The 115,343-nt window shown below is 33.4% G+C and carries 101 protein-coding genes, 8 tRNA genes, 3 rRNA genes and 1 riboswitch (1 of these 113 only partly in view); of the genes, 64 read left to right on the top strand and 48 right to left on the bottom strand.

The genetic code is table 11. From position 1 onward, the window contains the following. Nucleotides 1-33 precede the first annotated feature (33 nt). A complete protein-coding gene (locus ACJ6WR_RS15425; RefSeq protein ID WP_409415694.1) occupies nucleotides 34-3,102 on the top strand; it encodes a T9SS type A sorting domain-containing protein in 3,069 nt (1,022 codons plus the stop codon). 103 nt (nucleotides 3,103-3,205) lie between these two features. Then, entirely contained in the window at nucleotides 3,206-3,721 is a 516-nt protein-coding gene (locus ACJ6WR_RS15420; protein ID WP_039116468.1) for a hypothetical protein, read from the top strand. Nucleotides 3,722-3,820: 99 nt separating this feature from the next. Here ACJ6WR_RS15420 and dnaB read toward each other — a convergent pair whose 3' ends face one another. The 5 genes from dnaB to tgt form a co-directional block, all read right to left on the bottom strand. Then, nucleotides 3,821-5,368, bottom strand: coding sequence for a replicative DNA helicase (dnaB, locus tag ACJ6WR_RS15415; protein ID WP_323491565.1), 1,548 nt, complete (start codon nucleotides 5,366-5,368; stop codon nucleotides 3,821-3,823). 141 nt (nucleotides 5,369-5,509) lie between these two features. Beyond that, a complete protein-coding gene (locus ACJ6WR_RS15410) occupies nucleotides 5,510-6,463 on the bottom strand; it encodes an acetyl-CoA carboxylase carboxyltransferase subunit alpha (protein ID WP_039116471.1) in 954 nt (317 codons plus the stop codon). Between the two features lie 116 nt (nucleotides 6,464-6,579). After that, on the bottom strand, nucleotides 6,580-7,467 hold the full coding sequence (locus ACJ6WR_RS15405) for a DMT family transporter (RefSeq protein WP_039116472.1): 888 nt from the start codon (nucleotides 7,465-7,467) through the stop codon (nucleotides 6,580-6,582). After that, nucleotides 7,454-8,542 (bottom strand): LptF/LptG family permease, encoded by a 1,089-nt coding sequence (locus ACJ6WR_RS15400; protein ID WP_039116473.1) that lies wholly within the window; start codon nucleotides 8,540-8,542, stop codon nucleotides 7,454-7,456. Before ACJ6WR_RS15400 ends, ACJ6WR_RS15405 begins: the two co-directional genes overlap by 14 nt. Nucleotides 8,543-8,605: 63 nt before the next feature. After that, complete coding sequence (tgt, locus tag ACJ6WR_RS15395) at nucleotides 8,606-9,736, bottom strand: tRNA guanosine(34) transglycosylase Tgt (protein WP_039116475.1); 1,131 nt, start codon at nucleotides 9,734-9,736, stop codon at nucleotides 8,606-8,608. 228 nt (nucleotides 9,737-9,964) lie between these two features. Between tgt and ACJ6WR_RS15390 the strand changes: the two genes are divergently transcribed. The 3 genes from ACJ6WR_RS15390 (at nucleotide 9,965) to ACJ6WR_RS15380 (ending at nucleotide 12,904) form a co-directional block, all read left to right on the top strand. Continuing rightward, on the top strand, nucleotides 9,965-10,825 hold the full coding sequence (locus ACJ6WR_RS15390; RefSeq protein ID WP_409415693.1) for a polysaccharide deacetylase family protein: 861 nt from the start codon (nucleotides 9,965-9,967) through the stop codon (nucleotides 10,823-10,825). 203 nt (nucleotides 10,826-11,028) lie between these two features. Next, nucleotides 11,029-11,877 (top strand): transketolase, encoded by an 849-nt coding sequence (locus ACJ6WR_RS15385; RefSeq protein WP_409415692.1) that lies wholly within the window; start codon nucleotides 11,029-11,031, stop codon nucleotides 11,875-11,877. Between the two features lie 73 nt (nucleotides 11,878-11,950). Beyond that, nucleotides 11,951-12,904 carry a transketolase family protein gene (locus tag ACJ6WR_RS15380; RefSeq protein WP_017498449.1) on the top strand — a complete coding sequence of 318 codons (954 nt, stop codon included), beginning with the start codon at nucleotides 11,951-11,953 and terminating at the stop codon, nucleotides 12,902-12,904. Between the two features lie 61 nt (nucleotides 12,905-12,965). On the opposite strand, the gene ACJ6WR_RS15375 is transcribed toward ACJ6WR_RS15380, so the two are convergent. Both ACJ6WR_RS15375 and ACJ6WR_RS15370 read right to left on the bottom strand, forming a co-directional pair. Further along, a complete protein-coding gene (locus ACJ6WR_RS15375) occupies nucleotides 12,966-13,817 on the bottom strand; it encodes an IS3 family transposase (RefSeq protein WP_409415691.1) in 852 nt (283 codons plus the stop codon). A gap of 14 nt (nucleotides 13,818-13,831) precedes the next feature. Next, nucleotides 13,832-14,266 (bottom strand): transposase, encoded by a 435-nt coding sequence (locus ACJ6WR_RS15370; protein ID WP_409415690.1) that lies wholly within the window; start codon nucleotides 14,264-14,266, stop codon nucleotides 13,832-13,834. Between the two features lie 627 nt (nucleotides 14,267-14,893). On the opposite strand from ACJ6WR_RS15370, the gene ACJ6WR_RS15365 reads away from it, so the two are divergent. Beyond that, nucleotides 14,894-15,241, top strand: coding sequence for a transposase (locus ACJ6WR_RS15365; protein WP_409415689.1), 348 nt, complete (start codon nucleotides 14,894-14,896; stop codon nucleotides 15,239-15,241). A 145-nt stretch (nucleotides 15,242-15,386) separates the two neighbouring features. Beyond that, complete coding sequence (locus ACJ6WR_RS15360; RefSeq protein WP_409415688.1) at nucleotides 15,387-16,217, top strand: ISL3 family transposase; 831 nt, start codon at nucleotides 15,387-15,389, stop codon at nucleotides 16,215-16,217. Nucleotides 16,218-16,369: 152 nt separating this feature from the next. Here ACJ6WR_RS15360 and rrf read toward each other — a convergent pair. From rrf to ACJ6WR_RS15330, 6 genes are all read right to left on the bottom strand, one after another. Beyond that, nucleotides 16,370-16,479 (bottom strand): 5S ribosomal RNA (rrf, locus tag ACJ6WR_RS15355). Nucleotides 16,480-16,665: 186 nt separating this feature from the next. Beyond that, nucleotides 16,666-19,550 (bottom strand): 23S ribosomal RNA (locus ACJ6WR_RS15350). A 174-nt stretch (nucleotides 19,551-19,724) separates the two neighbouring features. Next, a tRNA-Ala gene (locus tag ACJ6WR_RS15345) sits at nucleotides 19,725-19,798 on the bottom strand. 144 nt (nucleotides 19,799-19,942) lie between these two features. Further along, nucleotides 19,943-20,016 (bottom strand) — tRNA-Ile (locus ACJ6WR_RS15340). Nucleotides 20,017-20,136: 120 nt separating this feature from the next. Continuing rightward, a 16S ribosomal RNA gene (locus ACJ6WR_RS15335) occupies nucleotides 20,137-21,651 on the bottom strand. The 16S, 23S and 5S rRNA genes sit together here with 2 tRNA genes alongside, the layout of an rRNA operon. Before the next feature lie 857 nt (nucleotides 21,652-22,508). Then, complete coding sequence (locus ACJ6WR_RS15330) at nucleotides 22,509-23,633, bottom strand: FKBP-type peptidyl-prolyl cis-trans isomerase (RefSeq protein ID WP_409415687.1); 1,125 nt, start codon at nucleotides 23,631-23,633, stop codon at nucleotides 22,509-22,511. 78 nt (nucleotides 23,634-23,711) lie between these two features. Here ACJ6WR_RS15330 and ACJ6WR_RS15325 point away from each other — a divergent pair, with 78 nt between their 5' ends. Both ACJ6WR_RS15325 and ACJ6WR_RS15320 read left to right on the top strand, forming a co-directional pair. Further along, a complete protein-coding gene (locus ACJ6WR_RS15325; protein ID WP_086894926.1) occupies nucleotides 23,712-24,104 on the top strand; it encodes an RNA-binding S4 domain-containing protein in 393 nt (130 codons plus the stop codon). A gap of 56 nt (nucleotides 24,105-24,160) precedes the next feature. After that, entirely contained in the window at nucleotides 24,161-24,661 is a 501-nt protein-coding gene (locus ACJ6WR_RS15320; RefSeq protein WP_039112188.1) for a phosphoribosyltransferase domain-containing protein, read from the top strand. Here ACJ6WR_RS15320 and ACJ6WR_RS15315 read toward each other — a convergent pair. Then, a complete protein-coding gene (locus tag ACJ6WR_RS15315) occupies nucleotides 24,653-25,171 on the bottom strand; it encodes a shikimate kinase (RefSeq protein WP_086894925.1) in 519 nt (172 codons plus the stop codon). The genes ACJ6WR_RS15320 and ACJ6WR_RS15315 overlap by 9 nt on opposite strands. A 127-nt stretch (nucleotides 25,172-25,298) precedes the next feature. Here ACJ6WR_RS15315 and ACJ6WR_RS15310 point away from each other — a divergent pair. The 14 genes from ACJ6WR_RS15310 (at nucleotide 25,299) to ACJ6WR_RS15245 (ending at nucleotide 33,533) form a co-directional block, all read left to right on the top strand. Next, nucleotides 25,299-25,371: transfer RNA gene (locus tag ACJ6WR_RS15310), tRNA-Lys, on the top strand. Between the two features lie 40 nt (nucleotides 25,372-25,411). Next, nucleotides 25,412-25,484, top strand: a tRNA-Lys gene (locus ACJ6WR_RS15305). Between the two features lie 38 nt (nucleotides 25,485-25,522). Beyond that, a tRNA-Leu gene (locus ACJ6WR_RS15300) sits at nucleotides 25,523-25,605 on the top strand. 21 nt (nucleotides 25,606-25,626) lie between these two features. Beyond that, nucleotides 25,627-25,699: transfer RNA gene (locus tag ACJ6WR_RS15295), tRNA-Lys, on the top strand. A gap of 130 nt (nucleotides 25,700-25,829) precedes the next feature. Further along, nucleotides 25,830-25,902, top strand: a tRNA-Lys gene (locus ACJ6WR_RS15290). A gap of 129 nt (nucleotides 25,903-26,031) precedes the next feature. Beyond that, nucleotides 26,032-26,104, top strand: a tRNA-Lys gene (locus ACJ6WR_RS15285). Between the two features lie 272 nt (nucleotides 26,105-26,376). Continuing rightward, a complete protein-coding gene (locus ACJ6WR_RS15280) occupies nucleotides 26,377-26,877 on the top strand; it encodes a tetratricopeptide repeat protein (RefSeq protein ID WP_039112190.1) in 501 nt (166 codons plus the stop codon). Between the two features lie 141 nt (nucleotides 26,878-27,018). Then, nucleotides 27,019-27,987 (top strand): ion channel, encoded by a 969-nt coding sequence (locus ACJ6WR_RS15275; protein ID WP_039112191.1) that lies wholly within the window; start codon nucleotides 27,019-27,021, stop codon nucleotides 27,985-27,987. Between the two features lie 69 nt (nucleotides 27,988-28,056). Continuing rightward, nucleotides 28,057-28,956: a MerR family transcriptional regulator gene (locus tag ACJ6WR_RS15270; RefSeq protein WP_039112192.1), complete on the top strand. Its 900-nt coding sequence runs from the start codon at nucleotides 28,057-28,059 to the stop codon at nucleotides 28,954-28,956. Nucleotides 28,957-28,993: 37 nt separating this feature from the next. Beyond that, on the top strand, nucleotides 28,994-30,457 hold the full coding sequence (locus ACJ6WR_RS15265; RefSeq protein ID WP_039112193.1) for a phytoene desaturase family protein: 1,464 nt from the start codon (nucleotides 28,994-28,996) through the stop codon (nucleotides 30,455-30,457). An 8-nt stretch (nucleotides 30,458-30,465) separates the two neighbouring features. Continuing rightward, the gene (locus ACJ6WR_RS15260; RefSeq protein WP_409415686.1) at nucleotides 30,466-31,305 is read left to right on the top strand and encodes a phytoene/squalene synthase family protein; all 840 of its coding nucleotides are present in this window, start codon (nucleotides 30,466-30,468) and stop codon (nucleotides 31,303-31,305) included. Nucleotides 31,306-31,325: 20 nt separating this feature from the next. Further along, entirely contained in the window at nucleotides 31,326-31,766 is a 441-nt protein-coding gene (locus ACJ6WR_RS15255; RefSeq protein ID WP_039112195.1) for a sterol desaturase family protein, read from the top strand. 10 nt (nucleotides 31,767-31,776) lie between these two features. After that, nucleotides 31,777-32,238, top strand: a complete 462-nt coding sequence (locus tag ACJ6WR_RS15250; RefSeq protein ID WP_409415685.1) for an SRPBCC family protein — start codon at nucleotides 31,777-31,779, stop codon at nucleotides 32,236-32,238. Next, the gene (locus tag ACJ6WR_RS15245; protein WP_409415684.1) at nucleotides 32,238-33,533 is read left to right on the top strand and encodes a cryptochrome/photolyase family protein; all 1,296 of its coding nucleotides are present in this window, start codon (nucleotides 32,238-32,240) and stop codon (nucleotides 33,531-33,533) included. The genes ACJ6WR_RS15250 and ACJ6WR_RS15245 overlap by 1 nt, the downstream gene beginning before the upstream one ends. A gap of 171 nt (nucleotides 33,534-33,704) precedes the next feature. Here the strand turns inward: ACJ6WR_RS15245 and ACJ6WR_RS15240 are convergent, their stop codons facing one another. Continuing rightward, nucleotides 33,705-35,009 carry an ABC1 kinase family protein gene (locus tag ACJ6WR_RS15240; RefSeq protein WP_409415683.1) on the bottom strand — a complete coding sequence of 435 codons (1,305 nt, stop codon included), beginning with the start codon at nucleotides 35,007-35,009 and terminating at the stop codon, nucleotides 33,705-33,707. Then, complete coding sequence (locus tag ACJ6WR_RS15235; RefSeq protein WP_039112199.1) at nucleotides 35,006-35,668, bottom strand: TetR family transcriptional regulator C-terminal domain-containing protein; 663 nt, start codon at nucleotides 35,666-35,668, stop codon at nucleotides 35,006-35,008. The genes ACJ6WR_RS15240 and ACJ6WR_RS15235 overlap by 4 nt, the downstream gene beginning before the upstream one ends. Before the next feature lie 98 nt (nucleotides 35,669-35,766). Here ACJ6WR_RS15235 and ACJ6WR_RS15230 point away from each other — a divergent pair, with 98 nt between their 5' ends. Next, nucleotides 35,767-36,678 (top strand): TIGR01777 family oxidoreductase, encoded by a 912-nt coding sequence (locus ACJ6WR_RS15230; RefSeq protein WP_409415682.1) that lies wholly within the window; start codon nucleotides 35,767-35,769, stop codon nucleotides 36,676-36,678. A 3-nt stretch (nucleotides 36,679-36,681) separates the two neighbouring features. Here the strand turns inward: ACJ6WR_RS15230 and ACJ6WR_RS15225 are convergent, their stop codons facing one another. From ACJ6WR_RS15225 to rmuC, 4 genes are all read right to left on the bottom strand, one after another. Continuing rightward, a complete protein-coding gene (locus ACJ6WR_RS15225; RefSeq protein ID WP_039112201.1) occupies nucleotides 36,682-37,221 on the bottom strand; it encodes a YceI family protein in 540 nt (179 codons plus the stop codon). 212 nt (nucleotides 37,222-37,433) lie between these two features. Further along, entirely contained in the window at nucleotides 37,434-37,988 is a 555-nt protein-coding gene (locus ACJ6WR_RS15220; protein WP_409415681.1) for an acyl-CoA thioesterase, read from the bottom strand. Between the two features lie 8 nt (nucleotides 37,989-37,996). After that, nucleotides 37,997-38,362 (bottom strand): hypothetical protein, encoded by a 366-nt coding sequence (locus ACJ6WR_RS15215; RefSeq protein ID WP_039112203.1) that lies wholly within the window; start codon nucleotides 38,360-38,362, stop codon nucleotides 37,997-37,999. A gap of 20 nt (nucleotides 38,363-38,382) precedes the next feature. Beyond that, on the bottom strand, nucleotides 38,383-39,741 hold the full coding sequence (rmuC, locus tag ACJ6WR_RS15210) for a DNA recombination protein RmuC (RefSeq protein WP_409415680.1): 1,359 nt from the start codon (nucleotides 39,739-39,741) through the stop codon (nucleotides 38,383-38,385). 209 nt (nucleotides 39,742-39,950) lie between these two features. Here rmuC and ACJ6WR_RS15205 point away from each other — a divergent pair, with 209 nt between their 5' ends. The 4 genes from ACJ6WR_RS15205 to ACJ6WR_RS15190 are packed head-to-tail and all read left to right on the top strand — an operon-like array spanning nucleotide 39,951 to nucleotide 43,720. Beyond that, nucleotides 39,951-40,832, top strand: a complete 882-nt coding sequence (locus ACJ6WR_RS15205) for a protease complex subunit PrcB family protein (RefSeq protein ID WP_039119356.1) — start codon at nucleotides 39,951-39,953, stop codon at nucleotides 40,830-40,832. Nucleotides 40,833-40,880: 48 nt separating this feature from the next. Next, complete coding sequence (locus ACJ6WR_RS15200; protein ID WP_323489648.1) at nucleotides 40,881-41,282, top strand: hypothetical protein; 402 nt, start codon at nucleotides 40,881-40,883, stop codon at nucleotides 41,280-41,282. Nucleotides 41,283-41,333: 51 nt separating this feature from the next. Then, nucleotides 41,334-41,885 (top strand): RNA polymerase sigma factor, encoded by a 552-nt coding sequence (locus ACJ6WR_RS15195; protein ID WP_039112207.1) that lies wholly within the window; start codon nucleotides 41,334-41,336, stop codon nucleotides 41,883-41,885. After that, entirely contained in the window at nucleotides 41,882-43,720 is a 1,839-nt protein-coding gene (locus tag ACJ6WR_RS15190; RefSeq protein WP_409415679.1) for a hypothetical protein, read from the top strand. Before ACJ6WR_RS15195 ends, ACJ6WR_RS15190 begins: the two co-directional genes overlap by 4 nt. A gap of 119 nt (nucleotides 43,721-43,839) precedes the next feature. Here the strand turns inward: ACJ6WR_RS15190 and ACJ6WR_RS15185 are convergent, their stop codons facing one another. Next, nucleotides 43,840-47,268, bottom strand: a complete 3,429-nt coding sequence (locus tag ACJ6WR_RS15185; protein WP_409415678.1) for a choice-of-anchor J domain-containing protein — start codon at nucleotides 47,266-47,268, stop codon at nucleotides 43,840-43,842. Between the two features lie 361 nt (nucleotides 47,269-47,629). On the opposite strand from ACJ6WR_RS15185, the gene ACJ6WR_RS15180 reads away from it, so the two are divergent. The 3 genes from ACJ6WR_RS15180 to ACJ6WR_RS15170 all read left to right on the top strand — a co-directional run bounded on the left by ACJ6WR_RS15180 (nucleotide 47,630) and on the right by ACJ6WR_RS15170 (nucleotide 48,996). Continuing rightward, entirely contained in the window at nucleotides 47,630-47,836 is a 207-nt protein-coding gene (locus ACJ6WR_RS15180; RefSeq protein ID WP_409415677.1) for a hypothetical protein, read from the top strand. A gap of 57 nt (nucleotides 47,837-47,893) precedes the next feature. Beyond that, a complete protein-coding gene (locus ACJ6WR_RS15175) occupies nucleotides 47,894-48,469 on the top strand; it encodes a pseudouridine synthase (protein ID WP_039119360.1) in 576 nt (191 codons plus the stop codon). 71 nt (nucleotides 48,470-48,540) lie between these two features. Beyond that, nucleotides 48,541-48,996, top strand: coding sequence for a tRNA (cytidine(34)-2'-O)-methyltransferase (locus tag ACJ6WR_RS15170; protein WP_323489653.1), 456 nt, complete (start codon nucleotides 48,541-48,543; stop codon nucleotides 48,994-48,996). A 269-nt stretch (nucleotides 48,997-49,265) separates the two neighbouring features. Here the strand turns inward: ACJ6WR_RS15170 and ACJ6WR_RS15165 are convergent, their stop codons facing one another. From ACJ6WR_RS15165 to ACJ6WR_RS15155, 3 genes are all read right to left on the bottom strand, one after another. Further along, complete coding sequence (locus ACJ6WR_RS15165; RefSeq protein ID WP_409415676.1) at nucleotides 49,266-50,042, bottom strand: ABC transporter ATP-binding protein; 777 nt, start codon at nucleotides 50,040-50,042, stop codon at nucleotides 49,266-49,268. Between the two features lie 97 nt (nucleotides 50,043-50,139). Further along, a complete protein-coding gene (locus tag ACJ6WR_RS15160; protein WP_409415675.1) occupies nucleotides 50,140-51,168 on the bottom strand; it encodes an iron chelate uptake ABC transporter family permease subunit in 1,029 nt (342 codons plus the stop codon). A gap of 6 nt (nucleotides 51,169-51,174) precedes the next feature. Continuing rightward, nucleotides 51,175-52,317: an ABC transporter substrate-binding protein gene (locus tag ACJ6WR_RS15155; protein WP_409415674.1), complete on the bottom strand. Its 1,143-nt coding sequence runs from the start codon at nucleotides 52,315-52,317 to the stop codon at nucleotides 51,175-51,177. Between the two features lie 175 nt (nucleotides 52,318-52,492). Between ACJ6WR_RS15155 and ACJ6WR_RS15150 the strand changes: the two genes are divergently transcribed. The 7 genes from ACJ6WR_RS15150 to ACJ6WR_RS15120 all read left to right on the top strand — a co-directional run bounded on the left by ACJ6WR_RS15150 (nucleotide 52,493) and on the right by ACJ6WR_RS15120 (nucleotide 59,970). After that, complete coding sequence (locus tag ACJ6WR_RS15150; RefSeq protein WP_409415673.1) at nucleotides 52,493-52,855, top strand: DUF5522 domain-containing protein; 363 nt, start codon at nucleotides 52,493-52,495, stop codon at nucleotides 52,853-52,855. A gap of 182 nt (nucleotides 52,856-53,037) precedes the next feature. Then, on the top strand, nucleotides 53,038-53,550 hold the full coding sequence (cobU, locus tag ACJ6WR_RS15145) for a bifunctional adenosylcobinamide kinase/adenosylcobinamide-phosphate guanylyltransferase (protein ID WP_409415672.1): 513 nt from the start codon (nucleotides 53,038-53,040) through the stop codon (nucleotides 53,548-53,550). Between the two features lie 73 nt (nucleotides 53,551-53,623). Beyond that, on the top strand, nucleotides 53,624-55,303 hold the full coding sequence (gene cobT, locus ACJ6WR_RS15140) for a nicotinate-nucleotide--dimethylbenzimidazole phosphoribosyltransferase (protein ID WP_409415671.1): 1,680 nt from the start codon (nucleotides 53,624-53,626) through the stop codon (nucleotides 55,301-55,303). A gap of 70 nt (nucleotides 55,304-55,373) precedes the next feature. After that, nucleotides 55,374-56,171: an adenosylcobinamide-GDP ribazoletransferase gene (locus ACJ6WR_RS15135; RefSeq protein WP_409415670.1), complete on the top strand. Its 798-nt coding sequence runs from the start codon at nucleotides 55,374-55,376 to the stop codon at nucleotides 56,169-56,171. Next, nucleotides 56,156-56,692: an alpha-ribazole phosphatase gene (cobC, locus tag ACJ6WR_RS15130; protein ID WP_409415669.1), complete on the top strand. Its 537-nt coding sequence runs from the start codon at nucleotides 56,156-56,158 to the stop codon at nucleotides 56,690-56,692. Before ACJ6WR_RS15135 ends, cobC begins: the two co-directional genes overlap by 16 nt. Nucleotides 56,693-56,770: 78 nt before the next feature. Then, nucleotides 56,771-57,005, top strand: a riboswitch (cobalamin riboswitch). 27 nt (nucleotides 57,006-57,032) lie between these two features. Further along, the gene (locus ACJ6WR_RS15125) at nucleotides 57,033-58,895 is read left to right on the top strand and encodes a TonB-dependent receptor plug domain-containing protein (protein WP_409415668.1); all 1,863 of its coding nucleotides are present in this window, start codon (nucleotides 57,033-57,035) and stop codon (nucleotides 58,893-58,895) included. Nucleotides 58,896-58,899: 4 nt separating this feature from the next. After that, nucleotides 58,900-59,970, top strand: a complete 1,071-nt coding sequence (locus tag ACJ6WR_RS15120; RefSeq protein WP_039112220.1) for a YncE family protein — start codon at nucleotides 58,900-58,902, stop codon at nucleotides 59,968-59,970. Nucleotides 59,971-60,041: 71 nt separating this feature from the next. Here the strand turns inward: ACJ6WR_RS15120 and ACJ6WR_RS15115 are convergent, their stop codons facing one another. Then, nucleotides 60,042-61,493, bottom strand: a complete 1,452-nt coding sequence (locus ACJ6WR_RS15115; protein WP_409415667.1) for a S41 family peptidase — start codon at nucleotides 61,491-61,493, stop codon at nucleotides 60,042-60,044. A gap of 125 nt (nucleotides 61,494-61,618) precedes the next feature. Between ACJ6WR_RS15115 and ACJ6WR_RS15110 the strand changes: the two genes are divergently transcribed. The 5 genes from ACJ6WR_RS15110 (at nucleotide 61,619) to ACJ6WR_RS15090 (ending at nucleotide 64,527) form a co-directional block, all read left to right on the top strand. Then, entirely contained in the window at nucleotides 61,619-62,128 is a 510-nt protein-coding gene (locus tag ACJ6WR_RS15110) for an RNA polymerase sigma factor (RefSeq protein ID WP_039112222.1), read from the top strand. Beyond that, nucleotides 62,115-62,588 carry a hypothetical protein gene (locus ACJ6WR_RS15105; protein ID WP_039119371.1) on the top strand — a complete coding sequence of 158 codons (474 nt, stop codon included), beginning with the start codon at nucleotides 62,115-62,117 and terminating at the stop codon, nucleotides 62,586-62,588. The genes ACJ6WR_RS15110 and ACJ6WR_RS15105 overlap by 14 nt, the downstream gene beginning before the upstream one ends. A gap of 1 nt (nucleotide 62,589) precedes the next feature. After that, a complete protein-coding gene (locus tag ACJ6WR_RS15100) occupies nucleotides 62,590-63,165 on the top strand; it encodes a DUF4252 domain-containing protein (RefSeq protein WP_052250110.1) in 576 nt (191 codons plus the stop codon). Between the two features lies 1 nt (nucleotide 63,166). Next, nucleotides 63,167-63,703 carry a DUF4252 domain-containing protein gene (locus ACJ6WR_RS15095; RefSeq protein ID WP_039119373.1) on the top strand — a complete coding sequence of 179 codons (537 nt, stop codon included), beginning with the start codon at nucleotides 63,167-63,169 and terminating at the stop codon, nucleotides 63,701-63,703. A 173-nt stretch (nucleotides 63,704-63,876) separates the two neighbouring features. Then, nucleotides 63,877-64,527, top strand: coding sequence for a hypothetical protein (locus tag ACJ6WR_RS15090; RefSeq protein WP_039119374.1), 651 nt, complete (start codon nucleotides 63,877-63,879; stop codon nucleotides 64,525-64,527). A 66-nt stretch (nucleotides 64,528-64,593) separates the two neighbouring features. On the opposite strand, the gene ACJ6WR_RS15085 is transcribed toward ACJ6WR_RS15090, so the two are convergent. The 3 genes from ACJ6WR_RS15085 to rpmH all read right to left on the bottom strand — a co-directional run bounded on the left by ACJ6WR_RS15085 (nucleotide 64,594) and on the right by rpmH (nucleotide 68,517). Beyond that, nucleotides 64,594-64,968, bottom strand: coding sequence for a helix-turn-helix domain-containing protein (locus ACJ6WR_RS15085; RefSeq protein WP_039112227.1), 375 nt, complete (start codon nucleotides 64,966-64,968; stop codon nucleotides 64,594-64,596). Between the two features lie 387 nt (nucleotides 64,969-65,355). Continuing rightward, complete coding sequence (gene carB / locus ACJ6WR_RS15080) at nucleotides 65,356-68,211, bottom strand: carbamoyl-phosphate synthase large subunit (RefSeq protein WP_039112228.1); 2,856 nt, start codon at nucleotides 68,209-68,211, stop codon at nucleotides 65,356-65,358. 144 nt (nucleotides 68,212-68,355) lie between these two features. Further along, nucleotides 68,356-68,517, bottom strand: coding sequence for a 50S ribosomal protein L34 (rpmH, locus tag ACJ6WR_RS15075; protein WP_008464848.1), 162 nt, complete (start codon nucleotides 68,515-68,517; stop codon nucleotides 68,356-68,358). Nucleotides 68,518-68,685: 168 nt separating this feature from the next. Between rpmH and ACJ6WR_RS15070 the strand changes: the two genes are divergently transcribed. Then, nucleotides 68,686-69,201, top strand: coding sequence for a membrane protein (locus ACJ6WR_RS15070; protein WP_039112229.1), 516 nt, complete (start codon nucleotides 68,686-68,688; stop codon nucleotides 69,199-69,201). A gap of 407 nt (nucleotides 69,202-69,608) precedes the next feature. Here the strand turns inward: ACJ6WR_RS15070 and ACJ6WR_RS15065 are convergent, their stop codons facing one another. Next, entirely contained in the window at nucleotides 69,609-70,268 is a 660-nt protein-coding gene (locus ACJ6WR_RS15065; RefSeq protein ID WP_409415666.1) for an alpha/beta hydrolase, read from the bottom strand. A 328-nt stretch (nucleotides 70,269-70,596) separates the two neighbouring features. On the opposite strand from ACJ6WR_RS15065, the gene ACJ6WR_RS15060 reads away from it, so the two are divergent. Further along, a complete protein-coding gene (locus ACJ6WR_RS15060; protein ID WP_039112392.1) occupies nucleotides 70,597-70,881 on the top strand; it encodes a GNAT family N-acetyltransferase in 285 nt (94 codons plus the stop codon). On the opposite strand, the gene ACJ6WR_RS15055 is transcribed toward ACJ6WR_RS15060, so the two are convergent. The 3 genes from ACJ6WR_RS15055 to ACJ6WR_RS15045 all read right to left on the bottom strand — a co-directional run bounded on the left by ACJ6WR_RS15055 (nucleotide 70,878) and on the right by ACJ6WR_RS15045 (nucleotide 74,762). Beyond that, nucleotides 70,878-72,308, bottom strand: coding sequence for an anion permease (locus ACJ6WR_RS15055; protein ID WP_409415665.1), 1,431 nt, complete (start codon nucleotides 72,306-72,308; stop codon nucleotides 70,878-70,880). The genes ACJ6WR_RS15060 and ACJ6WR_RS15055 overlap by 4 nt on opposite strands. 22 nt (nucleotides 72,309-72,330) lie before the next feature. Then, nucleotides 72,331-73,452, bottom strand: a complete 1,122-nt coding sequence (locus ACJ6WR_RS15050) for a porin (RefSeq protein WP_409415664.1) — start codon at nucleotides 73,450-73,452, stop codon at nucleotides 72,331-72,333. 116 nt (nucleotides 73,453-73,568) lie between these two features. After that, a complete protein-coding gene (locus ACJ6WR_RS15045; protein WP_409415663.1) occupies nucleotides 73,569-74,762 on the bottom strand; it encodes a hypothetical protein in 1,194 nt (397 codons plus the stop codon). A gap of 265 nt (nucleotides 74,763-75,027) precedes the next feature. On the opposite strand from ACJ6WR_RS15045, the gene ACJ6WR_RS15040 reads away from it, so the two are divergent. Genes ACJ6WR_RS15040 through ACJ6WR_RS15030 form a run of 3 tightly spaced genes read left to right on the top strand, consistent with a single transcriptional unit; the run spans nucleotide 75,028 to nucleotide 78,539 of the window. Beyond that, complete coding sequence (locus tag ACJ6WR_RS15040; protein WP_409415662.1) at nucleotides 75,028-76,413, top strand: TolC family protein; 1,386 nt, start codon at nucleotides 75,028-75,030, stop codon at nucleotides 76,411-76,413. A 12-nt stretch (nucleotides 76,414-76,425) separates the two neighbouring features. Beyond that, the gene (locus ACJ6WR_RS15035) at nucleotides 76,426-77,379 is read left to right on the top strand and encodes an HlyD family secretion protein (RefSeq protein ID WP_409415661.1); all 954 of its coding nucleotides are present in this window, start codon (nucleotides 76,426-76,428) and stop codon (nucleotides 77,377-77,379) included. 2 nt (nucleotides 77,380-77,381) lie between these two features. After that, nucleotides 77,382-78,539, top strand: coding sequence for an ABC transporter permease (locus ACJ6WR_RS15030; RefSeq protein WP_409415660.1), 1,158 nt, complete (start codon nucleotides 77,382-77,384; stop codon nucleotides 78,537-78,539). A 119-nt stretch (nucleotides 78,540-78,658) separates the two neighbouring features. On the opposite strand, the gene ACJ6WR_RS15025 is transcribed toward ACJ6WR_RS15030, so the two are convergent. Further along, a complete protein-coding gene (locus ACJ6WR_RS15025; RefSeq protein WP_409415659.1) occupies nucleotides 78,659-79,813 on the bottom strand; it encodes a porin in 1,155 nt (384 codons plus the stop codon). 210 nt (nucleotides 79,814-80,023) lie between these two features. Next, nucleotides 80,024-81,658 carry an ABC-F family ATP-binding cassette domain-containing protein gene (locus ACJ6WR_RS15020; protein ID WP_039112395.1) on the bottom strand — a complete coding sequence of 545 codons (1,635 nt, stop codon included), beginning with the start codon at nucleotides 81,656-81,658 and terminating at the stop codon, nucleotides 80,024-80,026. A gap of 202 nt (nucleotides 81,659-81,860) precedes the next feature. Between ACJ6WR_RS15020 and ACJ6WR_RS15015 the strand changes: the two genes are divergently transcribed. Beyond that, complete coding sequence (locus ACJ6WR_RS15015) at nucleotides 81,861-82,304, top strand: PepSY-like domain-containing protein (RefSeq protein WP_039112236.1); 444 nt, start codon at nucleotides 81,861-81,863, stop codon at nucleotides 82,302-82,304. A 53-nt stretch (nucleotides 82,305-82,357) separates the two neighbouring features. On the opposite strand, the gene ACJ6WR_RS15010 is transcribed toward ACJ6WR_RS15015, so the two are convergent. Further along, complete coding sequence (locus tag ACJ6WR_RS15010; protein WP_409415658.1) at nucleotides 82,358-83,533, bottom strand: GlmU family protein; 1,176 nt, start codon at nucleotides 83,531-83,533, stop codon at nucleotides 82,358-82,360. A gap of 182 nt (nucleotides 83,534-83,715) precedes the next feature. After that, entirely contained in the window at nucleotides 83,716-83,967 is a 252-nt protein-coding gene (locus tag ACJ6WR_RS15005) for a type B 50S ribosomal protein L31 (RefSeq protein ID WP_039112250.1), read from the bottom strand. Between the two features lie 246 nt (nucleotides 83,968-84,213). Here ACJ6WR_RS15005 and ACJ6WR_RS15000 point away from each other — a divergent pair, with 246 nt between their 5' ends. From ACJ6WR_RS15000 to ACJ6WR_RS14975, 6 genes are all read left to right on the top strand, one after another. Beyond that, nucleotides 84,214-84,747, top strand: a complete 534-nt coding sequence (locus tag ACJ6WR_RS15000) for a DUF4199 domain-containing protein (protein ID WP_039119384.1) — start codon at nucleotides 84,214-84,216, stop codon at nucleotides 84,745-84,747. 5 nt (nucleotides 84,748-84,752) lie between these two features. Beyond that, complete coding sequence (locus ACJ6WR_RS14995) at nucleotides 84,753-85,709, top strand: glycosyltransferase family 2 protein (protein ID WP_409415657.1); 957 nt, start codon at nucleotides 84,753-84,755, stop codon at nucleotides 85,707-85,709. Nucleotides 85,710-85,863: 154 nt separating this feature from the next. Continuing rightward, nucleotides 85,864-87,591 carry a phospho-sugar mutase gene (locus ACJ6WR_RS14990; RefSeq protein WP_409415656.1) on the top strand — a complete coding sequence of 576 codons (1,728 nt, stop codon included), beginning with the start codon at nucleotides 85,864-85,866 and terminating at the stop codon, nucleotides 87,589-87,591. Nucleotides 87,592-87,598: 7 nt separating this feature from the next. Further along, nucleotides 87,599-88,633, top strand: a complete 1,035-nt coding sequence (locus ACJ6WR_RS14985; RefSeq protein WP_086894989.1) for a YhcG family protein — start codon at nucleotides 87,599-87,601, stop codon at nucleotides 88,631-88,633. Beyond that, nucleotides 88,634-90,460: an ABC transporter ATP-binding protein gene (locus ACJ6WR_RS14980; protein ID WP_409415655.1), complete on the top strand. Its 1,827-nt coding sequence runs from the start codon at nucleotides 88,634-88,636 to the stop codon at nucleotides 90,458-90,460. Between the two features lie 36 nt (nucleotides 90,461-90,496). Then, nucleotides 90,497-91,198 (top strand): hypothetical protein, encoded by a 702-nt coding sequence (locus tag ACJ6WR_RS14975; RefSeq protein ID WP_039112257.1) that lies wholly within the window; start codon nucleotides 90,497-90,499, stop codon nucleotides 91,196-91,198. Between the two features lie 109 nt (nucleotides 91,199-91,307). Here the strand turns inward: ACJ6WR_RS14975 and ACJ6WR_RS14970 are convergent, their stop codons facing one another. From ACJ6WR_RS14970 to ACJ6WR_RS14960, 3 genes are all read right to left on the bottom strand, one after another. Further along, nucleotides 91,308-92,030 (bottom strand): hypothetical protein, encoded by a 723-nt coding sequence (locus ACJ6WR_RS14970; RefSeq protein ID WP_039112258.1) that lies wholly within the window; start codon nucleotides 92,028-92,030, stop codon nucleotides 91,308-91,310. A gap of 101 nt (nucleotides 92,031-92,131) precedes the next feature. Then, nucleotides 92,132-94,588, bottom strand: a complete 2,457-nt coding sequence (locus ACJ6WR_RS14965; protein WP_409415654.1) for a carboxypeptidase-like regulatory domain-containing protein — start codon at nucleotides 94,586-94,588, stop codon at nucleotides 92,132-92,134. Nucleotides 94,589-94,599: 11 nt separating this feature from the next. After that, nucleotides 94,600-96,297 carry a M23 family metallopeptidase gene (locus tag ACJ6WR_RS14960; protein WP_409415653.1) on the bottom strand — a complete coding sequence of 566 codons (1,698 nt, stop codon included), beginning with the start codon at nucleotides 96,295-96,297 and terminating at the stop codon, nucleotides 94,600-94,602. Nucleotides 96,298-96,472: 175 nt separating this feature from the next. Between ACJ6WR_RS14960 and ACJ6WR_RS14955 the strand changes: the two genes are divergently transcribed. From ACJ6WR_RS14955 to rny, 3 genes are all read left to right on the top strand, one after another. Beyond that, a complete protein-coding gene (locus ACJ6WR_RS14955) occupies nucleotides 96,473-96,763 on the top strand; it encodes a hypothetical protein (RefSeq protein ID WP_039119394.1) in 291 nt (96 codons plus the stop codon). Nucleotides 96,764-96,770: 7 nt separating this feature from the next. After that, the gene (locus tag ACJ6WR_RS14950) at nucleotides 96,771-97,064 is read left to right on the top strand and encodes a cell division protein ZapA (RefSeq protein WP_039112262.1); all 294 of its coding nucleotides are present in this window, start codon (nucleotides 96,771-96,773) and stop codon (nucleotides 97,062-97,064) included. Between the two features lie 208 nt (nucleotides 97,065-97,272). After that, nucleotides 97,273-98,838 carry a ribonuclease Y gene (gene rny / locus ACJ6WR_RS14945; protein WP_039112263.1) on the top strand — a complete coding sequence of 522 codons (1,566 nt, stop codon included), beginning with the start codon at nucleotides 97,273-97,275 and terminating at the stop codon, nucleotides 98,836-98,838. A gap of 426 nt (nucleotides 98,839-99,264) precedes the next feature. Here rny and ACJ6WR_RS14940 read toward each other — a convergent pair whose 3' ends face one another. The 5 genes from ACJ6WR_RS14940 to ACJ6WR_RS14920 form a co-directional block, all read right to left on the bottom strand. Next, complete coding sequence (locus ACJ6WR_RS14940; RefSeq protein ID WP_409415652.1) at nucleotides 99,265-100,788, bottom strand: PAS domain-containing protein; 1,524 nt, start codon at nucleotides 100,786-100,788, stop codon at nucleotides 99,265-99,267. A 208-nt stretch (nucleotides 100,789-100,996) separates the two neighbouring features. Further along, nucleotides 100,997-101,893: a site-specific tyrosine recombinase XerD gene (xerD, locus tag ACJ6WR_RS14935; protein WP_409415651.1), complete on the bottom strand. Its 897-nt coding sequence runs from the start codon at nucleotides 101,891-101,893 to the stop codon at nucleotides 100,997-100,999. Nucleotides 101,894-101,975: 82 nt separating this feature from the next. After that, the gene (locus tag ACJ6WR_RS14930) at nucleotides 101,976-102,548 is read right to left on the bottom strand and encodes a porin family protein (RefSeq protein ID WP_409415650.1); all 573 of its coding nucleotides are present in this window, start codon (nucleotides 102,546-102,548) and stop codon (nucleotides 101,976-101,978) included. A 358-nt stretch (nucleotides 102,549-102,906) separates the two neighbouring features. Further along, nucleotides 102,907-103,518 carry a porin family protein gene (locus tag ACJ6WR_RS14925; RefSeq protein ID WP_039120031.1) on the bottom strand — a complete coding sequence of 204 codons (612 nt, stop codon included), beginning with the start codon at nucleotides 103,516-103,518 and terminating at the stop codon, nucleotides 102,907-102,909. A 280-nt stretch (nucleotides 103,519-103,798) separates the two neighbouring features. Next, a complete protein-coding gene (locus tag ACJ6WR_RS14920) occupies nucleotides 103,799-104,407 on the bottom strand; it encodes a porin family protein (RefSeq protein WP_409415649.1) in 609 nt (202 codons plus the stop codon). Nucleotides 104,408-104,682: 275 nt separating this feature from the next. Between ACJ6WR_RS14920 and ACJ6WR_RS14915 the strand changes: the two genes are divergently transcribed. From ACJ6WR_RS14915 to ACJ6WR_RS14905, 3 genes are all read left to right on the top strand, one after another. After that, the gene (locus ACJ6WR_RS14915) at nucleotides 104,683-105,243 is read left to right on the top strand and encodes a porin family protein (protein ID WP_409415648.1); all 561 of its coding nucleotides are present in this window, start codon (nucleotides 104,683-104,685) and stop codon (nucleotides 105,241-105,243) included. Between the two features lie 142 nt (nucleotides 105,244-105,385). Beyond that, complete coding sequence (gene aroQ, locus ACJ6WR_RS14910) at nucleotides 105,386-105,799, top strand: type II 3-dehydroquinate dehydratase (protein ID WP_039112270.1); 414 nt, start codon at nucleotides 105,386-105,388, stop codon at nucleotides 105,797-105,799. An 83-nt stretch (nucleotides 105,800-105,882) separates the two neighbouring features. Next, complete coding sequence (locus tag ACJ6WR_RS14905) at nucleotides 105,883-108,372, top strand: DUF5686 and carboxypeptidase regulatory-like domain-containing protein (protein ID WP_409415647.1); 2,490 nt, start codon at nucleotides 105,883-105,885, stop codon at nucleotides 108,370-108,372. A gap of 317 nt (nucleotides 108,373-108,689) precedes the next feature. Here the strand turns inward: ACJ6WR_RS14905 and ACJ6WR_RS14900 are convergent, their stop codons facing one another. The 4 genes from ACJ6WR_RS14900 to ACJ6WR_RS14885 all read right to left on the bottom strand — a co-directional run bounded on the left by ACJ6WR_RS14900 (nucleotide 108,690) and on the right by ACJ6WR_RS14885 (nucleotide 112,126). Then, entirely contained in the window at nucleotides 108,690-109,565 is an 876-nt protein-coding gene (locus tag ACJ6WR_RS14900) for a cation diffusion facilitator family transporter (RefSeq protein WP_039118052.1), read from the bottom strand. A 13-nt stretch (nucleotides 109,566-109,578) separates the two neighbouring features. Further along, the gene (gene murA / locus ACJ6WR_RS14895) at nucleotides 109,579-110,889 is read right to left on the bottom strand and encodes a UDP-N-acetylglucosamine 1-carboxyvinyltransferase (RefSeq protein ID WP_409415646.1); all 1,311 of its coding nucleotides are present in this window, start codon (nucleotides 110,887-110,889) and stop codon (nucleotides 109,579-109,581) included. A 215-nt stretch (nucleotides 110,890-111,104) separates the two neighbouring features. Further along, nucleotides 111,105-111,827: a DUF4290 domain-containing protein gene (locus ACJ6WR_RS14890; protein WP_409415645.1), complete on the bottom strand. Its 723-nt coding sequence runs from the start codon at nucleotides 111,825-111,827 to the stop codon at nucleotides 111,105-111,107. Between the two features lie 2 nt (nucleotides 111,828-111,829). Next, complete coding sequence (locus ACJ6WR_RS14885) at nucleotides 111,830-112,126, bottom strand: DUF493 family protein (protein WP_039112275.1); 297 nt, start codon at nucleotides 112,124-112,126, stop codon at nucleotides 111,830-111,832. 229 nt (nucleotides 112,127-112,355) lie between these two features. On the opposite strand from ACJ6WR_RS14885, the gene ACJ6WR_RS14880 reads away from it, so the two are divergent. From ACJ6WR_RS14880 to ACJ6WR_RS14870, 3 genes are all read left to right on the top strand, one after another. Continuing rightward, nucleotides 112,356-113,279 carry an alpha/beta hydrolase gene (locus ACJ6WR_RS14880; RefSeq protein WP_409415644.1) on the top strand — a complete coding sequence of 308 codons (924 nt, stop codon included), beginning with the start codon at nucleotides 112,356-112,358 and terminating at the stop codon, nucleotides 113,277-113,279. Nucleotides 113,280-113,525: 246 nt separating this feature from the next. Next, nucleotides 113,526-114,059 (top strand): AAA family ATPase, encoded by a 534-nt coding sequence (locus tag ACJ6WR_RS14875; protein ID WP_039112277.1) that lies wholly within the window; start codon nucleotides 113,526-113,528, stop codon nucleotides 114,057-114,059. 65 nt (nucleotides 114,060-114,124) lie between these two features. Then, nucleotides 114,125-115,343 carry the 5' portion of an ATP-dependent DNA helicase RecQ gene (locus tag ACJ6WR_RS14870; protein ID WP_409415643.1) on the top strand. The gene runs 674 nt beyond the window's last position, so only the first 1,219 of its 1,893 coding nucleotides appear in the window; it begins with the start codon at nucleotides 114,125-114,127; its stop codon lies off the right edge, out of view.

Raw genomic sequence — 115,343 nt, 5'->3', positions numbered from 1 at the left:
TATACTTAACTATCAATTTAAAACTATCAGATTATGAAAAAGAACTTTACTATTATTTTTGCGATGTTGCTATGCCTCTTTTACACAAGAGGTAATGCTCAAACGCAATTTTGGTCCGATACATTTGAAGATACTGGAGCTCCAAGTTCCGGTCTCAGAGTACCTTCAGTTCCAGAATTTACTTTTGGAGGACCACCTCCAACTGCCTATTTTTTTAGAACAATTCCAACTGGAATAGCCCTTCAAAGCGGGACTTATACAGCTTTTCAAGGCGCAAAAATATGGGCTGCTGAAGACATTGACAAAGGGTCAGCAGGGGTCAATGGTACATTAAGCCCTAATCAGCAAGTTACTTGGTCAGCAATTAGTATTGCGGGAAAAAGTGGTTTATCCTTTAAGGGTACTTTTGCAGCAAATAATTTAAATGCTGGCTGGAATGGTTCAAACTTTGCTCCACTTCAAGATTTTATTGCTATTGAATATCGAATTGATGGAGGTTCTTGGACAAAAATCATTGCATTCTATGCTGGTGCTATAACAACTACCAATGCTTTATCTCTTGATACAAATGGAGATTTAATAGGAGATGGAGCATCTTTAGGATATGCTTTTAGTGAATTTACTGCTAACATTCCTGGTACTGGAACACTATTGGAAATTAGATTAAATTGTTCTGCAAATGGTTCAGATTCGCAAGAATTTGCAGTAGATAATTTCCGTCTTTTCGAAACACCTGCGTGTACAGCACCCGTTATTACAGCCAATCCTCCTAATAGAAGTCTTTGTCCAGGAAGCAATACTACATTTTCTGCTGGTGCAACTGGAGCAACAGCTTACAAATGGCAAGTTGACCAAACAGGCGCAGGAACTTATACAGACCTGGTAAATGCCGCTCCATATTCTGGAGTTACAACTAACACATTAACTATAACTGGTGTAACCACAGCAATGAGTACTTATAGATATAGAGCTGTTGCAATTAATGGAGTCGCTACTTGTTTTGCAAATACTAATTACGGCACATTGACAGTTTCTAACATAACCCTTGCGAGCGCGCAAGATAATATCGTTTGTGTAGGTACCGCTACAGGTAGTGCATCCGTTATACCTACTGGAGGTATTGGTACTTATACATATTCATGGACACCATCGGTTAGTTCTGGAAGTATAGCTACAAACTTAAGTGCAGGAAGCTATACTGTAATAGTTACTGATGGTTTAGGATGTACAGCATCAAAAACTTTCAATATCATAGATACAGGAATCCCAATAAACATAGTACCTACACAAACTAATGTAAGTTGTAATGGTGGTTCTAATGGATCTGCAACTGCAACAGCAACAGGTGGATCTGGTACTCTTACTTATTCTTGGACACCTTCTGGTGGATCAGCAGCAACTGCTTCAGGATTAACCGCTGGAACGTATACAGTAAGAGTAACGGGTGCAAATGGGTGTTTTAAAGATCAATCTTTTACTATTATAGAACCAACTGTAATTTCAACATCTGGAACTCATACCGATGTAAGTTGTAATGGTGGTTCGAATGGTACTGCAACGGTAACTGCAACTGGTGGAACTGGGACTCTTGGCTACTTATGGTCACCTTCTGGTGGAACAGCCGCAACTGCTTCAGGGTTAACTGCTGGAACGTATACAGTAAGAGTAAGCGATGCAAATGGGTGTTTTAAAGATCAATCTTTTACTATTATAGAACCAACTGTAATTACGACATCTGGAACTCATACCGATGTAAGTTGTAATGGTGGTTCTAACGGTACTGCAACAGTAACTGCAACTGGTGGAACTGGGACTCTTGGCTACGTATGGTCACCTTCTGGTGGAACAGCCGCAACTGCTTCAGGGTTAACTGCTGGAACGTATACAGTAAGAGTAACCGATGCTAATGGGTGTTTTAAAGATCAATCTTTTACTATTATAGAACCAACTGTAATTACGACATCTGGAACTCATACCGATGTAAGTTGTAATGGTGGATCTGACGCTTCTGCAACAGTAACTGCAACTGGTGGAACTGGGACTCTTGGCTATGTATGGTCACCTTCTGGTGGAACAGCCGCAACTGCCTCAGGGTTAACTGCTGGAACGTATACAGTAAGAGTAACCGATGCAAATGGGTGCTTTAAAGATCAATCTTTTACTATTATAGAACCAACTGTAATTACGACATCTGGAACTCATACCGATGTAAGTTGCAATGGTGGATCTAACGCTTCTGCAACAGTAACTGCAACTGGTGGAGCTGGATCGTATACTTATTCTTGGTCACCTTCTGGTGGAACTGCAGCAACTGCTTCAGGATTAACTGCTGGAACATATACCGTAATTGTAACTGATGAAAATGGGTGTTTTAAAGATCAATCTTTTACTATTATAGAACCAACTGCAATTACGACATCTGGAACTCACACGAATGTTAGCTGTAATGGACAAGCTGATGGTACGGCAACAGTAACTGCATCTGGTGGTTCTGGAGCTCTTAGCTACACATGGTCGCCTTCTGGTGGAACAGCTGCAACTGCTACAGGATTAACTGCTGGAACGTACACCGTAACTGTAACTGATGAAAATGGGTGTTTTAAAGATCAATCTTTTACTATTATTGAGCCTGTCGCACATAATTTAGCGGTAACTTTTGGTGGAAATAATGTCCTAAGTGCTAGCCAATCTGGTGCAACTTATCAATGGTATCAATGTTCAGATAATACACCAATCGCTGGAGAAGTAGGTCAATCGTTTGCTCCAACAGCCAATGGATCATATAAAGTTGCTATAACTTTAAATGGATGTACTGTGTCTTCACAATGTGTAGTTGTAAGTACTTTGGCAACACCTGAATTTGAGAAAAAAGCTCAATTTATTATGTATCCAAATCCTAGCAAAGGTGTTGTAAACATCAACACAGATCATGACAGCGATTTAAATATTGTAAATCAATGGGGACAAACAATTAAAAAGGTTAAAGTTTCTGCTGATACTACTAACTCAATTAACATCGAAAGTCTGACGGATGGAATTTATTTTATTTGCGAAGTAAACGGAAATAAAGTAATTACCCATAAATTAATTCTAAAAAAATAAACATAAATGGGAGATATTAAAAAAACATCTCCCATTTTTTTTTTTAGTTTAATAAACATCCTTATAAATTTTATACGATAACCGCCTCCAAAATATACAACTTATGGAAAGAAGATCCTTTGTAAAAAAAACAAGCTTATTAACTTCAGGTCTTTTCTTTTTCTCTACAAAAAATCTATTCGCTATACCTGAGAAAAGCAACATCAATATTAATAATCTAGATTTAACACCAATACTTATCAGTAGTAAAAAAATTATGATAAAAGGTAAAATTTTAGATTCTAAAACACATTTCCCCATAAATGCTGACATGTATGTAAAAACTAAAAGAAATAGATTTTTTTCAAAAAAACATTCTGTTAATGCACTAAATGGATCCTATTCAATTTTTTCGGGATTTGCAAATTCAGAAAAAATATCCGAAAAATTAGTCATAGAAATTAAAGTAGATGGATACAAACCTTATGAAGGAAATCTATATTTAACTCCAAAAGGTTGCAATATTCATAGTGATCAATGGCAATATAATCCTGACTTTAAACCAGAATATTGTCCAGTGAATTATGAAGAATCTAATTTATTATTTTCAAACTTTAATTTTTATTTAGTAAAAGCATAGGTTTAAAATAAATTTAAAAAAGGGGAAATTGTAAAAACAATTTCCCCTTTTTTAGTGATCAATACTACCTGAGTAATATCGCAAATAGTAATTTAAACATTAAAATGGAACATCACTATCATCATCATCGTCATCATTAAAGTTACTTCCAAAAGCTTCGTTTGCAGAAGGAAGATTTTTAGTAACAAACGGATTGTCATCATGATTCATTTTAGATGGTAAATCATCATAACTACCTGAAAAATCATCCAGGTTATCAAATTTTCCAAGATGTCCTATAAATTTCAATCGAACGTTTTCGATACCACCATTACGGTGTTTAGCAATCATTATTTCTGCCTGACCTGCGGTTGGTGAAGCCTCATCATCATCCCATTCTTCAATTTTGTAATATTCTGGTCTATATAAAAACGAAACGATATCGGCATCCTGCTCAATCGCTCCAGATTCACGAAGATCCGATAGCAACGGACGCTTACTTGATCCACGCGTTTCAACAGCACGCGATAACTGCGACAGTGCAATTACCGGAACGTTTAGCTCTTTTGCCAAAGCCTTTAAGTTTCGGGAAATTGTAGAAATTTCCTGCTCACGATTTCCTCCACCTTTACTATTTCCTCCAGCAGTCATCAATTGCAAATAATCAACAATAATAATTTTAATACCATGCTGTGAAACTAAACGACGACATTTTGCTCTTAAATCAAAAATAGAAAGTGATGGCGTATCATCAATAAACAAAGGAGCTTTTTCTAAGTTCTTCACTTTTGTACTCAACATCTCCCATTCATGAGGTTCTAACTTACCAGTACGTAATTTCTCAGATGACAATCCAGTTTCCGATGAAATTAACCTCGTAATTAACTGTACTGATGCCATCTCCAGAGAAAACAAAGCTACAGGATGCCCAAACTGAATAGAAATATTTCTAGCCATCGAAAGTACGAACGCCGTTTTTCCCATCGCTGGCCTAGCCGCAATAATAATTAAATCACTCGGTTGCCATCCAGAAGTCAGTTTGTCCAAATTAGTAAAACCAGTTTCAACACCACTTAAACCTTCTTGCTTAGCAATTTCTTCAATACGCTTTTTTGCCTGAAGTACTAAACTCTGAGCAGTTTCAGAACTTCGTTTAATATTTCCTTGCGTTACTTCATATAGTTTAGATTCGGCCTGATCAAGCAAATTAAACACGTCTGTTGTTTCATCATAAGACGCTTCGATAATTTCCGAAGAAATTCGAATCAAACTTCTTTGAATAAATTTTTGAAGAATGATACGAGAGTGAAATTCGATGTGCGCAGAAGAAGCTACTTTTTGCGTAAGCTGAATTAAATAAAAATCACCACCTGATATATCTAATTTTCCATTCTTTTTTAGTTGTGCCGAAACTGTCAGTAAATCGATTGGTTGAGTTTCAGTAAAAAGCTGAACAATCGCTTCAAAAATATACTTATGTGCATCCTTATAAAAAGCATCAGGCTGCAAAATATCAATCACATCATCTACACCTTTTTTATCAATCATCATCGCACCTAGTACAGCCTCTTCTAAGTCCAGTACCTGCGGGGGAAGTTTCCCTTTTTCTAAATTAATAATTGCGGTTTTATCGACCTTAATTGGGTTTATATTTTTGAAGTTTTCCATATAGCGAATGTAACAAAATTTAGAAGAGATATAACTATCTAGTTGTTACGAATAATTGTTTATAAGTTAATGTATATTGTTTAAAACCAAAAAAAAATCCGAAACGATAAGGCTTCGGATTTTTTATAAATTTGTAAGAATTTATTCTTTGTATTCGCCCATTTTACTGTATTTGTCCATTCTCTGGGCAACTAAATCGGCTGTTGATAAGTCTTTCAATTCATTATATCCTTTAGTGATATATTGTATAACCGTTGTAAAAGTAGTTTCTCTGTCATAATGAGCTCCACCTAATGGTTCTGGAATAACATCATCAACTAATTTTTGTTTTTTCATATCAGAAGAAGTCAATTTTAATGCTTCAGCTGCTTTCTCTTTATACTCCCAGCTTTTCCATAAAATAGAAGAACAAGATTCAGGAGAAATCACAGAATACCAAGTATTCTCAAGCATATAAACTTTATCTCCTACACCTATTCCTAAAGCTCCACCCGAAGCACCTTCACCAACAATAATGGTGATAATTGGCACTTTTAAACGTACCATTTCAAAGATGTTTCTTGCAATAGCTTCACCTTGTCCTCTTTCTTCAGCTTCAAGCCCTGGATATGCACCTGGAGTATCTACTAAAGTTAAAACAGGAATACCAAACTTCTCAGCCATTTTCATCAATCGTAATGCTTTACGATATCCTTCTGGATTTGCCATACCAAAATTTCGGTATTGACGTGTCTTAGTATTGTATCCTTTTTGTTGACCAACAATCATGTACGACTGCCCATCAATTTTTCCTAAACCACCAACCATAGCTTTGTCATCTTTAAAACCTCTGTCTCCATGAAGTTCTAAGAAAGTATCTCCGCACATAGCCTTAATATAATCTAAGGTATAAGGTCTGTTTGGGTGTCTTGACAATTGTACACGTTGCCAAGCTGTTAGGTTTTTATATATACTCCTTTTAGTTTCTTCTAATTTCTTATTAATTTGCTTGCACGTTGGCGTTACATCAACATCTGATTCTTTTCCAATGATAACACACTTTTCTAACTGCTCTTCTAATTCTTTGATAGGAAGTTCAAAATCTAAATATTCCATAGGATCTTTTGAATTTTTGTTTTTAAATCGAACCGCAAATATAAAAATATTATATTGTTTGGCGTGTTTATTTAGTATTAAAGTATAAAAAAATAAAGTCAAAAAGAGTTAAAACATTATACTTTATCATCTTTTTTATAGTGTTTAAAAACACCATTTAATATAACTGTAATTACAATTATAATAGCACCAATATAAAATTCGGTACTCATTTTCTCTTTTCCTCCTAATATAAAATACGCTAAAATAATCCCATAAACAGGCTCTAAATTAGTCGTAAGCATAACAGTATAAGGAGTAAGTTTTCTCATTACTTTTACCGAAGCAGTAAATGCATAAGCAGTACATACCGAAGCCAAAAGCAGCAATAACAACCAGTTGTTTACAGAAAGTACAAAGAAATCGGCAGTAAACTTACCTTGAAATAAAAAGTAAATAGTAATAAAAAAAACACCTGCTCCAAATTCATAAAAAGTAATAACCGAAGGCTCATGATCAGCAATTAATTTACCATTCATTAAAGTAAATAAAACTCCTAGAATTATAGAAGCTAAGGCATAATACATTCCGTTTAAGTACTGAATTTCAACCTGCATTATCAGAGCCAAACCAGCAATGATAATAAGCCCGAAAAAAACTTCATACCATAACACTTTTCTTCCAAAAAAAATTGGTTCCAATAAAGACGCAAAAAAAGCGCCTAAAGAAAATATAGAAAGTGTTATCGAAACATTAGAAACATGAATTGCCCTAAAAAAAAATATCCAGTGCAAGGCAATTAGCAATCCCACAAAAATTAACTTAAAAAAAGCTTTTACAGGAACATGAAATGATTCTTTTTTAAAAATAATAAAGCCCCCTAAAAAAATCCCTGCCAAAAGCATTCTGTACCAAACCAAAGCTTCTGCATTTATAGTAATTAATGCGCCCAGAATAGCAGTAAATCCCCAAATAAAAACAATTAAATGAAGACTTAGGTAACTTTTTAGTTTATCGTTTTGCATTACGTAATAAGAAAACTGCCAAAATTCCAAAAGCAATATTAGGGAACCAAACGGCAAATAAAGGTGAGAAAGTTGATTTTTCGGCTAGTGTACCAAATATTTTGTCAAAGAATACAAAAGCAAAAGCAAGTGCAATTCCTATTGCCAAATTGGTACCCATTCCCCCACGTCTTTTCATCGAGGAAACAGCAACTGCAATAATCGTTAAAATAAATGCCGAGATAGGAACACTTATTTTTTTATACAAAACAACAAGATATACATTGATATCACCAGAGCCTCGTTTTTTTTCTTTTTCTATAAAATCATATAACTTGCCAATACTCAAGGTTTCGGCAATATAAACCACAGGAGTCAAATCTTCTAAATCGAAAGTAAATACAGCTTTCTTCTCAGCAGCTTTCTCAATTTTATCGTCTAATTCTCCCAAAGTCCTTTTAGTGTAATCATACATAGTATAAGTACTATCTTTAGGATTCCACTGGATACGACTTGCAGTAATTTTAGAAACAAGTTCTTCTCCTTTAAACTTTTCTAAAGTAAAATTAAAAGCAGTTTTAGAAACATCATTAAAGCTATTTACATAAATAAACTCATTGTCATTTATTTGTCTATATACATTTGTATTATTCCCATGCATAGCTTCCTTTCCACCACCTTTAAGATATGTGTACCTAAAATTATTAAAGCCTTCACTTGCTGCAGGAACAATATAAAACCCCATCAACAATACAAAAACCGAAACAATCGAAGCACCTATAATATAAGGTCGTAAAAAACGTGAAAAAGATATTCCCGAACTTAATATAGCAATTACCTCAGTATTATTCGCCAATTTAGACGTAAACCAAATCACCGATAAAAATAAAAATATCGGAAATAAAGAGTTGGCAAAATAAATAGTAAAATTATAGTAGTAAACAACAATATCCAAAAACGGAATCTTGTTCTCTAACATCTTGTTAATCTTCTCCGAAACATCAATTACAATCCCAATCGGTATAAATAGCAACAACATCACTGTAAAAGTGGCTAAATATCTCTTTAAGATGTATTTGTCTATTATTGTCAGCATAGATAAGTATAATCGTTTTTTTGCTAATATTTAACCGAATAAACGATTAAACAGTAAATACATTTACAGTCTTTGGCTCATATTCTTAACCATCATTTCTTTCCATGGCATAAAATCTCCTGCTAAGATATGTTTTCTAGCCTCACGAACCAACCACATATAAAAGCCAAGATTATGAATCGTAGCGATTTGTTTACCTAGATACTCATTAGCAGCAAATAAATGTCTTAAATACGCTTTAGTATATTCAGTATCTACAAATGTAATTCCCATCTCATCAATTGGAGAGAAATCAGCTTCCCATTTTTTATTTTTAATATTGATTGACCCATTTGCAGTAAACAACATTCCGTTTCTTGCATTACGAGTAGGCATTACACAATCGAACATATCAACACCCAAAGCAATATTTTCCAAGATATTAATTGGCGTACCAACACCCATTAAATAACGAGGTTTATCTTCTGGCAAAATTTCGCAAACAATTTCAGTCATAGCATACATTTCTTCAGCTGGTTCACCAACCGATAATCCACCGATAGCATTACCTTGCTGACCTGCATTAGCAATATATTCAGCCGACTGACGACGTAAATCCTTATAAGTACTACCTTGAACAATAGGAAAAAACGTTTGCTCATATCCATATTTAAAAGGCACTTTATCCAGATGATTAATACAACGATCCAACCAACGGTGCGTCATATGCATCGAACGCTGTGCATAACGGTAATCACAAGGATACGGCGTACACTCATCAAAAGCCATAATAATATCAGCACCAATAGTACGCTGAATTTCCATTACATTCTCAGGAGTAAAGAAATGATAAGATCCATCAATATGTGATTTAAACTTTACACCTTCCTCTTTAATTTTTCTGTTTGCAGACAATGAATACACTTGGTATCCACCAGAATCTGTCAATATATTTCTATCCCAGTTCATAAACTTATGCAAACCACCAGCTTTCTCAAGAATTTCAGTTTGCGGACGCAAATACAAATGGTATGTATTTCCAAGAATAATATCAGGGTTTATATCATTTTTCAACTCCCTTTGGTGTACACCTTTAACCGATGCAACAGTACCAACAGGCATAAAAATTGGAGTTTCAATAACTCCGTGATCAGTAGTAATACTTCCCGCTCTCGCTTTCGATTGCAGATCTTTTTGTAATAAATCAAACTTCATATACACGTTTTTCAGTCGGCAAAGATAGGCTAATTTGAAAATTAGATAATTAGATAAATCAAAAAATTAAAGATGTTTTATGAATTAATTTGGGCATGTCCCTTCGGGTCGGGCTATTCGCTATATCTTTTGTTCCATTTCATTACACAAAAGGATGCCGCTATTATCCCTCATGCAAAAAAAATCCACTAAATTTGGATATAAAATATCGAAAATAACATTGACCTAATGAATTTATCACAAAAACTAGGATACCCCGAAGACAGCAAACTATTAATCATCCACGCCGATGATGCAGGATTATCCCATTCAGAAAACAGAGCAACAATACAAGCACTACAAAACGGAATGATTAATTCTTATAGTATTATGGTACCTTGTCCATGGTTTTATGAGATGGCAAACTTCGCAAAAGACAATCCACAATTTGATAACGGAATTCATTTAACACTCACCTGCGAGTGGGAGAACTATAAATTTGGTCCAATATTACCCATTAATGAAGTACCATCATTAGTAGATAAAAATGGCTATTTCCATAAGACCAGAGTAGACTTTATAAATAATGCAAAACCAGAAGAAGTAAAAAAAGAACTTCGAGCTCAAATTGAGAAAGCATTACATTTCGGATTAAAACCCACCCATCTCGATTCGCATATGTGCAGTATTGGTGTATGTCCCGAGTTTTTAGAAATATACAAAGCACTAGGAAAAGAATACAACTTATCCGTTTTCATCAATAAACAATTTGTAGAATCGATAAGCTTATCCAACGAAAACTACGACTATGAAAACACTCTTGTAGCCGACAATCTCCTAATTGGAAATTTTACTGACTTCGAAAAAGGTGAACTTAAAAAATCTTACGAGAAAGCTTTAGATAATATAAACCCAGGTTTCAACGTTTTCTTGCTTCACCCAGCATTCGATGATAATGAAATGCAAGGCATTACAAAAAACCATCCTAACTTTGGTTCTGAGTGGAGACAAATAGACTTTGACTATTTCACAAGTAACGAATGCAAACAAAAATTAAAAGAGAACAACATACGATTAATCACCTGGAGAGAAATTCAGAAAATTAGATAAATATGCCAATTAAAAATAAAGAAACAAAAGATTAACACTTCTTAGTAGCTACAATTTTAGATAATTATAGATTTCAGAGCCTTAAATTAAATTATCTAATCGTCAAATTATCCAATAATCTAAATGCTACATTTCCTTTAAAATCATTTGTCTTACGGCAAAATAAAAATTACTTTTGCAACAGTTTAACTTTTACACATAAAATGAAGCCTAACACACAACAATTAAGCGATTTAACTATCCAAGTAAGAAGAGATATTCTTCGAATGGTACATGCTGTCAACTCAGGTCACCCAGGTGGCTCACTAGGTTGTACTGAATTTTTGGTGTCTTTATACCAAAATATTATGGACCGCAAAGAAGGTTTTGATATGGACGGAATCGGAGAAGATCTTTTCTTCCTTTCAAATGGTCATATTTCCCCAGTATTTTATAGCGTTCTAGCAAGAAGCGGTTACTTTCCAGTTTCAGAATTAGCAACTTTTAGATTGCTTAACTCTCGTTTACAAGGACACCCTACAACTCACGAAGGATTACCAGGAGTTCGTATTGCTTCAGGTTCATTAGGACAAGGATTATCTGTAGGAATTGGAGCTGCACAAGCTAAAAAACTAAACAAAGACAACCATATTGTATACACATTACATGGTGATGGAGAATTACAAGAAGGACAAAACTGGGAAGCAATCATGTATGCTTCTGCTAAAAAAGTAGACAACCTAATTGCAACGATCGATCTTAACGGAAAACAAATTGACGGAACTACAGACGAAGTTTTAGCAATGGGAAGCATTCGTGCTAAATTTGAAGCTTTTGATTGGGATGTTATAGATATCAAAGAAGGAAACAGTATCGATGCTATATTAGCAGGTATGGCAGATGCAAAATCAAGAACTGGAAAAGGAAAACCAGTTTGTATTTTACTACATACTGAAATGGGTAACGGTGTAGATTTTATGATGCATACACATGCTTGGCATGGTAAAGCACCAAACAACGACCAATTAGCTAATGCATTAGCTCAAAACATTTCAACTTTAGCAGATTATTAAAAAAGCATTATACTTTTCATAATAAGCTTTAAGCCTATTATTTACAAAGTATACTACTTATAGCAACAAAAAAATGAAAAAATATACAAATACAGGAAGTAAAGATACTCGTTCAGGTTTCGGAGCGGGAATGACTGAATTAGGTCAGAAAAACGAAAATGTTGTTGCATTATGCGCTGATTTAATTGGTTCATTAAAATTTGATGATTTCAAAAAAAATCACCCAGAGCGTTTTTTCCAAATCGGAATTGCTGAAGCAAACATGATTGGAATCGCAGCAGGTTTAACAATTGGAGGTAAAATTCCTTTTACAGGAACTTTTGCTAACTTTTCTACAGGAAGAGTTTATGACCAAATTCGTCAATCTGTAGCTTACTCAGATAAAAACGTAAAAATTTGTGCATCTCACGCAGGTTTAACACTTGGAGAAGATGGAGCAACACACCAAATATTAGAAGATATTGGTTTAATGAAAATGCTACCAGGAATGACCGTAATCAATACTTGCGATTACAATCAAACTAAAGCAGCTACACTAGCATTAGCAGATCACCACGGACCAGCTTATTTACGTTTCGGACGTCCAGTTGTACCTAACTTTACACCTGCAGACGAGCCTTTCGTAATCGGAAAAGCAATCTTATTAAACGAAGGTACAGATGTAACTATTGTAGCTACAGGACATTTAGTTTGGGAAGCACTTATCGCTGCTGAAGCTTTAGAAGCAAAAGGAATCTCTGCCGAAGTAATCAACATCCACACTATCAAGCCACTTGATGAAGAAGCAATATTAAAATCTTTAGCTAAAACAAAATGTGTTGTTACTGCCGAAGAACACAATATCCTTGGAGGTCTTGGAGAAAGCGTTTCTAGAGTATTAGCATTAAACAATCCTGCTCCACAAGAGTTTGTAGCTGTTAATGATAGTTTCGGAGAATCTGGTACTCCAGAGCAATTGATGGAAAAATATAAGCTAAACAATCAAGCAATTGTTGAAGCTGTAGAAAGAGTTATTAAAAGAAAATAATTCTTTTACATACTGTCTCGTCCTAAAAAAGCGATACGGATTATTACATAAAAATAATTAATTAAACAGTTGCAAGAACGTTCTTGCAACTGTTTTTTGTTTTATAAGTTCTCATTTGGATTTTATTTTGAGTATGCATTTGATTTGGTGTTAACATGTGATTAGAATAATGTGGTCTTAATTCATTATAAATATTGATAGATTCCTTTATTATTAGGTTTGTGATTTTTCTTTTTTGATGATACTTATCAATCATAAATTCTTGTTTTAAAATTCCATTGATTCTTTCTGCTATTGCATTTTCATAGGGATCCGAGTTTTGAGTCATGCTACATAGTACTTTGTTTTTGATAAGCTCTTTTTGATATTCATTAGCACAATATTGCAAACCTCTATCAGAATGATGGATTAGAGTTAGCGTATTATGCGTTCTTTGTTTAAGAGCCATTTTTAGAGCTTTTAAACTACTTTGAGTATTGAGATTCTCAGCAACATAATATCCCATTATCTTCTTTGAATAAGCATCAGTGATTAAGCTTAAATAACATGGATTGTCTCTTTTTCCGATATAGGTAATATCGGAGACCCAAACTTGTTCAGGACGATTTATTTCAAGATCTAAAATTCGATTTTCATGCTTTCTAAAACGATGATGTGAGTTTGTGGTTATATGATAGCTACGTTTAGGTTGTATTAATAAATGATTAGCTCTAAGTATATCAAAGAATTTATCTCTTCCAATCTTCATTAAATGGAGTTTATCCAATAAAAGATAATATAGTTTTCTAGTACCTATTCTAGGCATTAATCTTCTAAGATCATTAACCATTAAAACAACTTCTTTAGCCTTGTTTTGTTTGATTACTGTTCTTTTAATTTTTCGATAATAAACCTGTCTGTCTATCCCGAACAAATAACAGGTAAATGCTATTGTTTGTGGTTCTCTTTGTCTGAAATGGGCGATTGTTCGGGTACAGAGTTTTTTCGGATATCAATATGATATTCTTTTTCGGCTAAATCAATCATCATATCAAAGAGGATCGCTTTTTTGTCAGCAACAAAAGCCTGTCTTTCTAAGAATGCTTTTTGTTTCTCTAAAAGTTTGACTTGAGCTTCAAGCTCCATAATTTTTTGTTCAGGTGTTTTTGCCATTTTGATTGAGGTTTGGTTCTCCCAATCAAAGTTACCAAATTTCCGAAGCCATTGAACAACTGTCCTTCTACATTGAATACTGTATTTCTTTGTAGCTTCGGTTGCCGTAAGCTTTCCGTGTTCAATTTCTTGAACAACTTGTAATTTAAAAGACATTGAATAGTCTTTTTGTGTTCGCTTTACATAGCGTGATTCTTGAGATGATTCCATAACGATACTTTTTGTGTATCGCTATTTCAGGACTAGACATACTATAAAATTAAAAACCTGCTCAATCGAGCAGGTTTTTTTTATACCCGGACACAAAATAACACTTCATTATATACATCTTAAAACACTTTTATTGTTTAGTCATGTTAGAACATTACTCACAAATGATTCCGCTCCATAAACATGTTGAAATTATACCGCGAAGCTTCACAAAGTTTACACAGAGTCTCACAAAGATTTTTTACTTGTAAAACTTAAGATAGTTTATTTCAAAGTCGCTGTGACGCAAAGCTGTTTTTAGCATAAATAATACTTCCGGTTTTAACAGCAAAGGCAGGAAAGAGAAAAAACACAAAGGTTCACAAAGCTATTGATTAAACTTTACGAACCTTTGCGCTCATTTTTCGGGTAAAACAACTACAGTCTTGTCACCCTGAAGAACGAAGGGTCTCCATTAGATACTAACAACAAAGCTTTTTTTAGATTATTGAGCTACTAATTGATCCATTTTAACCGCAGAGTAATGAAATAGAAAAACGCAAAGGTCCACAAAACTATTGGATCAAGAACAAAACCTGGGGAGGAATGTCAAAATAAAATAAGAACTTTGTAATCTAAGAATTTGAGATGACTCCTATAGACCTTTTAAAATTTATGCTGCCTGATTTTTTAGTAGAACACTTTGAAATAGTTTCTAGCACTAACACAGAAGAAGTACTACACCTTTATTTCGAAGAGAGCGCCAAGCCTCCACAAGAGTTTGATATGTTTGAATTAGTTTCTAAAGGTTTTTTGGATGAGATTACCATTCAGGATTTTCCATTAAGAGGCAAATTTGTGTATTTACATATCAAAAGACGCCGCTGGACCAATAAAACCAATGGTCAAATTATAAAAAGAGATTGGGCATTAGTTGCCAAAGGAACTCGCATGACGCAGGAGTTTGCGGCTTTTTTAAAAGAAATTAATAGATAATAACGCTACCGACTGTCATACCATTGGAGGTTTTTTCGGAGTCAATGGAAAAAAACTTCAAAGACAATATAAAAAACATCTAAGCTCTTTTAGTATATGGGCTCCGCGCGAACATGCGCACCAGTGGATTGTTTACCCCGAAAATATGGGTACTCATTTATCCATTGATGAAGTAGCTTTATCTCAGGGTGAACTATATACTATTGTGACCAACAAGAAATTCAAAGGCAAAAAAGGCTGCTTAGTGGCTATTATTGCAGGAACCAAAGCTGATCAGGTCATAGAACACCTCTGTAAAATTGATTACAAAAAGAGATCTTGTGTAAAAGAAATAACACTTGATATGGCTAATTCCATGAAATTAATATCAAAGAGAGCCTTTCCAAAAGCCATACAAGTAACCGATAGGTTCCATGTTCAAAAATTGGCATTGGAAGCATTACAAGAAATCAGAATCAAACATCGATGGGAAGCTATGGATTTTGAAAATCAATTGATATTACAGGCAAAAAAAGAAAATAAAACATATATCTCACAGCTTTTATCAAACGGAGATTCTGTAAAACAGCTATTAGCCAGAAGCAGATATCTACTTTATAAATCTCGCGAAAAATGGACAAAGAGCCAAAAAGAAAGAGCTCAAATGCTCTTTGATCTATATCCAGATATAAAAATAGCCTATAATCTAAATCAACAACTTCGAGGGATTTACAATAATCACAACGATAAACATATTGCTATGACCAAACTAGCACATTGGTATAGAAATGTAGAGGAATCAGGTTTTAAAAACTTCAATATTCTGCTCAATACCATAACTTTTAATTACCAGTCAATCTTAAACTATTTTGATAATAGAAGTACCAATGCTTCGGCTGAATCTTTTAATGCAAAAATTAAAGCATTTAGAAGCCAATTTAGAGGTGTAAGAAATATTGATTTCTTCTTGTTCAGATTATCTAATCTTTTTGCTTAATCCCCAACTTTTGAACATGATCCAAACTATTTATTAAACTTTGCGAACCTTTGTGTTTTCTTTTGCGCTTTTTGCGAAACAACTTTTCACAAAATCCCAAAAAAGTAAAGCCAAAAAAAAATCCTCATCAATTACTTGATGAGGATTCTAAAGAAAGGCGACGACATACTCTCCCACATAACTGCAGTACCATCTGCGCAGGCGGGCTTAACTACTCTGTTCGGGATGGGAAGAGGTGAGCCCCGCCGCAATAACCACCTTAAGGTTGTTAGTTGTTGGTTTTTGGTTGTCAGTTGATGGATTTCTCCAGCAACTATCAACTATTAACCATCAACTGCTCTGCGTCGAGCAAATATCTTAACACACTGAGATAAAGAAAAAAGTTTTTTTTAGAAAGTTTCTCCCAGCCCCTTTGTTCCCCCTTCGGGGGTTAGGGGGCCGGAAAAGCGTACATAAGCTTACGGATTATTAGTACTACTCGACTATGACATTACTGCCTTTACATCTATAGCCTATCAACGTGGTCATCTCCCACGATCCTTAAAAGAAATCTCATCTTGTGGTGGGTTTCGCGCTTATATGCTTTCAGCGCTTATCCCTTCCAAACGTAGCTACTCTGCGGTGCTCCTGGCGGAACAACAGATACACTAGAGGTTTGTCCAATTCGGTCCTCTCGTACTAGAATCAGATCCACTCAAATTTCTTGCGCCCACAGTAGATAGAGACCGAACTGTCTCACGACGTTCTGAACCCAGCTCGCGTGCCACTTTAATGGGCGAACAGCCCAACCCTTGGGACCTTCTCCAGCCCCAGGATGTGACGAGCCGACATCGAGGTGCCAAACCCCCCCGTCGATATGAGCTCTTGGGGGAGATCAGCCTGTTATCCCCGGCGTACCTTTTATCCTTTGAGCGATGGCCCTTCCATGCGGAACCACCGGATCACTATGCTCTACTTTCGTACCTGATCGACCTGTATGTCTCTCAGTCAAGCTCCCTTATGCCATTGCACTCTACGCACGGTTACCAAGCGTACTGAGGGAACCTTTAGAAGCCTCCGTTACTCTTTTGGAGGCGACCACCCCAGTCAAACTACCCACCAAGCAATGTCCCCCGCAAGCGCGGGGTTAGGCCTCAGATAAACAAAGGGTTGTATTTCAACAATGACTCCACAACGCCTAGCGACGCCACTTCACAGTCTCCAACCTATCCTACACATCATTTATCCAAGGTCAATACTAAGCTATAGTAAAGGTGCACAGGGTCTTTTCGTCCCACTGCGGGTAAGCGGCATCTTCACCGCTACTACAATTTCACCGAGCTCATGGCTGAGACAGTGTCCAGATCGTTACACCATTCGTGCAGGTCGGAACTTACCCGACAAGGAATTTCGCTACCTTAGGACCGTTATAGTTACGGCCGCCGTTTACTGGGGCTTCAATTCAATGCTTCTCCGAAGATAACATCTCCTCTTAACCTTCCAGCACCGGGCAGGTGTCAGGCCCTATACTTCATCTTACGATTTTGCAGAGCCCTGTGTTTTTGATAAACAGTCGCCTGGACCTCTTCACTGCGGCCAGCATTGCTGCTGGCGACCTTTCTCCCGAAGTTACAGGTCTATTTTGCCTAATTCCTTAGCCATGAATCTCTCGAGCACCTTAGGATTCTCTCCTCGACTACCTGTGTCGGTTTGCGGTACGGGTACTTATTACCTGAAGTTTAGAGGTTTTTCTTGGAAGCCCTTAGGCGCACTATCTCTTTGACCGAAGTCTCCGAGTACTATCGTATTTCCCCAAGCCGCGTGGATTTGCCTGCGCAGCTTATAGGTAGGTACTTCAACGAACTATTCCGTCAGTTCGCGGCGCTTTCATCACTCCGTCACCCCATCACAGTAATAAGTAGTACGGGAATATTAACCCGTGGTCCATCGACTGTCCCTTTCGGGTTCGCCTTAGGTCCCGACTAACCCACAGCTGATTAGCATAGCTGTGGAAACCTTAGTCTTTCGGTGTGCGGGTTTCTCGCCCGCATTATCGTTACTTATGCCTACATTTTCTTTTCTAACCAGTCCAGCATGCCTTACGACACACCTTCAACCCTGTTAGAATGCTCCCCTACCACTTTGACCTAAGTCAAAATCCATAGCTTCGGTAATATGTTTATGCCCGATTATTATCCATGCTCGTCCGCTCGACTAGTGAGCTGTTACGCACTCTTTAAATGAATGGCTGCTTCCAAGCCAACATCCTAGCTGTCTGGGCAGACAAACCTCGTTCTTTCAACTTAACATATATTTGGGGACCTTAGCTGATGGTCTGGGTTCTTTCCCTCTCGGACTTGGACCTTAGCACCCAAGCCCTCACTGTTGTGAAACATTATATAGCATTCGGAGTTTGTCAGGAATTGGTAGGCGGTGAAGCCCCCGCATCCAATCAGTAGCTCTACCTCTATATAACTTTATGCACAACGCTGCACCTAAATGCATTTCGGGGAGTACGAGCTATTTCCGAGTTTGATTGGCCTTTCACCCCTACCCACAGGTCATCCGAAGACTTTTCAACGTCAACCGGTTCGGTCCTCCACTGTGTGTTACCACAGCTTCAACCTGCCCATGGGTAGATCACACGGTTTCGCGTCTAACACTACTGACTAAAGCGCCCTATTCAGACTCGCTTTCGCTACGGATCCGTGGCTTAACCACTTATCCTTGCCAGCAACGTTAACTCGTAGGCTCATTATGCAAAAGGCACGCCGTCACCCCACGAAAGGGCTCCGACCGCTTGTAAGCGTATGGTTTCAGGATCTATTTCACTCCGTTATTCACGGTTCTTTTCACCTTTCCCTCACGGTACTGGTTCACTATCGGTCTCTCAGGAGTATTTAGCCTTAGCGGATGGTCCCGCCAAATTCAGACAGGGTTTCACGTGCCCCGCCCTACTCAGGATACCACTATCCTTTACACTCATTACCTATACGGGACTATCACCCTCTATGGTTCTACTTTCCAGTAGATTCTAATTCTTTGTGCAAGAAATGTCGTGGTCCTACAACCCCAACATTGCCGTAACAACATTGGTTTGGGCTAATCCGCGTTCGCTCGCCACTACTTACGGAATCACTTTTGTTTTCTTCTCCTCCGCCTACTTAGATGTTTCAGTTCAGCGGGTTTGCCCACCTATCGGTGTACTATGTCTTCAACATAGTGGGTTGCCCCATTCAGGTATTTACGGATCAATTCGTGTGTGCCGATCCCCGTAACTTTTCGCAGCTTATCACGCCTTTCATCGCCTCTGAGAGCCAAGGCATCCCCCATACGCCCTTATTTTGCTTATTGTACCAGTCTTGATAAATCAAGACCGTTTTCTTTATATCCAGTATTACTACTGTCAATAAAAAATGCTTTCTACTTTTTATTATTTTCTTATCTCAATATGTCAATGAACTTTATTATGCTTTAGGCTTTACGCTTTAGGCATTAAGCTTATAGCCTACGGCTTATAGCTTTTTGTGGAGAATAACGGAGTCGAACCGTTGACCTCCTGCGTGCAAGGCAGGCGCTCTAGCCAGCTGAGCTAATCCCCCATTTTTCAATCTTAGATTGTAGAATTCAGATTTTAGACTTCTTAATTCTTATCTAATTTCTTTTGGTGAATTCCAACTTCTAGAATTTCCTTTTTTAAGCTTACAGTCTTTCTAATTAGCAATTGTCAATTACTTTTTAAAAAGTAGTCCCGGGCAGACTCGAACTGCCGACCCCTACATTATCAGTGTAGTACTCTAACCAGCTGAGCTACGAGACTCTGTTTTACTTAATTGTATTATTTGAACTAACAGCAGAGTAATATAATCTTCAATTTAACCTATAGGTCAATTCGTCTTCTTTCCCTAACGTGCATAAATGCTAACATATAGGGCTCTAGAAAGGAGGTGTTCCAGCCGCACCTTCCGGTACGGCTACCTTGTTACGACTTAGCCCTAGTTACCAGTTTTACCCTAGGCAGCTCCTTGCGGTCACCGACTTCAGGCACCCCCAGCTTCCATGGCTTGACGGGCGGTGTGTACAAGGCCCGGGAACGTATTCACCGGATCATGGCTGATATCCGATTACTAGCGATTCCAGCTTCACGGAGTCGAGTTGCAGACTCCGATCCGAACTGTGACCGGTTTTATAGATTCGCTCCTGGTCCGCCCAGTGGCTGCTCTCTGTACCGGCCATTGTAGCACGTGTGTAGCCCAAGGCGTAAGGGCCGTGATGATTTGACGTCATCCCCACCTTCCTCACAGTTTGCACTGGCAGTCTTGTTAGAGTTCCCGACATGACTCGCTGGCAACTAACAACAGGGGTTGCGCTCGTTATAGGACTTAACCTGACACCTCACGGCACGAGCTGACGACAACCATGCAGCACCTTGTAAATTGTCTTGCGAAAGATCTGTTTCCAAATCGGTCAATCTACATTTAAGCCTTGGTAAGGTTCCTCGCGTATCATCGAATTAAACCACATGCTCCACCGCTTGTGCGGGCCCCCGTCAATTCCTTTGAGTTTCATTCTTGCGAACGTACTCCCCAGGTGGGATACTTATCACTTTCGCTTAGCCACTGAACTTGCGCCCAACAGCTAGTATCCATCGTTTACGGCGTGGACTACCAGGGTATCTAATCCTGTTCGCTACCCACGCTTTCGTCCATCAGCGTCAATCAATTAGTAGTAACCTGCCTTCGCAATTGGTATTCCATGTAATCTCTAAGCATTTCACCGCTACACTACATATTCTAGTTACTTCCTAATAATTCAAGTTTAACAGTATCAATGGCCGTTCCACCGTTGAGCGATGGGCTTTCACCACTGACTTATTAAACCGCCTACGGACCCTTTAAACCCAATGATTCCGGATAACGCTTGGATCCTCCGTATTACCGCGGCTGCTGGCACGGAGTTAGCCGATCCTTATTCTTACAGTACCGTCAAGGTTCTACACGTAGAACTGTTTCTTCCTGTACAAAAGCAGTTTACAATCCATAGGACCGTCATCCTGCACGCGGCATGGCTGGATCAGGCTTGCGCCCATTGTCCAATATTCCTCACTGCTGCCTCCCGTAGGAGTCTGGTCCGTGTCTCAGTACCAGTGTGGGGGATCTCCCTCTCAGGACCCCTACCCATCGTAGCCTTGGTAAGCCGTTACCTTACCAACTAGCTAATGGGACGCATGCTCATCTTTTACCGTTGTGACTTTAATAATTGCTCGATGCCGAGCTATTATACTATGAGGTATTAATCCAAATTTCTCTGGGCTATCCCTCTGTAAAAGGTAGATTGCATACGCGTTACGCACCCGTGCGCCGGTCTCTACTTCCGAAGAAGTATACCCCTCGACTTGCATGTGTTAAGCCTGCCGCTAGCGTTCATCCTGAGCCAGGATCAAACTCTTCATCGTATATTTTAATATTATATTCGACTAATGATTCTATCGGTTTTATTCAAATCTCTCGATTCTATTACTCTTATTTTGTTGTTTTAAGATCTCTCTTAAAACGGCTGTCAATTCAATATGTCTAGGAACGTGTTCTTCTTTTTAATGTCGCTTATTTCTCAAAGCGGGTGCAAAAGTAGAAAAGTCTTTTCTAACTGGCAAGAAATTTGTGAAGTTTTTTTTGGAAAATTTTCATCTCCGTTTTCTTCTTTCTTATCAATCTTTCAAGGAACTTTCCGTTATTTAGCGGGGTGCAAATGTAACATCCGTTTTCCATTCTCACAAGCTTTTCTAAATCTTTTTTTTTAGAATTTTATTTCTAATTTGATTCGTCTTGCTTGTCAGTATTTAAAGGAACGTTTGTCGTTGTTGCGGGTGCAAAACTACCACCTTTATATAGATAATCAATACTTTTTATAGAGTATTTTTGGTTTATTTTTTATTCTTTTCTTAATACTCTGATAACACACCCCTTACGGGCTGTTATTTTTTCCTTATCTCTGGCTTTTTCGGGCTTTTTTCCTGTTTTTGCTGGTTTTACTGGGTTTCGCGCAAAGTCGCTAAGGCGCAAAGTCTCTATTATTGCCTTTCCTAAGCAGCTTTTGTTATGTTTTGTCGCCCCTAGCCCTGATAGTAGCGGAAATCCTTGGCCTTTTTCCTTTAAAAAGGTCAAGATTGTAGCGCATAGCAGGAAATAGCTCCTGAAAAAACTTCTCCTATATAGTATAGTAGAATATGACTCCTATATATAAGGTCATAAAAAAAGCGGCTACTATATATAGTAGCCGCTTTTTTTATAACATCTATTCACTCACACAAACCTAAGGCTTCTTTACAGGAACCACAGGCGTAGCTGTATGATGATCTTTATCAACATGTATTCTAAGTCTCTTTGGAGACGTATAATCTGGCTCCTCTCCCAGTTTTGCAAATTGTGGAATTCCACGAGGCTCTCTTTCATCAACTGGAGTAAGAGGATTATCTATAAGAATAGGATCATACGGATAATACTTACTTGCACCCGGACTACCTGCCGGTTTTGTAATTTCAAACTTAGTAGTATACCCATCGCCATCATCATCAACATCTAAGAAATCAGGAATTCCATCTCCGTCCGTATCATCTGGATTCGGTAATTGCTTTGGATATTCGGTAGCATTACGCATATCTCTTACATAACCATCGCCATCTTTATCCTCTTGATACGAAAATACCCCATCCCCATCATGATCCAAACGCTGCAATGCATATAATTTAAAACTAAAAACTAAAGGAGAATAAGAAGGAATAGAACCGCTACCACCAGCATAATAACCCAATCCCGAAGGCAAAAACATTACTCCTGCTCCAAAATCATTATATACTATAGTACCATTATTACCAGGATCTGAAGTACCAACTTTAAATTCTGGAAAGGTTTCCCCCCAACCTTTAACCATTTGATACAAGTCATAAAAAGTTTGCGGAAATACTATTTCCTCAAACTGAGTAGCCGTAACAACCGAAGGATCTGTAGTTGTTGCACCAGCTTTTCTAAACAAATATGTACCATTATAAGATGACAAAACCCCATCTACATTACTTGGCGACTCACCAGTTCCTTCACGCAACACCAAATAATATAATTTATAATCTACATTATGCAAATTTACCGTCTTAACTTTTAAAGTTGGAAACGTAGGACTATTCAAATAAAACCAGATAGATTTCTCCTCATTTGGCTTTGTAATTAGCTTAATTTTCACATCCTGATCCTCTGGTTTACCAGCCGCTTCGGTTATCGTAATAGTATTAGTTTTTAAATAATCCTCAATAACAGCAATATCCGCATCATACTGTACTTGAAAATCCCTTAAGGGCTCTACGTCTGCAGAATCACTTTTTGAACATGAGAATATAGCCAGTGTTGCAAATGTTAAAATAAAATAATACTTAAATTTATTCATTAATGTTGATTTTTAGGTGCGCAAGATACAATATTGATTTATTTTTGTAAAGAATTTAACTCTGAATTTAGAAAATTTATGCGAATAGATAAATACTTATGGTGTGTGCGTTACTACAAGACCCGAAATATGGTCACTGAGGCATGCAAGAAGAACCATATTACAGTGAACGGCCAAGTTGCAAAACCCTCTAAAGAAGTTTTTCCGACTGACAAAATTACGTTTCGTAAAGACCAGATTACTCAAATTATAACCGTCCTTGATATTCCTGAGAATAGAGTTGGCGCAAAACTTGTCGATATATATAGAAAAAACGAAACTCCCGCTGAAGCATATGCTCATTTGGAACTATTAAAACTATCCAAAGAACATTATCGAAAAAACGGAACTGGTAGACCTACTAAAAAGGATCGTAGGGATATTGACGAATTCGGAAATGACATTTCAGATAACGAGGGCGAGACCGAATAACATTCTAACCAGATTTCATATCTTACACACTTTACATTATTTAAAAAACAACTACAATGAGCAAAAACATCATCTTAACAAATCAAGAGATTGAACATAAAATAAAACGAATTGCCTACCAGATATACGAAACCTTTGTAGATGATGAAGAAATCGTAATTGCAGGTATTGCAGCCAACGGCTTCATCTTCGCTAAAAAAGTAGCAGTAGCCCTAGAAGCCATCTCCCCTATTAAAGTATCTCTTTGTGAAGTACAGATAAACAAACAGAAACCTGAATCTCCTATAAGTACTTCTCTAACCAAAGAACAATACGCCAACAAAGGCTTAGTACTTGTAGATGATGTATTGAATTCTGGCACTACTTTAATATATGCCGTTCGTCATTTTCTAGATGTTCCTTTAAAGAAATTCAAAACTGCCGTTCTAGTCGATAGAAATCACAAGAAATATCCCGTAAAAGCAGATTTTAAAGGAATATCTCTTTCGACTTCTTTATTAGAGCACGTACAAGTTGTATTTGATGACAATAATAATGATTATGCTTTCTTAAGCTAGAATCTCAAGTATATCCGAAACCGTTTCATCAATAGTCCTCTCATCTACGCTTACCTTATACTTTGCTTGGTTGTAGTAAAAACTTCTTTCGAAAAGATGCGTAGCTATAAACTCTCTCATCTCTTCTTCATTTTTATCAGCAATAAGTGGGCGTTTACTTTTATTATGAAGTAAACGTCCATATAATGTATCGATAGACGCTTTTAAATAAATAGAATCTACTCCATCTTTATTCAATAATTCATGGTTATTAGCATAACACGGAGTCCCTCCTCCTAAACCTATAATCATTTCTTCGGGTGATTGAAGCAATTCTCGGAACATTTCATGCTCTAATTTTCTAAAATATATCTCTCCATTCTTATCAAAAATCTCATTTATGGTTAAATTAACCTTATTTTCGATGCATTTATCTAAATCTAGAAAAGGAATTTCTGTGGTTTTTGACAATTTTTGAGCAATTGTTGACTTGCCGCAACCCATATACCCTAATAACACTATTTTTTTCATACTAATAAAAGCTTATAAACTAAGACGTTGGAAATTTTTCTAAAAAAAAGACAAATTTATAATAAAAATGCTTGGAAACTTCAATAATAACTCCTTATATTTGCACCCGCATTCAAGGAAAGAATATGACTCGATAGCTCAGTTGGTAGAGCACATCACTTTTAATGATGGGGTCCTGGGTTCGAGCCCCAGTCGGGTCACAAAATTTGTGATTAAAAAAAATACTTTCCTTGATAGCAAGACTCGATAGCTCAGTTGGTAGAGCACATCACTTTTAATGATGGGGTCCTGGGTTCGAGCCCCAGTCGGGTCACAAATGGTCGAGTATTAACTTACTTGACCTTTTTTTTTGGCCACGTGGAGAAACGGTAGACTTGCCATCTTGAGGGGGTGGTGCTCGAAAGGGCGTGTGGGTTCAAATCCCACCGTGGTCACGACACAGTAAAGAAATTATAGACTCGATAGCTCAGTTGGTAGAGCACATCACTTTTAATGATGGGGTCCTGGGTTCGAGCCCCAGTCGGGTCACAAAAAGTCAGGTAATTATTTACTTAACTTTATTTACCACGCAGAGAGATGATAGACTAGTCATCTTGAGGAGTAATACTCAGAAAAGCGTGTGGGCGCAAACCCCACGATAGTCAGAATAAAAAAGAATGACTCGATAGCTCAGTTGGTAGAGCACATCACTTTTAATGATGGGGTCCTGGGTTCGAGCCCCAGTCGGGTCACAAAAGGTTAAGTAATTATTTTACTTATTTTTTACCACGCAGAGAGATGACAGACTAATCATCTTGAGGAGTAATACTCAGAAAAGCGTGTGGGTGCAAATCCCACGATAGTCAGAATAGAAAAAGAATGACTCGATAGCTCAGTTGGTAGAGCACATCACTTTTAATGATGGGGTCCTGGGTTCGAGCCCCAGTCGGGTCACAAAAGGTCGAGTAATTAATTTACTTGACCTTTTTTTTAGCCACGTAGAGAATTATTGACTTTTCATATTGAAAAGATGATGCTCGCAAGAGCATACAGGTTTAAATCTTACCGTGGTTACAATGAAAAGCGAAATATTATTTTTTTAGTATTTCGCTTTTTCTTTATAAAGTTATATACTAAAAGTCAAAATACAATAATCCTACTATTGTCATAAAATAAACAATCCCAAAACACGTTAAACATTTTAAAACCTACTAATTTATTTTTATATGAAACGATTATTACTTATTCTGTTATTTACTACTACAACTGCAAGCTGGTGTCAATCTGGAACTGATTACTTTGATCAAGCGTTACGAAAAGCCGAAAGTGGTAATACCAAAGGCGCAATAGCCGATTACACTAAAGCAATTAAACTGAGAGCCAACTTTGCCGAGGCTTACCAAAACAGAGGTGTTGCAAAACTAAAACTCAACGACACTAAAGGTGCTCTAGCCGATTTTAATAAAACAATCGAAATAGACAATATGAATGCAGATGCTTTTACTGGCAGAGCAAACGTAAACTACAAGTTAAACAACTTTAAAGCCGCTATTGAGGATTGTACTTCTGCTATTAACTTGAATCCTAAAGACTATGTAGCCTACAATCTCAGAGGTACCTTATACACACAGATTCAAGATAAAAAAAGTGCATGCAAGGATTTCTCTAAAGCAATCGAATTAGGAAGTAAAAGCGCCATTAAAAACAAAGCTACTTTCTGTAAATAAAAAATATTAAAAAAAGCCCCAACTATTCTTCCTCATAAAGTAATAATTGGGGCTTTTTTGTATTCTAACTTATACTTACATTTGAGAAGATATCCGTCTAATCAATTTGATTTAATCTAAAACTTATTCGATATAACACCTATGTCAATTCTCAAAAAAATAAACGCACAGGCAGAAACCGACAAAAACTCAGGTTTTGGAACCAACTCTAATAGTTACGGAGGGCGCTTTGTAAATAAAAATGGAACTCCTAATGTTGAAAAAACAGGAATGCACTTATTACGTCGCATTAGCTGGTATCACACAATGATTGATATGCCTACCTGGAAATTCATGCTTGTTCTATTCTCCTTTTACATTGCCATCAATTTCATTTTTGCCATTCTTTATTTCGGTATTGGTATTGAGCATCTAGATGGAATAGTAGCATCTCAAAGCGAATGGTCAAAATTTGGACAAGCTTATTTCTTTAGCGCTCAAACTTTCACAACCGTAGGTTACGGACATATTAGCCCCACCGGTTTTTTAACAAGTGCTTTATCTGCAGCCGAGGCTTTAATAGGATTACTAAGTTTTGCTATTGCAACTGGTTTATTCTTCGGGAGATTTAGCCGCCCAACGGCATTTCTTAAATTCTCTCACAATGCATTAATTAGTCCTTACCAAAATGACAAGGCTTTAATGATTCGTCTAGTTCCTTTTAAAAATACAAATTTCACCGATGCTGAAGCAAAAATCACTTTAGGAATGAGTATTGAAGAAAATGGTGTAATGACAAATAAGTTCTATTCATTAGACTTAGAGCTACACAAAATAAATGCACTTACATTAAGCTGGACATTAGTACATCCTATAACCGACAAAAGTCCGCTGTATAAATTCACTAAAGAAGACTTCGCCTCTATTCATGGAGAAATTCTGGTCTTCATTAAAACCTTTGATGACATGTACAGCAATACTGTTGCTGCAAGAACTTCTTACACCTTCAAAGAGGTCTTATACGGTGCGAAATTTGAACCAATGTACAACAGAAGCAAAGATGCCTCTAAAACTGTACTACATTTAGATAAGCTAAACTCTCATCAAGCTGTCAATTTTGAACAAAGCTAAAACGATAAATTCCTTGTTTTTACTATTTTTCTAGAAATTAAGCTACATTTGTTTATCAAATATTAATAAATGATAAACAATATAAAAAGTGTTTTTAGCATAAAAGACCTTGAAAATCTTTCTGGCATTAAAGCACACACCATTCGTATTTGGGAAAAGAGATACAATATCCTTGAGCCAATGCGTACTGACACCAACATTCGAACCTATGATTTAGCTAGTTTACAAAAACTATTAAACATTACGCTACTACATGAATATGGTTATAAGATTTCGAAGATAGCAACTTATCCGCAAGAAAAGATTCCACAATTAGTCAGGGAAATCATTTCTAGTAAAAACGCAAAAAATCACGCCATCAGTTCTTTTAAAATGGCAATGATGAATTTTGATCAGGAATTATTCTTCAATACTTTTAATTGGCTTACCGCCGAAAAGTCTTTTAAGGAAGTTTTTCACCAAGTGTTTATTCCTTTATTAAATGAATTGGGTTTATTATGGCAATCTGAAACCATAACTCCTGCCCACGAACATTTTGTAAGTTATCTAATTAAGCAGAAACTTTACATTAATACAGAGAAGCTTCAGGTTCTAAAACCAACAAAAACAGATAAAATTTTTGTTCTTTCTTTACCAATGAATGAAATTCATGAACTTGGATTAATGTACATTCAATACGAAATATTACTGCAAGGTTATAAAACTATTTATTTAGGCGAAAGTATGCCTATTGAAAACCTGAAAGAACTTAACAATCATTTTGACAATATTACTTATGTTTCTTATCTCACTATTCAGCCGGACCGCAGTATAGTTAATCAATATGTAGCCAATATGAGTTCTGAGCTTTTGAACAACTCTAATGAAATATGGCTAATTGGAAAATTGGTTGAGCACATTGAAACCGAAAATCTAGATCAAAAAGTACACATTTTTAACTCCATCGAAGAATTAGTGAGCCAGATATAATTATTTTGTTTAATTATTTTGTAGTTTTGTTAAACAAATGAAAAAAACAATCTCAATTATAGGTTCTGGCTTTTCGGCTTTATCAGCTTCATGCTATTTAGCCAAGGAAGGTCATGACGTAACTATCTACGAAAAAAATGCAACTATTGGTGGCAGAGCCAGACAATTAAAAAGTAATGGTTTTACATTCGATATGGGACCGAGCTGGTATTGGATGCCTGATGTATTCGAAAATTTCTTCAAGGATTTTGATAAAAAGACTACGGATTACTATGAGCTAATAAAACTTAATCCTGCTTATCGTGTGTATTTTGGGATTAATGAATTCATAACCATTACTGATAATCTGGAAGAAATCGCTAAAACTTTTGAAGCTATCGAAAAAGGAAGCGGAAAAAAACTTGTTGATTATATCTCTCAAGCTAAAAGCAATTATGATATTGCCATAAAAAAATTAGTATATCGTCCAGGGGTTTCTGCTTTAGAATTAATTACTCTTGAAACTACTCAAAAATTAAATCAGTTTTTTGGAACGGTAAGTAAAGATATACGCAAGAAGTTTAAAGACGAAAGGTTAATTCAGATTCTAGAATTTCCTGTTTTGTTCCTTGGTGCAAAACCATCTAAAACACCTTCTTTTTATAATTTCATGAATTATGCCGATTTCGGAATGGGAACTTGGCATCCTAAAACAGGAATGTTTGATGTTGTTCGTGGCATCGAAAGTCTAGCAAAAGAACTTGGTGTTACTTTTAAAACCAACTCTAGTATTGATAAAATCATTGTTCAAAACAATATTGCCACTTCATTAATCATAAATGATGAAATTATTACTTCGGATATAGTTTTAAGTGGTGCCGATTATCAACATACCGAAACCTTATTATCTAAAGAATATCGGGTTTACTCTGATAAATATTGGGAAAGTCGTGTTTTTGCTCCTTCCTCGCTCCTTTTTTATGTTGGGTTCGACAAAAAAATACAATCCATTTCTCATCATGCTTTATTCTTTGATGTAGATTTCGAACAACATGCAATGGATATTTATGATGAACCTAAGTGGCCTGAAGCTCCTTTATTCTATGCAAATTTTCCATCGGTAACTGATAAAACAACTGCTCCTGAAGGAATGGAAACTGGCTTTTTCCTAATTCCTCTTGCTCCCGGAATAGAAGATACTGAAGTTCTTCGCGAAGAATATTTTGATAAGATAATTTCTCGTTTTGAAACTGTCACGCAACAATCGATTAAAAATAATATTATATTTAAGAAGTCTTTTTGCAAAAATGATTTTATCGAAGATTACAATGCCTATAAAGGAAATGCCTACGGAATGGCTAATACTTTATTACAAACTGCATTTTTAAGGCCTAAATTAAAAAGTAAGAAAGTAAAAAACTTATACTTCACGGGACAGTTAACTGTTCCTGGTCCTGGCGTTCCTCCTGCTTTAATTTCAGGAAAATTAGTATCTGAATTAATAAACAAATCCTTTTCATAATAAAAAACATGAAACAGTTATTTGATAATGTCTCGTTTAAATGTAGTAAGCTTGTTACTCAAAGCTACAGTACTTCTTTTTCTTTGGCTGTATATATGCTTGCCCCAAGTATAAGAGATGCAATTTATAGCATCTATGGTTTTGTACGTTTTGCCGATGAAATTGTAGATTCGTTTCATGGTTTTGATAAAAAGTATCTAATTGATGATTTTGAAAAAGAATATTATAAAGCTATAGAAGCTGGCATAAGCCTTAATCCCATTATAAACTCTTTTCAGCAAACCGTAAAACAATACAACATTACAGATGATTTAGTCCAGTCTTTTTTAAAAAGTATGAAACTAGATTTAATCAAATCCGATTATCATAATAAGGAAGAAATCGAGGATTACATTTATGGTTCTGCAGATGTTGTGGGTTTAATGTGTCTTAAAGTTTTTGTTGCAGGTAATGATTCTAAATACGAAAAGCTAAAAATGGAAGCAATGCGATTGGGCTCTGCTTTCCAAAAGGTGAATTTTTTACGTGATTTAAAAGACGATAATCTAATCTTAAACCGAAACTATTTTCCTGGAATAGATTTAAGCTCTTTTGATGAAAATGCAAAAAACAAAATCATCAAAGAAATCGAAGATGATTTTAAAGTTGCGTATCAAGGAATTATAAAACTTCCTGTCGAAGCTAAGTTTGGGGTTTATACCGCTTATATCTATTATAAAAAACTTTTAAAGAAACTAGAGAACACTCCTTGTCATGAAATAGGCAACGAAAGAATTCGGGTTTCTAATTATTCTAAAGCTGGATTACTAGCCAAATCTTTTGTTTCTTATAAACTGAGAATGGTCTAATTTTTAATAAAAACAAAACAATGATTTTCTTTTTAATTTTTATAGGTACGTTTCTTTTTATGGAATGTGTTACTTGGTGTACTCATAAATTTATCATGCATGGCTTTATGTGGTATTTTCACTCTGATCATCACCAGCCTAAATACACTAATGTGTTTGAACGAAATGATATTTTCTTTGTGATTTTTGCAATTCCAAGTATTCTTCTTTTCTATTTTGGAACTATCGATGGCATCAATTATTTATTTTTTATCGGGTTGGGATTAACTTTTTATGGCTTTTGTTACTTTATGATTCACGATGTATTAATTCATCAACGTTTTAAATGGTTTAAAAATACCAAAAACAAATACCTTATTGGGTTAAGAAAAGCGCATAAAGTACATCATAAACATTTGAGTAAGGAACACGGCGAATGTTTCGGGATGTTGTTTGTTCCTTTTAAGTACTACAAAATATAATAAGTCACTTATGAAAGTATATAAAAAAGAATCTGTTCAACACATCAATGCAAGTCTGGAAGAATGCTGGACTTTTTTTTCTAATCCTAATAACCTACAAGTAATTACTCCTACAAACATGGGGTTTAAGGTTACTGATTATGATAATAAATTGGTTTATGCTGGACAAATCATCCAATATAAAATAGCTCCACTTTTAGGAATTAAGCTAAACTGGATGACTGAAATTACTGTAGTAAAAGATAATAGCTATTTTGTAGATGAGCAACGTTTTGGTCCTTATGCATTATGGCATCACAAACATTTTTTTGAAGCGACTGCAAATGGAACTCAAATGACAGATATTGTACATTATGCTCTTCCGTTTGGTTTTATCGGACGTATAGTAAATGCTATTCTTGTAAAAAATGAACTGAAAGCAATTTTTGAATTCCGTTATAAAAAAGTCGAAGAAATTTTTAATATTAAATAATGAGCAAACAAAAAGTTACTCTATTTTGGTTTCGACGTGATTTACGTTTGGATGATAATCGTGGATTGTTTCATGCGCTTGAATCTGATTTTCCAGTTATTCCTTTGTTCATTTTCGATGAGGCTATTCTGGATAGTTTACCAAAAGACGATTCCAGAGTTAGTTTTATATACGATTCTCTAGAGAAAATCAATACTGAATTAAATACTATAGGAAGTTCTCTCTTGATAAAAAAGGGGGAAACTACTGAAATTTGGAAATCGCTTATCGAAGAATTTGATATTCAGGAGGTATTTTTCAATAAAGATTATGACCCATTTGCTATAAAAAGAGATTTATCTATCTCTGATTTATTAACCCAAAATAACATTACGACACTTTCTTATAAAGACCATGTTATATTTGAAGAAAAAGAAATCACAAAATCTGATGGTTTACCTTATACTATATATACTCCTTATAAAAATAAATGGTTAGAAAAATATAAAATTTTAGGTCAAGCCAAAGAATATAATACCGCTGATCTTTTTTCTAATTTTTATAAAAGTCAATTTCTATTCCCAACAATAAACCAGATTGGGTTTGAAAAAAGCACTATAAAAGTTCAACCACATAATTTAAAAAGCATTTCTAATTATCAAGAAACAAGAGATTTCCCTGCTTTAGATTCAACTTCTTATCTTTCGCCCCATTTACGATTTGGGACTGTTAGTATTCGGAAATTAGTAAATTGGGCTGCACATACAAATCAAGTTTTCTTGAGTGAATTAATATGGAGAGAATTTTTTATCCAGATTTTATTTAGTTTCCCGAATGTTGTTAATCATAATTTTAAATCGGCTTATGATGGGATTCAATGGTTAAATAACGAGAAAGATTTCCATCGTTGGTGTTCTGGAACTACTGGTTACCCTATGGTCGATGCTGGAATGCGCCAACTTAATGAAACTGGATATATGCATAATCGGGTTCGAATGGTTGTTGCTAGTTTTTTATGCAAGCATTTATTAATTAGCTGGCAATGGGGTGAAGCTTATTTTGCAGAGAAATTACTTGATTACGAATTGGCATCAAATGTTGGCAATTGGCAATGGGCTGCAGGAACTGGTTGTGATGCTGCTCCGTATTTTAGAGTTTTTAATCCCGAAATTCAACTTAAGAAGTTTGATGAAAAGGGTATTTATATCCGAAAATGGATTCCTGAATTTGATTTGGGTTATAATGAACCTATGATTGAGCATGCTTTTGCCAGAGATCGTGCTATTGCAACTTATAAAGCGGGGATTCTGAGATAGATAAAAAAAATATAAGTATCTACTAAAAAAAGCTTTGTCAAAGTTTAAACTTTGACAAAGCTTTTTTTCTTTTGCATCTTCTAGCCCAGATAGGAACGGCATCCTCTTGTGGTGGTGTTCACCACAAGAGATACAGTGTCCCGATAGCTATCGGGAAGCTGGATTAAGCCCCTAATATTTCTGATAATTATTTACTTGAATCTTAGCTTTTAAATCGAACATTAAATTATATAATCCGAAGAATGTTCTATTCATATATATAAAATGTTTCGAACCGCGATTTCCGTTCATCTTTTTGAGATTTGTATCTTTTGAGAAACGTTCGCCAAGCTTGCCTATATTATCAAAAAAGGCTTCATCTGAAAAATCAAATGTATCTGACTGGAATGGTTTTGTGAATAATGATAACAAATCATGAAACATTCCTGTAAAATATTCTATTTCTTCTTTGGTATCATCTGTTCTAAGAATTTCTAATTCGAATAATTTTTGATTAAAAAGCTCTTTATCGGTTATAACTTCTTTGTTGATTAACTCAAAATAGGGAACGTAAAAGTCATTTGGAATTTGTTTCATACATCCAAAATCTAAAGCTACTAACTGATTTTTATCGTTTACCAAGAAATTTCCAGGATGCGGATCGGCGTGAACTTTACGTAATATATGAATTTGGTACATATAAAAATCCCAAAGTGCCTGACCTATAAGATTAGATTCTTCCTGATTGGGTTTCTTAGCTGTATATTCTGAAAGATGAATTCCAGTCATCCAATCCATTGTAATGATTTTCTCAGAAGAGAACTCTGGATAATAGTTAGGAAAAACCAGATTATCAATCTTTTTACAAGCTTCAACAACTTCTTGGCTTTGCTGTAATTCTAATAAATAGTTAGTTTCTTCAATTAATTTATCTTCTACTTCTTTAAAATATTTATCAGAATCTTTTCCTTGCAGGTTAAACATTCGTATCGCCATAGGTTTTACCAATGCTAAGTCTGACGAAATACTGTTGGCAACTCCTGGATACTGAATTTTTACGGCTAGTTTTTTTCCATCTTTTACAGCCAGATGCACCTGACCAATACTTGCTGCATTTACAGAATTAGGATTAAACTCATCAAAAATTTCGTAAGGTGTTTTACCAAAATTTGTTTTAAACGTTTTTAATACTAAAGGTGCAGATAGTGGCGGAACAGAAAATTGTGATAAAGAAAATTTTTCGACATAGGCTTGTGGCAAGAAATTCTTGTCCATGCTTAGCATTTGTGCAACTTTAAGCGCACTTCCTTTTAAACTTTTGAGTCCGTCGTAAATATCCTCGGCATTATTCTCGTTAAGTTTATCACGAGTTACATCTGGATTTACAATTTTTTCTCCGTAGTATTTTAAATAATTTACTCCAATTTTTGCTCCAGTTTGAACAAGTTTGCTCGCCCTTTCTATTTTGGAAGTTGGGATATAGTCGATGGTTTTCATTGTTTGCTATATATTTTTTCTTTAAAAAGGAATTTACCAAAATCAAGCAAATGATTCATCGGTGCTACATTCATTAATTCGAAAGATACATTTACAGCTTTTTCGATAAAAATATCTGTTTTCTCAAATGCTGGTGATGCATCATCTATCCAAAACTTAAGCGTAAGCAATAATTGCATCCATGCTGTTTCCTGAATTGCTTTTTCCTGAAAATTCTGAAGCTTTTCTTGTTGGATTCGATGGTCATCGGTTATAATTAAACTAATATATTTTTTAAAACTATCTCGAAGTTTAGTTAGTTTCACCAAGTTTTTAATCGGGTTGGAATCCGTTTTTAACGCCTGAACAACATAACTACGATTTGCAGTTAATAATTCGAAGAATGTAAAGTAAAAACCAAGCATTTTGTTTTTCATATCATACTCTTGGTACTCTGGATTTTTATCTAATAGTTCGAGTGTGTTTTCGAAAAACAGATTAAATATTTCTTTTTCTAGTCCTTCAAATGTTCCGAAAAAAGTATAAAACTCGGCCTCTTCAAAATCATTTGATTTTGCAAAATGAAAAACTGTTTTGGGATTTTGTCCGTGTTCCAAAACGTAATCCATATACAGAGAAACAATTTTATCTTTTGTCAATATTTCTTTTTTAGTTTCCATACAACCTACTTTTTTAATTTAGCATAAAGGTAAGCAACGTTTAACTATATTTACGTAATGCTAAACAATACAAGGTGTTAAATATATTATAAACTATCATGACTAAAAACATTTTACTAACTGGTGGCTCAGGATTTATAGGAACAAAACTTACTGCTTTATTGATCGCCAATGGGTATTCGGTTTCTATATTAACTCGTAGTGAAAGAAAAGCGAGCATGGGCGTAACCTTTTACAAATGGAATTTAGAGAATAATTATATAGATAAAGATGCTGTTTTAAAAGCAGATTATATTATTCATCTTGCGGGCGAAGGTATTGCTGCAAAAAAATGGACTGATAAACGAAAAAAAGAAATTTTAGATAGTAGGGAAAAACCTATTGAACTCATTTTTTCTGTTTTAAAAAACAACAATAAAACCTTAGATGCATTTATATCGGCTTCGGCAGTTGGAATTTATGGTGCCTTTACAAGTGAAATTATTTGTACCGAAGAAACTCCTGCTGCAAATGATTTTCTCGGAGAAACTTGCCAGAAATGGGAAGCTGCTACAAATTGTATCGAATCGTTAGGCATTAGAACGGTTAAAATACGAACTGGATTGGTTCTGGGTAAAAATGAAGGTTTTCTAAAAAAACTAGTTCCAATTTTTAAATATGGTTTCGGTTCTATTGTAGGCACAGGGAAGCAATACATGCCCTGGATTCATATTGATGATTTATGCGCTATTTATTTACAGGCAATTATTAATCTTGATATGAAAGGTTCTTATAATGCTGCTGTTTGTGACGATACAACCAATGCCATTTTCTCTAGAGCTATGGCTAATGTATATGGATATTCTATTTGGTTGCCTAAAATACCAACTTTTATAGTACGATTAATCACGGGAGAAATGGGTGAAATTATATTAACTGGACAACGTGTTTCTTCTAATAAAATAGAAAGTGCTGGTTTTAAATTTGAATATTTAAATTTAAAACCAGCACTTTTAGTGTGTTTAAAATAATTTTTATTTCATCACTCCTACCAAACTTGTGTTTACAGTTTTAGATATTTTGTTTTCTATCATAGAAGGTATTTTAATATTAAAATCGTCTGTATTAAGCGGAAAAAACGAAGTTATTTCAATGCCTTGGGGTACTTTTTTAAGTATAGCACTTACGACTATTTCTTTTGTTTTACCGTGAATTTGAAGTTTCCCTTTAATGGTATATTCTTTTGGGGTTTCATCAATATCTTTCATGTCGAATTTTCCAATTTTGCCTTTAAAAACAGCTTTCGGATATCGATCACTTTCGATATAATTTTCATTAAAATGGGTCTCCATTAAATCCATTTTAAATCGAAAATCTTTCATCACAGCCACGCAAACAAAACTACTTGTTTCTGGCTCTATAACCACAATTACCGATTTATTGACTGCGTTTACCTCTTCGAAAAAAGGAACTGAAGCTTCAAAATTAAGAACACCAATTGCAGTTCTTATTCTATTTTGTGCTACAATAAAGTTAACGGTAAGTAATAGAATTAAAAAAGTACTTTTTTTCATAATCTTCAGCAATTAGGATTAAACATATTGCAAGATATTTTTTGAAAAAAGCCTATTGACAAAAACAAACCAACAACAGACATGAATCAAAAAGGAACTGTTCAGGAAAGGCATTCGAGCATAAAAAATACTTAAATCCTCTTTCTTAAAGTTACGTATTTTAATTCTTTTTGGTTCTTAAAACATTCCCAAAAATTACAAGAAGAACTACTTTAATTTAACTCTAGTAAAACATTGTATTTGTTTAAAGATGCTAATGTTTCGATAGAGCTATAATTGTATTCTTCTGCGTGGTTTTCTACTTCTTTTTTAACCTCAATATGTTTCAGAGCTTTACAAAAACGTCTTACTTCTTCAAGATTTGATAATATAAGTCCTGGTACCAGAACCCTCTTTCCTTCTTTGTCTTTGGCTACCATTGTAAAATAAGAGGAGTTACAATGTTTTATTGCTCCTGTTTGTATATTTTCGGCCTCGACACGAATACCAACAATCATAGAACTTTTACCTACATAATTTACTGAGGCTTTCATGGTTACCAATTCTCCTACTTCAATAGGTTTTAAAAAATTTACTGTATCAACTGAAGCTGTTACACAATAATGTCCTGAAAACTTAGAGGCGCAAGCAAAAGCGATCTGATCTAGCAATGATAATATATATCCTCCGTGTATTTTACCACTAAAATTAGTATGCGAAGGAAGCATTAATTCGGATATGCTTATTCTTGAACAGGCTACTGTTTTAAAGTTTGTATTTGTACTCATATTCTATATTATTTTACATTAAATGGAGAATCTTCTTTTTCTACCGCTTTTACAAAAAAACGCGTTTCTCCCCACCAAGGAAATGTTTTATATTTTTCGACATACTCCAGTTTTACATAACCTCCCTGAAGTACTTTTAAATCTTCGATAACTTTTTTATCACCATCTAAAACAGAGAAAGAGAATATTTGTGCCCCCGAAATTCCTTGACTTAGTTCTCCTTCCCAAGTTTTCATCATAACTCCTTTATGACTCAGTCTTATTAATTCGCCTGAACGGATTCCTGTACTATAAGGTACATAATAAATAAAACTAAAATACCCAATTAGAGCTATAGCTGCAATACCAATGATAATTCCCAGAAATCGTTTCATCCAAATATTTGTTTAAAATTTTAATTTTCGTTATTATTTGCTCTTGTCAATATATTCTCTGGAAGTGACTTCTTGGCCTTTGCTCCCATTTTCTTTAACTTCTCTACACTTGTAATTAAATTTCCTCTACCATCAACTAGTTTGCTCATCGCATTTTCGTATTCCGTTTTAGAGTCATTTATTTTATTTCCAATTTTAATTAAATCTGCAATAAAACCTTCAAACTTATCGTATAATGCTCCGGCTTGTCGGGCAATTTCAAAAGCATTTTCTTGTTGTTTTTGGTTTGTCCACATACTATCTATTGTTCGCAAAGTAGCTAATAGTGTAGTTGGCGTGACAATTACAATATTTTTTTCGAAAGCTTTATTATATAAGGTAGTATCTTCATTTAATGCTATCGCAAAAGCGGGCTCTATCGGAATAAAAAGCAAAACAAAATCCGGACTTTCTATTTGATATAAATCGTGGTAATTTTTGTTTCCCAGTTGCTCAACATGTCTTTTTATCGACTGGACATGTTCTTTTAAATAATCAGATTTTAAATTGTCATTTTCTTCATTAATCCATTTTTCATAAGCCGTTAAAGAAACTTTAGAATCTACAATCATTTTTTTACCATCTGGCAAATGAATCACAACGTCGGGAAGCACGCGAAGACCAATCTCATTGGTAAAACTTTGTTGTACTTCATATTCTCTTCCTTTTTCTAAACCAGATTTTTCGAGAACTCGTTCTAATACTAATTCTCCCCAATTCCCTTGCATCTTGCTATCTCCTTTTAAGGCTTTGGTTAAGTTGAGTGTTTCTTTACTCATTTGAGCATTCATCTCACTTAATCCTAATATTTGTTGACGCAATGCAGCATGATAATCGATACTTTCTTTGTGTGTATCCTCTACTTTCTTTTCAAAACCAATGATTTTATCTTGTAGTGGCAACAAGATATTTTTCATGTTCTCATTATTCTGAGCAGTAAATTTTATTGATTTTTCTTCGAGTATTTTATTGGCTAAATTTTCAAATTCTTTTGTGAATTTTTCCTGAAGTTGTTCTACTTCATTTTTTTGTTCTTTATGACGTTCCCATAAGTTTTCGAAATCTACTTCTTTTTTAGAAAGCTGAATCGCCAGACTATCTTTTTCGGTACGGATAACTTCTTTATCAGAATTTGTTATTTGAAGTTGTTTCTCTAAGCTATTTTTTTCTGATAAAAAATGTTCTTTTTGCTGCTGAAACTGGTTTGTTAAAGCAATTAGTTTTTCATTTAAACTTACTTTTTCTGATTGAAATCTAGCCGAGAAAATAAGTTTCCCTACAAAAATCCCAATAACCAAAGCAACAATAAAAATCAATAAAAAGGGAACCAGATTCGACATAAAGGATTTTTAAAAAAGTAAAAGTACACAATAATATGTAGTTCTAGAGACGAGAAAATATTTTTTTGACTTTAAAATGAGCATCTATTTTATACTATTTATCACTAGAAATTGGAATCCAAAAATTATTTTTAAAAATAATGATATTATTGACGCAACCTTTTTGTCATTATATCATCTATAAGGTATAATCTTTTAAAATATAAAAAATGAAAAAAATTATTTTAGGTCTAATTGTCGCTTTAGGCATTAGTTCTTGTTCTATGAATAATGACAATGATTATCAAAACTGCGGTGATTTTAGTAACGTTGCTTTTTCAGGTTTCCCGATAGAATGTAACTATACAATAAAAGAAATCCCTACAAAGCCAACAGCTATAGCAATAAGATCACAAGAAAAAATGGATTCTTTTTTTACTAAAAATCCTAATCCTTGCCCAACTCCTATAAATCCTAATATCGATTTTACTAAAAATAATTTAATTGGAATTTTTGCTGGACCGAAACCAAGTGGTGGATATGAAATAAAAATTACTTCTATAGTTGAGAATTCTTGTGAAGTAATTGTACAATATTATGAGAAAGAACCTCTAGCAAATGAAGTAGTTACTAGTGAAGTAACAAATCCTTATGATTTGGTTTTAATCCCGAAAACAGACAAGCCTGTTTATTTAAATAAAATAAGCCAGAATAAAAACTTTGCAATTATAGGAAGTTATAGTGGTCAATGTACTGGCGCTAGCTGTCAATTGTTTTTCAATATTAACAATTTAAACGTACTGCATTATCTTAATGTTACTTCTGGGAATTATGATTTTACCAAATATAATTATGAAGCATTAACTAAAAAAGGTGATTATACTGAATTTGTAAAATTAGTTCCTGCTGAAATTTTAAACTTAGCTGGAGGTACTACGAAGACCTATGGCACCCCAGATTCAGCTAATCAAGGCGGGATTTATTTTGAACTAAACCAAGGGGATAAAGTAATTAAAGTATTCATAGACAATAATAACACTTCAGACCAAGGATCTGAAATAATTGCATTTAAGAAAGTAATAAAGGATAAAATTGCAGTATTGAGAAAGTAAAGTAACTTTGCAGCAAAAAAATTAACAAAAATTTATTATTTCCTTAAAATGAAAAAAACAATTTTAGCTCTTCTAGTTATTATTTCTGTTTCAACTTATTCATCAAATGTAATTTTCAAGTCCGATAAAGCCACTATACTTGCTGGAAGTTGGGTTTGGCAAAAATCAACTGGAGGCCAAAATGGTAGTTATACCTCAACTCCTAAAACTCTTGGGAGTACAAAAAAGCTTGTTTTTACAACCGATGGTAAAGTTATTACATATAAGAACAATGTTGAGATAAGAAATAGCAACTATCAACTTACTAAGGGTATTAGTGTATTTGATAATTTAGAACATGATTTAATCACTTTTGAAGGAATAACATACGTTATCGAACAATTAGATTCTCGCAATCTAGTTATTGTAAACAATTTTCCTGACGGCTACAGTTCTACTTTCAAAAAGTAGCATCCTGAAACACAAACACTATTGCAATCTAATATACTTTAAAATTATTTTTTGGAAGACAATTTAGACTTACTTATAAAAAAGTGCATTGACAATGACAGAGGAGGGCAATTGAGAATTTATCAATTGTTCTCGCCTGTATTGTATGGAATTTGTCTAAAATATATGAAGAATGAAGATGATGCTAAAGATGTTTTTCAGGAGTCTTTTATAATCGTTTTTCAAAAAATAAAACAATATAAATTTGAGGGTAGTTTTGAGGGATGGATGAAACGAATTTTCATCAATAAACTCATCGAAACCTTAAAGAAGAAAAAAAGAGATTACCATTTTCTCGATGTCTTTGATCCAGAAACAGAAATTATCGAAGAAGAAGAGCTTGAAACTATTCCGATAACACAAGAAAAACTAATCGAATATATTCAGGATTTACCCGATCAATACCGAATGGTTTTTAATCTTTTTGTTTTTGAAAAGATGAAACACAAAGAAATTGCAGAAATGCTCCAGATTACAGAAGGAACTTCTAAATCTAACTTAAATAGGGCTAAGAAAATATTACAAACAAAAATTTTGGCCGTATTAAATTTTAAAACAGCATGAAAAAGAAAAAAATAGAAGATATTTTTTCTTCAATAGAAAATTTTTCTAGTGTACCACCACCAGAATTATGGGCTAAAATTGAAGAAGAACTAGATAAACCTAAAAAGAAAAAGGTAGTAGCCATTTGGTGGTCGCTAGCGGCTAGTCTTTTAATAGGTTTAGCTATCACGTCTGGTCTATATTTTAACTCGAATGAAAATGATATTTTATTAAAGGATAACAATGTTGTCATAGATTCTCAAGAAAGTAATTCAAAATCGAATCCTACTACTCCATCTACAATTAATACTACCCCTTTAAATAATAAAGCTACAATAACGGTTGCTGAATCTGATAATTCGGTAGCTAACAAAACATCAAACAACAATCAAGAATCGACTAAAACTGTAACAAGTTCAATCAACAAAAAAGATAAGCCTTCATTACAATTAACCAATGAAACTATCTCAATAGCTGAATCATCATCTAAAAACAAAGCTAAAACCTCATCACCTAAAGTAAATGGTAACGAAGTTAATAGCAATTTTAATGAGGCTAAAAACGAAGAAATTGTTTTAAATAACAATACTCAATCATCATCAAAAAACGACACAAACACTTCTTCAGCTAAACAGAATAAAACTATAAGCAAGAATAAAACTGAAGCAATTGTTTTAAACAACAATATTCAATCATCATCAAAAAACGACACAAACACTTCTTCAGCTAAACAAAATAATACTGAAGTTAATAACACTATAAGCAAGAATAAAACTGAAGTAATTGCTTTAAACAACAATATTCAATCATCATCAAAAAACGACACAAACACTTCTTCAGCTAAACAGAATAATACTGAAGTTAATAATACTATAAGCAAGAATAAAACTGAAGTAATTGCTTTAAACAACAATATTCAATCATCATCAAAAAACGACACAAACACTTCTTCAGCTAAACAAAATAATATTGAAGTTGATAATACTATAAATAAAACTGAATCAATTGTTTTAAACAATAGTTCTGAAAAAAGTCTAGTATCTTATAATGATTCATTGAATAAAGCTCAAATTGCACTTGAGCTACAACAATTAGAGAACCGATTAAATAATAAAGAAGACAACGAGGGGGTAAAAACTGAAAAAGAAATTCTGAAAGAAAAATGGTCTGTTGGTCTTTATGCTGGTTTAGTAAATTCTGAGAATTACGGCAATAAAAAAGCGTTGGGTAATGATATTGAGTCTAAACAGAATACTGGGTATGGCGTAAAAACAAATTACAAGCTTAATAAAAAATGGGCTGTAAGTTCTGGTTTAAAGATCAATGAATTAGGACAATCTGTAGCCAATGTATCTTATTATAACAAACAACAAAATGTATTATCAGCAGGAATTATAAATGATTTTTTCATTTCAAATCCTAGTGTTGAATATATTTCGACAAATAGAAATTATGTTTTTTCATCAGACAATAGCAGTCAAAAAATTCAAAGTAGTAATGCGGGGAATCAAACGGGGAATCTTGATCAACAATTGCAATACCTAGAAATGCCTCTTGAAGTTTCTTACTCTGTCTTAAATACAGGCAAGGCAGATATTAGACTTAATACTGGTGGTTTTATAGGAAAGTTAATTTCCAACGAAGTTTTTTTAGATGGTAACTCGATAGGAGGAAATCTAGATGTAAACAACTTTGTATATGGCTCTAAATTTAGCAGTACTTTACAGTATGAAGTCTTCAAAAAAACTCATTTTTTTGTAGAACCTGGTGTGAATTATTATATCAATCCGTTAAAAACACAATCGTTTAACCAATTTCAGTGGGGTCTGAATTTTGGGGTTAATTTTGGGTTTTAATTAGTTTGTTTTAATTCTCTCTTTATATAATAAGATTACACCAAATCATATTATACTGTAAAAAAAATGCTAGATTCTTAAAGTAGAATCTAGCATTTTTAATTTATAAAACCTTTCGCTTATTTTTTTATGATCTTGTCTTTAAAAACAACTTTGTTATTTTCTGATAAAGTATAGATATAAATCCCAGTCTTTAAATCACTTATTTGGATTACCGAAGTACTATTTTCTTGTCCTCCATTTACATCAATAGGTTTTCCTATCATACGACCCGTAATATCATAAAGTCTTAATTTAAGCTTCTTGTCTTCATTAGTTTTTACAAGAACGTTGACAACATCTGTTGCTGGATTAGGATATGCTTTAACTGCAAAACCATTCTTAGTTTCAAAATCTATTGTACCTAAAGTAGACCCTTTTAATTCAAAACGGGCAATTACTGGTCCGTGATCCGATGTTGTATTTACATAATTATTTATATCAGAACGTGGATCATAAACTGCAATTGAATTAGGAATATATTCACTATTTAATTCATTTGATATCATAATGTGATCTAAAAATCCACCTGAACTTAGGAAACTAAAAGCTCCTGCTTTACTGATATCTAAAGTAAGTGCGTTATAATTTGCAGTATCGTCTACAAACATTTTATAAGAAGAAGGATTTGGCGTAACAACAGATGCTTTTACGTCATCATTATAATCTCCTAAAATAATTAAATTAGACTTTGAATAATAACGATCTAAGCTATCTTTTAATACTTGAGCATCGTATTTACGCATATTGTATTTAGTAATATCTGTTCCGCTATTGGCACGTGCATGAAGATCTACCAAATTAAGTGTTTTTTTTACTCCTCCAATATTTGTTTCTATTTGTACCATATAAGGTAAACGCCCTGATGAGAAAAAGTTGGCATTGGTACCTGGATAATTTACCAAAGTTTCAGTTCCATTACGAAGTCCATCATAAAAATCCTTAAACATTACACGCTCACTTGTAACCGTTGCTGTTTTGGTATTATAAATTACTACTAGTTTTTGTGGCGGAAAATTATCTTGAGGCTCATTAAACGAATAGGACCAATTAGGAGAAATTACTTTATCAAATATTTTACCGTTAATATTTAATTTTGCTATTAAAATATCGATAGAAGGATCATCAGACACTTCTTGCACAACATATACATCGGCATCCATCTTATTCATTACTTTGGCAACATTCTCAATTTGCAAAGCATCATCTATAGGACCAAATTCTTTTTTATCTGCACCAATCACATTACTTCCAAAAAACTCAAGATTATACGTTACAATATCAAAAGTATCTTCTTTTGGCAAAGAAGAACCTTTTAATGTTCCAATTTTCTCATTTAATCCTGCTCCTGTTACAGTCAATGTACCTGCAATAGTTAACTCTTTTGTAGAAGGCGTAAATCTTGCATAAATTGTTTTCCCAAGCAATGCATCAGCTTCATTTACAATAACACTTGATAAAAAGCTTGAATTATCAAGAGATAATTGATAATCTAGTGGAGCGGCAATAGTAATATCACCGTAACCGCCAGCTTTAAAAATAAAAGTTTTACTAGTAGAAACTGTATTAGGGCTCACATCTCCAAAATCTAAATTAGGATTTGAATCTACGAATCCTAGCTCATTTGTTATAGCTACATCATCAATCGTCCACTCTGATGCATTACCACTACCTCCAGATAACGTTTCGTAAACCCAAGCTACATAAGTATGATCCGTTATGTATGCTCCTAAATTAATGTATTGTGATTGCACATAAGCTCCCGTTGTTACAGGAAAGTTACCATCTATTTCTGTCCAACTAGCACTAGCAGGGCTACTTTTTCCATCATAATTTGTAGAAACCATTAATTTTAAACTTGGTCCTGCAAAATATTTACGAGCATAAAATGATAATAAAGGATAATTATTAAAGCTATTTAAGCGTAATTTTGGCGAAATCAACCAATCTTCACTTACTCCACCATCTGAAAATCCATTCATTACCACTGCTCCGGGAGCTGAATTAGCATTTGTAGTTGTACTTTCCCAAGCCTTAAGTGGACCAGCTACATTATAAGATGTCCAACCACTATTAGTAAAAACATTGGCATCATTAAAATTCTGAACGTATGGATTAATTCCAAAGCCTGATACACTCACTATTTTAGTAGCTGCACCTGCAGATTGATTAGTAATTTGACCTGTAAAACTACCAAGTGCATTTGGTGTAAAACGTACATAAACTGTTGGAGTTGCATTTGCTGCAAAATCAACTACATCATATACTACAAAAGTTTGAAAATTAGTATTGTCTTTTGAAACTGTAAAATTAGCCGGAGCTGTAACAATTACTGGACTGCTAATATTAGTACCTTGTATTTTATAGTTTAAACTTGATGTATTAAAATTTGCTTCAGAAAATCCTAAATTAATTGAATTAACTGTTGTTGTTAATGAAGGCACTAACACATTTGAAGTTGTAGCATCTTGTTTAACTACTGTAGCCTGAATATTTCCGTAAGGATCCTCAGAAATAGAGTAAACACTATAAGCTGTATTTAGGGTTAAACCTGTAAAACTTTTTTCATATACCAGAGATTTATCGGTTACATCCAAAAATCCAGATTGTAACGCAGCAGTTCCATCACCATTAAGGCCTGCTTTTATTTGAGCAGCAACAGGTGCTGTAGCGTTAGAAGGTACTAATACATAATACGTTTTCCCTATTTCGTCTATCTGATTAGAAAAATTAAAACCATCTGATAATACATTATCAATTATTGGATAACCAACTACATTTACCGGAGCAACGATATCTTGTCGGATATCTATATTATCAATTGCAAAAGATTGGCGAGCACCTGCAGAACCAGATACTAGTCTTGCAATCCATCTTATTTGTACAACAGGTTGATTATCACAAGCTGTTGGCAGTGTTACGGACACCCTTGTTTTTTTATCATCCAATGGAACTGTAACAGCTCCAGTTTGCGGAGTTGTACTATTATTTGAATAAGCTGTTGACAATAAAGTAATAAAAGCACCTGTAGTTCCTACACGATACTGCAAAGCCATCTCCTGAAGACGATTAACACCTGCTCCATCATATAAATTACGGATTATCATAGCATCATATTGAACTATTATCCCTTTATTATTAGTGCTTGAAAAAGCAAAACCTATCGCTAAATCTACAGAAGTACTATTCAAAAATCCAACTTGGCCATTATAGTTATGAAGATTACCACTATTAATAGCAGCTGTACTATTAGCTACTAAAAGCTTATCGCCAATTAAACCAGTATTGTAAATAGCTGTATTTTGAGATGCACTCGCTTGCCAACCTTGCCAACCTTCAATAGTAGGCAAGAAAGTTGTAGAACTAGCAGGCAAAGCATCAAAATTTTGTGTGTAAGGAATAGCCTGAGGTGTAGGATTACTTGGTGCTTGCGCAAAAAGATTTGCTGAAAAGCAATAAAAAAAACTTAAAAAAGCCATTAAATGGCGGAAAGAGTAGCGGTTTTTCATACGTTAAAAATTAGTGTTTTTAGAGTTCAAATTTATTGTCTTTAAAGTTAAGCGAATATTATAAAACTTTAAACTTATTGTTTAAACCTTTATAAATATTTAGCACCAAACTACATAATAAATATTAATTATTTCAGATATCCATAAAAATTATGCAGCTTAAACGAATAATTCTTATTGAATTATACTTTAAGCTTTAGACACAAACTACTCAATAAGCCCAGTAATCATAAGGCTTTTCAATCAAAAACAACACTAAATTAAATCTTCTAAAACAAACCTTTTACATTCATAAAATAGTAAACACAAAAGTAATTTTCAAAAATTGTATTTTTATTAATAATTCCTAAAACAACATATCATGAGCTTCTTCAAAATCAAAACTTGTTGGTCTAATGCCGAGTTTATTGTGTTAAAACTTTGTATCGCTTCGGCATATATTTTAATTGGAACTTATTTTCATGATTTTTTTAGCAACTATTATGTTCCGCTACTTATCTTATTTGGTATTACCGTAATCTGGTCTGTTTATTTGTGGCTAACTAAAATGAAAAACAATAAGCAGTAATATCTATAAATTGGAATTACTTGTGAAACAAAACTATCTTTGCTCAAAAATTCCAGCATGTCGCATCAACATTTTATTCTTTTTAAACCATACGGTTATTTAAGTCAGTTTATATATGAGCTAAAAAGAAAGAAGAAACTTTTGGGTGAATTACATAATTTTCCAGAAGGTACAATGGCCATTGGCAGACTTGATGAAGATTCAGAAGGTTTGCTTTTACTAACTACAGATGGAAAAGTAAGTGAACAGGTAAGAAGCAAAAAAGTCGACAAAGAATACTATGTTCAAGTAGATGGAATTATTACTCCTGAAGCAATCGAAGAATTACAAAAAGGAGTTGAAATTGGTTTTGATGGCGGAAAATATAAAACCAAACCTTGTTCTGCTTTCATCGTTACCGAAATTCCTGATTTTGGCCCAAGAGCAAAAAAAATCAGAGATGAACGACATGGACCAACTTCATGGGCCTCGATAACTGTAAATGAAGGTAAGTTTCGTCAAGTGCGAAAAATGACTGCTGCTGTTGGTTTCCCTACTTTACGATTGGTACGTGTTCGTATAGGAAATGTATATTTGCAGGGCTTAAAAGCTGGAGAAGTTTTAGAAGTACCCGATTTTAAATTAGAAAATTAATTAAAGAATATATCAATATCAAAATTAGATTATTCCCAAATTAACGATTAACCGAATAAACAAATTAAATAATGCTGAATATAGTTCTCGTAGAACCCGAAATACCTAATAATACTGGAAATATTGGTCGCTTGTGCGTTGGTACAGAAAGCCGATTACATTTAGTACATCCTTTTGGATTTGTTATAAATGATAAAAACTTAAAACGTTCCGGATTGGATTATTGGGTTCATCTTGATGTAACCGAATATCAGAATGTAGCGGAATGGAAAGCTCAGATTCCAGATTTATCACGTGTTTTCCTTATGAGTTCCCATGCCGAGAAATCATATCTCGAAACTGATTTCCAAGATGGTGATTGGTTGGTTTTTGGAAAAGAAAGCGTAGGATTGAGCAAGGAAGTTTTAGAACAATTCGAAAATCATCTTACGATTCCGATGTCGTCCCTAATAAGAAGTTTTAATATTGCAAATTCGGTTGCGTTTGTGGTGGGGGAAGCTAAGAGACAGATTGGGCTGAAGGTTTAAGCGATTATTTGTTTAATCGTTTAATCGGATTTGACATCGATTTCCTTCCTGCAAATAGGTGTTAAATTATTTTAGCTATAGCTTAAAAGATTGCAATGATTATTTTAAATACGGTATTTATATTTACACCTACAAGGTTGAAAAAAACCTTGCATGATAGGTCTCATGATTTCTAGCCCTGATAATAGCGGCATCCTTTTATTTTTTTCCTTTAAAAAAATAAAAGATATAGCAGATAGCAGGATTAGCTCCAGAAAAAAACATAAATTCTAAGTAATCACAAACTTCCCTTTTTCGGCATCAAAAGTAATATGGTCGTCTTTGAATAAAGTTGCAAAACTTCCTGTTGCAATTAAGTTACAAGGTTCGTCTTGTATAAAAGCTTCGGGTGTCATAATAATCATTTCGTCGCTTAATTGTATTGCCAAATCAATATCATGTGTAGAGAACAAAATGCATTTCCCTGTTTCGTGAGTTAATTTCTTAAGTAACTTAAACAAAGCTACTTTATGCAATAAATCGAGATGTGTAGTTGGTTCATCTAGAATAATAAGTGGCGTGTCTTGTGCTAAAGCTCGTGCAATTAATACTTTTTGCAATTGCCCGTCGCTTATTTCGTAATGTTTTTTGTGTGATAAATGACTTATTTGTGTGAGCTCTAATGCCTCATTTACTTTAGTAATATCATACTGCGTCAAAGTCCCAATCCAGTTTGTATAAGGTTGGCGCCCTAAAGCCACTAATTCGAAAACGGATAGATTGCTTGGCGGTAATTTTTCGGTTAAAACAATGCTTAAGTTCTGTGCTAAATCGAGTGGTTTATAGTCGAGTACATTCTTATCATTTAGCAAAACTGTTCCTGATAGTGGATGTTGAATTCCTGTTATTGTTCGTAACAATGTCGATTTACCGATTCCGTTTGCACCAATTAAAGCAATAAGTTTTCCAGGTTCTAAATTCAGGTTTAAGTTTTGAGCAATAGTCACAGTTGCTTTCTTGGACTTATAGCCAATACTTAAGTTTGAAGTTGATAGGATACTTTTCATTTTCTTTAAGGTGTTAAGGACTAAAAAATCATTCTAATCTTTTTAATCTGTGGCAAAAAAATTAACCGCAAAGCTCACAAAGCTGTTGCAAAAACGTTTACTCAAAATTTCTTTTTCGGACTAATAACCAAATTACTACTGGCGCTCCAATTATAGATGTTATCGCATTAATAGGCAATGTAGTTTCTAATCCTGGTAATTGTGATGCGATATCGCAAAACAACATAATTATTCCTCCATAAAAAAGGGTACTCCAATATAAAATAGCATGATTACTGGTTCTAAATGTAAGCTTTGCTATATGTGGAACGGCTAATCCTATAAAAGCAATTGGCCCAGCAAAAGCAGTAACACTTCCTGCCAAAATACTTGTGGCAAAAATAATTACAAGTCTTGTTCTCTTAAAATTAAGTCCCATGCTTTTGGCATAATTCTCTCCAAGTAACAATGCATTTAATGGTTTAATACTACTCGCACTTAAAAGCAAACCAATACTAACACTCACTGCTAAAACTATAATCGATGACCAGGAAAGATTTCCTAGACTTCCTAGTGACCAAAAAGTGAATTTCTGTAATTGTTCAGCTGAACTAAAATAGGTTAAAACCCCAACAATGGCACTGGTAAAACTACCAAACATAAGCCCGACTATTAAAATAGCCATTGTATTTCGTAATCGTTGTGATACTAATAAAACCAGTAATAAAACCGAAATACTCCCTAATGTCGATGCAATTACAATCCCGTAGCTTGATAGCAAAATTGTATTTAAGAATGAAGGCAGTAAACCTGCTCCCAAAATCACAATTGCTACTGCTAATATCGCTCCGGAGCTTAATCCTAAAACATCGGGACCAGCCAATGGATTTCTGAATAATGTTTGCATCAACAAACCACTTATCGATAATCCAACACCAACTAATACTGCGGTAATTGCTTTAGGCAAACGATAATTAATTATGATATATTCCCATGTCGATTTACTTGCTTCTCCTCCTGTTAAACTGGTATAAACTTCTTTAAAAGGAATTCTGATAGACCCGAAACTAATGTCCAGAAAGAATAATAACAAAAGTGCTAAACCGAGTATAAAAAACAAGATTGTATTTCGCTTTTGATTCGCCAATTGGATTTAGTTTAATTTAGATGCAAAAGTAAATTCATAACTTGGCAATAACTCAGGATGAAATATCTTAATGTAATCTTTCAGCACTAAATCTGGTCGGCTTGGAGCTAATTCATAATAAATTGTTCCTCCAGTTGCTCCAAATTTATTCTCGAAAGTATATATGTTTTTTGTTTTAAAGGCATCAAACTGGCTGTAATGTGGATTACTTTTTTCTAATTCTGATAATGATTTAAAAGAACCTGTCGCAATCCAGACTGAAGCTGTTTTGGCTTTGTCTAATATTTTTTCGAATGATAATCCCAGACTTCCTGTTCCCTCTAGATTTGCCCATAAATAATCGGCTTTGGCATCGGCCATAAATTGTGCTACCCAACTATTTCCCTTGGCAACATACCATTGGTCCATATACATTGAGCCATATAAAACGGTTGAAGTTGCTTTCTTAGAAGCTACTAATTTCTTAGCTTCGTTATAACTGGTTACAATTTTATCAAAAAGCTCTTTGGCTTGTGCTTCTTTTCCAAATAATGCACCATAAAGTTTTATCCATTCGGCTTTTCCTAGTGGAGATTGCTCCATCCAATCGGCTTGAATTAGTACTTTTAAGCCGCTTTTTTGTAAGTTATCTAACATTGGATTGTTATTATCAACTCCGAAAGTGACAATTAAATTTGGTGCTAATTCTATAAGTTGCTCGATATTTAATTTTTCGTTTTGACCAACATTCTTAACAGAACCTTTATCTATTAATTTTCTTGTTTTCTCTGAAGAAACATAATCGGTATGTGGGAAACCTACCAAATTATTCTCGACATCAAGCATTTCTAAAAACGGAATATTGGTTGTTGATGTTACTACAATTGTTTGTAACGGAATCTGGATTGTAGTATAACTTTTTAAACTATCTGGCACAACTCCATCCTTTTCTTTTAATACATAAGTATAATCCTTTCCTGCATCTGGCCAAGGATTTGTAACTTTTACAACTGAATATCCAGTGAATTTTTTTATAGAAAGTCCCGAAGCATATTCGATACTGTTTTGTCCTATTTCGGATTTTATTTCTGGCGTACTTTCGTTTTTCTTACATCCTATTAATACTAAAAATGAGAAAAGAAAAACAACTTTATGTAATGATGACTTCATAGGTAGTTACTATTTGTTTTTAAAGAAATTATGGAATTGTTATTCTATATCATATCTGATTTTGAATCATACAATTTCATATTTTACAATTTGGATAACGACAAAGGTAGCGCAATTTCTAAATTTCTTGTTTACTTTTAAACCTAAAAAATTGAACAAATAGTATCTTTGCAGTATGAATGGTCTTAAAGTAAAAAACTGCTCAAGCTGCGGAACTGCATTTAATTGCGGTGATTCTCCCGACGGAAATAAATGTTGGTGCAACAACTTCCCTCCTATTTTTGTACCTTCGGATGTTGTGGATTGTTTGTGCCCGAATTGTTTTAAAAATGCCTGTGCGGTAAAAATAGATGATTTTGTAAATACAATCACTCCCGAAATTGCAACTGACAATAAAGCTTCGGCTTTGCCAAAAAACAATACACTTATTGAAGGAATCGATTATTATCTGGAAAACGGAAATTATGTTTTTAAGGAATGGTTTCATCTGAAAAGAGGAAGCTGTTGCGGAAACAAATGTCGACATTGCCCTTACTGATTTAAAATAATAAACACGAATTTCACCAATTAACACGAAAGAAATAGTTGGTGCAATTGCGTTAGGGATAGTAGCGGTATCCTTTTATTTTTTTCTTTAAAAAATAAAAGATATAGCGAATAGCCCGCCCGAAGGGAACGCCCTTCTTAAATTTACAATTAACAACTAACAATTAAAAAAAGATGGTTTACTTGATTACTGGTGGTGAGCGTTCGGGGAAAAGTGGTTATGCACAAGAACTGGCTTTGCAACTTACAAATGCACCAATGTATGTGGCAACGGCTCGAAAATGGGATGAAGATTTCCAGAATCGAATTGACCGTCACCAACAAGAACGCGACGAAAGCTGGACGAATATTGAGAAGGAAAAACATTTGAGCGAAATTGATTTTTCGGGTAAAGTAGCTTTGATTGATTGTGTAACGCTTTGGTTAACTAACTTTTTTGTAGACACAAAAAATGATGTTGCATTATCGCTTGAAGAAGCTAAAGCTGAGTTTCTAAAAATAGCCAATCAGCCAGATTCTACTTTGATAATTGTTACCAACGAAATCGGAATGGGACTTCATGCTGATACGCACGTAGGAAGAAAATTCACGGAATTACAAGGTTGGATGAATCAGTTTTTGGCTAAAAATGCCGATACTGTTGTACTTATGGTTTCGGGAATTCCCGTTACAATAAAAGGAAAGTAAAAGCCGAGAGCTTTCGGCTTTGGGCTATCAGCCTAGACCTTTGTTCCTTTTGAACCTCTTAAAAAGAAAAAACATGAGCTATTTAGATGATATATTAAAATCACGCCGCGATACACGCCACTTTACTAATGACGAAGTTCCTGATGAAGTTATTCAAAATGCTTTACAAGCTGGACATTGGGCGCCTTCGGTGGGTTTAACAGATGCAACTAAGTATTACATCATAAAATCGGATGAAGTTAAAAAAGCTATCAAAGATTTATTTTTGGATTATAATAAAAAAGCGGAGTTATTAACCGATGACGAGGAGCAAAAAGAACGCTATAAATCCTTGAAGTTGGAAGCTATAGAAGAGGCTCCTATCGGGATGATAATTGCTTATGACCGCTCGGTGCTAAACAATTTTACTATAGGAACTGTTGGTAGTAATGAAGCTGTAAAATTTAGTTCGGTTTGTGCTGCCCAAAATATCTGGTTATCACTTACGGAGCAAGGTTATGGTATGGGTTGGGTTTCTATTTTAAATTATTATCAGTTTAAGAAAATAATTGATTTACCTGAAAATATAGAACCGCTTGGTTATTTCTGTATTGGTAAACCTGCGACAAACTACAACAATCAGCCGATGTTGCAGCAATTAAACTGGAAGCAAAAATCGGAAACTTTTGATTGTATCGAAATCAAAACTGTAAATGAGAGTCTTATTCCGAAATTAGATTTTGATAATAAACCTAAAGTCGAAGTTAAAAGCTCTTTTAAAGAAGCGCTACAGCATAAAATCGATTCAAAAACTAAGCCTATTGGAGCTTTAGGTATTTTAGAAAAGCTGGCATTCCAGATTGGAACAGTTTTTCAAACTCTGGAACCTGAGATTATAAAACCAAACATTGTTGTTTTTGCAGCAGACCACGGTATTGCCAATCATGGTGTGAGTGCCTATCCGCAAGATGTAACCCGCCAAATGGTTGGTAATTTCCTAGAAGGCGGTGCAGCAATTAATGTTTTTTGTAAACAAAATAAAATTGAACTTTCTATCGTAGATGCTGGTGTAAATTATGATTTCCCTACAAATGCGAATTTAATTAATGCTAAAATTGCCAAAGGAACTCAATCCTTTTTACACGCTCCCGCAATGAGCGAAACCGAATTACAATTGTGTTTCTTGAAAGGTTCAGAAATTGTAGATTCTATTGCAAAAGCAGGAAGTAATTGCATTGGTTTTGGCGAAATGGGTATTGGTAACACATCTACAGCTTCGGTTTTAATGAGTGTTTTAACAGGTTTTTCTATAGAAGAATGTGTTGGAAAAGGAACTGGAGTTGATGAAGAAAAATTAATTCAGAAGCAGGAAATCCTAAAAAAAGCCATTGAAAATTATTCCGGTCAAGCCGAATTAAAAGTACAACTCGCCTATTTTGGTGGTTTTGAAATCATACAAATGGCCAGCGGAATGTTAGCCGCTTATAAAAACAATATGCTAATTCTGGTAGATGGTTTTATTTGTACTGTGGCATTTTTAATTGCTTATAAAATAAATCCTGAAATCAAGAAAAATGCTATTTTCTGTCATTCTTCAGCCGAACAAGCACATCAGAAATTATTAGATTATCTAGAAGCACAATCGGTTTTACAACTAGATTTACGCTTAGGCGAAGGAACGGGCTGTGCAATTGCTTTACCTATATTACAATCGGCAATTGCTTTCCTGAACAAAATGGCTACTTTTGAAAATGCTGGAGTTAGTAAGAAGTAAAACAGTATTCAGTCGCAGTTTTTAGTTTCAGCAACTATCTTTAGCCAAATACTAAACAATTAATATTTAAATGAAAAAACAACTTCATATATTTTTTACTGCATTAATGTTCTACACAAGGATTCCTTGTCCCAAAAATATTGACCACAATCCTGAGTATCTGAATAAAGCTAGTCGCTATTTCCCTTTGATCGGGTGGATTGTTGGAGGTATATCTTTTCTTGCATTTTATGGTGCTTCATTTCTAGTTTCAACGTCCGCAGCAGTAATTATAGGAATGATTGCTGGAATTTTAACTACTGGAGCCTTTCATGAAGATGGTTTTGCCGATGTTTGCGATGGTTTTGGTGGGGGTTGGACCAAAGAAAAAATCTTACTCATCATGAAAGACAGTGCCATTGGCGCTTATGGAGCTATTGGTGTTGTATTATTATTTTTATTGAAATTTCAATTACTATCTGAATTAGTAACTATAGAAACAATTACAACTCAGCAATCAGTGCTTACTGTTTTATTGTTGTTTATTGCAGGACATTCCATTAGTCGTTTAGCAGCTATAAGCATTGTATTTACACATGAATATTCTCGTGAAGATGCGACAAGCAAAAGCAAACCAATTGCAAAAAGCTTTAGCTGGAAAGAAGTTTTAGGTTCTTTCTTTTTTGGTTTATTACCTCTCTTGGTTCTTTCTTATTTTCAATATCAATTACTTTTAGTATTAATTCCAGTTTTCCTAACACGCTACTTTTTGGCTCGTTATTTCCAAAAATGGATTGATGGTTATACTGGAGATTGTTTGGGAGCAACACAACAAGTTTGCGAAGTTATTTTTTACTTAAGTGTTATAGCAATATGGAAATTTATTTAGTTCGTCATACTGAAACTGTTTGCGAAAAAGGAATTTGCTACGGTCAAACTGATGTAAATATTGCTGAACCTTATGATTTGATTTTTGAAAACATTGTAAAGCAATTACCTCAAGATGCATTGTTATATTCGAGTCCATTAAAACGTTGTGTGTTACTTGCCAAACATATCCAACAAGAAACCAAAATTTTAAATTACAAAGAGGACAAACGTTTGATGGAAATGGATTTTGGTGATTGGGAAATGAAAAACTGGAATGAAATTTCTTCAAATGATTTAAATCCGTGGATGGAAGATTTCGTAAATATTCGAGTTCCAAACGGAGAATCTTTCATCGATTTACATGAAAGAGTCACTCATTTTATAGAAAACGAAATACTTGCTAAAAAACCGTCAAAGGCAATTATTGTTGCACATGCCGGAGTAATAAGAAGCATATTATGTCTTTTAAACTCCCTTCCTCTTAAAGATGCTTTCCAAAACAAAGTCGATTTTGGACAAGTAATTAAAGTTGAAATCTAAATAAAATCAACTTTTGTTTTGTTTATGAATAGTATTAAATAATCAAACAGAATTGATTTATAAGCTTTTTTAACTTTATATTTGCACTTTCATTAAGGTTGTGCTATATTTTTTGAGACACATTAAAAGGGAATCAAGTAATTGAAGATTGAAAACATCAAAATCAACATTCGAAAATCTTGAGCTGTACCCGCAACTGTAAGCTTAGTCCTGTAAGGGATGCTTGTTGTTAACTACAAACCACTGTTTTAGAACGGGAAGGGAAACAACAAGACGCGAAGCCAGGAGACCTGCCTTTGTTAACAAATATCGAACTCTCGGGAAAAAGAGTTTAGAAATTATGACATTACAAAAGTTTTACATCTGTTTTTCGCTCTTAGTTTGCCAATTCATTTTGGCACAAAATGATTCTATAACAAAATTAAAAGAAGTTGTAGTTTCCGACACTAACCTCAAAAAATACTCAGACTCACAATCGATTCAAGTACTTAATGACTCTATTATTAATAGAAATCAGGCTTCTTTAACTTCCCTTTTAAATTATAATACTGTTATTTACTTTAAAGAAAATGGCCTGGGTATGACTTCTGCTCCATCCTTTAGAGGAACTACTGGTGCACAAACGGCTGTCATCTGGAACGGAATAAATATTAATTCACAGTTTTTAGGTCAAGCTGATTTTAATACAATTGGAACAAGAGATTTCAATTCTATTGCTGTAAAATCCGGAGGAGGAAGTATTCTGTATGGCAGTGGCGCTATTGGTGGAAGCATTCACCTTAACAATGATTTGAGTTTTAAAAACAATTTTTCAAATCATTTATTTTTTAGTGCAGGAAGTTATGATACTTACAGTGTAAATTATCGTACTGATGTTTCATCAAAAAAATATAGCCTTCAGGTTAGTATTTCTAGAAACAGTTCTGAAAATGATTTTAAATATCCTGGAAAAAGCGATCAAAAAAACCTTAACGGAGAATACTACAACACAAGTATGAATACAACTTTTGGTTATAAAATCGACTCTAAAAACACCTTAAAATTATACAGTCAGTTTTATGATGCAGAGCGTCATTTCTCTTTGACCTCTCCTAATGGAACCAAAACAAAATACAATGATTTCAATACCCGTAATCTTTTAGAATGGGAGAATATATTTAATCGATTCACTTCTAAATTAAGAGTGGCACATATCGGAGAATCTTATAAATATTACCCAAATATTACCTCAGATTTTTTCACTTATGGAAAGGTTGAAACTTCTATTATTAAATATGATTTGGCTTTTGATGTAAATGATAAAATCAAACTGAATACTATTATTGATTACAATCGTAATAAAGGACATGGATCTAGTATTGACAATGTAAGTAGAGAAATAGGATCTGCTAGTTTATTATTGCAACACTCTGTAACTGACAAATGGGATTATACAGCCAGTGTTCGTCAGGAATTAACAGATAATTACGGAAATCCTTTTCTCTTTTCTTTAGGAACAAGATATCAATTTACTGATTTTTACCGTATCAAATTAAACGCTTCAAAGAATTTTAGAATGCCTACTTACAACGATTTATTTTGGGAAGGAAGCGGTAATCCTGATTTAAAACCTGAAACTTCTTATCAGGGAGAAATCGGTAATGAATTTTTTACAAAAAACTTCTCATTATCTGTAACTACTTATTATAATTCTATTAAAGATTTATTACGCTGGATCCCTTCTGAAGGCGGAGGTGATACTTGGTCTCCAGAAAACACAAGCAAAGTAAGAGCTTATGGGGCCGAAGTACTTTTGGAATGGAGAACAAAAATAAAAAATCACAATTTGACTCTTAACGGAACTTATGCCTATACCGTTTCTGAAAGCCAACAATTAATTAAAGGAGAACTATTATACAAACAACTTATATATGTTCCTTATCATAAATTAACTGGATCTGTTTCTTATAATTGGAAAAAAGTTTCTTCTTATTTTCAATATTTATATAATGGAGATGTTTACAGCACTCCTTTTAACAATCCTGCTACCAAAGTAAAACCTTATAGCGTTGGTAATCTAGGAATCGATTATGACTTAGGAAAAAAGAATAGCTACAAACTTGGATTTCAAATACTAAATATTTGGAATGAAAATTATCAGCCAGTTATTAGCAGACAAATGCCTGGAAGAAATTACACAGTATATATAAATCTTAACTTTTAAAAAAATGAAAAAATTAAACAAACTATTTTTAGCTATAATCATAAGCTCTGCATTTTTTGCTTCTTGCAGTAGCGACGATGATAATACCCCACAAGAACCAAGAGGAAACTATGAAGGTGGATTATTCATTATTGAAGAAGGTGTTTTTGAACAAGTCAATGGGTCCATATCCTATTTATCAAACGATTTTAAACTAGAAAAAGATGTTTTTTCATTAGTAAATCCAGGTAAAGACATTAAAGATGTACCCCAAAGCATTGGTTTTAATGGGGATTTTGCTTACATCATTGTAAATAGAGGTAATAAAATTGAAGTTGTTAACCGATATACATTTAAAAGCGTTGCTACAATCAGTACAAAAATAAGCAATCCTCGCTATATTGCATTTACAAATGGAAAAGGATATATTACAAACTGGGGTAATCCAGGAGACGCTTCAGATGATTACGTAGCTGTAATCGATCTTGCCACAAATACTGTTGCATCAACAATTCCTGTTGTTGAAGGTCCAGAACAAATAATTGAAACCGAAGGTAAACTTTATATAGCTCATAAAGGTGGTTGGGGCCAAGGAAACTCATTATCAGTTATCAACTCTACCACTAATACAGTTACAGCAAACTTTGTAGTAGGAGATGTTCCTAGTTCATTAGTAAAAGATAATGGCACTTTATATGTTTTATGTAATGGACGACCATATTATGCTTTACCTGAAACAACTGGTAAATTAGTAAAAGTCAACATGAGCACCAATACAGTTTCTTCAACAATTGATTTTCCTGGTATAACACATCCTGGGTTCTTAGCTGTTGAAAACAATAAACTATATTATACTATTGGATCTGATATTTACTCTGCAGCAACTAGTATAACAACTTTGCCAACCACTCCAATATTTAAAGCAACTAAGACTTCTAATCTTTATGGTTTTGCAGTAAAGAACAATAAAATATATGTTGCAGATGCAGTAAACAATCAAGATCCTGGAGATGTTTACATTTATTCTTTAACAGGAGTTTTATCTAATGAATTTAGTGTTGGTATAGGACCAAACGGATTTTACTTCAATGACTAATTAAAATCATTTATTTACATTTTACTTTATTAAAAAAGGCTTTCTAACGAAAGCCTTTTTTATTTCTCTATCTAATCTTGTAATGCTCTCAAAAGTCCTTCAGGAGCTTTATCTACATACATTTGATTTCGAATACCATCTATTGATTTTGAATCGGTAAAGTATTCAAACTCTTTACCATCTTTAGGCAAAATTACTTTACCTGTTCCTGTAATTTTAGAAATTGCAGTACTTAATAATGGTTCCGTTTCATCTCCTAAAACTCCCAACGAATTTATACTTTCTATTACGCTATAAGTAGGCGTTAATCCATTAGTGTATTCTCCAAAACCTACTGAGTTAACAATCTTCAAAACAATTGGCTGCATCGCATATTTATGACTTGGATTAACATTTCTTTTAAGAAAAGTAGGAGAATCATACAAAGTAACCGAACCTACATTTTTACCTATAGTTACATCACCTATTTGTATTACATCAATGTATGGTTTTAACCCATTAATAACCAATTCACTTGCCGAAGCTGTACTTTTAGAAGTTAATATATATACTTTGGTCAAATTCAAACTATTTAAAGCAACTCCATTAAATTTATCTACAAAATTATTGATTAGAAATTCTGCATTATTAATTTCTAAACTTTCATTCATTTTAGCATTCCATTTTTGTTTAGAGAAAACTTTATCTGTAAACTGTCCTGTAATCATACTTGCTAATCGGGTTGCTGTTTGCACAGAACCTCCCCCATTATATCGCAAATCAAGAACTAAATCGGTAATACCTTTTCCTTTTAATTCTCCAAATGCAGCATTTAATTGATCATCATAGTTACCATAAAAACCATTATACATTAAGTAACCTATTTTACGACCATTCTTCTCTATCACTTTATTTATGAAAATTGGATTTTCATCCAAAACAGATTTAGTAAGCGTAACCGATTTGCCGTTTGGTACAAATGTCGTTCCATCATAATCAGTTAAATTTATCGTATAACTATCTGGCGCGAGTAAAGTTTTATAATTATCATAAGTAATTTGCGTACCATTAATACCATAAAATAAATCTCCACGCTTCACTCCTTTGCTTGCAGCATCTGAGTTAGGAAGAATATAACGCACAAAACCAATCAAATCATTAGAACCTTTAGATTTTGGACTTAATTTAAAATCAATTCCATTATTTTTAGATGTTCCTTGAAGTTCTTGTTCCAATACAGTATAATCATCTACAATCCAACTAAATCTGTCTATTGACGGATCTACTCGCAAAGAATTAAATAATGTTTCGGGATCTGGATATCCTCTTAAAAAAGAATTTAACGCTTCTTGATTATTATTAAACCGATCATCGGATAAATTAGGAACATCACCTTGCCATAAATAATATTGATTTAATCCTTTCCAGATAAAATCCTGAACCTGTAGGTTTTTAGGAGCAGCCACATCATCTTGATCCTGACAGGCTTGAAAGCAGAATACTGCTAAAAATAATAATATTGCGGTTCTTAATATTGTCTTCATATAGTAGGTATCAATATAGTATTAACGTAAAAATACTATCTTTAGTTTTATTTCACACACTTTTGTAACAAAAATAATTCTGTTTCGTCTTGATACTATAAGCGAACCTATAATTTGTAATTTTTATGAACCAAATCGTTTTCCTTCAGTTAGTAAATCCTTTTAAAGACAAAGTATTTCGTCTGGCAAAACGATTACTCATAAGTACAGAAGAAGCAGAAGATGCCTCGCAAGAGATTTTAGTTAAACTATGGAGTAAGAAAGAAACATTAAGCACTTATAATAATGTTGAAGCTCTTGCCATGACAATGACAAAAAATTATTGTCTGGATCAATTAAAATCAAAACGAGCCAGTAATCTTACCCTTGTACATTCTAATTACACCGATAGAGAGCCGCGATTAGATCAAAAAGTAGAAGATAATAATAGTTTAGAATGGGTAGAAAAAATAATGAGTCAATTGCCAGAGCAGCAACAAATTTTAATTCAGTTACGAGATGTCGAACAATATGAGTTTGACGAAATCTCCAAAATAGTTAATATGAATGAAACCGCTATTCGCGTAGCGCTTTCAAGAGCTAGAAAAAAAATAAGAGAATCTATGCTTAATACACATCAATATGGAATCAGATAAAATAGAAATATTATTAGAAAAATACTTTCAGGGAGAAAGCACTATTGCCGAAGAAAATGAATTAAAAAATTACTTTTCTTCTCCGAATGTTGCGCAGCATTTAGAGCAATACAAACCACTTTTTGGTTATTTCTCTCAAGTAAAAGAACAACGTTTAACGCAAGAAATTCCACTACAAACTAAGAAACGTAATGTGGCGTGGTTATCAATTGCTGCTTCGGCTGTCCTTTTACTAGGAATAGGTTCTTATTTTTACCTCAACAACACAAATAACACAACTCCTGTTGTTGCAAAATCAGACTTAGGAACTTATGACTCCCCAGAAGAAGCTTTGGCGGCGACGCAAAAAGCCTTGGCTATGGTGTCACACAATGTTAATACTGGTATAGAAAGTGTCCAGTATATTAAAGAATACGAACAATCAAAAAACTTAATTTTCAAACAAAATAAAACTCGATAAAATGAAATCAACGATTCACGAAAACAGAAAAAACAATAGAAGAAGCTTGAGTAAAAATTTCATAATAACACTAGTTTTCGCATTTGTAAGCCATGCATTTTATGCACAAGGAGCTTTTGACAAATATGATGGTCAGGATGATGTAACATCTGTAATCGTAAACAAAAAAATGTTCGATTTAATGAGTAAGGTAAAAGTTGATGCTTCGGATAAAGAAACACAACAATACTTAAGCCTTATTAAAAAACTAGATAATCTAAAGGTGTTTACAACACAAAGTACCAGAGTTGAAGCCGACATGAAGCTTACCGCAGATAAATACATAAAATCTGCAGGTTTAGAAGAGTTAATGCGAGTAAATGATAACGGAAGAAACGTAAAAATTTATGTAAAATCCGGAGCAAGCGACACTCAAATAAAAGAGTTATTCATGTTTATTGATTCAGGTAAAAATGAAGACACTGTTTTACTATCGCTTACTGGTAATTTTGACTTAAACGAAATCTCGGTACTTACAGACAAAATGAAATTACCAGGAGGTTCTGATTTGAAAAAAGCATCTAAAGGGAAAAAATAACATGAAACGAATCACCAACATTTTCGCCTTTTTAGGATTATTACTTCTAGTAAGTTGCAATTCTGAACCTTCATTACAGAAATATTTCGTAGAAAATACCGAAAACAAAAACTTTATTGCTCTCGATGTTTCACCAAGTATTCTCAATGTAAACAAAGAAAAATTATCGGCCGAACAAAGCGAAGCATTAAACTCTTTCGACAAAATGAACATCTTGGCTTTTAAACGAAATGATAAAAACCAAACTGAATATGAAGCTGAGAGAACTAAGCTAAATACTATTTTAAAGAACCCAAAATACCAACAATTAATGAAATTTGGTTCTGGAAAAGATGGCGCTTCAGTAAGCTATGTAGGAACAGACGAGAATATTGAAGAATTCATAATTTATGCCAACAGAAATGAAAATGGTTTTGCAGTAGTTCGTGTTTTAGGAAAAAATATGAATCCAAACAATATCATGACATTAATGACCGTTCTTAAAGAATCTAATATAGATATGGAACAACTTAAACCGTTACAACAACTGATTAAATAATTCTTACTTTAAAAACAAAAAAAGCCTCTTAATTGAGGCTTTTTTTATATCAGGACTTGAGTTTATTTAACTTAATCTTTCATACTTATACTAAAGAAAGAATTTTCTTTATTTTTTCACACTACAAAGTGTAACTTAATCAGAAAAAAACATACTAATTAAGTAAAAAAGCCATGAAAAATAAAAATAAATCAAGTCTTTTAAAAAAAATGTGGAGAAATTTAGACTTTACAAATATAAATATTGAGCGTTCAGAATTGTTTAATATAATACACCTACGCTCTTATTCTATTGTAAAAAAGATTCTAATAATAAGTATTTTAGAATTTTTAGCCTCATTATTAGCGTCTTATATTGCAAATCAACTAGAGTATTCAAAAGAAATATTAGCAGTAGAACAGAATAATATAATCATATTTTTAGACTATTTGTATTATTTCATATTTATCTATTTTTTTGTGCAATTTTTTATCAATTACAAAAGAATTGACACAAGTTCAAACTTAAACGAATTATCCAAAAGCATCATAAAAACAAGAAAATCAGTATATTACTACATATTTTCAAGCTTAATATTGTTTAATCTAAATGCAATTATTTTCTCCTCTATATATCTTAAAAACAATGATATATCTCTAATTTTCTTGAATCCAAATCAATCAAATAACAATATACTTATTCCTCAAATTTGTTTTTATTTCATACTTGCATTGTTCTTAATAATTCTTTCCTCATTTATTTGGTTCATTTATAAAACCCTTTATTTAAAACTAATAAATAAATTAAATAAAAATTTTGAAGAATTAAATAATACAGACGTTTAAAAAATCACAATCACCTTTTTATTACAAAATATTCAAACAAAAAAAGCCTCTCTTTGTGAGGCTTCTTTATTTATTTTTATTCTTTTTTAACTGCTCTATAATTTCATCTTTATCTTTCAATCGCTCCTCAAATAAAATTTCTACTTTTTTTACTTTTTTCTTATATTCCGTAAAAAAATATTCAAAAGAAGCACTATCCCCAAAAGAATCTTTCTTATATCTAATATTATTCTTCATCCCTATTCCTTTAAAAAAGCACTCAGGTGAAAGATCAAAAATTATTAAAATATCTTCCAAATATTTTCCCCAAGTAAATGTTCTTCCTGACTCTAAACGAGAATATGCAGAAAGGTCAATATTTAACTTTTCTGCCATTTCATTTGGTGAAAAACCTTTTTCAATACGAATTTTCTTTATTTTAACTACAATCTCCGCTTGCATAAAATGTATGATTTTAAACAAATATAGCATATAAAATCATATTATCCAGATAAATCAAAGGTTTTTTACTACAAATTTAGCTTTAATTTTTGCGATTTTTATTACAAAATAACATAAATATCTCATCAAATTTACTAATATCAAAAGGGTATTTAACGACTTTTTGAAATTCATTATAAATGATAAAATATCTACATTATGAACCACGGAATCGCAAAATTTGTAATTTGGTTATTAGAGCAACTATAAATTTAGATGCTGACCTAACCAACAATCAATACTATTTTTAACTAAATAATATTGATTGTTGGTTTTTATCTATTATGTTACTTATTAGATATAAAAAAAGCTCCATAATTGGAGCTTTTTTTATATCAGGATTTGAGATTATTTACTCAAATACATTTTTCTTCTTGAGTACAATTCATAGAACTGATCATCTTTTAAGTCGTCGATAAACAAGATACTTTCACCTGTTGATTTCATCTCTGGTCCTAATGCTTTGTTTACATTATGGAATTTACTAAAAGAGAATACAGGTTGTTTAATTGCAAATCCTTTTAATTGCGGGTTGAATTTAAAGTCAGTTACTTTATTATGTCCCAACATTACTTTTGTAGCATAGTTCACATAAGGTTCTCCATAAGCTTTTGCTATAAATGGTACTGTTCTCGATGCTCTAGGATTAGCTTCGATAATGTAAACTGTATCATCTTTTATCGCAAACTGTATATTTATTAAACCAACTGTTTTAAGAGCTCTCGCAATTTTTATAGTATGATCTTTTATTTGTTGCATTACAAACTCTCCCAAGTTAAAAGGAGGCAATGTTGCATTACTATCACCCGAGTGAACCCCACAAGGCTCGATGTGCTCCATTATTCCTATGATATAAACATTTCCATCGGCATCACAAATTGCATCCGCTTCAGCTTCGATTGCTCCAGCTAAGTAATGATCCAGAAGTAATTTATTCCCAGGAATTGTTTTCAATAAATTAATAACGTGCTCTTCAAGTTCTTTCTTGTTGATTACAATTTTCATTCCCTGACCACCTAATACATAAGAAGGACGAATCAATAATGGAAAATCTAGAGTATCTGCAAGAGCAGAAGCTTCATCCGCAGTTTCAGCGATTCCAAATTGAGGGAAAGGAATATGTAGTTCCGTTAATAACTCAGAGAAACGTCCTCTATCTTCGGCTAAATCTAAGGCATCAAAACTTGTTCCTATAATTTTTACACCGTATTTAGATAATTTATCTGCTAGTTTTAATGCTGTCTGACCACCTAACTGTACAATTACACCTTCAGGTTTTTCATGCTGAATGATATCGTAGATATGCTCCCAGAAAACTGGCTCAAAATACAATTTATCAGCAGTATCAAAATCTGTCGAAACAGTTTCTGGATTACAGTTAATCATGATAGTTTCATAACCACACTCTTTAGCTGCAAGTACACCGTGAACGCAAGAATAATCAAATTCAATTCCTTGTCCAATTCGGTTTGGTCCAGAACCTAAAACTATTATTTTCTTTTTATCGGTAACAATACTTTCGTTATCTACATAACGTTCCCCATTTGCTTTTTCTATTTCAGCTTCAAAAGTTGAATAGTAATAAGGAGTTTTCGCCTTAAATTCGGCAGCACAAGTATCTACTAATTTAAACACACGGTTAATATTCTTATCCATACGCAAAGTATGCACTTCACTTTCCAGACAATTCATCATGTGAGCAATTTGTCTGTCGGCAAAACCTTTTTGTTTCGCTTCAAGCAAAAGTTCTTTTGGCAAAGTAGCTACTTTATAGTTTGAAATTTCTTTCTCAAGAGTATAAAGTTCTTCATATTGTTTCAAGAACCACATATCTATTTTAGTAATCTCATGAATACGGCTCAACGGAATTCCCATTGCAATTGCATCATAAATTACAAAAACACGATCCCAACTTGCAAAAGTTAGTTTCTCGATAATTTGTTCGTAATTTTTATATCCTTTTCCATCAGCACCTAAACCATTACGTTTAATTTCTAATGATTGTGTTGCTTTATGTAAAGCTTCTTGAAATGAACGTCCGATACCCATAACCTCACCTACAGATTTCATCTGAAGACCAAGAGTTCTGTCAGCACCTTCAAATTTATCAAAGTTCCAACGAGGTATTTTTACAATCACATAATCTAAAGTCGGTTCAAAAAGAGCCGAAGTCGATTTTGTAATTTGGTTTTGCAATTCATCAAGATTGTATCCTAAAGCTAGTTTAGAAGCAATTTTTGCAATTGGATAACCAGTTGCTTTCGATGCCAATGCAGATGAACGAGATACACGAGGGTTGATTTCAATCGCAACGATATCTTCTTTTTCGTCTGGCGAAACCGCAAATTGTACATTACAACCTCCTGCAAAGTTTCCGATACTACGCATCATTAATATAGCGTAATCACGTAATTTTTGGAATGTTGTATCCGATAAAGTCATTGCTGGTGCAACTGTAATCGAATCTCCAGTATGAATTCCCATTGGATCCATATTTTCGATAGAACAAATAATTACAACATTATCATTCTTATCTCTTAAAAGTTCCAACTCATATTCTTTCCAACCCATTAAAGCTTTATCAATTAAAACCTCATGTATTGGCGAAGCTTCAAGACCTCTTGTTAAAAGCTCATCAAAATCTTCTTTTTTATAAACAATCGCAGCTCCAGTTCCTCCAAGTGTAAATGAAGGACGAATTACAAGTGGGAAACCAAATTCCTGTGCAATTTCTTTTCCTTCTAAGTACGAAGTAGCCGTTTTTGCAGGTGCAGTTGGTACATTAATTTTTTCAAGAAGTTGTTTAAACTGCTCTCTATCTTCAGTAATATTAATGGCGTTCACATCAACACCAATTAATTTTACTCCAAAATCAGCCCAAATTCCCTTTTCATCAGCTTCCAAACATAAATTTAATGCAGTTTGTCCTCCCATTGTAGGTAAAACAGCATCAATTTGTGGATGAGCTTTCAGAATTTCAATAATCGATTTTGTAGTTAGTGGTTTTAAATATACATGATCCGCCATTGATGGGTCGGTCATAATAGTCGCTGGATTTGAGTTTATCAAGATAACTTCAATTCCTTCTTCACGAATAGAACGTGCTGATTGTGATCCTGCATAATCAAATTCGCAAGCTTGACCAATAACAATAGGCCCCGAACCTATTATTAAAACTGATTTTATTGATGTGTCTTTTGGCATTTTAATTGTATTGTGTAGTTATATTTTCTTTTAATGTTTAATCCTACTGCATTAGAAATTAAAACATTACTCATTTTTTAATGACAAGGTATAAAAAAAGGCGATACTAAAAAAAGTAACGCCTTATTTATGTTTATAGAAACATTATTTTTTGTGTCTAGGTTCGCTAGAAACAGTCAGTTTATGTCTTCCTTTAGCTCTTCTACGTGCAAGAACTTTTCTTCCATTCGCAGAAGCCATTCTGTCCATAAATCCGTGCTTATTTCTTCTTTTTCTTTTCGATGGTTGAAACGTTCTTTTGCTCATTGCTTTGTATCTTTAAATATGGTGTCTAATATCTTCTTTTTGTTCTTCGAATATTGTTACTCTAAAACCGAGTGCAAATATACAAAGACTTTTTTTCCTTGCAAGTAGTTTTATAAAAATATTTTTAATTCATTTTACTATCTTTGCAATCACAAAAATACACCTATTATGTTTCACAGAAATATTAAAATTATTTTAGCCGGACTATTAGTAGTTGCTGGCGTTTGGCAATTTACAGAAAGTAATATCGGAAACGGAATCTTTCTTATATTATTAGCTGGAATACCTATTTTCCTTTACTTTAAAAATGAATTCATCTTATTAGCCTTCCTGAAATTAAGAAAACAAGATTTTGAAGGTGCTAAAAAATGGCTGGCATACATCAAAAATCCTGAAACTGCTTTAGTAAGAAAACAACAAGGTTACTTTAATTACCTACATGGTATTATGGTTTCTCAAACTAATATTAATCAAGCTGAGAAATATTTCAAAAAAGCAATTGAACTTGGTTTATCTATGGATATGGATTTAGCTGTTGCAAAATTAAACCTTGCTGGTGTTGCTATGTCACGCCGAAGAAAGCTTGAAGCGACTAATTTATTGAATGAAGCTAAGAAATTAGACAAACAAGGAATGCTGAAAGAGCAAATCACAATGATGAAAGATCAAATGAAGAAAATCTAAATTTCTTTAAATTACAATATCTAAAATCCCAAATTCTAAAAAGAGTTTGGGATTTTTTTTGGACTTGCCCGTAAACCTTTGTCAAAGTTTTAAAAACTTTGACAAAGGTATCGAACCATGAAACAATTGGAATTTGGAATTTTAGATATTGAAATTTTAATTAGAAGCTATTTCCTGCTATCCGCTTGTATCTTTTCCTGTCTAAAGAAGCCAGAAAAAGGATACCGCTTCTATCAGGGCTAGGGCTCTAGGTTTTATAAGAACCTTTAAGTTTTTCATTTTTGCACACAGACCTTTGTCAAAGCTTAAAACTTTGACAAAGATATCGAATCGCAAAACAGTTGGAATTTGGGCCCGAGCGTTAGGAACAGGCGAAGCAATTTCAAAAAATTGGAATTTTAAGATTTCTAATCTTCCAAAATTATCGAAGGTAAATTTTCATTCAACCATTTAAATTTATTCAAAATCATAATATGTGTTCCGCCTTTTACCACTTTACAGTTGGCAATATATTTTATCGGGAAAACCTCATCTTCATCACCATGAATATGAATTACACTTTCGTCGATTTTAGTTCTGTCCCAAAGAATTACCTGCTCGATAGCCCAATCCAAATAACGAATATCACGCACAGATAAGAACTTCTCATATAGCTTTAACCTCTTGTTTATCTTTTCTCCAAAAGAAAACTTAGCCAAATTCTCTACATTTAATATCAGTCGCATTGGTATCAGCTTGTATGCTTTGGTTGTCTTAGCAATTTTCATTCTTCGAGGAAATTCCGCATTACACTTTACGCTCGAAATAATAATTACTTTTCTAGCCTCAATATGCTTTGCCATTTCCTGAACCAGGATTCCTCCAAAAGAAACACCTACTAAAACAGGATTCGAATGTTTTATGTTTTGCGCTATCCTTTTAGCATAATCCTGCAAAGACTCATGCTCAAGCGGAATTTCCCATTCTAATAAATGCACCTCAAAAGTATCTTCGGGCAATGCGATTCGTTCAAAAATAGTAGTACTTGCCGCAAGACCCGGCATAAAGTAAACAGGAATTTTATTCATAATTGTATTTCAGGCATTAACAACAAACTAAATATCATTATCGACATAAAATTATCGCTTTTTAACGACTCTACTCTATTTTTTAGATAATATTATTATTAAAAAACACAGCAAATACGAGTGCTAACAACATTTTTAAAAACGTAAAGCATATCTCACTCACAAAATCATTTGATATTGAATATCAAATGATTACCTTTGTTATAGAAATAATTTGTTTCTGATAATATATTACAAGAAGTTTTCTGAACCTCTTAATATGGTTCATTTCTTCTATTTTTTTTTAAATACCACATAAAAAACAAATAATATGGAACCCATTTCATTAATGGAGATCAAAGACAATGCCTTTGCAAGACAATTTGAAACCTCAACCCCTACAGGATTAGTTACAATCGAATACTCTTTTCAAGAAAAAAAGATATTTCTAACAAAAATCAACACTCCAGATTCATTCGAAGATCAAGAATTTCTTTATAGCATGCTTAGAAGCATCATGGAAATTTCGATTGAACGAAAATTAAAAGTAGTCCCTATTCACCCTAAAATTGTAGTTTTCTTTAAGAAAAACCCAACTTACAAAGAACTACTTCCTCCTGGTATCCGAATTTAATAGTACCCTATTACATTCATCCACAATCCTCCTATCACCATATATATGAGTAATAGGACAAGACCTGTTACAAGACCTTTTACCCACCAGCTCTTTAAATCAACGTAACCACTACCAAAAAATACTGGAGCTGGTCCATGACCGTAATGCGTTAATGTTCCATAAAGCGAACCTACAAACCCAAGCATAAACGCTAATAACAATTCCGGAATACCAAGAGAAACTCCTACCCCTAATAACGCAGCATACATTGCTGCAACGTGAGCCGTTGCACTTGCAAAAAGATAGTGACTAAAAAAGTATACCAAAATTATTATAGGAAAAGCCATTTGCCAGCTCAATCCTCCTATTTGTTGCTTAACTAAATCGCTAAACCAACCAATAAATCCTAATTCATTGAGCGAACTCGCCATCATTACCAAAACTGAAAACCAAACAATAGTATCCCAAGCTCCTTTTTCGGATTTTACATCTTCCCATGTTAATACTGAAGTTAACAATAAAATCACCAATCCTATAAAAGCCGTTGTAGTAGCATCGATAGAAAATAAATCGCCTGTCATCCAAAGAAACAATAAAATAAAAAATGTTAACAACATCAACCATTCGTTTCTAGAGATTGGCCCCATTTCTTTTAGCTTTTGCTTAGCAATTCCCGGAGCGTCTTTGGTCGATTTTAATTCAGGCGGATAAATTTTATATAAAACAAAAGGAATTACAAAAAAAGCAACTAATCCTGGCACAATTGCAGCAAGAGCCCAAGACATCCAGGTAATTTTAATTCCTAAATTTAGAGCAAACTTCTGGCACATCGGGTTACTTGCCGTTCCTGTTAAAAACATCGAGGATGAAATAAGATTCATATTATAACTATTTAAAGTTAAAAAAGAACCCAATTTCCTATGTGTTTCAGGTTTATCTGGCTCAGAGCCAAAACTTATTGCCATCGATTTCATAATAGGATAAATAATACCTCCACCTCTTGCCGTATTACTAGGAACTGCAGGAGCAAGACATAAATCAGCAAGTCCTAATCCGTAGGCTAATCCTAACGAACTTTTCCCGAATATCCTTATGAATATAAAAGCAATTCTATTTCCTAATCCTGTTTTAATAAATCCACGTGCTATAAAAAAGGATATCCCGATAAGCCATATTACTTTATCCCCAAAACCTCTTAATGCAAGCGTAATTGATTTTCCTGCTTCACCCGGAGCTAAAACTTGTGAAAATGCGGTTACTGCAATTGCAATCATACACATTGTACCCATTGGAGCAGCCTTTAAAATAATCCCAAGAATGGTAGCTACAAAAATGGCAAATAAATGCCACGCTTCTTGTTTCACTCCTTCGGGAGCTGGAATAATCCAAAGAACAATACCTACTGCAAGCGTAATTAATGTTTGAGGAATTTTTACTTCTTTCATAAAAAATAGAGATTAATTTAAACTAAAGCCTGCATTGAAATTGTATAATAAATAGTTCTTTATCATAATAGCTTGTATTAGGAATATTCTTGGTGTACCTATCAATTTCAACTCCCATTTCAATTCGTCCTGTATATGCTTTTCCAAATTCTAAACTTAACATTGGCGTAAGTGTTTGCCTTACGTTTGAATCTACTTTAAAACTCGAATCAAAATATTCATATCTGGCAGAAAATTCCAGAGATGTAAGTTTCTTATAATTGATTACATATCTAAAATTAGGCAAAAAATAAAAACCTCGCATTTGGTAATCATTCACATTGGCAGTACGGGCATCCACAGGAAGTGAATAATATAAATTATGATTGGTTCCTTGCTTGATTTCAAATTGGGTATCCAGAGAAAGTTTATCTGATAATTTAAAGTCAGCAGCAATATCTGCTCCTAAAGCAAATACATCACTGGTATAAACCTTTCCGGTTCCTCCGTTAAGTCCCAAATTAAGATGGTGCTTTTTCGATAATCCAAAAACAACACGGGTAGAATATTGTTTACCACTGTCTTTATCCATATTTTGATTTCTCCCATTACCATTTAAAACCGAAACAGCATAATTTACAGGGATATTCCCAAGATCTGCAGATCCTGTCATCGAAGCTCCAATCTGAAAACTTGTCCATCCATTCTTTCCAAACTCATAATATTGATTCGAGAAATCAAATGACTTTATGATATCTACAGGAACACTTTCTTCTATACCAAAACCTGGTCGAAACTGACCACCTGTAAAAGCAATATATTTATTAAAAGTATATTTTGCGTAAGCATTCTCTAACACTTTGTTCTGGGGATCCGATTTAAAATCGGCTAAATTCACCAATACAACAACTTCGGTATGCTCACTTAAATTTGCTGCAACACTTACACGCATTCTTTTTATATCAAAAGAACTCCTTGTTACTTCTCCAGTAGTATGCTGAACTCCTAAAACATCAACATTATCTGTAATTGACCCCAGAAAACGTACTTGCAAAAGCCCTTTAAATTTAAATTTTGGGTATACCACTTCTTTTTCTTTCTCCTTTTCTTTCAGTTCAACCTTCACTGTATCCTTCACAGATTGAGCCATCAGAAAAAATGGCATTATCAGAAATATAAAAACAACTCTAGCTAGCATAGTTTTCCCCATAAGCTTCTTAAATATAAAATTAGGCGTGTATATATTATCTGAGTTTAAAACTCAGTCTCGTTTTTTCAAATCTATCTTCGATTTGTACCATTATTTGCAGGCCTCGGTGTCGCTGGTCTTGGTGTCGTCGTTGGTCTTGTTACAGGACGCGTTGTTGGTCTAGTCGTTGGAGTTACAGGACGGGTTGTTGGTCGCGTTGTTCCTGGATTAGTTGGCCTAACAACTGGTCTTGTAGTTGGGTTTGTAGGAGTAACAGGACGTGTGACTGGTCTTGTTGTACCTGTTCCCGGTCTAGTCGATGGATTTGTAGGTCGTGTTACCGGCCTCGTTGTACCTCCTGGTCTAGTCGTAGGATTAGTAGGCCTTGTACCAGGTCTGGTTGTCCCGCCTGGTCTAGTTGGTCTGGTAGATGTAACTGGCGCAGGTCTTTTATAATCCCTACCGTTATAGGTCGTATTATATCGTCCGTTAACTCGGTTGTCTCTAACAACTACAGATGTATTTCTTCTAGAAACATAATTATTATAGTATCTAGGATTTCTTATAACGGCTGTTCTGCGATAATAAGGATTTCTGTAATAATGTCCGTGATATCCCCAATAATCATGATAATAAACTGGACGCCAAGGACGCCAGTACGGAGGATAATACCCCCAATGCCAAGGAGATCTATACGCTACATATATAGGAGAAAACAAAAACAAAATTACTGGCCATGCACTTACACTTGTACTTACATAACTTGGGCTAGTTGTAGTATTGTAATTATTGGTTGTGTTATTATTTACAATTACCGTAGGTTCTCCTTTATAACCAGGGTTAGGTGTTCCCGAAGCTGTATCTGCAGGCTCAACTATATAGTTTTTGCCATATAAATCTTCGTCTCCAATAGCCTGAACATGTATATTTCCTTTCTTATCTTTATCAACCTCAATAACAGCAATATCTTGTGTTTCTTTGCTACTTACCGCAACCTGAAGTACAATAACATGGGCATTCCCTTCTTTATGTCCTTCTACCTCGAGGTAGTCGATTTCTCCATCATTATTTAAATCTAAATTATTAACCTTATTATCCGGATCATTCAATGCTTTTTCAAAATCTTCCAAAGTTTTAGACTTTTGAAAAATATCTAATACTGCATATAAATTAAGGTTATCTCCTGGCAAACCTAAAGCAACAGGCTCATTATCTGTTTGAGATAATATAGGAAGACTAAAAAAACTAGTCAACACAATAGCTAGATATAATATACTTTTTTTCATGTTAATAATTAGTTAATTTATAAATACGCTTACTAAGGTATAAAAAAACAGATAAAGTTTAACAACATCCTACAACTTTCTATTTTCAATAAAACTTACGGAAAAGTTTTTAATTAAGCTCCCTATTTTACTATAGATAAAACATAAAATGTAAGACTTATATCCTTAACTTTGTAAATAACCGTATTTCGCATACGCTTATTCTACTTGTAATACCTTACAAAAATCCGTTTACAATTTATCATATAATTATAGAAACAAAATTATGATGAGAAAACATTTACCTATTTTCTTTTTTTTCCTTTCCCTAACTTATGGATATGCCCAGATAGAAGTTTCACCAACTCTTGAAGATGCTATTTATAAAGCCATAGAAAAAAGCACCTCTTTAAAAAATAAAGATTTAGATATTGAAAAATTGAATCTTCAGGAAAAAGGAGTCTGGAATAAATACATCCCTACAGTCGAAGCAAGTGCTTTATATACTTATTTTGACAACAAACTAACCGTAGATTTCCCTACAGCTACAGTACCTATTGTAAACTATCCGCTTTTTGATGGTAAAACGGCTTTTAAAAATTACGGAAACATTTTTAATGGGAGCGTGATGGCAAAAACCGTATTGTTTAGTGGTATGCAAATTCCTAATGGTGCAAAAGCCATACAAGAAAAATCCAAAGGAACAGTATTCTTAAAAGAATCCGAGAAAGACGGAATCATAAAAGATGTCATTAACACCTTTGATCAATTAGAACTATTAAAGGAAATAGACAAACTGATAAAAGAAAGCGAAAAACGATTAGATACCGAAACTAAACGCGTTACAAAAGCAATAGAACAAGGTCTGGCAATTCCATACGATAGAGATAAAATTAAATTAGCTTCACTAGAATTGGCATCCAAAAAAATTGAGCTGGATGGAAAACGAAGATTAATTTATAAAAAGATTCAATACTTAACTGGCTATTCTATTACCGAAATAGACAATGTCCAATACAATTTAGTTCCTTATTTAATTACCGATGAAAAATTAAGCACTCAAAACAAACAGGAAATTAAAGCCTTGGAATCGTTTAAAACAGCTTACGAGTATTTATTAAAAAAAGAAAAAGGTACTTATTTACCAACTTTAGGAGCATTTGGAGGAGTTTCTTACTCCAGTTTATTTAATGCTAATGCAACTACCCCAATAGTTACCGGAATAAATCAAGCATTGTATTTAGGACTAAACGAAGCCACCATAAGTAACAACTGGGTTGTGGGAGCAGCAATGAAATGGGAAGTTTTTTCTGGTTTTGAAAGAAAACACAAAGTACAAGAGGCCAAAATAAACATCGAGCAGATGCAAAATCAAATTGATGATACTAAAGAAAAACTAGAATTACTCCTCGAAAAAAACTTTGTTGATTACAGCGTTCTAACACAAAAAATTGATATTACCCAACAACAAGAAAAAGTAGCAGGCAATAATTTAAATCTAGCTATAAAACAATACAAGGAAGGGCTTATCAATATATCGGAACGACTTGAAGCCGAAAACGATTCTTATAAAGCATCTGTAAATAAAACTACCACTTTAATCGAGCAACGATTATCGGCTATTGAAACAATAATTGCCACTGGCGATTTATCAAAAAAATTATCTAAATAAAAGTTCTATTCTATGAAAAAAGCAATTATAATAGTCAATTTAATCTTCCTTTTTGTAAGCTGTGAAAAAGCAAAAAAAGAAGATTTAATTCAAGGGAAAATAGAAAAAGAACAAATTGCTGTTGTAAGCAAAATCCCTGGTAAGATTTTAAAAATCTATGTCAAAGAGGGAGATATTGTACAAAAAGGAGATACGCTTGCTATACTTGATATTCCGGAAGTAGATGCTAAAAAAAATCAAGCTGAAGGAGCTGTTATATCAGCGAAAGCACAATATAAAATGGCTGTAAAGGGAGCGACTGAAAACCAAATTAAGCAGCTTGAAGCTAAAAAAATGGGATTAAAAGAACAATATGAGTTTGCGCAAAAATCGATTAAACGATTAACAAATATGCTCAAAGATTCCTTAATATCACAACAAACTTATGACGAAACTTTTGCTAAATATCAAGGAGCTCAAGCGCAATACAATGCTGTTATTGCAGAACTAGATGATGCAAAAAAAGGAGCTCGTATAGAACAACAAACCATGGCACTAGGACAACAAGACAGAGCGCTTGGTGCATTGCAAGAAGTAGAAACTGCCGACCAGGAACGTTATATAATTGCACCACAAAATATGAGTATCGAAACCATTACTTTAACTGTTGGTGAACTGGCTTTACCTGGTTATACTTTATTTAATGGTTATGTTGCCAACAGTACTTACTTTCGCTTTACAATTCCCGAAAATCAATTAGGAAAACTAAAAAAAGGACAAGAAGTAACCGTACATGTTCCTTATAAAAAAACTGATATTAAAGGAAGTATCAGCACTATAAAACAACTGGGAGCATACGGAAATATTGCAACTGCCTACCCAGATTACGAAATGCAGGAAAGTTTATTCGAAATAAAAATAACACCTTCCAACCACGATGAAACAAAAGATTTAATTACAAAAACAACTGTTACTTTATCTCTTTAACTATGCAAAATTTCTTTTCATTGCTCAAACGGGAATTCCGATTATTTTGGAGCAATAAAGTGCTTCGATTGCTCTTTATAGGTGCGCCAATACTTTATGGAGTCTTGCTGGGTTATGTTTACGGCAAAGGTAAAGTAACCGATTTACCCATACTTGTTGTTGATCAGGACAGAACGGAATTAAGTTCAAAAGCAATTCAGATGTTTGAGGATAATGAAGTTTTATCCATAGCTACTATTCTATACGACCAAAATAATCTATCCAAGATTGCTATCGAAAAAGGAGCGACTTGTGTTGTTATTATCCCGAAAGATTTCGAGAAAATGACTCTCACAAAAAAGTATCCCGAGATTACCACCATTGTAAACACATCTAATGTTTTAACCGCCAATTATGCATCGACGGCCATACAAATTTGCCTTGGAACATTAAAAGCTGGTATTCAAATTGAAACTTTAAGAAAACAAGGTGTTCCCGAAAATTTACTGATGTCGCAATACGAACCGTTCAAAACTACTTTTATAAAAAAATATAATCGAAGCACCAACTATATGTATTTTCTTTGGCCAGGAGTTTTGGCAACAGTTCTACAACAAGTTTTATTATTAGGATTGGCACTTTCTTTTGCTTCTGAATTTGAAAATGGAACATTTAAAGATCTTGTAAAAAGATGTCCTTCAATTTTAAATTTACTAGCCGTAAAAATCATTCCTTATATGCTAATGAGTTTTGGTATTTGGTTTATATATTGGCTTTTTACATTATGGTTCAGATTACCTTTTTACGACAACCTGCTTCCGCTCACATTTATAGCAGGAATATTTGTACTCTCCGTTTCCTTTATTGGGATTCTCGTGAGTATTTTAGTTCCGAATCAATTAAAAGCTACTGAGATTTTAATGGTAATTGCAACTCCCAGTTTTATCCTAAGCGGTTTTACTTGGCCTTTAAGCCAAATGCCACAAGCAGTTCAGGCAATTGCCAATGTAATTCCGTTAACACATTTCTTAAAAGCTTTTAGAATATTAATTATTGAGGACGGAACTTTTTCTCAAACTACAAGACCTATCTGGAACATGATTATAATAGGTGTAGTATGTTCTATTGCAGCTTATATTGCTTTATACTTTAAAAAGAAAAATGTTTTAAAAGAAGCTTAAACTCTTTTATTTACTCTATAAAAAACGGCATAAGAATTAATTCTTATGCCGTTTTAAGTTCCGACTCATATCCTATTAATTTATCTAAGACAAATAGATTACAACATTGCAATTATTCATTAAAAAAATCGCCCTTGAAACTGTATGATAAACAATTTATTATCATATGTTGTAGTATTAGGCACATTACGTTTATAATTATCAAACTGAATTCCCATTTCTATACGTCCTATATATCCTTTTCCAAATTCTAAACCTGCCATTGGTGTATACGTTTGTCTTGCGTTTGAATTAATTTTAAAACTTCTGTCAAAATACTCATATCGACAAGAAAATTCTATAGCCGTTAGTTTTTGATATTGAATTTCATATCGCAAATTTGGTAAAAAATATCCTCCTCGCATTTCATAATCATTAATATTTCCTGTTCTCGAATCTTCCGCTAGCGAATAATACAAATAATGATTTGTTCCTTGTTTTGCTTCAAGCTGAGTTTCTAGTTTTAATTTATCCGTTAGTTTAAAATCAATCGTAAAATCTAATCCTACAGCAAAGATCTTGGTATTAAAAACTTCTCCAATACCTCCATTAATTCCAAAATTGATATTATGCTCTTTATTTAATTCTAAGGCAAGACGAGAAGAATATTGCTTGCCATCATCTTTGTCCGATACTTGATCTCTCCCATTACCATTTACAGCAGAAAAAGTATAACTAATAGGGATTGTACCCAAATCAAACCCTCCAAACACAGAAGCTCCGATTTGAAAACTTGTCCAACCATTGTTTCCAAATTCGGTATATTGATTAGAATAATCAAATGATTTTAGAATATCGGCAGGATTTAATTCCTCGATTCCAAAAGCAGGCCTAAACTGTCCCAAAATAAATCCAATCTCCTTATTAAAGATATACCTTGCAAAAGCATTCTCTAAAACTTTTCCTTTAGGATCCGATTTAAAGTCTGCAAAATTAGCCAGAACAACAATATCAAACCCTTCTCCCAATTTAGTGGTTAACCCTAAACGCATCCTTTTAATGTCGAATGTGTTTTCTACTGCATTACCATCTGCATGTTGTAAACCAGTTGTCGCGTCTATACCTTGAGTTAAATCACTTAAATAACGCCCCTGAAAAAGTCCTTGAAATTTAAATTGTGGATACTTAACTTCATTTTGAGAACCAGGTTCTGCAATTTGTCCATTCGAAAAAAAAGGCAATAAAAAGATTAGAAACACAACCTTTTTTGAAAAAAAATTATTTAAAAAATCCATGAATAAAAATTTAGATATATTTTTCTTTAATAAATCCAAAGCCATAAAACAGCTTTTTTCTTACAACAAAATTATCTAATCTAAGTAGTCTTTAATCTGACTTATATCATGTACTTATATTATTTAACAATTATTTTCTTAAAAAATATTAAACAAAAAAAAAGCGCTAGAATTAACTTGCGCTCTTTTTATTATTATGTTATGACTAGATTATTTTTCAATTTCTCTCATAGAGTCCATCTTTTTATGTGCCAGGAATCCAGCAACATCTTCAAAATGCTCTTTAACACGTTTGTTTCCAAATTCGAAAACTTTAGTCGCTAATCCGTCAAGGAAATCACGATCGTGAGATACTAAGATTAAAGTACCATCAAAATCACGTAATGCATCTTTAATAATATCTTTAGTTTTCATATCTAAGTGATTCGAAGGCTCATCCAGAATTAATAAGTTAACTGGTTCCAGCAATAATTTTATCATTGCCAAACGTGTCTTTTCTCCTCCAGAAAGCACTTTTACTTTCTTAGTAATATCATCTCCCTGAAACATAAAGGCTCCAAGAATGTTCTTAATTTGTGTACGAACATCTCCAACTGCAATAGCATCGATAGTTTCAAAAATTGTTGCATTTTCGTCTAATAAAGAAGCTTGGTTTTGTGCAAAATATCCAATTTGTGAGTTATGTCCAATATCAACACTTCCTTCATCAATACCAATTTCTTTCATGATGGCTTTAATCATAGTCGATTTTCCTTCACCATTTTTACCTACAAAAGCTACTTTCTGTCCTCTTTCGATAACAATATTAGCATCTTTAAAAACTACATGATCACCATAAGATTTTGATAAATCTTTTACCACTACAGGATATTGTCCTGATCGTGCTGCTGGCGGAAATTTTAATTTTAATGCCGAATTATCAACTTCATCAACTTGTACGATTACTAATTTTTCTAACATTTTAACACGAGATTGAACCGCATCTGTTTTAGAAAATGTTCCTTTAAAACGATCAATAAATGCTCTGTTATCAGCAATCATTCTTTGTTGCTCGTCGTAAGCTTTTTGCTGGTGTATACGACGATCTTTTCTTAACTCTAAATAATGAGAATACTTTGCTTTATAATCATAGATTCTTCCCATTGTAACTTCGATGGTACGATTGGTAATATTATCTACAAACGCTCTATCGTGTGAAATTACTACAACTGCTTTTGCTGAATTTATCAAAAACTCTTCTAACCATTGAATACTCTCAATATCCATGTGGTTGGTTGGCTCATCTAGCAAAATTAAGTCTGGCTTACGCAAAAGAATTTTAGCTAACTCTATTCGCATTCTCCATCCTCCAGAAAACTCAGAGGTCTGGCGTGTAAAATCTTCACGTTCGAAACCTAAACCAACTAAAATTTTCTCAACTTCAGCCTCATAATTTACTTCTTCAATAGCATAGAATTTCTCGCTTAAGTCCGAAACTCTTTCGATTAATTTCATGTAAGCATCACTTTCGTAATCAGTACGAACGGTTAATTGCTCATTGATTTCATCAATTTCAGCTTTCATTTGAAAAATCTCGCCAAAAGCTTTTGAAGCTTCTTCCATTACAGTTGATCCATCTTTGGTCAGTAAATGCTGAGGCAAATAAGCCACAACAGCATCTTTTGGAGCCGAGATACTTCCAGTAGAGGGCTTGCTTTGTCCTGCTATTATTTTTAAAAGTGTCGATTTTCCCGCACCATTTTTACCCATAAGGGCAATTTTATCATTTTCATTTATAGCAAAAGAAACATCGCTAAAAAGTGTAGTTCCACCAAACTGAACTGAGATATCATTAACTGTAATCATTTTGACTTTTAGATTTTTAGACTGCTTAGATTTTTGACTTCTTAGCAAGTATTTTTTTAAAAGCGCAAAGATAGATTAATTAGAGTATTAGACAATACAATTACATCTCCGACCTCTTCGTTTTTTTTAAGTTTTACAATTATTCCTACATCTTTTAAAATTTTAGTTATATCTTGTATAAGAATTTAAAAATCAGAAAATTATGAGAACGAAATTAAACTTGGCAGCTTGCCTAATTGCAGGATTAATATTTGGACTTTCTGCAAATGCTCAAAAAACGGTAATTAAAAAAGCTGCATTACCGGCAAATGCACAAACTTTTTTGAAAACTCACTTCGCTGGACAAGAACCAACTTATATTCTTGAAGATAAAGAAATCTTATCTAAAGAGTACAAAGTTCAATTTGCAAATAATCTTCAAATTGAATTTGATGGAAAAGGAAACTGGAAAGAAGTTGATGGAAAAAACACAGCTATTCCCACAGCTATTGTTCCTGCAAAGATTACTACTTACGTAAAAACTAATTTTGCTAAAGACAAAATAACAAAAATAGAGAAAGAAACTTTGGGCTACGAAGCAAAACTAAGCAGTGGTTTAGAATTAAAATTTAATCCAAAAGGGGAATTTATCAAGATTGCTAATTAAGTTTTATCTAAAAACAAAAAACCTCGATTTCTGGAAATCGAGGTTTTTTATTTTTAGTCTTTACGCCATTTTTTTGTTTCTTCAAAAATGTGCTCCAAAATTGCAGCTTCAGTTTCATCAAAATCAATATTTCTTCGTCCCATAACCAATTTTGCAGTTTCAAAAGCTTTCTTAGTTACATATGTAGTAAAACCAGCTGCTCCACCCCAAGAAAAACTTGGTACAAAGTTGCGAGGAAAACCTGAACCAAAAATATTAGCACTTACTCCTACTACAGTTCCTGTATTAAACATGGTGTTGATTCCGCATTTACTATGATCTCCCATCATTAAACCACAAAACTGAAGTCCGGTTTTAGCAAATCCTTCGGTTTCATAACTCCATAACTTTACTTCTTCGTAATTATTTTTTAGATTCGAATTATTAGTATCTGCACCAATATTACACCATTCGCCTAAAACTGAATCTCCTAAAAATCCGTCATGCCCTTTGTTTGAGTTTGCAAAAAGAACTGAATTCTTAACCTCACCACCAATTCTGGATCCTACACCTACTGTTGTAGCTCCATAAACTTTGGCATTCATTTTTACTTGTGCATTTTCGCATAAAGCAAAAGGCCCACGAATTACAGAACCTTCCATAATCTCGGCATTCTTACCTATATATATAGGTCCTGTAGAAGCATTTAAAGTAACAAACTCTAATCTTGCTCCTTCTTCTATAAATATATCGTCAGGATTAATCGTATTTACGCTTTTTGGTATTGTCTGTGATTTTCTGTCTTCGGTCAAAAAGTCAAAATCTTCACGAATTGCAGCAGCATTTTTAGAAAAAATATCCCAAGTATTCTCTACCGTGATACAATCTCCATTATATTGTATGATTTCATAAGTATCAAAATCAACTTCTTCTTGATTTTCACTCGTATAAAATGCAATAACTTCATCTCCTTTAAAGATGGCTTGGTTCGTTTTTAAATCTGAGACTAGATCAGCTAAATCATTATTGGGCAAAAACGAAGCATTAATCATCACGTTTTCCTCCAACTCGACCATTGGATATTTTACCGATAAATATTCTTCGGTTATTGTAGTTGTAGTTGAACCTAAATGCATTTCCCATTTTTGACGTATGGTCATAATTCCGATTAAGATATCGGCAACAGGTCGGGTAAATGTAAAAGGCAATAAGGCATTCCGGACGGGCCCGTCAAATAGAATGTAATTCATAAATTAATTTAATTTGGCAATATATTAAAATCCTGATTTGGTTATCGAGACCAAAGTTACAAATATTTTATTTCTTACAATTATAACGATAAGACTTCTTAGTCAAGCATTAAGGTAAAATAATCATACAAAAAAAGCCTTCCAAAAAGGAAGGCTTTGATTTATTTAAAAACAAACTAAAATTATTTAGCGTGTTTAGCGTATTTAGTTTTGAATTTGTCAATACGTCCTGCAGTATCGATAAGTTTAGATTTACCTGTGTAAAAAGGGTGAGATGTTCTAGAGATCTCCATTTTCACAACTGGATATTCAACTCCATCAACTGTTATTGTTTCTTTTGTATCTGCAGTAGATTTAGTGATAAACACATCTTCATTTGACATGTCTTTGAATGCAACTAATCTGTAATTTTCTGGGTGAATTCCTTTTTTCATCTTTACTTTTATTTATTGTTTGGAGCGTTTTAATTTTGAAGCTTCTTCGTGGTTAGAAAAAGGTGTAAATACAACTACTCTTTTTGTTTTAAAACTTTTAATTATTTCAGTTTGCAAATTTACATTTATTTTTTAATAAACAAACATTTACTCTCCCTTTTTTTATATAAAATCGAAAAGCATTTTTTATCCACGAATATATTGGGAATTGCTATATTTGTGGATTAATTTTAAAACATATAAATTATGATTAATGAAGTTATAAAAAAGAACGGAATTACTTACGGCGTAATAATTGGAATTGTTTTAGCTCTAATTACTGCAATAATGTATTCAATAGACCTTAAACTATTTGTTTCTGGGTGGATTGGAGGCTTAACATTTGTTATTTTCCTAGCTATAACTATTGCATTATTAGTAAAAACTAAAAAGGATTTAAACAATATTTTTTCTTTTAAAGACGCTTTTACTACCTATTTTGTAGCTATACTTATAGGTATATTAATTTCTACTTTTTTCAACATTATCTTATTTAACTTCATTGATCCTAGCGCAAAAGAGACTTTGGGTGAATTAATTAGAAAATATATGGCCGAAACATTACAAAAATTCGGAACTCCGGCATCGGTAATAAATGAAACTCTGGCAAAAATGAAAGAAAGCAATCCTTACGCTACTGCTGAGCTATTAAAAGCTTTAGTGTTTAGTATTGTTGGCTACTCTATATTAGGATTAATTTTGGCAGCCTTTTTTAAAAGCAAAACTACATATCAAGAATAAAATAAATGAATTTATCTATACTTATACCGCTTCTTAACGAAGAGGAATCACTTAAAGAGCTATACACATGGGTCATTAAAGTGATGCAATCTAACAATTACTCATATGAAATCATTTTTGTGGATGATGGAAGTACAGATAATTCTTGGAATATTATTGAAGGGTTTTCATTAGAAAATCCAAATGTAAAAGGTATTCGGTTCATGAAGAACTTTGGTAAATCACAGGCTTTACACGCTGGTTTTGCCAAGGCTAATGGGGATGTTATTATTACTATGGATGCCGACTTACAAGATAGTCCAGATGAGATTCCTGGATTATACGAAATGATTACCAAAGAGAAATTTGATTTAGTTTCTGGCTGGAAAAAGAAACGTTACGACTCTGTTGTAGCAAAAAATTTACCATCAAAATTATTTAATTGGGCTGCAAGAAAAACTTCTGGTGTTGAATTAAATGATTTTAATTGCGGATTAAAAGCATATAAAAACACTGTTGTTAAGAACATTGAAGTTTCGGGCGAGATGCATCGATATATTCCTGTTTTGGCAAAAAATGCAGGTTTTAATAAAATTGGAGAGAAAGTAGTAATACACCAGGCTCGTAAATACGGCGAAACCAAATTTGGGATGGAACGTTTTGTTAATGGTTTCCTGGATTTGATTACGATTTGGTTTTTATCAAGATTCGGAAAAAGACCAATGCACTTATTTGGCGCAATGGGATCGCTTATGTTTATAATTGGTTTTTTATTAGCTGGTTATATCGGAGTTTCTAAATTGTACCATATGTATATGGGGATGCGTTATAACTTGGTAACGAATAATCCTTGGTTTTTTATTGCATTAACGACTATGATATTAGGAACTCAGTTATTTTTAGCAGGATTTTTGGGAGAGATTATTTTACGAACTAAAAACAATGAAGCGCGTTATAAAATAGCAAATCAGGTTAATTTTTAGTACATACCTAGCCCTGATGGCAGCGGCATCCTTTATGTTTTTTCTTTAAAAACATAAAGATATAGCGAACAGCAGGAGATTGCTTCGAGAAAACGGAAGGTTAACTCCTGAAATCGCATTAATTTTTTTGACTTACAATTTAAACAATATACAAATGAATATAGCACCTAACATTTTAACTGCTGTAAACGAATGGCTGACGCCAGCATTTGACAATGAAACACAAGCGGCGATTAAAGAGATGATGACAACATCGCCAAAAGACCTTGAAGAAAGTTTTTATAAAAATTTAGAATTTGGAACTGGAGGAATGCGTGGCGTAATGGGTGTGGGAAGCAACCGCATTAACAAATATACGCTTGGAAAAAACACGCAAGGACTTTCGGATTACATGCACAAAGTTTTCCCTAACCAAACTCTAAAAGTGGCAATTGCTTATGATTGTCGCCACAACAGTAATACGCTTGCAAAAGTTGTTGCTGATGTTTTCTCGGCAAATGGAATTCACGTGTATTTATTTTCGGATATGCGTCCGACTCCTGAATTGTCTTTTGCTCTTAAATATTTAGGTTGCCAATGTGGTATTGTGCTTACTGCATCGCATAACCCACCAGAATATAATGGTTACAAAGTATACTGGGAAGATGGCGGACAAATTGTTCCTCCGCAAGATGCAGAAATCATTGCTACGATTGAAAGCTTAGAATATGATAAAATTAAATTTCACCCTAACGAGAAATTAATTGAATATATAGATACTGAGATTGATAATGCTTTTATCAATTCATCTATCGAAAATGCAAGTTTTAATACTCCAGCTAAAGCTAAAGAGGATTTACAAATCGTATTTACTTCTTTACACGGAACTTCGATAAAATCGATCCCTCCTACTTTATCACAAGCAGGTTATACTAATGTGCATATTGTACCGGAGCAAGCTGTGCCTAATGGGGATTTCCCGACTGTAAAGTCTCCAAATCCCGAGGAACCTGAGGCTTTAACAATGGCTCTTGCTCTAGCTGTTAAAACAAACTCAGACATTGTTGTTGGTACTGATCCTGACTGTGACCGTCTTGGAGTTGCTGTTCGTAACAACGAAGGGAAAATGATTTTGTTAAACGGTAACCAAACCATGATTTTAATGACTTCTTTCTTATTGAAAGAATGGAAAAAAGCGGGCAAAATTAACGGAAAACAATTTATAGGTTCTACTATTGTTTCGACTCCTATGATGATGGAACTTGCGACAAGTTATGATGTAGAGTGCAAAATAGGCTTGACAGGTTTTAAATGGATTGCCAAAATGATCAAAGATTTTCCTGAGCTTGAATTTATTGGCGGTGGAGAAGAAAGTTTTGGTTTTATGGTTGGTGATGCTGTTCGCGATAAAGATGCCGTTGCTGCAACTTTATTAATTTGCGAAATGGCAGCTCAGGCAAAAGCTAGTGGAAGCTCTGTTTATAAAGAACTTCTAAAACTTTATGTTGAGCACGGATTTTATAAAGAACATTTGGTTGCATTGACCAAAAAAGGAATAGAGGGTTTACAAGAAATTAATCAGATGATGATTAATTTACGTGAGAATCCCGTAAAAGAAATAGACGGACAACGCGTAATAATGGTAGAGGATTACCAATCATCGACTGCGTTAAACTTATTGACTGATGAAGTTTCTGAAATGAGTATCCCGAAATCGAATGTATTAATTTATTATACTGAAGATGGTTCTAAAATTTGCGCAAGACCAAGTGGAACTGAGCCAAAAATTAAATTCTACATTAGTGTAAATACTCAACTTGACTCAGTAGAAGATTTTGATGCAACTGAAGCTGTTCTAGACAATAAAATAAAAAACATTATTGCAGCAATGCAATTAACTTAGTTTAAGGATGAATGTGCTTGCAACAAATGATGCTCCGCAACTATTAAATTCGATTATCGATTTAATAGACAAGACACGTCATGTTGTTGCCAAAACCGTTAATCAGGAACTTACCTTATTGTATTGGAATATTGGAAAAAGTATAAATGATGAAATTCTAAACAACGACAGAGCCGATTACGGGAAAAAACTTATTCTGAATTTAAGTACAGACCTTTCCAATAGATACGGAAGTGGGTTCAACAAAAGAAACCTTCATAGTTTTATAAAGCTTAACACTGTATTACAGGACATTACAATTGTGCACACAGTGTGTGCACAATTGAGTTGGTCACATATTAGAACTCTAATTTACATTGAAAACACTATAAAACGAGAATTCTACATTCAGATGGCTATTCATGAAAGATGGAGTGTAAGAACTTTACAAGAACGAATAGACAGTATGCTTTTTGAACGAACAGCTATCAGTAAAAAACCAGAACAAACCATTATCAATGAACTTGAGCAATTAAAAACGGATAAAAAAATAAGTCCTGATTTAGCTTTTCGAGATCCTTACTTTTTGGATTTTCTAGGATTACATGATAGTTACTCAGAGAAAGATTTAGAGAGTTCTATTTTGGCGCAGCTTCAATATTTTATCACCGAAATGGGAAGTGAATTTGCTTTTTTGGCGCGTCAGAAAAGAATAACAATTGATAATGAAGATTTCTATATCGACTTGCTTTTTTATCATAGAGGCTTACGAAGTTTAGTAGCAATAGACTTGAAACTCGGAAAGTTCAAAGCTGGTTACAAAGGTCAAATGGAGTTATATCTTCGTTGGCTAGAGAAAAACGAGCAAAAAGAAGGAGAAAACAAACCTATTGGATTAATACTTTGTAGTGAGAAATCTCCCGAACAAATTAACTATTTGATGCTCGACAATGATGAACACATTAAAGTAGCAGAATATTTAACTCTATTACCTGAAAAAAAATTATTACTAGAAAAACTGGAAAGAGCCATAGCTATAGCAGAAAATAACACCCAAAAATAAATGAACAATTTTAAAAAAATATTTCCTTTTATATTTCCGTATAAAAGATATGCTTACATGAATATTTTATTCAATATTCTGTATGCATTATTCAGTACACTTTCGTTTATGGCACTGATACCTATGATGCAAGTATTATTTGACCAAACGAAACGTAATACCACAATACCTGTTTATGAAGGCATTTGGGAACTGAAAAGTTACGCAGAAAACTACCTAAGCTACTACATTACCCAAGCAACAGATAATTATGGTGTAGGCTATACGCTATCGGTAATGGTATCAATCATTATTTCTATATTTTTATTGAAAAACCTATGCGATTATCTTGCTATGTTTTTTATTAATTTTTTAAGAAATGGTGTTTTAAGAGACATGCGAAATGCCATGTATAAAAAAACTCTTGAATTACCTCTATCCTTTTTCTCCGAAAAAAGAAAAGGAGATGTTATCGCTCGTATTGCAGGTGATGTAAATGAGGTACAAACTTCGTTTCTGGCAATTCTTGAACTTATTGTAAAAGAACCTCTTACTATTGTATTTACAATTATTGCAATGCTTGCTATAAGCCCACAATTAACTCTTTTTGTTTTTATTTTCATTCCCGTTTCTGGATATATCATATCATTGATAGGAAAACAATTAAAGAAACAATCGACTAAGGCGCAACAAGAACAAGGAACTTTTTTATCTACTATCGAAGAAACTTTAGGCGGATTAAAAGTGGTAAAAGGATATAACTCTGAAAATTATTTCAATGGAGTTTTCCAAAACTCAACTCAACGTTTCTTTAAATTATCAAACAGTATTGGTAACCGCCAGAACTTAGCTTCGCCTGCGAGTGAGTTTATGGGGATTATGGTTATCGCTATATTACTTTGGTACGGTGGACAGATGGTTTTAATAGAAAAAACATTAAACGGCGCTTCATTCATCGCTTATATGGGATTGGCTTATAATATCCTTACTCCTGCAAAAGCTATCTCTAAAGCTTCTTATGGTGTAAAAAGAGGTAATGCTGCTGCTGAACGTGTATTGGAAATTCTTGATCAGGAAAACCCTATTACAAGTAAGGTTGACGCTATCGAAAAAACAACTTTTGATTCGAATATAGCTATCAAAAACATCAACTTTAAATATGAAAATGAAAATGTATTAAAAGACTTTTCTCTTGATATTAAAAAAGGACAAACTGTTGCTCTTGTTGGGCAATCTGGTAGCGGAAAAAGTACTATTGCTAATCTTCTTACTCGTTTTTATGATGTAAACGAAGGTTCTATCTCAATTGATAATATCAACATTAAAGATATGTCTTTACATTCTCTTCGTGGTTTGATGGGATTAGTAACTCAAGACAGCATTTTATTTAATGATACTATAAAAGCTAATATTTCATTAGGAAAACTAGACGCTACTGATGAAGAAATCATTGTAGCACTAAAAATTGCTAATGCTTTTGAATTTGTAAATGAATTGCCTCTAGGTATTTATACTAATATTGGTGATAGCGGAAACAAACTTTCTGGCGGACAAAAACAACGTTTATCGATTGCTCGTGCTGTCTTAAAGAATCCTCCAATTATGATTCTTGACGAAGCTACATCTGCTCTTGATACCGAAAGTGAAAAATTTGTACAAGTAGCTCTTGAAAACATGATGCAAAATCGTACTTCGATTGTTATTGCTCACCGTTTATCTACTATCCAAAAAGCAGACTTAATTGTTGTTATGCAAAAAGGTGAAATAGTTGAGCAAGGTACTCACGAAAAATTGATTGCTTTAAACGGAACCTATAATAAATTGGTTACCATGCAGTCGTTTGAATAATTTTTCATAAATTAGAGATACATTAAGAAAATACTTATGTATCGCCACAACTCAAACATAACTCTTCCCGAAGACCCAAATACAATAGTCTGGAAATACTTGGATTTATCCAAGTTTCTAGACTTATTGATGTCTAAAAAACTATTCATGTCTCGTTCTGATAAATTTGAAGATCAGTATGAGGGCACGTTTAGCGAACCTACTTACGAAGAGATAAAAAAACTCGCTATAGACAATCCCGAGTTTATAGATTATTACAAAACACATCGCGAGAAAGTAGCCATAAGCAGCTGGCATATCAACGAATATGAATCATTTGCTATGTGGCAAATTTTCACTCAAAACAACGAAGGATTAGCGCTTCAATCGACCATTGGGAGATTACAAAAAGCTCTAAAACCTGAGAATAATTTTGACCAGTATATTGGTGAAGTAAATTATATTGACTACAAGAAAGAATACATTCCGTTTGATGATTTATTCTTCCCTTTTTTATTCAAAAGAAAAAGTTTTCAATATGAGCGTGAAGTGCGCATAATTACTGATTCTTCTAAAAGCGACATCAAAATCAACGACGGATTAAGAGTTGATGTTGACCTTAAATATCTTATCGAAAAAATATACATTCATCCAAAATCCGAGAACTGGTATAAAAAACTTGTGATTGATTTAGTTCATAAACTAGGTTATGATTTTGATATCGAAAAATCAGATCTTGAAAGTGATATTTTAATCTAATTCTTTTCCACAGATTAAAATGATTCTTACTCTAATCTGAAACAGAAAAGCCATTAAAATTTAATTTTAATGGCTTTTCTGTTTTTACAAAACTTTTAAGTCTAAACTCTTAAATAGGTTTATAGCTGATTACTTTCCAATCTTTGGCTGCTAGATTAATGTAGTTATAATGTAAAACGTCATTTTTATCAAACTGACCATTTTTGTTGGTATCTTCGATTGTTCTAAAATACAAGCGATTTTTAGACTCTATAACATTCCAATCTATCAGTTCCTGGAAATCATCAGAAACCTTAGTAAATCTTTCTCCACTGATATCACTTAAATACAATGCTTTTATATCACTTGTATCTAATTTTCCATCTTTATTAGTATCCATATCTACCATGGTATATACCATAACATGATTGTGCGTTTTATCGGCAATTGCTTTTAAGTAAGTAGCCGTCTGAATTAATACCGCTTTATCTGTTAATGGTCTTATAGAATCTGAATCTATTTTCTGAAATTTTAAATTTTGCAAATATCCCGTAATTTCATATTCTCCAATATTCGAAATTGTAAAACTTATATCATTCACACTCGATGAACCATAACGTGCTTTAGTTCCTCTTTCATATACTCTTACGTCTCCAACTGGGTGAATCAAATAATTTGTTCCTTCCATCTGGATTGGCAAATCGGCAATTGCAACTTGAGTAGAATCTACCTTGGCAATTACTTTTGAACCTGTAGACGCATCGTAAGTAACCTTTGGTTTCTCGACTTCATTCTTGCAACTCACTAAAAGTAAAACAGAAAGACTTATGATGGATATATGTAATTTTCTCATGTTGTTTTATTAAAAAATAATTTCAAATGTAATCAATTTTAAAAATGGTTAGCCTATTTACAGTCAATTTATGCGTTCTAAACTAGCTTTTCCATTGGTTTTTATAACCTTGCGGTTAATTTTATATTAAAAACTCTCGATGTCATATAATTAGGAATTGCATATTGATTTTTAGAATATACATCACGAACCCAAGTATTTGTTATCGCATTTTGATTATCAAAAAGATTGAAAATTTCAAACCCTAATGACAATTCTTTAAACTCTTTAAAAAACTTACTTTTTGCAACTTTATTATTATCAATAAAAACTTTAGAGAACCCAACATCTACTCGGCGGTAATCTTTTAACCTGTTTTGATATAAATACGGATCTGAATATGAAGGCGAACCTCCAGGCAATCCTGTATTATAAACTAAATTTAAATATATTTTTACACTCGGAATATTAGGCATATAATCCTGAAACAAAAGAGCAAATTTTAATCGTTGATCTGTTGGTCTGGCTATATATCCTTTATCTTCATAATTCTCTTGTGTTTTTAAATATCCAAAACTAAACCACGATTCAGTTCCCGGCACAAACTCTCCATTTAATCTAAGATCTAAACCTTGAGCATAAGCCGTAGCATTATTATTGGCAATATATCTAATTCGAACATTATCGATAGTATAAACATTTACATCTGTTAATGATTTATAATACAACTCCGAAATAAGTTTAAATGGTCGATTCCACATTTTAAAATTATAGTCATTACTCAAAACTACATGTACAGATTGTTGCGCCTTTGTATTTGGTAATACTTCGCCACTTGCATCACGTAATTCTCTATAAAACGGTGGCTGATGATATAACCCTCCCGAAAGTCTAAAAACCATATCCATGTTCCAATCTGGTTTTATCGAAAATTGAGCACGTGGACTAAATACAATCTGATTTTTTCCTTCGACAATTCCTCCTGATACTTTCCAATCCTGAAAACGAACTCCTGCATTGTACCAAACTTCACTAGAACCTAAAACTCCTTTTCGACTCCATTGTGCATAACCCGAAAATCTATTTATAGTATTAAAATTTGTTGCTCTAACATTTTGATACGGTAACAATGGTCCTGTATAAGGTTCATATGGCTGATCGTTTTTAGGCAAAACCACAAGAGGTGGATTTACCGAAAAACCTGCAGAATCAATCATCTCCCACTCTGCTACACGATCACGTATAGATTCACGAGTATATTTTACTCCAAACTCAATAAGATTTTCTTTCCAATTATAAATTCCTTTTAATTCAGCATTTACAATTAAAGCATCTAAATCATTACGTGCATGATTTAATTGCGTACCAATTCCTTTAGTATAATCCACTTCTTGCAAAACAACCGAACCATCACTATCTACTTCTCCTAAGCGATATTGCGCCAAGATATCATAATGTTCTTGCTCTTGTGTATGAAATATAGAACCTATAAATTTTAACGTAAAATCTGAAGAAACATTATATGTTGATTTGATTGCCCCAAAATACGTATCATATTTATCTCTTTCTTGCCCTTCATAATATACCGCAAGCGCCATTGGTTTATCGATAGTTCCAAATTTGGTTTCACGAGTTAATGGCTGGTATAAATATTTATTTTGAGAAAGGGCTCCCAGAAAACTCCATTGCCATTTTGCCGAAGCATTGTAATTTATATTTGTCTGGATATCTGTATACGAAGGCGTATAATTAGTTTGAGTATCCTGGCTATTTACAAGCATACTATTATTACGATAGCGAACTCCTGTAATTGCCGACCATTTTTTATTTTTAGAAACCGCATCGACTGCAATACTTCCGCCAAGAAAACTAGCTTCAAAAGCTGCCCCGAATTTTGTTGGCTTTCTATAAGTAATATCTAATACCGATGAAAGCTTATCTCCAAACTTAGATTGAAATCCTCCTGCCGAAAAATCAACATTCTGAACTAAATCTGTATTCGTAAAACTTAAACCTTCCTGTTGTCCTGAACGAATCAAGAAAGGACGATATACTTCGATCTCGTTTACATAAACCAGATTTTCATCATAATTTCCTCCACGAACAGCATATTGTGTACTAAGTTCATTATTACTATTTACACCTGGTAATGTTTTTAATATATTTTCAATTCCAGGATTAGCACCCGGAATTTTCTTTATCGTTACTGGATCTACAACTGTAATTCCCTGAACACGTTTTTTATTTGCCATAACAACAATTTCGCCCATTTGTTCGGCATAACTATTCATTACAGGATTAAAAACAAAAATTTCATTCGGTTTTAAATTCACAGTTATCGTCATCATTTTCTGCGAAATGTGAGTAAAAACAATAATCACTTTTTTATTAGACGGAACCAAAATATCAAAAAATCCATCCGAGTCTGATTGCGTTACATTTCCCGAATGGGAAACATTTACATAAGCAACCGGGAGGTTACTTTCGTCCAAAATCACTCCTTTTACTCTAGCATTTTGAGCAAGTGAAACAAAACCAATACCTAAAAAAAGGAAAACAAATAGCAGATTCTTATTCAAAAGTTATATTTTTATTTTGTTTGACTTCTAAAAAAACGAGTCTCAAAGATAGCAGAATTCCCCACATTATCAACAACTTCTATTTTTAAATCATTCGCTCCTTCGGCTACAATACCATCATTAAAATCATGAGTTATCTTTTTGGTTTTATTATCATACTCAAACAAAATCCAATTTCCGTTTAAATACCCATTGTAAGATTTAATCCCCGACATACTATCACTAATAGTAAACTGAATTTTCTTTACATCGCTAATCCATTTATCCTGAATTGTTTTTGCAATACTAATTGTTGGCTTAATTGTATCCAGAACTAACCCAAATTGTCCTAAGGTTTTTGACTTAGCTGTATAAACATTGTCTTTACGAGATGTAGCATTATAACTACCACTCTTTCCTGTAATTCTGCCTATATAGACTTTATCCTTAAGATTTTCGGTATATTTACCATCTTCTATAGTAATTGTAAAATTAGAATGAACCGGAACTGTATCGTCATGAATATAAATACGGTCATTTTTTACATCAAAATTCAAATTAAAATCATCATAAAATGTTCCTGCAGGAAAAAACACCGACATATTGTTCTTAGAGAAATTAGCATCCTTATTGTATTTCACCGAATAATTTGAAGCTTCAGGTGTCGGATTTACAATTACAGGCAAGGAATCATACTGAACTGGAATATTAACTGTATTTATATTTCCATAAAAATCCGAAACTTCTACACGATACGCCGAAGCTAAATTTGGCACAACCGGAAGCACTCCGTTCAGAGCATCCGTTTTTATAATGCTCAAGGCAAAAGGCGTTTTCATAAACAACTTTTGTACTCTCTGTCCCGTTTTTTTATATCTAGGGTAATCAATTAATGCGTTTATGTATCGCATTTCATCAAATGAATACGTATTAAATTGATATTCGAAATTAGAATTTCCGTTATAAAAAGACTCTACTTTATAAACTCCATTTTTATTAAACGAAACATCGTCATAATCTACAGCAGTAATTCCAAAACCAATTTTTCCGTTTGTAGCAACCCTATCAGACAAATAAGTTCCATCTTTTTGCAATGTCAAATTAAGCATTAAAGGCACTTTCGATTGATTAACAGTTGTGTTATCGTCAAGCGGATAAACATATAAATTAGAAATTACTGGCTTTTTTGTATCTCTAACATATTTATCAAAACCAAAAAGCATTGGATTAATAACAAACTCCGTTTTAGAATCACGGAATTCAAAATGCAAATGCGGTCCTTCTGAAGAACCTGTGTTTCCAGACAATCCTATCAATTGTCCTTTGGTAACTACCATTTCCCCAGGTTTCAAGAACATTTCGATTTCAAATGATTTCTCCTGATAATGCGTTTTCTTGATATATTCCTGAATTGTCCCAACCATACTTTGCAAATGTCCATATACAGATGTATAACCATTTGGATGTGTTACATACAAAGTTTTACCATTTCCGAAAGTCGAAATTTTAATTCTCGAGATATATCCATCGGCAACAGCGTACACATTCAGCCCTTCTCTTTGATTTGTTTTTAAGTCAAAACCAGCATGAAAATGGTTAGGTCTTAACTCCCCAAAGTTCCCAGAAAGCTGCATTGGTATATCAAGAGGCGGTCTAAAATAGTCTTTCGGATAATCTGTCTGAGCAGAAATAAGATTACAAAATAGCAGAAAAAGTACAGAATATCTCATGATTTACATTTTTGCTAAGATAAAAAAAAGTTAGTAAAATAATTACTAAAATCACAAAATACAATACCTTGAATTCCATTAATTTGCTATTTTTAATGCAAAAAAATCGATAAAATATTGCATTAATAAAAAGGAATACTAACTTTGTATGATTAAGTAATGAATAGGATTTATAATGAGTGTAATTGCCGAAATAATTGATACTCTTGAATATAAAGTAGAAAAACTTTTTGCGAAGCTAAAAGGTTTAGAAAAAAACAATCAAGAACTAAAGTCAGAATTAACAGAGGCTAAGCACACCATACACAAACAATCGGAAGAGATTGAGGCCCTGAAAAAGCAGTATGAAACACTCAAAATCGCCAATTCTTTACTTGGCAGTAACGATAATAAGAGAGATACAAAGCTTAAAATAAATTCATTAATTCGCGAAATAGACCACTGTATAGCACAACTATCAGACTAGTAACAACATGGACGAAAAGCTTAAAATAAAAATATCAATCGCTGACAGAGTTTACCCACTAACGGTCGAACTATCACAGGAAGAAGGACTTAGAAGTGCTTCTAAAAAAATTGATGTTATGATTAAGCAATTTGAAGAAAACTATGCTGTTCGCGACAAACAAGACGTTTTAGCCATGTGTGCATTACAATTTGCATCGCAAGTAGAGCAAAAACAAATTGACAAAGCAACTGATAGTGATGAAACTATCGAAAGAATTAAAAGATTAAATACCCTTTTAGATCAATATCTCGAAAATTAAACGTTCTTTACAGAAACTAAGATACTGCCTACATTAGTTCATATTTGGTAAACTCAACACTAACAAATTAGAATGAGCAAATCATCACTACTAAAGCATGCCACGCTCCGGCGAGGAAACTTGAACAGTGAGTTAGCTCAAAACTTGTCTTTTCGAGTTTATACAAGCAACCTAATGTAGGCTTTTTTATATATAAATTTTAACAAACATGGACAGCATAATAACGATCATTATTTCAGGAATTATAGGTGTTGCTGGGGGTTTTGGGATAGCCAAAATCATAGAAAAAAGCAATATTTCCAATTTAATCAAGAACTCAAAAAAAGAAGCTGCATCGATTTTAAAAGATGCTAATCTGGAAGCCGAAAACATTAAGAAAGATAAAATTCTTCAAGCAAAAGAAAAGTTTATTGAATTAAAATCAGAGCACGAACAAGTAATTCTTGCAAGAGATAAAAAAGTAGCAGAAGTAGAAAAAAGAGTACGCGACAAAGAATCTCAAGTTTCTAATGAATTATCAAAAGCCAAAAAGACTAATGATGATTACGAAGCTAAAACTCAGGAATACACTAATAAAATTGAAGTTTTAGACAAAAAACAAGCTGAAGTTGATAAATTACACAAAAGTCAATTACAACAATTAGAAGTAATTTCAGGTCTTTCTGCAGAAGAAGCTAAAAACCAATTAATGGAAGGCTTAAAAGCAGAAGCAAGAAGCAATGCAATGTCTCATATTCAAGATACTATTGAAGAGGCAAAACTTACTGCACAACAAGAAGCCAAGAAAATCATCATTAACACAATCCAAAGAGTTGGAACAGAAGAAGCAGTAGAAAACTGTGTATCTGTATTCAATATCGAATCGGATGATGTAAAAGGAAGAATCATTGGTCGTGAAGGTAGAAACATCCGTGCGCTAGAAGCTGCTACAGGTGTTGAGATTATTGTAGATGATACTCCAGAAGCAATTATCCTTTCTTGTTTTGACCCTGTACGTAGAGAAATAGCTCGTTTAGCATTACACAAATTAGTTACAGACGGTCGTATTCACCCAGCACGTATCGAAGAAGTTGTTGCTAAAACTGCAAAACAAATTGATGATGAAATCATTGAAGTTGGAAAACGTACAGTAATAGATTTAGGAATTCATGGTTTACACCCAGAATTAATAAAAGTTGTTGGACGTATGAAATACCGTTCTTCTTACGGTCAGAACTTATTACAACACTCTAGAGAAGTATCTAAATTGTGTGGTATTATGGCTGCCGAATTAGGACTGAACGTAAAATTAGCTAAAAGAGCTGGTTTACTTCACGATATTGGTAAAGTTCCAGATACTGAAAGTGATTTACCTCACGCATTATTAGGAATGCAATGGGCTGAGAAATATGGTGAGAAAGAAGAAGTTTGTAATGCAATTGGAGCGCATCACGATGAAATCGAAATGAAATCACTATTATCACCAATCGTTCAGGTTTGTGATGCTATTTCTGGTGCAAGACCTGGTGCAAGAAGACAAGTCTTAGATTCTTATATCCAACGTCTAAAAGACCTTGAAGAAGTTGCTTACGGATTTAATGGAGTTAAAAACGCCTACGCTATTCAGGCTGGTAGAGAACTTCGTGTAATTGTAGAAAGCGAAAAAGTATCTGATGATAATGCTGCAAGTTTATCATTTGATATCTCACAAAAAATCCAAACCGAGATGACTTACCCAGGTCAGGTTAAAGTAACAGTAATACGAGAAACTAGAGCAGTAAATATTGCTAAATAAGCTCTCTTTTATATCATAAAAAAACTCCTCAATTGAGGAGTTTTTTATTTATAATACTTTTTTTTACCATTAAGGGGTTAAGAAAAATTAAGCTATGTATCTTATTTAACCGCAAAGGATGAAAGGATTTAGCAAAGTTCGCAAAGTTTTTGCTAGAGTAAATTCAGAGCAAATAGAGTATATACTCCATCTATTATATTTTACAATCTCGTTAACTCAAACTTACCCTGAAATTATCGAGTTATTGATATTGACGGAGATTCTTCGACTCCGCTCAAAAAGACAAGTTTACTGGTATTACGCTCGTTTTGAATCTTAGTCACTCTGAACCTTTGCAACTCAAAACCTTAAAAACTTAGTCACTCAGAACCTTAGTACCTTAGAGCCTTTGCAGCTCTGAACCTTTGCAACTCTAAACCTCTGAACCTACAAATCATCATTAAATATAATTTTAAATACTGTTCCTTCACCAACAACACTTTCTACAGAAACCTCCCCTTTCATAGATTCTATTTGGTTTTTTGTAATATACAATCCAATACCGCGAGCTTCTTTATGTTTATGAAAGGTTTTATACATCCCGAATATCAAATCGCCATAGCGCTCTAAATCAATTCCGATACCGTTATCTTTAATTTTTAAAGCTTTGCGACCATCTGGCTCAATTGCAAAAATAAACTCGACTACAGGCGCTCTATCAGGATGAGCATATTTAATTGCATTCGTAGTAAAATTCAATAAAACACTTTCCAGATAGGCAGGATTAAAATTAATCGTTACATAATCAGGTACATTATTATGTATTGTTATTTTAGTTTTTGCGCTAAATGCCTTGATTATAGAAACTGTCTTATCAATACTATAACCCAACTTAAGAGGTTTTATAACAATATTGAGATTACTCTGTATTTGTACAATTTGAGTTAAATTAGAAATAGTATCATTTAAATCATTAGAAACCGTCCTCAAATGCACCAACATCTCATCAATTGTTTCTTTACTATGATCTTCATCAATAAAATCAAGAATACTCTTAATATTACCTGCTTGAGTATTTAAATTATGAGAAACGATATGAGAAAAATTAAGCAATCGACTATTTTGATCACTAAATAGTTTCATCGTTTTAATGAGTTCCAACTCTTTCTCTTTTTGATAAGAAACATCTGTATGCGTACCCAAAACACGCAATGGTTTTCCGTTTGAATCTCTTTCGATAACTTTTCCCCGATCGAGAATCCATTTGTATTTACCACTAGAAGTTAATACACGATGGTAATTTTCATAATAAGGTATTTTATTATCAAAATGCTCTTGAATATCCGAATAATACTTAGGCAAATCATCTGGATGCACGATTTTGTCCCAACGTTCTGGGTCATCAAAAATATCATTAGATTCTAATTCTAAAATTTTCAAGGATAAAGACGAATAAAATACTCTATTTGTTACCATATCCCAATCCCAAACACCAACTGTAGAGGCATCTAAAGCAAACTGAAACCTTTCCTCTGAAATTTTAAGTTTAAGTTCCTGATCTTTTATATCGGTTACATCCGAAATCCGTCCGTAGAAACTAACCTGACCACCTGGAGAACCTTCGGATTTTGCACAAACTTTTAGCCACTGAATCCCTTTTTTTGGCAAAACTACCCTAAACTCTACTTCCCAGGGCGTTAGTGTTTTTCGGGCTTTAGATAATGAAGTAATAAACATATGTCGATCTTCGGGATGCACTCTTTCATACATCGCAAATTTACTTCGATTTGTAAATTCTGTTGTTGGTAACTCAAAAATCTCTTCCATGGCTTTACTAACCAAAGGAAAAGAATAAGTATTATCGACATCGATAATAAATTGAAAGATTAAATCGGGAATTTCGGCAAATAGTTTTTTGTAAAAGTTATTCAACTTCTGACAATTTTCATCTTCATATAAATCAAAAACCATAATTGTGTCTGTGTAAGTTGACCATTTTATCCAGAATAGGACAAAATTGATACTATTATTTAAGGCTTAAAAAAACATAAAAGTTTTCGTTTTTTATTACTTATTATAAGTATGAGAACAAATTCTCTTTTTTACAAACAATACACCTCCAAGATATTAATTTTTTTAAGATAAAAATAATATCATCTAAAATATTTTTGCCAAAAGCTTACTTTCTTGGATGAAAACTATGAATTACCTGTGTTAAATATGTCCTGTCTAAATGAACATATATTTCGGTTGTAGTGATCGATTCATGTCCTAGCATTAATTGTATTGATCGCAAATCGGCACCATTCTCAAGCAAATGAGTAGCAAAAGAATGTCTTAAAGTATGTGGACTTATATTTTTATTTAAACCAATCTTAAAAGCCAAATCTTTGGTAATTGTAAAAATCATAGCTCTGGTTAGCTGACTTCCTCTTCGATTTAAAAACAAAGTATCTTCAAAACCTTTTTTAATGTTTAAATGCGACCGTACTAAATTAACATATAGCAAAATATATTTTTGAGTCGATTCTCCGATAGGAACAAAACGTTCTTTATTTCCTTTTCCAGTAATTTTAATAAATCCTTCTTCAAAAAATAAATCAGATATTTTTAATGCAACTAATTCTGAAACCCTAAGTCCGCAACCATATAAAGTCTCTAACATGGCACGATTTCTTTCTCCTTCATTAGTGCTTAAATCGATAGCTGCAATGAGTCTATCAATATCATCGACAGATAAAGTGTCTGGCAATTTTCTTCCTGTCTTAGGAGATTCTATAAGTTCTAAAGGGCTATTATTGCGATAATCTTCGAATATCAAATAATTGAAAAAACTTTTTAAACCCGAAATAATTCGAGCTTGAGAACGAGGGTTAACTTCTTTGGAAACTGAATAAATAAAATCCTGAACTGTTTCTTCATTAATTTGCACTGGAGAAACTTCAATTTCGTTTTGAGTAAGAAAGAGACATAATCGCTCAATATCAAAAACATAGTTCTCGATTGTATTTTTAGATAAACCACGTTCTATCTTAAGATAGGATTGATATTCTTTTATATAACGAGTCCAGTTCATAAAACAAAGGAAAGCTTTTTTTAATCATAAAAAAACCTTCTACTATCGCAGAAGGTTTTAAAGTATATTTAAAAAAATAAAATTAGAATTTATATCCTAGAGATAAAGCCAAAACACTGTTTTTAGCACTATCATAATAATCATCTAAATCTTCATAATCTCCTCTATCAGCAAGACCTGATAAACCAATTGTATAACGAATACCCACTGATAAATTTTCAGTAAAATTATATCCAGCTCCTAAATTAAAACCTATATCTGTAGATTTATAACCATCTTTAGCATCTTCTCCATCAGTTTTAGCTGACAATAAGAATCCTATTTGTGGACCAGCCTCAACTGAGAATTCTTTTGTTACATAATATTTAGCTAAAACAGGAATATTTAAATAATTTAATTTAGCATCATAATCTCCAAATGGGCTATCAAATTTTGCCCCTTGTGCTGAGTACAAAAGCTCTGGTTGAATAAAAAATTTGTCCATAACTTTAATTTCTGCAAAACCTCCAACATGGAACCCAACTAAAGATTTAGTATCATAACCACCAGTGAAATTTGTGAGGTTAAGACCTCCTTTTACTCCAAATCTTGTTTCTTGAGCATTTGCAAATCCAAATGCTAAAATCGCAACCATAGATAAAATAATTTTTTTCATTTTTTATGTTTTGTTAAAATTTAGGAGACAAACCTAGAAAACAGCGCTTTAAATTCCAAAATTTCAGATTAAAAAAAAATATCTTATAAAACCAATCCTCATACCTTTCCAGCTTCACAACACTGACTTAGAGCTTATTATTACTGTTTTTCTCACTAAATTTAGTGAGAGCAAATTTCTTTTAAACCTAGCAATAATTAACCGTAAAAAACCTACAAATTGTATTTATACTCAGCAAATAACAAAGTCATCTTAAAATCATGCATAAAAAAACAACCCTTAAATATTTCTACTTAAGGGTTGCTAAATTGTAAAAAGTCAAACTAAGAATATCTTAAAAATATTATTCTAAAAGTTATTAGAATTTATATCCTACTGATAAAGAGAATACGCTATTTTTAATTTTAGTATTGTCACCTTCTTCGAAATCAGCGATATTAGATAAACCTAAATTATATCTGATACCTGCAGAAAGATTTTCTGTGAAGTCATATCCAGCACCAAAGTTTACTCCAAAGTCAATTGATTTGTAAGAATCTTTAACATCTTCATCACCAGAAGTAGTTCCAAAAAAGTCATCAGTTTCTGTAAAATCAGATTTAGCACTTAATAAAAATCCAATTTGAGGACCTGCTTCTAAACTAAATTTCTCAGCAACATAATATTTTGCCATTACTGGAATATTCAAATAAGAAAATTTCTCAGTGCTTTCATATCTATATCCTTCTTCTGATTGATCAATTTTTGCTCCTTGTAAAGAGTATAAAAGCTCAGGTTGAATAGAGAATTTCTCAGTTAATTTAATTTCTGCAAAACCACCAACTTGGAAACCAACTTTTGAAGAAACGTTTTCAACATCTCCTGTAAAAGTAGAAAGGTTAATCCCTCCTTTTACACCAAATTTAACTTCTTGTGCATTTGCAAATCCAAATGCTAAAACAGCAACAATTGATAAAGTAATTTTTTTCATTTTTTTGTATTATGTTAAGGTTTAAGCAGCAAACGTAAAAAAGTGCAAACGAAATTCCAATAAAATCATAAAAAAAACAAAAAATTAATAAAAACCCGAAATTCTATTTCTCAGCTTTATGTAACTGAAAAGAAGAATGTTATTACTGTTTTTCTCACTAAATTTAGTGATGCTAAATTTGTTTTAAGATCGCTAAAAATTATTACTAAAAAACTTATAAAATAAAAATAGCCTCTCATAAATTGATTATGAGAGGCTATTAAAACGTAATTAAAATAGTTTAGAATTTATATCCTACTGATAAAGAAAATATGCTGTTTTTTGCCTTAGCATTATCTCCATCTCCGAAGTCCGCAATATTAGATAAACCCAAGTTATATCTAACACCAGCAGAAATATTATCGGTAAAGTCATATCCAGCACCAAAGTTTACTCCAAAATCAATTGATTTAAATTGATCTTTAACATCTTCTTTACCAGATTCATTATATCCTAATGCTGAATATGAATAATCATTTTTAGCACTTACTAAAAACCCGATTTGAGGCCCAGCTTCTAAACTAAATTTATCTATAACATAATATTTTGCCATTACTGGTACATTTAAATACCCAAACTTAAAATTAGATTCAGAAGAAAAATCATAAGCAGATACTTTAGATTTAGCTCCCTGAGTAGAGTATAAAAGTTCAGGTTGAACAAAGAATTTATCTGATAATTTTATCTCTGCGAAACCTCCAACCTGGAAACCAACTTTTGAAGAGGCATCATAAATATCTCCTGTTAAAGTAGAAAGATTAATTCCTCCTTTTACACCAAATTTAACTTCTTGTGCATTTGAAAATCCAAATGCTAAAACTGCAATGATTGATAAAGTAATCTTTTTCATTATTATATATTTTATAATATTAATACTACAAATATATAATAATATTAACATAAAATACTATTAATTAAAAAATGGGATGTAAATTCTATAAAACAATCTTTTATAAGTATAATTGAGTACCAGACAATAGCAAGTATTTTTGTCCTTGTACAATCAAATTTGCTAGTAATTATTTAATGTAGAAAATTGGAATCTTTCTAATATTTAAACAATATTTGCAAATTATAAGAGTTTTAACTTACAGAAAAATCAATCAAACTTTTAAAAAGAATTTTATGAAAAGAATAATTTTAGTAGCTGTACTGTTCATAGCAACATCAGCAACAATGCAAGCACAATTATTACGTTTTGGTGTAAAGGCAGGGGTTAACTTTGCAAATCAAACTGGAGATAGTGCTTTTGACGGAATTGAAGTAGACAAAGAAGGAATCACTAGTTACCATGCGGGTGTAGTAGCGGAAATTAAATTACTTGAAAAATTCTCTATCCAACCTGAACTTTTATACTCTACTCAAGGAGCAACTTATAAAACTGCTGTTGATGAATTTAAAAATGAATTAGGATATTTATCTATTCCTGTAATGGCTAAGTTTTATTTAACTAAATCATTTAGTTTAGAATTAGGACCTCAAGCATCGTTCTTATTAAGTGAGAAAAATGATTTTGATGTGAAAAATGGTGAAACTTTTGAGTTCGGTCTTAATGCAGGATTAGGATTTAAACTTACTGAAAACATTTTTGTTCAAGGTCGTTACGGAATAGGATTAACTGAAGCTTCAAAAAATGCAGATGTTAAAAACTCTGTTTTCCAACTTTCAGCTGGATTCATGTTCTAAGAAATAATATCACATACTTTTACGAAAACCGTTCTATTTATTGGAACGGTTTTTTTATTTTTACACCGCTACTAATGAAATGTTTTGAGTGAAATGTAAAATGGATTCAAAAACAAATCAGAATTGCTTAAAATTATAGTACATGAAAATTATCATTATAAACGGACCAAATTTGAATCTTTTAGGAAAAAGAGAACCTGAAGTTTACGGATCTCAAACTTTTGAAGATTACTTTGAAACATTACAAACATCTTTCCCATCTATTGAACTAAGCTATTATCAAAGTAATATCGAAGGCGAATTAATTGGAAAAATACAAGAATTTGGTTTTAACTATGATGGTATTATTCTAAATGCGGGAGCTTATACACATACCTCAATAGGTATTGGCGATGCTATAAAAGCTGTTACGACTCCTGTTATCGAGGTACACATTTCTAATACGTATGCACGCGAAAGTTTCCGCCACCAATCGTATATTTCTGGAAATGCCAAAGGCGTTATTCTTGGTTTTGGTTTAAAAAGCTACGAGCTTGCTATACGCTCTTTTTTATAGTTAAAGTGCTATAAATCATTTAACATAGTTTTAATAGGTTCATTTCTAACTTCTTTTATTTTTGAAATAAGAAATGTACCTATATGAAAAACTTTATTTTATTTGCCTTTTTACTACTTTCATTTTCAAATTACGCACAGATTAAAGGAACAATTTCGGATGAAAAAGGAAATCCTCTACCGTTTGTTTCCATCTTCGAAGAGAATACTTATAACAGCACTACATCCAACGAACAAGGAAAATACCAGTTCAATGTAAAAGAGATTGGCAAGAACAAAATCATATTTCAATATTTAGGGTTTAAAGCTCAAAAACTAACTGTTCCCTCTTCAGCATCACCATACACACTGGACGTAAAACTACTGGAAGAAAACTTCACTCTTAACGAAGTAATAATTAATCCTAAGGATAATCCCGCCAATGACATTATAAGAAGTGCGATTGCCAATAAAAAAGACAATTCGGAAAAAACAGGACGATACACAGCCGATTTTTATTCTAAAGGAATGTTCAAAATCAAAGATTTACCTAAAAAGATAATGGGTCTTAAAGTAGATATCGGCGATGAAATGGCCTCTAATCTCGACTCTACAGGAACAGGTGTTTTGTATCTATCTGAAACTATTTCTAAAATTACATTTGAGAAACCTGATAATCTTAAGGAGAAAATAATCGCATCTAAAATTTCGGGTAACAATAAAGGGTATAGCTATAATACGGCAAGTTTATCTACTTATGATTTTTATAATAACACATTAAAGTTTGGTGTAAGAATGATTTCTCCTATTGCCGATAATGCCTTTAATTACTACAAATACAAACTAGAAGGAACTTTCTTTGATGAGAACAACCAGCAAATAAACAAAATAAAGGTTATCCCTAAACGTGATAAAGAACCAGTTTTTGAAGGATATATCTATATTATCGATGATAGTTTTGCCATTTATGCCATTGACCTAGATATAAAAGGGTATCGAATCAAGAATGAGCTAACGCAAATAATGAATCTTAAACAAAGCTTTAGTTATAATTCTAAAAATAAATTGTGGGCAAAAAATGCTCAAAGTTTATCTTTTACTGCTGGAGCATTTGGGGTTCAATTTACAGGAAAGTTTAATTATGTATATACCAATTATGAATTTCCGGATTCTTTTGAAAAGAAAACTTTCACTAATGAAATCGTAAGTTTTGAAACTAATGCTAATAAAAAAGATGATTCTTATTGGAATTCTATCCGCCCAATTCCTTTAACTATCGAAGAAAGTACAGATTATATCAAGAAAGATAGTTTACAAACTATTCGAACATCGAGAAAATACACCGATTCTATTGATACCAAGAATAACAAGTTTAATTTCTTTGACATTTTACTTGGTCATGAACACAAAAATACTTTCGAGAAATATTCGTTTAAGTATAACGGACTATTCGATTTAAGCGCTCTCAGTTTTAATACTGTTCAGGGTTTTAATATTGGAACTGGTTTTTCTTATAAAAATTGGAATGAGGAAAAAGGCAAAGAAACCTCAATAAGTACCGCAATAAATTATGGGTTCTCGGATGAGCGTTTGCGTGTTACTGGGGAGTTTAAGCATACCTTTAATCATCAAAATTATGCTACAATCTTTGCTTCTGGAGGTACAAAAGTAAATCAGTTTAATAATACTGAACCTATAAGTAATTTTATTAACTCGGTAAGTTCTTTATTCTTTAAGGATAACTATATGAAAGTTTACAATCTGGAATTTGCTCAACTAGCCTATACTCAAAATGTAGCCAACGGCATTACTATAGGTGCAAAAGTTGCGTACGAGCAACGTAAACCTCTATTTAATACTACCGATTACTCTTTCTTTAATAAGAATGATTTTTACTCTTCTAACAATCCGCTTGCGCCAAATGACTTTGTGAATTCTCCTTTTGAGAAACATCATTTGGTAAAAGCTAATTTGAACACTAGAATTAGTTTTGGTAACAAATATATTTCCAGACCAGACGGAAAATATAATATTAAGAATGAGAAATACCCAACCTTATCTTTAGGTTATGAAAAAGCTTTAGCAGCCAGCGAGAAAAAGTATGAATTTGATCTTATAAGTGCAGCAGTACGATATGATTTAACTTTAGGAAACAAAGGTCTTTTGGGAATAAACATAAAAGCTGGTAAGTTCTTTAATGCCGAGAACATCGCTTTTATGGATTACAAACATTTTAACGGAAACCAAACTCATATAGGTCAAGCCGATAGATATCTGAATGTATTTAATCTCTTACCCTATTACACAAATAGTACAAACGATAGTTATTTTGAGGTTCATATGGAGCATAATGACAATGGATATATTATGAACAAGATTCCTTTATTTAATAAATTAAAATCAACTTTAAATATAGGATTCCATTCTCTTGAAATTCCAAATACTAAACCCTATTCTGAATTTACAGTTGGATTAGACAATCTTGGTTTCGGGAAATTCAGAATGTTTCGTATAGATTATGTTCACTCTTATCAAAACGGAATACAACAAAACGGAGTCGTTTTTGGATTGAAGTTTCTAAATATTCTGGAGTAGTTTAGTGATGATTTCACGCAGATTCCTTCCAATCTTGTCACTTCGACAAAGGAGAAATCACATTAGTAAGTAGAAATTTGAGGATGAATCTTTGTCAAAGTAAAAAAACTTTGACAAAGTTACCTTAGTCCCTCAGAACCTTTGAACCTTTGTTCTTGAACCTTTGAACCTTTAAAAAAACTTTGAACCTTAAAAAAAATCCGTTTACTCTATATAAAAGAATAAACGGATTTCGTTTTTTGTCTTGCTAAAAGAAACCTTAGCTCCTCAGAACCTTTGTTCCTTTGAACCTTTAAAAAACCTTTGAACCTTAAAAATCAGTGATAATCATCTGGCTCAATATGAATTAAAACATTCCCTAATTGGGGGATTTTTTCTTTTAGTGTATCTTGTAATTTATGTGAAAGTTCATGTCCTTCTTTTACCGAAATTTTAGCCGATACGATGGCGTGAAGATCTACATGGTATTTCATTCCTGCTTTACGAATAAAACATTTCTCGGTTCCCAGAATACCTACTACGGTTAAAGATTTTATTCTGATTTCTTCGACTAAATCATCATTCAAATTTTCGTCCATTATTTCGCCAAGCGCAGGTCTGAAAATTTTATAACTGTTGTATAAAATAAAGAAAGCTGCAAAAAGAGCAGCCCAATCATCTGCAGATTCGTAACCTTTCCCCATGATTAGCGCAATCGAAATTCCGATAAAAGCGGCTACAGATGTAATTGCATCACTGCGATGGTGCCAGGCATCTGCTGCTAATGATGAACTATTTGTTTGTTTGCTACGTTTCATTACCAATCGAAAAGAATATTCTTTCCAAACAATAATTGCTCCTAATACATACAAGGTCCAGGATTTTGGTAAATCATGTGGATTCTGAATATTTGCAATACTTTCGTAACCAATAATTGTTGCTGAAGTAATTAAAAATCCAACGACCAAAAATGTGATTAAAGGTTCTGCACGACCATGTCCGTAAGGATGATTTTCATCTGCTGGTTTGTTAGAATATTTAATTCCGAATAGTACCAAACAGGACGAAAATATATCGGTAGTCGATTCAATCGCGTCTGCAATTAAGGCATAAGAATTGCCAAAAAAACCTGCCAAGCCTTTTATAACGGCTAAGCAGGTGTTTCCAACTATACTAAAGTATGTAGCTTTTATAGCTTTTTGTTCATTCGTCATTTGAGAATTTTATCTACGCTCTCACGATTTTTGCTCCAATTGCTCTTAAACGCTCGTCGATACGTTCGTATCCACGGTCGATTTGTTCTATATTTTGTATCGTACTTGTTCCTTTTGCTGATAGAGCTGCAATTAATAATGAGATTCCAGCACGAATATCTGGAGATGACATTGTTGTTGCTTTTAATTGTGACTCGAAGTTATGTCCCATAACAACGGCTCTATGCGGATCACATAACATAATTTTTGCCCCCATGTCGATTAGTTTGTCTACGAAAAACAAACGGCTTTCGAACATTTTTTGGTGAATTAAAACATCTCCTTTTGCTTGTGTTGCCACAACCAAAACGATACTTAATAAATCTGGTGTAAATCCTGGCCATGGCGCATCGGCAATGGTTAAGATTGATCCATCGATATCAGTTTTAACTTCATATCCATTTACGTGAGCAGGGATATAAATATCATCACCACGTTTTTCTATTGTGATTCCTAATTTTCTGAATGTATTAGGGATCAACCCTAGGTTTTCCCAACTTACATTCTTGATTGTGATTTCGCTTTTTGTCATTGCTGCCAACCCTATCCAAGATCCGATTTCGATCATATCTGGAAGAATTCTGTGCTCGCAACCACCTAAACTTTCTACTCCATCGATTGTTAGTAAGTTTGAACCTACTCCTGAGATTTTTGCTCCCATAGAGTTCAACATCTTACATAATTGTTGTAAGTAAGGCTCGCAAGCTGCGTTGTAAACTGTTGTTTGTCCTTTGGCTAAAACTGCTGCCATTACAATATTTGCAGTTCCTGTTACTGATGCTTCATCAAGCAACATATCAGTTCCTATTAATCCTTCTGGAGCTTCAACACCATAAAAGTGATCTTCTCTGTTGTATCTAAATTTTGCTCCTAGATTAATGAATCCCTCAAAGTGAGTATCTAATCTACGACGACCTATTTTATCTCCTCCTGGTTTAGGAATATATCCTTTTCCGAAACGTGCCAAAAGCGGCCCAACAATCATGATTGAACCACGAAGTGCTCCACCTTCTTTCTTGAAAGCTTCAGTTTCCAGGTAGTTTACATTTACCTCATCGGCTTGAAATGTAATTGAACCTGGTTCGTTTTTTTGAATTTTTACGCCTAAATTTCCTAAAAGCGTAATTAATTTATTGATATCAATAATATCAGGAATGTTATTAATCTTTACTTTTTCTGAGGTTAAAAGTACCGCGCATAAAATTTGTAACGCTTCATTTTTTGCACCTTGTGGAGTGATTTCTCCTTTTAAAGGAATTCCACCTTCGATTTTAAAAATTCCCATATTCTTCTTTTAAGATTCTTCTTTTTTAAGTTTCTAAGGCTCTGAGGTTCTAAGTTTTCTCTTTTCAAAAAATCTTAGCAACTTAGTCACTTAGATGCTTAGCAACTTTTTTTACTTCTGATTATTCTTTAATAGCTTCTAAGGCTCTGAGCTTCTAAGGTTCTGAGCTAAAAAACCTTAGCTACTTAGTCACTTAGTGTCTTAGCAACTTTTTTTTACTTCTGATTGTTATTCTTTTGAAACGGCTTTGATTTCCCTGGTCCTTTTATATTCTTATTGTTCTGAATTTTAGGCTGTCCAGCTGGTGTGATTTTATTAGATATACGTTTATTAGTACGTAATAAATCTGTTGTGTTTAGGAGTTCTTCTGTGCTTTGTAGAAGATTTATTTTACCATCTGACAGTTCGTACAAATGTTCAAAAATAACATCATCTTTTACGGTATCCTTGTTCCAGCTCAGGTAAGATTTTTTCATGTGATTGGCAATTACCAATACTAATGCATTTTTCATCTCTCCATCTTCCCATTTGTTGGCAACATCTATCATGTATTTGATGTTATTACCATAATACCTGTATTTTGGGTAATTTTGAGGGTATTTTAATACATCTGGTTTTAGCTGTAATACTTCGCGAGAAGGGATTGGGTAAGGAGATTCAGCATCTAATTTAAAATCAGACATGATAAAAAGCTGATCCCAAAGTTTGTGTTGAAAATCGGGTACATCGCGCAAATGCGGATTCAAGCTTCCCATTACCTGAATAATATATTTGGCTGCTTTGTTACGTTGTTCAACGTCTTCAATAGCAGTAGCCTGATCTATCAATTTTTGCAAATGACGACCATACTCTGGAATGATTAAATGTTGTCTTTCAGAATTGTATTCTAAATTAAAAACAACATCATTCGCATTTTCTTTTTTATATTTTTCGATCATATTTATAGTGAAACTATACCTTCAATTGTAGAAACTTCTTGGTATTTACTGATTACTTCATCTGAGCTTTTCATAGTAACATCTACCGAAACACTGGTAAACTTACCCGTTTTGGATTTTGTAGTTTTAATTACTGCTCCCATACTATCAAAAGCTTTCTCTACGCGCTCAACATTATCTGCTACTGAAGGCACAATAAATTTATACAAATATTCTGCTGGCCAAGTGTTACTGTTGTCTAACTCAACCTTTAATCTTTCGTAAAATTCGGCGGTGGTTTTTTCTTTATCTTCGTCCATTCTTTCATTAAAATAGACGCAAATATACGGTTTTGATTTGAGATTTTATATTTAGCATTTATGATTTTTTTATAATGCGAAACATTAACCCTAATTAACCTTATTTTACTCTTTTACAAGACCAAACACGCTTCTTTAAATTTGTTAAAACTCGGGATTTTAGCCTATCCTGTTTTATTATTTTATCTTTGGGTAATTGAACACGCATTATAATAAAAATACCACCACAATGAGAATGCCTTTTTTACATTTATTACTTTTTATCTCTTTTACTTCATTTTCTATTACTGCACAAGAAATCAAAACGTTAACTTATTTCGAGAATGATTCCATTAAACTAGATCTTGATTTATACTTGCCCCTAAAAAAATCAGACAAGAAAATACCGCTTGTAATTTTTGCTCACGGTGGCGGCTTTTCGGGTGGTGATCGTTTTGGTGAAAAAAATTTCGCCATGAGTCTTGCTCAAAACGGAATCGCAGTTGCTAGTATTTCGTACACTTTATATATGAAGAACAAAGATTTTGGATGCAACTCAACTTTACCTGAAAAAATTAAAACCATTCAAATTGGTGTTAGCGATATGTGGCAAGCAACTTCTTTTATGATTAAAAATAAAGGCTCCTATAATATCGATGCTTCGAAGATTTTTATCGCCGGAATTAGCGCTGGTGCCGAAATTGCATTTCATGCTACTTTTTGGGATTACTCTATAATGAATTTATATTCGGATAACTTGCCAAGTGATTTTAAATATGCAGGTCTTATCGGCGGATCTGGCGCAATTATGAATGTAGATTTTATTAATGCTAAAAATGCGATTCCGATGTTGCTTTCTCACGGAAGTGAAGATTCCACCGTTCCTTATGCAACTGGCTCGCATCGTTCCTGCCCAAATGATTCTATGGGATTTATGACTCTTTCGGGTTCTTATTCGGTTTACAATAAAATGACTTCTCTTAAAAAAAACATCGTACTTATTACCTCTTGCGGTGGCGGACATGAATTTTGCGGTTATCTATTTGGCAAAGAACCTGATTATGTTCTTGACTTTATAAACAATGTAATCACAAAAAGGAAATTTGAATCGCATATTATTATTCCGAATACGAAGAAATTGGAAGGGTTATCGGAATACTCTTTTTGCAATTAAAAAAAAGCTTTACGCTTAAAGCTTTACGCCTTACACTTTTTACCAAATTAATCCTAGTACAAAAAATTATAACCTCAATAGCCCTGATGGAAGCGCAAATCCTTTTTCTTTTTTCTTTAAAAAGGAAAAGATTGAAGTGAACAGCAGGTACTTTACCTACAAAAAAATCCTAAATCATTCGCTTCAAGAAAATAATCTTGTATAATACCAATAAGTTTAGGTAAATTTGCACTTTATTTTTAGAAAGTGCAGAAAGAAATTATTGTTATTATTGGTGGCCCGGGTACGGGAAAGTCTACTATTATTGATGGTTTGGTAGCCGATGGATATTGCTGTTATCCCGAAATTTCGAGACAAGTAACACTGGAGGCCCAAAAAGAAGGAATCGAACAATTGTTTCTTGAAAAGCCCTTGTTGTTTAGCGAAAAGTTACTCGAAGGACGGATTAAACAATTCGAGAACGCACAACAAGAACCTTCGGAAGTTGTGTTTATTGACCGCGGAATTCCTGATGTTGTAGCCTATATGGATTATATAGGTGATGATTATCCGGAACATTTTAAAGCTGCGTGCGAGGACTGCAAATATTCTAAAATTTTTCTGCTTCCACCCTGGGAAGAAATTTACATGAGTGACGGTGAACGTTACGAAAATTTTGAACAAGCCAAAACTATTTACAGCCATCTGGTAGAAACGTATAAAAAATACGGTTACGAACTTATTGAGGTTCCTAAAGATACTGTATCTAACCGAATTCTTTATATCTTAGATAAAATTTAGTCGGAGTTTTTAAGGTTGGTAAAACTAGAAACTGTTTTCTAAATTGTTAACTTTAATCCTGACAAATGCAAGAAGCATTATCGATTCTTCAAAAATACTGGAAACATGATAGTTTCCGACCTTTGCAAAACGAAATCATTGATTCGGTTTTAAATGGTCAGGATACTTTTGCCTTATTGCCAACTGGTGGTGGAAAATCTATTTGTTTTCAGGTTCCGTCGATGATGAGAGAAGGAATCTGTCTGGTAGTTTCGCCTTTGGTAGCATTAATGAAGGATCAGGTTGCTAATTTGCAAAAAAGAAACATAAAGGCAATTGCTCTTACTGGCGGAATCGCTACTGAAGAAATTATTAATCTTCTTGACAATTGCCAATTTGGGAATTATAAATTTTTATACCTGTCACCTGAACGATTACAATCGGACTGGATTCTTGACCGCATAAAAAACTTACCTATAAATTTTATTGCCATAGATGAGGCGCATTGTGTCTCGCAATGGGGGCACGATTTCCGTCCTGCATATTTAAAGATTTCGGAATTAAAGAAACATTTTCCTAAGATTCCTTTTCTTGCTCTGACTGCAACGGCGACTCCAAGGGTCATTGAAGACATCAAAACTGAATTAGGCTTAAAAGACCCAAAACTTTTCCAGCAATCTTTTACCAGAGAAAACATTGCCTACATGGTTTTTGAGGTCGAAGATAAATTATACAGAACGGAGCAGATTCTTAAAAAAAATCCGCAACCATCTATTATATATGTACGTAATAGAAAATCTTGTTTGAGTATTTCGGCTCAATTACAATCTTTAGGTTTTAAAGCTACCTATTATCATGGTGGTCTTACTACTAAAGAAAAAGACAAGAACATGCAATTATGGATGAGCGAAGAAGCTCAGGTTATTGTTGCCACAAATGCTTTTGGGATGGGGATTGATAAACCCAATGTAAAAACTGTAATTCACACCCAATTACCCGAAAACATCGAAAACTATTATCAGGAATCTGGACGTGCGGGACGTAATGGCGAAAAATCTTTTTCGGTTTTACTCACTAGTGCATCAGACACTGCTAATGCCGAAAATCAGTTTATTCAAAATTTAGCAGATAAAAGCTTCCTTAAAAAGATGTACGTTAAGCTTTGTAATTATTTTCAAATTGCCTACGGCGAAGGAATTAATGAAGAGTTTGCTTTTAATCTGAATCGTTTTTGTCATAAATACGACTTCCCTACTTTAAAAACATACAATGCTTTACAGTTTTTAGACCGTCAAGGAATTATTA

Source organism: Flavobacterium sp. PS2 (genome assembly GCF_046250155.1).
Classification (GTDB): Bacteria; Bacteroidota; Bacteroidia; order Flavobacteriales; family Flavobacteriaceae; genus Flavobacterium.
This window is presented reverse-complemented; position numbering and strand designations above follow the sequence as displayed.

Excerpts from the sequence above, each read along its gene's own strand:
- ACJ6WR_RS15425 (WP_409415694.1), top strand. The coding sequence starts at position 34 with ATGAAAAAGAACTTTACTATTATTTTTGCGATGTTGCTATGCCTCTTT.
- ACJ6WR_RS15420 (WP_039116468.1), top strand. The coding sequence starts at position 3,206 with ATGGAAAGAAGATCCTTTGTAAAAAAAACAAGCTTATTAACTTCAGGT.
- dnaB (WP_323491565.1), bottom strand. The coding sequence starts at position 5,368 with ATGGAAAACTTCAAAAATATAAACCCAATTAAGGTCGATAAAACCGCA.
- ACJ6WR_RS15410 (WP_039116471.1), bottom strand. The coding sequence starts at position 6,463 with ATGGAATATTTAGATTTTGAACTTCCTATCAAAGAATTAGAAGAGCAG.
- ACJ6WR_RS15405 (WP_039116472.1), bottom strand. The coding sequence starts at position 7,467 with ATGCAAAACGATAAACTAAAAAGTTACCTAAGTCTTCATTTAATTGTT.
- ACJ6WR_RS15400 (WP_039116473.1), bottom strand. The coding sequence starts at position 8,542 with ATGCTGACAATAATAGACAAATACATCTTAAAGAGATATTTAGCCACT.
- tgt (WP_039116475.1), bottom strand. The coding sequence starts at position 9,736 with ATGAAGTTTGATTTATTACAAAAAGATCTGCAATCGAAAGCGAGAGCG.
- ACJ6WR_RS15390 (WP_409415693.1), top strand. The coding sequence starts at position 9,965 with ATGAATTTATCACAAAAACTAGGATACCCCGAAGACAGCAAACTATTA.
- ACJ6WR_RS15385 (WP_409415692.1), top strand. The coding sequence starts at position 11,029 with ATGAAGCCTAACACACAACAATTAAGCGATTTAACTATCCAAGTAAGA.
- ACJ6WR_RS15380 (WP_017498449.1), top strand. The coding sequence starts at position 11,951 with ATGAAAAAATATACAAATACAGGAAGTAAAGATACTCGTTCAGGTTTC.
- ACJ6WR_RS15370 (WP_409415690.1), bottom strand. The coding sequence starts at position 14,266 with ATGGAATCATCTCAAGAATCACGCTATGTAAAGCGAACACAAAAAGAC.
- ACJ6WR_RS15365 (WP_409415689.1), top strand. The coding sequence starts at position 14,894 with ATGACTCCTATAGACCTTTTAAAATTTATGCTGCCTGATTTTTTAGTA.
- ACJ6WR_RS15360 (WP_409415688.1), top strand. The coding sequence starts at position 15,387 with ATGGGTACTCATTTATCCATTGATGAAGTAGCTTTATCTCAGGGTGAA.
- ACJ6WR_RS15330 (WP_409415687.1), bottom strand. The coding sequence starts at position 23,633 with ATGAATAAATTTAAGTATTATTTTATTTTAACATTTGCAACACTGGCT.
- ACJ6WR_RS15325 (WP_086894926.1), top strand. The coding sequence starts at position 23,712 with ATGCGAATAGATAAATACTTATGGTGTGTGCGTTACTACAAGACCCGA.
- ACJ6WR_RS15320 (WP_039112188.1), top strand. The coding sequence starts at position 24,161 with ATGAGCAAAAACATCATCTTAACAAATCAAGAGATTGAACATAAAATA.
- ACJ6WR_RS15315 (WP_086894925.1), bottom strand. The coding sequence starts at position 25,171 with ATGAAAAAAATAGTGTTATTAGGGTATATGGGTTGCGGCAAGTCAACA.
- ACJ6WR_RS15280 (WP_039112190.1), top strand. The coding sequence starts at position 26,377 with ATGAAACGATTATTACTTATTCTGTTATTTACTACTACAACTGCAAGC.
- ACJ6WR_RS15275 (WP_039112191.1), top strand. The coding sequence starts at position 27,019 with ATGTCAATTCTCAAAAAAATAAACGCACAGGCAGAAACCGACAAAAAC.
- ACJ6WR_RS15270 (WP_039112192.1), top strand. The coding sequence starts at position 28,057 with ATGATAAACAATATAAAAAGTGTTTTTAGCATAAAAGACCTTGAAAAT.
- ACJ6WR_RS15265 (WP_039112193.1), top strand. The coding sequence starts at position 28,994 with ATGAAAAAAACAATCTCAATTATAGGTTCTGGCTTTTCGGCTTTATCA.
- ACJ6WR_RS15260 (WP_409415686.1), top strand. The coding sequence starts at position 30,466 with ATGAAACAGTTATTTGATAATGTCTCGTTTAAATGTAGTAAGCTTGTT.
- ACJ6WR_RS15255 (WP_039112195.1), top strand. The coding sequence starts at position 31,326 with ATGATTTTCTTTTTAATTTTTATAGGTACGTTTCTTTTTATGGAATGT.
- ACJ6WR_RS15250 (WP_409415685.1), top strand. The coding sequence starts at position 31,777 with ATGAAAGTATATAAAAAAGAATCTGTTCAACACATCAATGCAAGTCTG.
- ACJ6WR_RS15245 (WP_409415684.1), top strand. The coding sequence starts at position 32,238 with ATGAGCAAACAAAAAGTTACTCTATTTTGGTTTCGACGTGATTTACGT.
- ACJ6WR_RS15240 (WP_409415683.1), bottom strand. The coding sequence starts at position 35,009 with ATGAAAACCATCGACTATATCCCAACTTCCAAAATAGAAAGGGCGAGC.
- ACJ6WR_RS15235 (WP_039112199.1), bottom strand. The coding sequence starts at position 35,668 with ATGGAAACTAAAAAAGAAATATTGACAAAAGATAAAATTGTTTCTCTG.
- ACJ6WR_RS15230 (WP_409415682.1), top strand. The coding sequence starts at position 35,767 with ATGACTAAAAACATTTTACTAACTGGTGGCTCAGGATTTATAGGAACA.
- ACJ6WR_RS15225 (WP_039112201.1), bottom strand. The coding sequence starts at position 37,221 with ATGAAAAAAAGTACTTTTTTAATTCTATTACTTACCGTTAACTTTATT.
- ACJ6WR_RS15220 (WP_409415681.1), bottom strand. The coding sequence starts at position 37,988 with ATGAGTACAAATACAAACTTTAAAACAGTAGCCTGTTCAAGAATAAGC.
- ACJ6WR_RS15215 (WP_039112203.1), bottom strand. The coding sequence starts at position 38,362 with ATGAAACGATTTCTGGGAATTATCATTGGTATTGCAGCTATAGCTCTA.
- rmuC (WP_409415680.1), bottom strand. The coding sequence starts at position 39,741 with ATGTCGAATCTGGTTCCCTTTTTATTGATTTTTATTGTTGCTTTGGTT.
- ACJ6WR_RS15205 (WP_039119356.1), top strand. The coding sequence starts at position 39,951 with ATGAAAAAAATTATTTTAGGTCTAATTGTCGCTTTAGGCATTAGTTCT.
- ACJ6WR_RS15200 (WP_323489648.1), top strand. The coding sequence starts at position 40,881 with ATGAAAAAAACAATTTTAGCTCTTCTAGTTATTATTTCTGTTTCAACT.
- ACJ6WR_RS15190 (WP_409415679.1), top strand. The coding sequence starts at position 41,882 with ATGAAAAAGAAAAAAATAGAAGATATTTTTTCTTCAATAGAAAATTTT.
- ACJ6WR_RS15185 (WP_409415678.1), bottom strand. The coding sequence starts at position 47,268 with ATGAAAAACCGCTACTCTTTCCGCCATTTAATGGCTTTTTTAAGTTTT.
- ACJ6WR_RS15180 (WP_409415677.1), top strand. The coding sequence starts at position 47,630 with ATGAGCTTCTTCAAAATCAAAACTTGTTGGTCTAATGCCGAGTTTATT.
- ACJ6WR_RS15175 (WP_039119360.1), top strand. The coding sequence starts at position 47,894 with ATGTCGCATCAACATTTTATTCTTTTTAAACCATACGGTTATTTAAGT.
- ACJ6WR_RS15170 (WP_323489653.1), top strand. The coding sequence starts at position 48,541 with ATGCTGAATATAGTTCTCGTAGAACCCGAAATACCTAATAATACTGGA.
- ACJ6WR_RS15165 (WP_409415676.1), bottom strand. The coding sequence starts at position 50,042 with ATGAAAAGTATCCTATCAACTTCAAACTTAAGTATTGGCTATAAGTCC.
- ACJ6WR_RS15155 (WP_409415674.1), bottom strand. The coding sequence starts at position 52,317 with ATGAAGTCATCATTACATAAAGTTGTTTTTCTTTTCTCATTTTTAGTA.
- ACJ6WR_RS15150 (WP_409415673.1), top strand. The coding sequence starts at position 52,493 with ATGAATGGTCTTAAAGTAAAAAACTGCTCAAGCTGCGGAACTGCATTT.
- cobU (WP_409415672.1), top strand. The coding sequence starts at position 53,038 with ATGGTTTACTTGATTACTGGTGGTGAGCGTTCGGGGAAAAGTGGTTAT.
- cobT (WP_409415671.1), top strand. The coding sequence starts at position 53,624 with ATGAGCTATTTAGATGATATATTAAAATCACGCCGCGATACACGCCAC.
- ACJ6WR_RS15135 (WP_409415670.1), top strand. The coding sequence starts at position 55,374 with ATGAAAAAACAACTTCATATATTTTTTACTGCATTAATGTTCTACACA.
- cobC (WP_409415669.1), top strand. The coding sequence starts at position 56,156 with ATGGAAATTTATTTAGTTCGTCATACTGAAACTGTTTGCGAAAAAGGA.
- ACJ6WR_RS15125 (WP_409415668.1), top strand. The coding sequence starts at position 57,033 with ATGACATTACAAAAGTTTTACATCTGTTTTTCGCTCTTAGTTTGCCAA.
- ACJ6WR_RS15120 (WP_039112220.1), top strand. The coding sequence starts at position 58,900 with ATGAAAAAATTAAACAAACTATTTTTAGCTATAATCATAAGCTCTGCA.
- ACJ6WR_RS15115 (WP_409415667.1), bottom strand. The coding sequence starts at position 61,493 with ATGAAGACAATATTAAGAACCGCAATATTATTATTTTTAGCAGTATTC.
- ACJ6WR_RS15110 (WP_039112222.1), top strand. The coding sequence starts at position 61,619 with ATGAACCAAATCGTTTTCCTTCAGTTAGTAAATCCTTTTAAAGACAAA.
- ACJ6WR_RS15105 (WP_039119371.1), top strand. The coding sequence starts at position 62,115 with ATGGAATCAGATAAAATAGAAATATTATTAGAAAAATACTTTCAGGGA.
- ACJ6WR_RS15100 (WP_052250110.1), top strand. The coding sequence starts at position 62,590 with ATGAAATCAACGATTCACGAAAACAGAAAAAACAATAGAAGAAGCTTG.
- ACJ6WR_RS15095 (WP_039119373.1), top strand. The coding sequence starts at position 63,167 with ATGAAACGAATCACCAACATTTTCGCCTTTTTAGGATTATTACTTCTA.
- ACJ6WR_RS15090 (WP_039119374.1), top strand. The coding sequence starts at position 63,877 with ATGAAAAATAAAAATAAATCAAGTCTTTTAAAAAAAATGTGGAGAAAT.
- ACJ6WR_RS15085 (WP_039112227.1), bottom strand. The coding sequence starts at position 64,968 with ATGCAAGCGGAGATTGTAGTTAAAATAAAGAAAATTCGTATTGAAAAA.
- carB (WP_039112228.1), bottom strand. The coding sequence starts at position 68,211 with ATGCCAAAAGACACATCAATAAAATCAGTTTTAATAATAGGTTCGGGG.
- rpmH (WP_008464848.1), bottom strand. The coding sequence starts at position 68,517 with ATGAGCAAAAGAACGTTTCAACCATCGAAAAGAAAAAGAAGAAATAAG.
- ACJ6WR_RS15070 (WP_039112229.1), top strand. The coding sequence starts at position 68,686 with ATGTTTCACAGAAATATTAAAATTATTTTAGCCGGACTATTAGTAGTT.
- ACJ6WR_RS15065 (WP_409415666.1), bottom strand. The coding sequence starts at position 70,268 with ATGAATAAAATTCCTGTTTACTTTATGCCGGGTCTTGCGGCAAGTACT.
- ACJ6WR_RS15060 (WP_039112392.1), top strand. The coding sequence starts at position 70,597 with ATGGAGATCAAAGACAATGCCTTTGCAAGACAATTTGAAACCTCAACC.
- ACJ6WR_RS15055 (WP_409415665.1), bottom strand. The coding sequence starts at position 72,308 with ATGAAAGAAGTAAAAATTCCTCAAACATTAATTACGCTTGCAGTAGGT.
- ACJ6WR_RS15050 (WP_409415664.1), bottom strand. The coding sequence starts at position 73,452 with ATGCCATTTTTTCTGATGGCTCAATCTGTGAAGGATACAGTGAAGGTT.
- ACJ6WR_RS15045 (WP_409415663.1), bottom strand. The coding sequence starts at position 74,762 with ATGAAAAAAAGTATATTATATCTAGCTATTGTGTTGACTAGTTTTTTT.
- ACJ6WR_RS15040 (WP_409415662.1), top strand. The coding sequence starts at position 75,028 with ATGATGAGAAAACATTTACCTATTTTCTTTTTTTTCCTTTCCCTAACT.
- ACJ6WR_RS15035 (WP_409415661.1), top strand. The coding sequence starts at position 76,426 with ATGAAAAAAGCAATTATAATAGTCAATTTAATCTTCCTTTTTGTAAGC.
- ACJ6WR_RS15030 (WP_409415660.1), top strand. The coding sequence starts at position 77,382 with ATGCAAAATTTCTTTTCATTGCTCAAACGGGAATTCCGATTATTTTGG.
- ACJ6WR_RS15025 (WP_409415659.1), bottom strand. The coding sequence starts at position 79,813 with ATGGATTTTTTAAATAATTTTTTTTCAAAAAAGGTTGTGTTTCTAATC.
- ACJ6WR_RS15020 (WP_039112395.1), bottom strand. The coding sequence starts at position 81,658 with ATGATTACAGTTAATGATATCTCAGTTCAGTTTGGTGGAACTACACTT.
- ACJ6WR_RS15015 (WP_039112236.1), top strand. The coding sequence starts at position 81,861 with ATGAGAACGAAATTAAACTTGGCAGCTTGCCTAATTGCAGGATTAATA.
- ACJ6WR_RS15010 (WP_409415658.1), bottom strand. The coding sequence starts at position 83,533 with ATGAATTACATTCTATTTGACGGGCCCGTCCGGAATGCCTTATTGCCT.
- ACJ6WR_RS15005 (WP_039112250.1), bottom strand. The coding sequence starts at position 83,967 with ATGAAAAAAGGAATTCACCCAGAAAATTACAGATTAGTTGCATTCAAA.
- ACJ6WR_RS15000 (WP_039119384.1), top strand. The coding sequence starts at position 84,214 with ATGATTAATGAAGTTATAAAAAAGAACGGAATTACTTACGGCGTAATA.
- ACJ6WR_RS14995 (WP_409415657.1), top strand. The coding sequence starts at position 84,753 with ATGAATTTATCTATACTTATACCGCTTCTTAACGAAGAGGAATCACTT.
- ACJ6WR_RS14990 (WP_409415656.1), top strand. The coding sequence starts at position 85,864 with ATGAATATAGCACCTAACATTTTAACTGCTGTAAACGAATGGCTGACG.
- ACJ6WR_RS14985 (WP_086894989.1), top strand. The coding sequence starts at position 87,599 with ATGAATGTGCTTGCAACAAATGATGCTCCGCAACTATTAAATTCGATT.
- ACJ6WR_RS14980 (WP_409415655.1), top strand. The coding sequence starts at position 88,634 with ATGAACAATTTTAAAAAAATATTTCCTTTTATATTTCCGTATAAAAGA.
- ACJ6WR_RS14975 (WP_039112257.1), top strand. The coding sequence starts at position 90,497 with ATGTATCGCCACAACTCAAACATAACTCTTCCCGAAGACCCAAATACA.
- ACJ6WR_RS14970 (WP_039112258.1), bottom strand. The coding sequence starts at position 92,030 with ATGAGAAAATTACATATATCCATCATAAGTCTTTCTGTTTTACTTTTA.
- ACJ6WR_RS14960 (WP_409415653.1), bottom strand. The coding sequence starts at position 96,297 with ATGAGATATTCTGTACTTTTTCTGCTATTTTGTAATCTTATTTCTGCT.
- ACJ6WR_RS14955 (WP_039119394.1), top strand. The coding sequence starts at position 96,473 with ATGAGTGTAATTGCCGAAATAATTGATACTCTTGAATATAAAGTAGAA.
- ACJ6WR_RS14950 (WP_039112262.1), top strand. The coding sequence starts at position 96,771 with ATGGACGAAAAGCTTAAAATAAAAATATCAATCGCTGACAGAGTTTAC.
- rny (WP_039112263.1), top strand. The coding sequence starts at position 97,273 with ATGGACAGCATAATAACGATCATTATTTCAGGAATTATAGGTGTTGCT.
- ACJ6WR_RS14940 (WP_409415652.1), bottom strand. The coding sequence starts at position 100,788 with ATGGTTTTTGATTTATATGAAGATGAAAATTGTCAGAAGTTGAATAAC.
- xerD (WP_409415651.1), bottom strand. The coding sequence starts at position 101,893 with ATGAACTGGACTCGTTATATAAAAGAATATCAATCCTATCTTAAGATA.
- ACJ6WR_RS14930 (WP_409415650.1), bottom strand. The coding sequence starts at position 102,548 with ATGAAAAAAATTATTTTATCTATGGTTGCGATTTTAGCATTTGGATTT.
- ACJ6WR_RS14925 (WP_039120031.1), bottom strand. The coding sequence starts at position 103,518 with ATGAAAAAAATTACTTTATCAATTGTTGCTGTTTTAGCATTTGGATTT.
- ACJ6WR_RS14920 (WP_409415649.1), bottom strand. The coding sequence starts at position 104,407 with ATGAAAAAGATTACTTTATCAATCATTGCAGTTTTAGCATTTGGATTT.
- ACJ6WR_RS14915 (WP_409415648.1), top strand. The coding sequence starts at position 104,683 with ATGAAAAGAATAATTTTAGTAGCTGTACTGTTCATAGCAACATCAGCA.
- aroQ (WP_039112270.1), top strand. The coding sequence starts at position 105,386 with ATGAAAATTATCATTATAAACGGACCAAATTTGAATCTTTTAGGAAAA.
- ACJ6WR_RS14905 (WP_409415647.1), top strand. The coding sequence starts at position 105,883 with ATGAAAAACTTTATTTTATTTGCCTTTTTACTACTTTCATTTTCAAAT.
- ACJ6WR_RS14900 (WP_039118052.1), bottom strand. The coding sequence starts at position 109,565 with ATGACGAATGAACAAAAAGCTATAAAAGCTACATACTTTAGTATAGTT.
- murA (WP_409415646.1), bottom strand. The coding sequence starts at position 110,889 with ATGGGAATTTTTAAAATCGAAGGTGGAATTCCTTTAAAAGGAGAAATC.
- ACJ6WR_RS14890 (WP_409415645.1), bottom strand. The coding sequence starts at position 111,827 with ATGATCGAAAAATATAAAAAAGAAAATGCGAATGATGTTGTTTTTAAT.
- ACJ6WR_RS14885 (WP_039112275.1), bottom strand. The coding sequence starts at position 112,126 with ATGGACGAAGATAAAGAAAAAACCACCGCCGAATTTTACGAAAGATTA.
- ACJ6WR_RS14880 (WP_409415644.1), top strand. The coding sequence starts at position 112,356 with ATGAGAATGCCTTTTTTACATTTATTACTTTTTATCTCTTTTACTTCA.